Source organism: Blautia sp. MSJ-9, assembly GCF_018919065.1.
Taxonomy (GTDB): Bacteria; Bacillota; Clostridia; order Lachnospirales; family Lachnospiraceae; genus Blautia_A.
In genome coordinates this window covers 57,672-141,062 of the sequence record NZ_JAHLQG010000017.1, presented here as the reverse complement: position 1 = coordinate 141,062, position 83,391 = coordinate 57,672, and the positions used below count along the sequence as shown (strand labels likewise).

Genomic DNA, 83,391 nt, shown 5'->3' with positions numbered 1-83,391 from the left:
ACGGATGCAATGATCCAAATAGAGCTACGTCAGACCAATTACTCCCCTATATTATAATAAAATAAGTGCAGCTGTCAGAGTTAATTACTCTCCAACAACTACACTTTTATGGTACTAAACAGAGGCTCTTATTTCTGAACCTCCGTTTCTCTGGCTTTCTTGAGCCCTTCGGCTGTGGCCTCCATGACAACTAGCTCCTTTTCATTCATGGAGTTGAGAAGTACATCAATGTGCTTTCTGCAACTGTGCTCGTCCCGCTGTTCTTCCCGGTAGAAAAACTGGTCTACGGAAATATCGAACATGGTAACGAGTTTGAAAAATAAATTGAAGCTGGGATGTTGTCCCTTATTTTCAATATTCATAATCGTGCGGTCTGTCTTGCCGACCAGCTCCGCCACATAGGCCTGTGTCCAGCCTCTTTCTTCTCTAGCTTGTTTGATTGCCAGCCCGAGCCCATGAAAGTCAAACCTGATTTCATCTTGGTTCATTCTCATATCACCCTATATCATTGTACATTTCGGGTTGAATTATGAGAATGTAATGAAATTTGATGTTAAGTAGTATTTTATTTTGCTGTCAGATAGCCACATGATTGAATATAGCAAACGATTGTGATAAAGTTGATACGAATATGCCATAAAATTATATTCTGCAAATTGATCAATGTTAAAGAGAGGTATTTTATATGAATTACACAATTCTAATAGTTGATGACGATATGGCTATCAATGATATGCTTGTTAAATATCTTCGGAAAAATGGTTATATAACATATTCTGCTTATTCAGGAACAGAAGCCCTTCTTTTTCTTGAAAAGCAAAAAGTTAATCTGATTATTTTGGATTTAATGCTTCCCGGTCTTTCTGGCGAACAAGTTTTAGCAGAAATAAAGAAAACAAAAAATGTACCTGTAATCGGTCTATCTGCAAAAGAAGATTCTAAAAGTAAAATTTTCTTATTGAAAAACGGTGCTGATGATTATGTAACGAAACCCTTCGATATAGAAGAACTACTTGCAAGGATTGAAACGATTTTGCGACGGATTTATGAAAATCAATATACATCAAATTCCTTGTTATGTTGTGGCGATTTAAATTTAGATACAATAGGAATGGAGGCCACTCTAAAAAATCAAAAATTGTCCCTTACAAAAAATGAGTTTGCTATATTGAAAATGCTTATGGAACATCCGCAACAAGTATTTACGAAAGATATGATTTATGAGCAATTATGGAATGAAACTTTAGAGGGAACTGAAAATGCTATCAATGTTCATATCAGCAACTTACGCAAAAAAATTGCTGCAATAGATAATAGTAAATCATATATTAAAACGGCTTGGGGAATTGGGTTTAAGATGGACATATAATCTTTATGAAATCCTTAGATTTAGAAAATAATTTACTTAAACTTATCCCTTACACTAAAACCACAAGGAGGGATATATCATGGAATATATATTAAGAACGAACACAGTATCTAAAAAATACACAAATTATTATGCTGTTGATAAAGTATCCATTTCTATTAAAAAAGGCGAAATATATGGCTTGATTGGAGAAAATGGTGCTGGTAAGTCTACTTTAATGAAAATGATTGCAGGTTTGGTTGAACCATCAGAAGGCTCTATTGAACTATTTGGAAATTTTGTTCCCCAGACCGAGCGTTATCGTATTGGTTGTGTAATTGAATCTCCGGCACTTTATGCAGAATTAACCGCAAAACAAAATTTGGAAGTATTTAGAAAAGCATATGGACTGTCAAGCAAAGAATCTATACAGCAAATTTTAAAGCAGGTGGGTCTGTCACAATATGAAAATAAAATTGTCAAAAAATTTTCATTAGGTATGAAACAGCGTTTAGCCATTGGCATTGCCTTGTTGGGAAATCCTGATTTTCTGATTCTTGATGAACCTATCAATGGCTTAGATCCGACTGGAATACAAGATATGAGGAATTTCTTATTAAAACTAAATAGGGAAGAACATATTACCATTATGATTTCCAGTCATATCTTGGGGGAATTGTCAAAAATTGCAACGAAATACGGCATTATTAAAAATGGCAAGCTGATTGAAGAAATCACTGCAAAAGAATTAAATGAAAAAAGTCAATGTTGTTTAAAAATTAAGGCATCAGATACTGCACAGGCCGCTATTTTAATAGAGAAAAATCTCCATACTAAAAACTACGAAATTCTTTCCGATAATAATATTCGGATTTTTGAATATGTAGACAATCCCGGAATTGTAAACTCCTTACTGGTTAATCATGGAATTTCTGTTGATGAATGTACTGTAACAAAGGAGTCACTGGAAGATTACTTTAATGAAAAAATGAGAGGAGGCATAGTCAATGCTTAATTTAATTAGAGCTGATTTTTATAAAGCAATACATGGAAAAGTCTTGAAAGTATGTTTTCTTATGATGACAGGATGGATATTCTTATGTGCTTATGCACAAAAAGCAACGATTGGCATGAGGGAATATTTGGTAGGTACAGAAGTTTCTGCAAATTACTGGGATTCTTTTTTTAATTATTACCCGGTTGTATTCCCTTTGATTATTTTTTGCAGCTACTATTTCTCAAATGATTTTCGTCAAGGGACTGTAAAACATTATATAGAAAAAGGTCTGTCACGATGGAGTTACTTCTTATCAAAATTGGTAATTGGCTGGAGTGTATCATTCTTTTTTTTGGTGTCTGCCTTTTTAATTGGTTTGTTATGTAATAAAATTTTTTTTGGAATAAGCGGTCTTACTCTTACAAGCATTAGCAATATAGTGTCCTACATATTCTGTGAGGCATTATATCATATGGCTGTATCAACGCTCGCAATTTCACTTGTTTTTCTCATAAGAAACAGTTCAGTTAGCATGGCAGTTAATGCTTTGCTTATATTTTTTGGTTATCTGGTTCTTCATGGATTGGAAAGTATTTTGGGCTTAGGATATAACATCACAATTTTTTGGGCAATTAGTAATATCAATAAAACAAGAATAGATATGGCAGTTCAATGGCTTCCAACCGCAATTATCATTTTCTTCGCCTATATGATTATATTTGGTGGAGTTGTAGGAACAATTTTCAAGAAAAGAGATATTACATAATGCAGGGAGGGATAATGTTATGAGTGTGGTACTTCAAATATATGCTATCATTGTGACACTATCTCTTATTATTGTTTTATCATTTTACTTGTTTCATCGTAGGGAGGTAACCCGGTTAAGCCAGAAATTGCAAACACTTTTACATTCATTTACCCATGCGGAATTGACATTAGATTTTCCTTCTTCCGATATAACCGATCTTGTAAATGCTTTAAATGAATTGCTTCGAGTTTACCACAAACAAGTATATTCATTACAAAAAAAGGATGAGGCAATCAAAGAAACAATTACAAATTTAGCTCATGATCTTAGAACACCTGTGACTGCTATTCAAGGATATACCCAAATGCTTCTACAATCGCCGGAGTTGTCCGAGGAAGATTTAGATGCAGCAGCTGTTATAAACGAAAGATTGAATGTTTTAAATCAGTTACTAAATCAGTTGTTTGAATTTGCACGAATAGAAGCTGATGAAATGGAATTTTCTTATACTACATTTGATTTAAATGCTGTTTTACGCTCTGTTGCAGTTTCCTTTTTTAAATCTTTTGAGGAACGCAAAATAATTCCAGCATTAAGTATTGCAGAGATTTCTTTTCCATTTTATGGAGATGAAAAAGCAGTAACCAGAATTTTTGAAAATATCATTTCTAATGCCTTGTCACATGGGAAAAGTGATTATCATTTTTCATCTTATGATGATAATGAAAATTACCATTTTTCTTTTCAGAATTTTACAGACAGCATAAATGAATCTGATATAGACAAAATATTTAATCGTTTTTATACAACAGATTTATCCCGTTCCCGCAAAACAACCGGTTTGGGTCTCACAATAGCAAAGAATTTAACAGTAAAAATGGGCGGTTCTATCAGTGCTTCTCTAAATAATAATGTTTTTGAAATTGTAGTGTGCTTTCCTAAGCAAAAAGGATAAAAAACTGATGAGCCTGCTTTGGTGGTTAAAAAAAACGCTTATAAAGTAGGTGTATTACATTGCTTATTCACATAAAAAACTTGATGGCGGTTTCAAAGCCGCCATTTTTCGTGCAAATAATATTCTAACACAAACATGGTGGCGTAGGAGGATGCCGTCATGTCTGCGTTAGTGAATCACAATACCCATGAGTTACATCAGTTAAAAAAAGCCTTGCCCCTCCTCCGGGGTATTCTGGTTACTTATATGAAAAATATTATCATGTAAACGACAGTTCTATTTCATGCGTCCGTATGGCTTCATGCCGTCCGGGCGTTTTTCTGTTTTTATGGGACAACTTCGGGTCATACTGGCCCGAAGTCCAGCCCGGTGCCGTTCCCCGCCGGTTTCGTTTCGGTCACTTGTCAACCAACAACCGAAACGGAGGTCTATATGGCTATTATCAATTTGCGGGACTATTACCCATTCTATACATCAGATTGTTTTATGGAAGTATCAGAGGAAGTTGCTGAAATGTTCAAGGAATTTGACCGGAAAGAGGCGGCTTACCGTCTGCGTACCTACCGCCATAAAGCCTACTACTCCCTTGATCGGGATGATGGGCTGGAGCATGAAGCGGTATTTGTTTCTCTTTCTCCCCATGAACTGTATGAACGCAAGATTTCCATGCAGGAACTTCACGCAGCCATTTCCAGTCTGCCTGATAAACAGGCAAAACGGATTTATGCTCATTTCATTCTTGGCATGACAAAAAAGGATATTGCCCGGGCTGAGGGCGCGGATGAAAAGGTGGTTCGTGTGGCGATTGAGCGGGGACTGAAGAACTTAGAAAAATATTTAAAAAAATTTTTGTAAGGCGTACCGTTTTTGCCTCAAAAATGAAAAGGCTTATGAAAGGCAACAGAACTTCGGGTCACAGTGGCCCGAGGTTCCCATAAGCCTTCTGCACCTTGCTACGAAAATAAAACTCGTAGCAAAAAACTGAACCTTGACAACAAATGTTTTTAACAATTATGAAAGCATCACTATAAAGCAGTCACAGTATTGGCTGCCTGTAGTGAGATATTGATCGTATTTAAGAAAGGCTAGCTTTGAGCTTCCACATGATAGCCATGCTTTTCCGATTCCCGTATATAACGAGAAAGCTGTTTTTGTTCACAGTGCTTACGTCTTGTTTCAAAACAGGATTAGGACGTTTTTTATATACCTTAAAATACAGGAAAAAAATTTTTCTCGTATTTATTAAGAAATTTTTTAAAAATTTCTTCCCACACCCCGACAAATGCACTCATCCGTTTGGGATATGTGTGAAGGGGAAGCAAGAACTTTGCTTATTGCCTACCGGCGGGGAAGGAGGTGAACTCTTATGGAGCAATCCTCTTTTCAAGATGAGCAGACAGTCAGACATCAGTTTGATTCTCTGTGCAAGCTGGCATTGAAAAGTGAAGTTATTAATTATGAAAAGCATATGGCATATCGCCAGAAGTATGAAGTGATGTTGTCAGAATTATCAGAAAAGGAGTTGAGCAGACTTTTTATAATGGATGAGCATGAAATGGAAACACATCGTTTTCAGGTCCTGGGTTACGACATAGAAGTCAAAGATGCATTGATTGCTGAAGCACTGCAGACACTTACTGAAAAGGAATGTTGTGTTATTATCATATTTTATGGATATGAGTGATGCAGACATTGCCAGAGAAATGAATCTTGTACGCAGCACAATTAATGAGCATCGTAGACGATCACTGGAACTGATGAGAAAAAATATGGAGGAATCTGCAAATGAAAAAAAGTAAAAAACAGAAATGCGCATTTGATTTGCTGCCATTCCATGTTATTGAGGCAGCATCAACTGGTGATACTGAGGCAATCCAGGCAGTGTTGAAGCATTATGAAGGGTACATAACAGTTTTGGCTACCAGAAAAATGTTTGACGAATTTGGACAGGTGCATTACTGTGTAGATGAAACTCTGCGTCAACGCCTGGAAGCAAAACTGATTACTAAGACCTTGGGATTTGATACGAAATCATATGTAAGGAAAAGTAATCAGTAAAGGGAGTATTTAATATAGATTCCTTTTCCCCTTCAGGAATTTTTGTACCTTGAAAATTGTATATTGTTTTACATACAGGACGTGAAGATATGTAGAGCCACTAGGTAAATCCGCCATGATATATCTGCTCTGTTAATGGAGTAAATACGAGGAAATGCTGAAATATAACATTGAAGTAAAGGTATGGAGCGAGAAGAATTTGACAAAATGTGCAGCAGCTGCACAGGGCGACGAAGCATATCTGTGATAATGATACTTCCAGAAAAAATCTGGTCATATTTAATGACGGTGCAAAACCGATGTGGGCAGAGTACTGAACTGCCACCTGTATTGTAATTTTATCTGCCGATGACAGTGTATAAAATTGTAAATTGTCATGGGCAGATAAAAATGTTTTGTCCAAAGAGAAAAGGAGGAGAGAAGAGTGGCGATTAAAATTGAAAAAGGTAAGATTCCAATTTGGGAAAAATATATGCTTACGGTGGATGAAGCAGTGCAATATTTTGGAATAGGTGAAAAGAAAATAAGGATGCTTATTTCGGAACATCTAAATTCAGAATGTTGCTTTACAGTCCAGGTGGGGTGTAAGTCATTGATTAACCGTAAGAAATTTGAGGCCTTTCTGGATCAGACTACGTCTTTGTAAAAAATATACGAACAATTTAGCGCTTTAAAGTGGAAATGTTAGCCCTGGTATGATATAATACCTATATCGTGCTAGAGCTTCTTCGTAGAAAGGGGCGAAGACGTTTGGGTAAAACAAAACGTGACCAAAAACGACGAGATAAAAAAGGTCGAATTTTACGAAACGGAGAAAGTCAGAGAAAAGATGGAAGATATGCGTTTGTATATACAGATTGTTATGGAAAGCAGAAGTTTTTGTATAGTTGGAAATTAGAGCCAACAGATTCTCTGCCAACTGGATGCAGACCATGCTTAGCTCTAAGGGAAAAAGAAAAAAATATCCAAAGAGATTTACATGATGGTATAGTACCTTACGGAGGAAATTTAACAGTTTTGGATTTGGTTCAAAAATATATTGGACAAAAAAAGGGGGTTCGTCATAACACTTAGGCGAACTATGATTTTGTAATCAATATAATAAAAAAAGAAGAATTCGGAACCAGAAGAATAGATAAAATAAAATTGTCGGATGCAAAAGCATGGTTTATTAAGCTGCAAGCAGATGGAAGAGGATACAGTTCCATTCACAGTGTGCGTGGAATTGTAAGACCTGCATTTCAGATGGCAGTTGAAGATGATTTACTGCGCAAGAATCCTTTTGAATTTCAATTATGTACAGTTGTCGTAAATGACAGTGTTACAAGACAGGCAATTACAAAAGAACAGGAAGAGTTATTTCTGGAGTTTATCCGAAATGATGACCATTACTCAAAATACTATAATGGAATGTTTATTTTGTTTAAGACTGGACTTCGTATTTCTGAGTTTTGTGGATTGACAGTGAAAGATATTGATCTTCAGGAGAGAAAAATCAATGTGAATCATCAGCTTCAGAGAACCAGAGGAATGCAGTACGTCATTGAAGATACCAAAACTTCAAGTGGAACACGAATGTTACCGATGACAGATGAAGTTTATGAATGTTTTGAACAGATTGTGAAAAACCGTAAAAAAGTAAGGGTTGAGCCGATTATAGATGGATATAGTCGATTTTTATTCCTGGATAAAAAAGATATGCCTGAGGTAGCACTCCATTGGGAAAAACATTTTCAGTGGGCGTTAGGAAAGTATAATCGTACTCATGAGGAACAAATGCCAAAGATCACGCCTCATGTATGCAGGCATACATATTGTTCCAATATGGCGAAAGCTGGAATGAATCCGAAAGCACTCCAATATTTAATGGGACATTCTGATATAGGGGTTACGTTAAATGTATATACGCATCTGGGATTAATTGATGCAAAAGAAGAGATGAATAGGATTGCAAAACTGGCATAGTATGATAAAATAATAGAAAAAAGAATTAAAAATAATCTGATTATAAGGTTCTTAGAAAGCCTGTTTTCCAGGCTGGTTATTACTAAGAAGTTACTAAATTTGGATAAGAAAATATACGAATTTATGCTGTGATATACAGGAAAATGACAGGATTGAAGATTATCGGAAAATGCCTGTAAACAGCGTAAATACAGCATTTCAAGGAGTTTTAAGCAATGATAAGTGTGCTATTTGTCTGCCACGGCAATATCTGCCGCTCACCAATGGCAGAATTCATTTTTAAAGATATGGTTTCTAAACAAGGTCTTTCAGACAGGTTTTATATCGCATCTGCTGCAACCAGCACCGAGGAAATCTGGAATGGAATTGGGAATCCGGTATATCCGCCGGCGAGAGAGGAGCTGGCGAAGCATGGAATCGGTTGTAAGGGCAAACGTGCGGTGCAGCTGACGAAGGCAGATTATGATAAGTACGATTATATTCTTGGCATGGATCACTGGAATTTGAAGAATATGCTGAGAATATTGAAATCTGATCCGGAAGGAAAAGTAAAGCTCCTGCTGGATTATAGTGATCATCCAAGAGATATCGCAGACCCGTGGTATACAGGTGGATTTGATGTCACATATTCAGACGTAGTGGAGGGCTGTGAGGCTTTTCTGAAATATCTGAAAGATAGAAAGAAACTGTAAAATGTTTTGTCGATGAAATTTACTTTACAAATAGCTGGGACTATTCTATACTATGTCTACAGCGACTCTTAAGGGGGCTTTCGCTCCCTTATTTCTTTTTCCCGAAAGGGAGTCAACATTCAAATCAAGGGCATCCTGCCCGCATTATTTTCAAAGTAAAGAAAGGAAACTGAATATGCAGAAAGACTATGAAACATTCGTAGAGAAACTGGAGATTGGTATTTATGAGGCTACAGGAATTCCAAGAGAGAATATTTCTTTTGAGAAAGAAGGCGGGAGGTTTGCGCCTGTAGGGGACAGACTGCTGGTGAAGTTTGCTGAACATGATGATGCATGGGAAGTCTGTGGACTTTATACCCAGGAACTTTTTAATTCTTACCAGAGTGGCACTTCTTTTGAAGAGATTATGACCGAAATTACGGATGATCTGAAACGAATCAAGAAAGCAGATATTTATGAGAAGACAAGGGTGATCAAAGATTACGAGAAAACGAAACCACGTCTGTTTATTCGATTGTTAAATGCAAATAAGTATAAAGCAGATCTGCAGGATGCAGTTTATAAGACTCTGGGCGATATTGCGTTGGTTCTTTATATGAAAGTTACAGAATATGAGGGATGTGTGACAAGTACGAAAATTCGCCTGGGAATGCTGGAACAGTGGGGAAAAGACTGCGACGAGGTATTTAAAGAGGCTCTTCTTAATACCTATTTTATGAGTCCGCCGAGAATCTACAGATGGGAACAGATGATTTTTAATCCGGAGTATGAAGGGGAAAGCTTCATGAATCTGGGAGATAAATGTGAACTGAAGAAGGATGCAATGGGAAACTGCCTGAGTACTACTAAGAAGACGAACGGAGCGGTTGCAGTGTTCCTGCCGGGAGTGGCAGAGCAATTGGCGTATATGCTGGATTCGGATTTCTATATGGTATTTACTAGTGTACATGAGGTAATGATCCACAATGATAGATTTGTGGAACCTGAAGATCTGCAGTGTGTTCTGCAAGATACGATTAAGGAGGCAACGCCTAAGGAAGATTATCTGACATCGAGAATTTATCAGTATAATCGGGAAACACATAAATTCATTTGCGTAACTTCGTTGGATGATGAAGAATAAAAGTAATCATAAAATATAAAAAGAAAACCGATATTTATGAAAACAGCAGAAAACCAGTACGCAGACAAGTTGGAAAGAGACGCAACGGCTGCGGTAACCGACAACAACACAGAAACAAGAAATTTAGATGTGAGATTGTTCAAAAATCAACTGGTTGGTACATTAGCCTGATAAAAAAGTACTTTAAAATCTGAAAAATGAGAGCACTCCACTAAAGAGTACTCTCATATAAAAGAAATGTTTTAATAATATTTTTGGTAATTATCCAAGCAGTGCAGAGTCATTACTGAACTCTTCTCCGCTGGCGCGTTCAAACTGATCGAGAAGATCTTTGACAGTCAGTTTCTTCTTTTCTTCGCCCTGAATATCCAGAATAATTTTACCTTCCATCATCATGATCAGGCGGTTACCGTGTGCAATAGCGTCTTTCATGTTGTGGGTGATCATCAGAGTTGTGAGATGGTCACGGTTTACGATCATATCAGTAATCTCGAGAACCTTTGCTGCTGTCTTAGGATCGAGGGCAGCAGTATGCTCATCCAGAAGCAGCAGTTTGGGTTTCTGAAGAGTTGCCATGAGAAGGGTAAGCGCCTGTCTCTGACCACCGGAGAGGAGACCTACTTTAGAAGTAAGTCTGTCTTCCAGACCAAGTCCGAGGATTTTTAACAATTCTCTGTATTCTTCTCGTTCTGCTTTTGTGATTCCCGGACGAAGAAGACGGGATTTTCCACGACGTTTGGCAAGGGCAAGGTTTTCTTCAATACCCATGGTACCGGCAGTTCCTGTCATCGGATCCTGGAATACACGACCAAGATAAGCGGCACGTTTATGTTCGGAAAGCTTGGTGACATCAATGTTATCGATAAGAATCTGACCTTCATCAACTGGCCAAGTTCCTGCAACTGCATTTAACATAGTAGATTTACCGGCACCATTTCCACCGATAACTGTTACGAAATCGCCCTCATTCAGCTTCAGGTTCAGTCCGTTTAGGGCACGTTTCTCATTGATAGTACCCGGATTAAAAGTTTTATAGATATTTTTAAGCTCCAGCATGATTATTTACCTCCCCTTTTTACTGGTTTGTTGAAGTATTTGCCTTTCCAGTATGGGAATGCGAGGAAGAGGGCAACCACGATCGCAGACAGCATTTTCAGCAGGTCTGTGTCAATACCCATCCAGATAACGACCTGAAGTACCAGATAGTACAGGATGGAACCAAGGATAACAGCTGTCAGGCGAAGAGCAAAGTTGCGGAAAATACGACCGAAGATTGCTTCACCGATAATAACAGCAGCCAGACCGATAACGATAGAACCACGTCCCATGTTGACGTCTGCGAATCCCTGATACTGTGCAAGGAGTGCACTGGAAAGTCCTACCAGACCATTGGAGATCATAAGTCCGAGAACTTTATTCATGTTGGTGTTGATACCCTGTGCGCGGGACATATTTGGGTTACATCCAGTTGCACGGAGAGAACATCCAAGCTCTGTTCCGAAGAACCAGTACAGAATGGCGATCAATACGATGCACATAACTGCTACGATAAAGATGGTGTTCTTGGAAAGGGATGTATTTTTAATATGACGCAGGGAAACCAGAAGATTATATTTATCAACATTGATGGCCTGATTGGCCTTTCCCATAATCTTCAAATTGACGGAATACAGAGACAGCTGGGTCAGGATTCCGGCAAGGATTGCAGGGATTCCCATAAATGTATGGAAAATTCCGGTTACAAGACCGGCAAGCATTCCGGCGAGGGTAGCTGCCAGCATAGAAATCCAGACGTTGTGTCCGGAGAGCATCATCATAATACATACTGCACCGCCGGTACACATTGTACCGTCAACGGTAAGGTCTGCGATGTCGAGAATACGGAATGTAAGATAAACACCGATTGCCATGATTCCCCAGATCAGACCCTGTGCGACTGCACCCGGAAGTGCAGCGATTAATGTCATAATTTGCATTTGTAATTTCCTCCTGTTGAGATGCGAAAAGCGAGAGAGACATAAATGCCTTTCCCGCTGATCGTATATAAGTTAAATTTTTGTTCAGAATTATTCAGCAGCATCTTCAGCAGCATCATCTTCTGCAGTTTCATCAGCGGATTCGTCTGCTGCGTCTGCGTCATCAGATGCTTCTTCTGTGTCATCAGCAGCTTCTCCGATCGCTACATAATCGTCCGGAACAGTGATGCCGAGTTCTTCACAGATATCTTTGTTGTATTCTTTTGTGAAATTCGGTGCGTATTCAACTGGCATTGTAGAGATATCCTCGCCGTCTTTTAAGATCTTAACAGCCATCTTACCGGTTGTAACGCCAAGGTCATAGTAGCTGATGGAAAGTGTTGCAACACCGCATCCGCTGCAGATACCTTCTTCACCTGCGATTACCGGAACTTTTGCCGGAAGGCAGATATTGTTGATGATCTCTGTGTTAGATGCAACAGTGTTGTCTGTAGGTACATAGATAACATCACTTGCATCTGCAGCTGTTGTAACAACAGAAGAAAGATCATTGGAATCAGAGAATGCGTAATATTCACATGTGTATCCGAGTTCTTCGAGAGCAGCTTTTACTGTATCTACCTGATACTGGGAGTTTGCCTCTGCGGAGCAGTAGAGCAGTCCGACATTTTTTGCATCCGGGAAGAGTTCGTTAAGCATTGCAGCCTGCTCATCAAGTGGTGCAAGGTCTGCTGTTCCGGAAATATTTCCACCTACAGTTCCGCCGAAATCATCAAGTCCAAGCGCAACACCGTATTCTGTAACAGATGTTCCAAGAATCGGGATATCGCTTGTTCCGGCTGCTGCAGCCTGAAGAGCCGGAGTTGCGTTCGCAAGGATCAGGTCGACATTGTTGGAAACAAAGCTGTTAACGATTGTAGAACAGGTGTTGGAATCGCCTTGTGCGTTCTGCTCATCAAATGTAACTGCGTCTTCACCAAGTTCTTTGGTAACTTCATCTTTGAAGCCCTGTGTTGCAGCGTCAAGAGCTACATGCTGTACAAGCTGGCAGATACCGATCGTATATGTATCTCCGTCAGCAGCACTTGCTGTTACTGCGCATGTTCCCATTGCCATAACTGCTGCAAGAGTAATTGCTAATGCTTTTCTTTTCATATTTATATATCCTCCTGATAAATAATTTTTATACCAAATGGCTTTAATGGTTTAAAGTATAACGCTTTAATGCCTAAAAGTCAAGCGGATTGCACAATAATATTTCTCTTACATATAGTATACAGAGGAAGTGAATAAAGGCAGAGTGTCATTATGGCATATTCGATCATGCTGGATGCAGGTCATGGAGGCCAGGATCCGGGTGCTGTATATAAAGGAAGACAGGAAAAAAACGACAATCTCAGGCTTGCACTTGCTGTAGGAGAAATCTTAAAGAACAATGGAATCGATGTTTCTTATACACGAACTACAGACATTTATCAGACACCATTTGAGAAAGCACAGCTTGCAAATCAGGCAGGTGTGGATTATTTTATTTCATTTCATCGAAATAGTAGTCCAAAAGATAATCAGTATAACGGTGCAGAAGTGCTGATATATGATAAAAGCGGTATTAAATATCAGATGGCGGAGAATATTCTGGGGGCTTTGGGTGAAGTGGGCTTTCGGGAAATTGGTGTGAAAGAACGCCCGGGACTTGTAGTTCTCAGGCGAACCAGAATGCCTGCACTTTTGATCGAAACAGGATTTATTAATTCGGATGACGATAATAAACTGTTTAATGAGAAATTTAATGAGATTGCACAGGGAATTGCAGATGCAATTCTGGGAACGTTGGATAAAGAGACAGTAGAAGAACCACTTTATTATAGAGTACAGACAGGTGTATTTAGAAAGAGAGAGAATGCAGACCGTATGCTGTATGAATTGTTGGAAAAAGGTTATCCGTCATTTCTTTTACATGAAGATGGGTTATATAAAGTGCAGACAGGGGCTTATCAACAGATTAATAATGCAGTAAATATGGAGCAGAGACTCAGAGATGATGGATATAGTACGATTATTGTAACGAAATAATTTAGGCGGATCAGGTAAGCTGCTAATATCCGTTTGAGACCAAAGGAGAGATAAATTTTTTTGCATATTCAGGCAAAAAACTGCATTACAAAAAGGAGTTATGATATAATTTAACCAAAACTGCGGAGCAGCTTTAGTTATGAGCAAGTAGCGAGGAGGATGATTTTATCCGCTTGACTTAAATCAGCTGCAAAGCAGTAAAAGGGATATTTATCTTTACGGTACAGACAGAAAAAGAGGTAAAACAATGAACAATGCATATATGAATTTTTTAAAAAACGCTGAAGATTTTGTTTTTGTAGAAAATAAACCGGAGAAATCAGATATTATTTTTGTCCCCGGGAATGGCTATCCGCAGATGGCAGAGCAGGCGGCAGAACTTTACAGAGCCGGACTGGCGGATTGGGTTTTGCCAAGTGGAAGATATAGCGTGGTAAATGGGAATTTTTCCGGTGTATTAAAGAAATGTGATATTTATAATGGAAACTATGAGACAGAGTGGGAATTTCTAAAAGATGTTCTTATAAAGAGTGGAGTACCGGAGAAGAAAATCCTGCAGGAAGATCATGCAACTTTTACTTATGAGAATGCAATCTATTCCAGACAGGTGACGGATCAGGCAGGACTAGAGATTAGAAAGGCAATTTTGTGCTGTAAATCTTATCATGCAAGAAGATGTCTGATGTATTATGAGCTTCTGTATCCTGATACAGAATTCTATGTTGTGTCCGTAGATGCCGATGGGATTACCAGAGATAACTGGAGAGAGAATGAAGAAGGAATTGATGCGGTTACAGGAGAACTCTCCAGAATCGTGAAACAGTTTTCACTGATGCTGGAGAGAGACTAAAGTTATTCTTCGGTTTCCGGCTCTTTTTCAGGAAGCCAGATATGGACAAGTTCGATTCGGTTCTTGTCAATACGGTCAACGACTAAACGGATGCCACTTTCCAGAGTGACGGACTGACCATCTTTTGGCAGACAGTCAAGCTGTTCGATAATGTATCCGCCGATAGAGTCGTAATCCTCGGATTCCAGGTGAATGTGGAGGGCATCATTAATGTCATCCAGTTTGGCAGAACCCTGTACGGCATATTCTCTGCCTGGCTGGATTTCTTTGATATCTTCGACTTCATTCTCGTCATATTCATCACGGATTTCACCAACGATCTCTTCAAGCAAGTCTTCCAATGTGACCAGACCGGCAGTAGCACCGTATTCGTCAAGGACGATCGCCAGATTGACGGATGCCTTACGCATTTCGATCATCAGATCTGCGGTAGCTTTGTATTCATAAGTGAAGTATGGTTCACGTAGAATGTTGCGGATCGCAAATGGCTTTTCTTTTGGATAAATGAGGAGATCCTTCATATTAATAATACCGATTACGTTATCTGTATTATCTTCATAGACCGGGAAACGGGTATGCATATCCTCGCTGAAAATAGCCATAAGTTCATCATAGATACAGTTGATATCTACAAATGTCATATCAATTCGCGGAATCATAACATCTTTTGCAGTGGAATCACCGAAATCGAATACATTATAGATCATCTGTTTTTCTTCGTTTTCGATAATACCATCTTTTTCACCTACATTAACAAGAGTTCGTAGTTCATGTTCGGTCATGGCATTTGTCTTTGCATTCGGGTCAACATGGAAAAGGATCAGCACTCCTGCTGTAATTTTATTTACGATAAATACTACCGGAGTAAGAATAAACATAAGTCCGTAGATGATTCTGGCATAAGCAAGAGAAAGCTTTTCGGCATGGATGGTTGCCATGTTCTTAGGGGTGATTTCACCGAAGATCAAAATCAGCAAGGTCAGGATACCGGTTGCAATTCCAACATAAGCATTGCCAAGAACTTTTATGGTAAGTGTGGTCATAAGAGAAGAAACGGACATATTTACAATGTTGTTTCCAATTAAAACAGCACTGAGCATCTTCGGTGCGTCTGAAATTACTTTTTCCAAAATAATGGCCCGTTTGTCTCCCTGCTCGGAAAGAGACTGTATGCGGATTTTATTTACAGTTGTCATAGCGGTTTCCGCAGAAGAAAAAAAGGAAGAAAGAGCAATCAGTATTACAATTGCTACCGCTTGAAAAATGATACCTGAATTCAATATTTGTTCACTCCTTTACCTGTTAATGATATCTTATTGATGGATTCTTTCAAAAATGTTTAAAGAAAATATACATGATTTCTGGAAAAAAAGCAAGAAAAGAAAAAGTTACAGGCAGACTCCTGTTTTAAGGAATTGTAAAGCATGTTGTCTGGTAGAATATGAACAGTAATAATACCAGAAAATGTAAAAAAATTTAAAGGAAGGGGTGTTGAAAAAGTAAAAGTTGTGTTATAATTCATTCGGTTAAATTCAAAAAAACTATTACAGAATATTTACAAAATAATAAAAGTTTGATAATATACAAATATGCGATATTATCATGTCACATAATATAAGGAGTGCGAAAACTGATTTATGGCAGAGCAATCCTTAGAAATTGGTCGGGAATAGAAAGTTATTGAATCCTGACCTTATGCGATAAAGAATTAAAGTTATAGCCGGGAATAGAAAATTTATAAATTTCGGGCTGGTTTTGAAGGTAATATTTGAAAATGATAGATGAAAATATACAGTTGAACATAAAGGATAAATGTAAACAGAGGTGCGAGATGTCTAATAATACAATTAAAATAAATAAGAATAAATTAACAGGAAAGAAAATGGGAATTCTGGCGGCAGCAGCTTTAACAGCAACACTGATCGGAGGAAATGTGCCGGTTGTCACAGAACCTGTCAGTGCAGCAGAAGCACAGGAGAGTACATCAGGTACAGTAATACCGGATAATATCACAATTGACCAGCCGACAGAACTTGCAAATGTCAGTCTTCCTATAACTGAGTATGGGACTCTTGAATGGGCAGATGGAAGTTTTGTTCCGACGGAGAGAGTACAGGCATGCGAAGTACTTCTCATTCCAGGAGAGGGACAGGATTTAAGTCATGTAGATGGATGGAATCCGGAGGCAGGAGCTGTGGTCGGATATATCAATGTGGTAGTAAATGGCAGTGATGACGCAGACAAAGAGAAGACTGATGATGCAGAAGCTCCGTCAGAGGATCCTGAGATTACAGAAACACCGTCAGAAACTCCTGCTGCTGAGAAAGAGGATAAAGAGAATAAAGATATCGAAAACGATAAGAAAAGTGCGGACGAGAAAGAGAATAAAGACAATAGCAAAGAGGAAACAGGTGACACCAAAGACGAAACTAAGAATGATAAAGATTCTTCAGATGAAGAAGTTACAGGTAAATTAGAACCTGTGGAGGATCCTGAGCAGGATAAAGATAATACGGAAGATACTTCAGATGATAAGAACAGCGGAGATGACAATATTTTTGACAATCCGGTACTGCCAGATGAGAAAGATGACCGCCCGACTGATGCAGAGGATGATCTTTCAGAGGAAGAGAAAGAGGCAAGAGCTGAAGTTAACCATACCTGTGATGGAATTACAGTAAGCGGTATTAATCTTCCTTGGTATGTTCAGTTCAGAGTATCCAGCGGAGACAGCTATCAGTTTACCAATGAATCAGACGCAATGATCTTTCAGTCTTATGAATTTGAACTCTGGGATCTGCAGAATGATACAGAATATGAGATTCCAAGTGGAGAGTATATCAGTGTAACTGTCCCGGTAAAATCAGGATATCAGTATACGATCGAACATTTGCTGGATAATGGAGCAACTGAAACGATTATTCCAAGTGTAGACGATAATATCATGGTATTCAGTACACATTCCTTTAGCCCATTTGGTATTGCGGGAAGCAGACAGCTGGTAGGCCCTGATGGAGGAGAGGATACTGACGCTTCCGATTCTGAGACAGTGACACCTACACCGACATCAGCGGCAAATTCTACATCTGCACAGGAACAGTCTTCTAATTCAGAAAGTACAGGGACAGTATCTGTGAATGATGATTCAGATAACAGCAGCAATGCTTCTTCTTCACAGACCGACAATACAGCAGCAAATGAGACTACAAAGAATAACAATGCAGTAAATACTGGGGATACAACTACTATTCTTCCATTTGTAATCCTTGTGGCAGCTGCGGCAGTGATCATTGGTGTGGTTGTATTTATTAAGAAGAAAAAGAAATAAGGCATTGCTGAAGAAAAGGTACAATAAAATATATCATGAGATGAATGCAAAATAACGGCAATGAAGTAATAAAATAAAAAACGTGAATAACACATATTTTCTTTCCATATAGTTTAACAGGAGGGAAGTATATGAAAGTCAGAGTGGTTTTAAAGTCATTATTATTTGCATATGCATTAACTGGTGTTGCACTGTTGCTCCTGGCATTTCTTCTGTTCACTTTTGATCTTGGTGAAACAGCGGTAGATGCGGGAATCATTGTGGTTTATGTACTTGCGTGTTTTATGGGAGGCTTTATGGCGGGCAGGATCATGCACAGAGATAAATATCTGTGGGGTGTTGCTACAGGACTGACCTACTATGTATTATTGCTGGCAGTTTCTTTTGCAGTAAAGGGCCGGTGGGACATGAGTATGGCTCATGCAGTCACCACATTTTTCATGTGCGCAGGCGGCGGAACCCTTGGGGGAATGCTGTCGTAAAAAAAAGCTTTCAAAATTAAAAAATATATGATATACTATGCCAAGAATATAATTACATAAGGAGGATAGAGTTATGGAACATATCAAAACCCTGAATACAAAGAACTTACAGAACACAGTAAAGAAAGGTGGATGTGGCGAGTGCCAGACTTCCTGCCAGTCCGCATGTAAGACTTCCTGTACAGTAGGAAACCAGAGCTGCGAGCAGAAATAAGATCAGCTATGGAGAAATGAGATAAGCAGCGGAGTGAGTGTGCTCCGCTGCTTATCTTACGCTTAGAAAGGATTTTAGTTAAAATGAGTCTGATTCACCGTTACAAAAGCAACGGCTTCAATATCGTGCTTGATATCAACAGTGGATGCATCCATCTGGTAGATGAGGTTACATATGAGGTTCTTCCGTATCTGGAAGAGGGCCTTGACGCAGAAGCCATTGCAGAGAAACTGGGAAACAAATATAAGAAAGAAGATATCGAAACATCTGTAAAAGAATGTAATAAGCTGAAAAAAGATGGAATGCTTTTTACAAAAGATGTTTATGAGAATGTAATTGAAGAATTTTCAAACAACCGGCAGACCGTTGTAAAAGCATTGTGCCTGCACATTGCGCATGACTGCAATCTGGCCTGCCGCTATTGTTTTGCCGAAGAAGGCGAATATCACGGCAGAAGAGCCCTGATGTCCTACGAAGTCGGCAAGAAAGCGTTGGATTTCCTGATCGCCAATTCCGGGTCCAGAAGAAATCTGGAAGTAGACTTCTTTGGCGGAGAGCCGCTGATGAACTGGAAAGTTGTAAAAGATCTGGTCAAATACGGCAGAGAGCAGGAGAAGCTTCATAATAAGAAGTTCCGTTTCACTTTAACAACAAACGGAGTTCTCCTGAATGATGAAGTAATGGAATTCTGCAACAAAGAGATGGGCAACGTTGTACTCAGCGTAGACGGACGTAAGGAAGTACACGATTACATGCGTCCATTCAGAAAAGGTGCGGGAAGCTATGATCTGATCATGCCGAAGTTCCAGAAGTTTGCGGACTCCAGAAATCAGGACAAGTATTATGTAAGAGGTACTTTTACTCATCATAATCTTGATTTCTCCAAGGATGTGCTTCATCTGGCAGATCTTGGATTCAAACAGATCTCTGTAGAGCCTGTAGTTGCGGCTGACACAGAGGAATATGCGATCCGTGAGGAGGATATCCCACAGATCATGGAAGAATATGATACTCTTGCAAAAGAAATGATCAAGAGAGAGAAAGAAGGAAAAGGATTTAACTTCTTCCACTTTATGATCGACCTTACAGGCGGTCCTTGCGTATACAAGAGACTGTCAGGCTGTGGCTCAGGAACAGAGTACCTGGCTGTAACACCTTGGGGTGATTTTTACCCATGTCACCAGTTCGTTGGTGAAGAACAGTATCTCATGGGAAATGTAGACGAAGGTATCACAAAACCGGAGATCCAGAAGGAATTCGGCGGATGCAACGTTTACACAAAGAAAGACTGCAAGGACTGCTTCGCGCGTTTCTACTGCAGCGGTGGATGTGCAGCAAATGCATTCCATTTCCAGGGAGATATCAAAGGCAATTATGAAATCGGATGCGAGCTCCAGAGAAAACGTGTGGAGTGCGCTATCATGATAAAAGCCGCACTGGCATGTGATTAGTGGACAGAATTCTGTCTGACTGATACCGCCGTCGGCTGTTATCATAACAGAAAATGGCTGGCAGGCGGATGAACATGACCGCGGACAAAAAATCAAGAAGGGAAAAGAACTATGAAAAAAAGTAAAGGAATCGTAGTGCTGCTTCTGACACTGATCCTGACTGTGTTCTTTTGCTTTACTGCAGCCGTAGGTATCGGTCCTACCGGAACCGGTGCAGCAAAACATATCAACACAGGTCTTGATCTTGCCGGTGGTGTCAGCATTACCTACCAGGCCAAGGAGAGCAATCCGACAAGCGAAGAGATGTCAGATACGATCTACAAGCTCCAAAAGCGTGTAGAGCAGTACAGTACAGAGGCTCAGGTATACCAGGAAGGATCAGACCGTATTACAGTTGAAATCCCTGGTGTTACAGATGCAGATACTATTCTGAATGATCTGGGTAAACCAGGTTCCCTGTATTTCATCACAAAAGAAGATGCTGACGGAAACCAGAACTTTACTACAGGACAGGACGGATATGTTCTCTCCAGAAGTATGGATGAGATCAAAGAATCCGGAAGTGTTGTTCTGGAAGGTTCTGATGTGGCAGATGCACAGGGGGGTGCCATCCAGAATCAGAGCACAAGCGCAAAGGAATACGTTGTAAGCCTTACACTTACTTCTGACGGAGACAACAGCGGTAAAGAGAAATTTGCAGAAGCTACAAAGAACAATGTGGGCAAGCAGATCGCTATCGTATATGATAATAACATCATCAGTGCTCCGAACGTAAATGAAGAGATCTCCGGTGGAAAAGCACAGATCAGCGGAATGTCTGACCTGGAGGAAGCGCAGAACCTTGCTTCTTATATCCGTATCGGTTCTCTGGGACTTGAACTGGAAGAACTTCGTTCCAGTGTTGTAGCTGCACAGCTTGGTGAGGAAGCAATCTCTACAAGTGTTCTTGCAGGCGCGATCGGTCTGATCATTGTTATTATCTTCATGATCATTGTATACCGTGTACCTGGTGTAGTTGCTGGTGTTGCACTGATCCTTTATACATCATTAATGCTGATTACTCTGAATGCCTTTGATATTACTCTTACCCTGCCGGGTATCGCAGGTATTATCCTTGGTATTGGTATGGCGGTAGATGCCAACGTTATTATTTATGCACGTATCCGTGAAGAAATCGGTGCAGGCGTATCTGTAAGAAATTCCATCAAGTCCGGTTTCAGCAAAGCTTTCTCCGCAATCTTCGATGGAAATATTACAACCCTGATCGCATCCTTTGTACTGATGTGGCTTGGATCCGGTACTGTTAAGGGATTTGCTTATACACTTGCCCTTGGTATCGTAATCTCCATGTTTACAGCACTGGTTGTATCCAGATTTGTTGTAAATGCCCTTTATGCAGTTGGCGTACGTGATCCGAAATTCTACGGATCTACAAAAGAACGTAAACCAGTGGATTTCCTTGGAAAGAAGAAAGTATTCTTTATTGTTTCCATTATCCTGATCCTTTGCGGACCGATAGCAATGTTTGCCAACTCACATGCTGGAAATAAAGCATTAAACTATAGCCTTGAGTTCTCAGGCGGTACATCTACAACCGTTACATTTAACGAAGATATGGATATTAAGACTATTGATTCCGAAGTAACTCCTGTTGTAGAAGATGTCACAGGTGACAAGAATGTTCAGCCTACAAAAGTAGTCGGGACAAATCAGGTTGTGATCAAGACACGTTCTCTGAATCAGAGCGAGCGTGAAGCACTTCAGAATGCTCTGGTTGAGAAATTCGGTGTAGATGACAGCACAATCTCCACAGAGAGTATTTCTTCTACAGTAAGTAAGGAAATGCGTCAGGATGCGATCGTAGCCGTTATCGTAGCTACAATCTGCATGCTTCTTTACATCTGGTTCAGATTCAAAGATATCCGTTTTGCAAGCAGTGCGGTACTTGCACTTCTGCATGACGTTCTGGTTGTACTTGCATTCTACGCGATCGCGAGAGTATCAGTAGGTAACACATTTATTGCCTGCATGCTTACAATCGTAGGTTACTCAATCAATGCAACTATCGTTATCTTTGACCGTATCCGTGAGAATCTGCAGAGTGGTTCACGCGAGAATCTGGCAGAGATCGTAAATACAAGTATCACTCAGACACTTACAAGAAGTATCTATACTTCTTTCACAACCTTTGTTATGGTAGCTGTTCTTTATATCATGGGTGTATCTTCTATCCGTGAATTTGCAGCACCTCTGATGGTTGGTGTTCTTGTTGGTGCATATTCTTCTGTATGCATTACAGGTGCATTATGGTATGTAATGAAGAAGAAATTTACAGGAAAAGGACAGCCGGCGATTGCTACAGCCTCCGCATCCGGAAAAACTTCTTCCAAGCCGAAAAAAGCCCGTGATGTATCACAGAAAGACCCGACTCAGCCAAAGAAGAAAAACAGAAAAAGAGTAGCTGAGCGTCTGGCAGCAGAAGAAGCTGCAAAGAATCAGCAGAATGATGATGCTGAATAAAAACAAACATAATAGTCTGGAGAAATGACCAGACAGATATTATCCCGGGGTGTTACAGCCCCGGGATGTTTTAGTAAGGAGAAAATAGATGGAAAAATGGGTAGTGGCTGCGAAGAAAGCCGACTTTAACCAGATCGGTCAGCAGTTTCATATTGATCCGGTGATCGCAAGACTGATCAGAAACAGAGATGTGATCGGAGATGAGAAGATAAGAGAATATCTGCTTGGAACAGTAGACGAGATCCCATCTCCCTGGCTGATGAAAGATATGGAGAAGGCGGTAGACATCCTGAAGAAAAAAATACAGCAGCAGGCAAGAATTCGTATTATCGGAGATTATGATATTGATGGTGTGACCTCTACATACATTCTGCTGAAAGGTCTGACAAGGATTGGCGCAGATGTGGATACTTACATTCCGGACAGAGTAGCTGACGGATACGGGATCCATGAACATCTTATAGACAGAGCCGAAGCAGACGGAATAGATACGATCGTAACCTGCGATAATGGAATTGCTGCCGCTGCAGAGATTCAGACAGCGAAGGATAAAGGAATGGCAGTGATTGTCACAGACCACCATGAGATCCCTTACAGAGAAGAAAACGGCGAACGTAAAGTGATCCTGCCGCCGGCAGATGCGATCCTGAATCCGAAGCAGTATGACTGCCCATACCCAAATAAGAATTTATGCGGCGCAGTGGTAGCTTTTAAATATATCACTGCCCTTTATGAACGTTTCGACGTACCGCAAAAAGAACTGGAAGACTACTATGAACTGGCTGCCATTGCAACAGTAGGGGATGTCATGGATCTTCAGGGAGAGAACAGAATCCTGGTAAAAGAAGGTCTGCGCCGTCTTAAAAATACGAAAAACAAAGGTCTGCAGGAGCTGATCCATGCCAATGCCCTTGAAGACGCAAGGATCACAGCTTATCATATCGGCTTTGTACTTGGTCCATGTATCAATGCCAGTGGCAGACTGGATACAGCGGCTCGTTCCCTTGCACTTCTGAATGCACAGACAAAGGAAGAAGCAGCGAAACTTGCCGGGGACCTGACAGCTTTGAATCAGAGCAGAAAAGCCCTTACAGAAAAAGGAAAGGAAGAAGCAATCCAGCTGATAGAGACAACAGAACTGAAGAATGACAGAGTGCTGGTAGTCTATCTTCCGGACTGTCATGAGAGTCTTGCGGGTATCATAGCCGGAAGGATCAGGGAAAAATATCATAAACCGGCCTTTGTGTTGACAAAAGGTGAAAAAAGCGCGAAAGGCAGCGGCAGGTCCATAGAAAGCTATTCCATGTACGAGGAACTGGTAAAATGTGCAGATCTGATGGTGCAGTTCGGCGGTCATCCGATGGCAGCAGGACTTTCTATAGAGGAGGAGAATATAGAGAAGTTCCGCAGACAGTTAAATGAAAACTGTACACTGACGGAAGAAGACCTGCGGCCAAAAGTCGTGATTGATGTGCCAATGCCGATTTCTTATATTACAAAAGAACTGATAGAACAGATCTCATTGCTGGAACCTTTTGGAAAAGGAAATACCAAGCCGATCTTTGCACAAAAAGGCCTGAGAGTGCTTGACAGCAGTATTATCGGGAAAAATAAGAATGTAGTGAAGTTAAAACTTCTTGATCCGCAGGGCGTTACTATGGAAGGAATCTATTTTGGAGAAGCAGAAGATTTTGCGAACTTTATCAGACAAAAAGACACTATTTCTGTCACTTATTACCCGGAGATTAATCGGTTCAGAGGCCGGGAAAGTCTGCAGATCATTATTCAGAACTATTGTTAAAACCGACTTGCGCATATGAACAGCAACTTGATTCTGATATAAAAAGGTGATATACTATAAAATATTTATGAGTTAATAGATTATTTGACTAAATTGAATAACTATAAAAGGCACTGGAGGAGAAACGAAATGAAGAAAATTGAAGATTACGTAGTAAGTATACCGGATTTCCCGGAACCGGGGATTATTTTCAGAGATATTACAAGCGTTCTGCAGGATGCAGATGGACTGCAGCTGGCAATTGACTCCATGCAGGACTGCCTGAAGGATGTAGATGTGGATGTAGTTGCAGGAACAGAGTCCAGAGGATTTATCTTTGGTGTGCCGATCGCATACAATCTTCATAAACCATTCGTACCGATCCGTAAGAAAGGCAAACTTCCGAGAGAAACCGTATCTGCAAGCTATGATCTGGAATATGGCAGTGCAGAGATCGAGATGCATAAAGATTCTATCAAACCTGGTCAGAAAGTAGTCATCGTTGATGACCTGATCGCAACAGGCGGCACCATCGAAGCTGCAATTAAGCTTGTAGAGGAGCTTGGCGGTGAAGTAGTCAAAGTTGTATTCCTGATGGAACTTGCAGGATTAAAAGGACGTGAGAGACTGAAAGGATATGATGTATCATCAGTAATTTGTTACGACGGTAAATAAGCACAGCTGATTGTGCAGGACAGGCAGGTGGGAGCATATGGCAGAAATGACTAAGAGTACAGAAGCAAAGAAAGACGAAATGCAGGTTGAGAAAGAGAAACTGGAATCTGTAAAGAGGGCAGATGCCGCAGTAAAGACCATGCACGATTTTACAAGTCCGGAGGTACTTTATAAAGAACTGATAAACAGTGTCCTGAAGTATCATCCGTCAACAGATATCTCCATGATCGAGAAAGCATACAGGGTGGCAAGTGAGGCTCATGAAGGACAGAAGAGAAAGTCCGGAGAGCCATATATCATCCATCCTTTGTGTGTGGCGATCATTCTGGCGGATCTGGAACTTGACAAGGAAACAATCGTGGCAGGTCTTCTTCATGATGCAGTTGAGGATACCTGGATGACTTATGAGGAAGTTGAGAAGGAGTTTGGATCAGAGGTTGCACTTCTCGTAGATGGTGTTACCAAGCTGGGACAGCTGTCTTATTCCGCGGATAAAGTAGAAGTTCAGGCTGAGAACCTCAGAAAGATGTTCCTTGCCATGGCGAAGGATATCCGTGTTATTCTGATCAAGCTTGCAGACCGTCTCCACAATATGCGTACTCTGCAGTATATGCGCCCTGAGAAACAGCAGGAGAAAGCCAGAGAGACTATGGATATCTATGCTCCGATCGCCATGCGTCTCGGTATTTCCAAGATCAAAGTAGAGCTGGATGACCTGTCACTGAAATATCTGAAACCGGATGTCTACTATGATCTGGTAGAGAAAGTTGCTCTGCGAAAGAGTGACAGAGAGAAGTTCGTAGGTGCCATTGTAAAAGAAGTCAAGCAACATATGGAAGATGCCAATATCAAGGCACAGGTAGACGGACGTGTGAAACATTTCTTCAGTATCTATAAAAAGATGGTCAATCAGGACAAGACCATTGACCAGATTTATGACCTGTTTGCAGTTCGTATCCTTGTGGATACTGTAAAGGACTGCTATGCCGCCCTTGGCGTTATCCATGAGATGTATAAGCCAATCCCTGGAAGATTTAAAGACTACATTGCCATGCCGAAACCAAACATGTATCAGTCTCTGCATACCACATTGATCGGACCGAACGGACAGCCGTTTGAGATTCAGATCCGTACTTTTGAGATGCATAAGACTGCCGAGTATGGTATCGCAGCCCACTGGAAATATAAAGAGTCCTCAGATGGCAAAGCTCCTGTAGGAAAGAGCGAAGAGGAGAAGCTGAACTGGCTGCGTCAGATTCTGGAATGGCAGCGTGATATGTCTGACAATAAAGAGTTTATGAGCCTTCTGAAGAATGATCTTGACCTTTTTGCGGACAGTGTTTACTGCTTTACTCCACAGGGAGATGTCAAGACACTGCCGAGTGGTTCCACACCTGTAGACTTTGCATACAGTGTCCACAGTGCTGTAGGAAATAAGATGGTAGGTGCCCGTGTAAACGGCAAACTGGTTCCGATTGAGTATCAGATCAAAAATGGTGACCGTATCGAGATCATCACTTCTCAGAACTCTCAGGGTCCAAGCCGTGACTGGCTGAAACTGGTCAAGAGTACACAGGCAAAGAATAAGATCAACCAGTGGTTTAAGAAAGAATTAAAAGAAGACAATATTCTCAAAGGCAAGGAAATGCTTGCGCAGTATGCCCGTGCCAAAGGATTTAAGATCGTAAATTATAATAAGCCTCAGTATCTGGAGGCTGTTATGAATAAATACGGATTCCGTGACTGGGATTCCGTACTTGCAGCAATCGGTCATGGCGGACTGAAAGAAGGTCAGGTCTTCAATAAGCTGGTAGAAGCTTATGATAAAGAGAATAAGAAAGCCATGACAGACGAGCAGGTGCTTGAAGCTGCATCTGAAACACAGGAGAAGCTGCATATTGCCAAGAGTAAGAGCGGTATTGTAGTAAAAGGTATCCACGATGTTGCAGTTCGTTTCTCCAAGTGCTGTAATCCAATCCCTGGTGATGAGATCGTAGGATTTGTTACAAGAGGCCGTGGAATTACTATCCATCGTACAGACTGCGTCAATGTGCTGAATATGTCCGAGACAGACAGAACCCGACTGATCGAAGCAGAATGGCAGCAGCCTGATACCAAGGAAAAAGAGAAATATATGGCTGAGATCCAGGTTTATGCAAATAACCGTACCGGACTTCTGGTTGACCTTTCCAAGATATTTACAGAGCGTAAGATCGACCTGCGAAGCATCAACAGCCGTACAAATAAGCAGGAGAAAGCAACCATCTCCATGAGTTTTGAGATTGGAAGCAAAGAAGAACTGCGTTCCCTGATCGAGAAGATCCGTCAGGTAGAGAGCATCATTGATGTAGAGAGAACTACCGGCTGATGACAGAAAAACTACCTGTTGCTGTGAAAGTATTGAACAGTTACAGCTGCTCATAGAAAGGAATTACATGAAGAACTTAGAATTACAGAAATGTATATTAGGACCTGTGTATACAAACTGCTATTTCCTTAAGAATAAAGAAACCGGAGAAGTGATCGTCATAGATCCTGCAGACTGTCCGGAGAAGATTGAACTGAAAGTTTCCCAGATGAATGCGAAACCGGTGGCAATCCTGCTTACACATGGACATTTTGATCATATCACGGCAGCACAGGCAGTAAAGGATAAGTATAATATTCCGATTTACGCCTGTCGTCAGGAAGAAGAGATGCTTCGCGAGCCGTCTGTCAATATGACAGCTCATTATGGCAGAAACTGCTCTATCGTGCCGGATGTATTTCTGGAGGATTTGGATGTGATCAAACTGGCAGGTTTTTCTATTCAGATGATCCATACACCGGGACATACAAAGGGAAGCTGTTGTTACTATCTGAAGGATGAGGATGTTCTGTTTAGTGGTGATACAGTATTCTATGGTTCGGTAGGCAGAACAGATTTCCCGGGCGGAAGTACAGCAGATATTGTGCGAAGCCTGCATAAACTGGTAGATTCACTCCCTGAGGAAACGGAAGTTTTCCCGGGACATGATGCATCTACCACCATTGGTTACGAAAAGAGGTATAATCCATTTGTATAAAATAGGCATTCTGTTTGAGAACAGAGAATTTGAACATGATGTTTATGAATTGATCAAAGCGTTTTACCCCGAAGCGGAGATCCATACTCTTTATGAAGATGATGAAGCAGAGTATGACCTCCGCTTCCGTGTGGAACGGGAAAATGACAATTATATCATAAAATACGAAAGAGCAGAGAATCTGCCGAACCAGGAAACAGAGAAAAAAGGAGCAATTACTGCAGAAGTTATCACAGATGAGACAACAGGTGAGAACGCAGAATGCGGAATAAAAGATGCTCATGCTCTGAGAAAAGAGAATAAAGATTCCATCAAATATGCACTGTATCAGCTTCTGGTAAAGCTTACAGGCAAAACCCTTCCGTGGGGAAATCTGACAGGAATCCGTCCTGCCAAGCTGGCGATGGGAATGATTGAATCAGGAATGAAGAATACGGAAGTAGCGCAGGAGATGCGTGAGAAATATCTGGTAAGTCCGCAGAAAACAGCGCTTGCCATTACTATTGCAAACAGAGAAAGAGAGATTCTCAAGGACATTGATTATGAGAATGGATATAGTCTTTATATTGGAATCCCATTCTGTCCAAGTATTTGTCTGTACTGTTCTTTCAGTTCTTATCCACTGAAAGTTTGGGAGAAGAGAACAGATGAGTATGTGGAAGCTCTCTGCAAAGAAGTAAGAGAAACAGCTCTTATGATGAAGGGCAAAAAGCTGGATACCATTTATATTGGCGGCGGTACACCGACTACACTGCTTCCGCATCAGATCCGTAAGCTGCTGAATACAGTAGGAGAGACTTTCGGATTTGAGGGACTTGCTGAATTTACTGTAGAGGCTGGAAGACCGGACAGCATCACACGCGAGAAACTGGAAGCAATCCGTGAATATCCGGTAACAAGAATTTCTGTAAATCCACAGACCATGAATCAGGAAACACTGGAGATCATCGGACGTAAGCATACCGTAGATCAGACAAAAGAAGCCTTCCATCTGGCAAGAGAGCTGGGATTTGATAACATTAATATGGATCTGATCGTAGGTCTTCCGGGTGAAGATATCTATATGGTAGAGCGTACTCTTGAGCAGGTTCGTGAACTGGCTCCGGACAGCATTACCGTACATTCTCTGGCAGTGAAACGTGCTGCGAGACTTAACATTTTCAAAGAAAAATATCAGGAAATGTCTTTTGAGAATAATCAGGAGATCATGGATCTGACTATGAAAACCGCATATGAGATGGGAATGGGTCCTTATTATCTGTACAGACAGAAGAATATGAAGGGAAATTTTGAAAATGTTGGCTATGCAAAGGTTGACAAAGCCGGAATTTACAATATACTGATTATGGAGGAGAAACAGCCGATCATTGCACTGGGTGCAGGCGGTTCTTCCAAGCTGGTCTTTGACCATGGCAAGAGGATCGAACGTGTGGAGAATGTAAAGGATGTTTCCAATTATATTTCCCGCATTGATGAGATGATCGAGAGAAAACGGAAAGCAATAGCTATCTGGCTGTAAGATGTGGAGGTAACATTTTGGATACAGTACAAAAGACAGCAGCAGGCTCACAGGAGAGAATCCTGGAGTTTGACCTTGCTTCTGAACTGCATCATGGAATGCTGGTAAGTAATCTGGCCTACGCAGTTGCAGAGGAGCTGGGACTGCCCCATGAACAGTGCTATGAGCTTGCGATAGCAGGAATGCTCCATGACATAGGAAAGCTGAAGCTGACAAGTTATATTAACGGACAGGAGCAGGATCCTCTGGTAATTGAGGAACTGAAGTATGTCCGCATGCATTCTACCTTGGGATATGAGGAGCTGAAAGACCAGGGATACTCGGACTTTGTATTGGAGAGTATCCTGTACCATCATGAGAATTATGATGGCAGTGGATATCCGTCCAATAAAGCAGGGGATGAGATTCCCATAGGCGCACGGATCCTCAGAGTCTGCGATGTATATGCAGCATTGATCACTGACAGACCGTACAGAAAGGGATTTGATATCTCTACGGTCATGGAACTGATGATCGATGAAGTGAAGAATTTTGATATGCAGGTTTTTCTTGCATTTCAGAGAGTGGTTCATAATGGGGATGGATTGAATTTTCATAAAACACAGCTTTCGTAGATGATCCGTTTCCTAAAATAAAATAAGGCTGATATGTTACTGAGATAAATCAGTAATATTGAATACCATAAAAGAGGAGGACAACATGGCATTAAAGAAGAAACCGGTAACCGGTATGAAAGACATTTTACCAAAAGAGATGGAAATCCGTAATTATGTAATGAATATGATCCGTGAGACATATGGCACATTTGGTTTTTCATCTATAGAGACACCATGTGTGGAACACATTGAGAACCTTTCCAGCAAACAGGGTGGAGAGAATGAGAAACTGATCTTCAAGATCCTGAAACGTGGAGAGAAACTGAAACTTGCAGAAGCACAGACAGAGAGTGATCTGGTTGATTCCGGACTCCGCTACGACCTGACAGTGCCGCTTTCCAGATATTATTCCAACAATGCCAACGAGCTTCCGGCTCCGTTCAAGGCACTTCAGATGGGAAATGTATGGAGAGCAGACAGACCGCAGAGAGGACGTTTCCGTCAGTTTATGCAGTGCGATATCGATATTCTGGGTGAGCCGACTTACCTGGCTGAGATCGAACTGGTTCTGGCTACCACAACTTTACTTGGCAAGCTGGATTTCCACAACTTTACCATCCGTATCAATGACAGAAAGATCTTAAAGGCAATGGCTCAGTACAGCGGATTCCCGCAGGAGAGCTTTGACACAGTATTTATCATTCTGGACAAGATGGACAAGATCGGTCTGGAAGGTGTTGCAGAGGAACTGGAGAAAGAAGGATTTGCAAAAGAGAGCATTGATACTTATCTTGGACTCTTCAAAGAGATCACTTCTGATATCGAGGGTGTCCGTTACTGCAAAGAGAAGTTAAAAGACGTTCTGGATCCGAAGGTCGCTGAGGATCTTGAGACTATTATTTCTACTGTAGATTCTGTTAAGACAGCAGACTTCAAGATGTCCTTTGATCCGACTCTGGTACGTGGAATGTCCTATTATACAGGTCCGATCTTCGAGATTTCCATGGATGAGTTCGGCGGCAGCGTAGGCGGCGGCGGACGTTACGATGAGATGATCGGTAAATTTACCGGAAATAATACATCTGCATGTGGTTTCTCCATCGGATTCGAGAGAATCGTAATGCTTCTCCTTGAGAGAAATTACGAAATCCCGACAAAGAATGGCAAGAAAGCATATCTTGTTGAGAAGAACATGCCGGCTGACAAGATGCTGACAATCCTGAAACAGGCTCAGGAAGAGCGTAATGCAGGAACACAGATCAACATTTCTATCATGAAGAAGAACAAGAAATTCCAGAAAGACCAGATGACTGCAGAAGGTTATACAGAGTTTGTAGAGTTCTTCAAAGACAGAATGTAATAATTTGAAGTAATACTAAATTGATAATAGCTATTAAGCCAAACTCCGGTATGCACAACGTAAAGCGTTGATGTTGATGGAGAGAATAGTTGTAATAATATAGAAAAGCATGAAAAGAGGAAAAAAACATGGCTGAAAGTATGCAGGGACTGCACAGAACATGCCGATGTGCAGAAGTGACAAAGGAAATGATCGGCAAAGAAGTCGTCCTTATGGGATGGGTTCAGAAAGCCCGTGATAAAGGCGGAATCATTTTTGTAGATTTAAGAGACCGTTCCGGTATCATGCAGCTGATCTTCGAGAACGGCAGCATTGACGAAGAAGGTTTTGCAAAAGCCGGTAAACTCAGAAGCGAATTTGTAATCGCAGTTACCGGTGTGGTAGAAGAAAGAGGCGGCGCTGTTAATAAGAATCTTGCAACAGGTGAGATCGAGCTTCGCGTAAAATCTCTTCGTGTTCTGTCTGAGGCAGAGGTACCACCGTTCCCAGTCGAAGAAAACAGCAAGACAAAAGAAGAAATCCGTCTGAAATATCGTTATCTTGACTTAAGAAGACCGGATCTTCAGAAGAATATTATGCTGAAGAGCAAAGTTATGATGCTCACAAGACAGTTCTTCGCAAAAGAAGGATTCCTTGAAATTGAAACACCAATGCTCGGCAAGAGTACACCGGAAGGTGCGAGAGACTATCTGGTACCATCCCGTGTTCATCCAGGAAGCTTTTATGGTCTGCCACAGTCACCGCAGCTGTACAAACAGCTTCTGATGTGCTCCGGCTATGACCGTTATATCCAGATTGCAAGATGTTTCCGTGATGAAGACCTTCGTGCTGACAGACAGCCGGAGTTCACACAGATCGATATGGAACTCTCTTTCGTAGATGTTGATGACGTTATCGATGTAAACGAGAGATTCCTTGCATATCTGTTCAAAGAAGTACTTGATATTGATGTGAAACTTCCAATCCAGCGTATCACATGGCAGGAAGCTATGGACAGATTCGGTTCCGATAAACCGGATATGCGTTTTGGAATGGAACTGCATGATGTAAGTGATGTAGTTAAGAACTGTGGATTTGGTGTATTTACTTCTGCTCTGGAGAATGGCGGCAGTGTTCGCGGTATCAACGCAGAAGGACAGGGCGCTATGCCTCGTAAGAAGATTGATAAACTGGTTGAATTTGCAAAAGGCTACGGTGCAAAAGGTCTTGCATACATTGCAATCGCTGAAGACGGTACAAGAAAGTCTTCTTTCGCCAAATTCATGACAGATGAAGAGATGGACGCGCTGATAGCTGCTATGGATGGTAAGCCAGGAGATCTGCTTCTGTTTGCAGCAGACAAGAAGAAACTGGTTTATGATGTACTTGGTGGACTTCGTCTGGAACTTGCAAAACAGATGGATCTGCTTGACAAGAATGAATATCGTTTCGTATGGGTAACAGAGTTCCCGCTTCTTGAGTGGAGCGAAGAAGAGAATCGTTTCACAGCAATGCATCATCCATTTACCATGCTTATGGAAGAGGACCTTCCGCTTCTGGATACAGATCCTGGAAAAGTTCGTGCAAAAGCATACGATATCGTATTAAACGGTAATGAAATCGGTGGTGGTAGTGTAAGAATCCATCAGGATGACATTCAGGAGAGAATGTTTGAAGCACTTGGATTCACAAAAGAAGCTGCCCACGAACAGTTCGGATTCCTTCTGGATGCATTCAAATACGGAGTTCCGCCTCACGCTGGACTGGCATACGGACTTGACCGTCTAGTAATGCTTATGGCTAAAGTTGACAGTATTCGTGATGTAATCGCATTCCCTAAAGTAAAAGATGCTTCCTGTCTGATGACTCAGACCCCGAGCCGCGTAAGCGAGGAACAGTTAAAAGAACTGGAACTGGAAGTAAGACCGGAGGAAGTAACTGAATAAAGATGGAGCTTACAATTCAGACATTTCTGATTGTATGCCCGTTAGTGTTCCTTGCAGGACTTGTTGATTCTATCGCAGGCGGTGGAGGCTTGATCTCCCTGCCTGCGTATTTGCTTGCGGGAGTTCCTATGCACAATGCGATTGCGACGAACAAGCTGTCTTCTGCGACAGGTACTGCTATTTCCACAGCACGTCTTTGTAAGAATAAATTTGTTGACTGGGGCGTAGCTCTTCCGTGTGTCTCTATGGCAGTGGTGGGCTCTTTTATCGGTGCACATCTTGCACTTCTTGCCAGTGATAAAATTTTAAAAGGCATGCTGATCCCGGTACTTCCGGTCGTTGCGTTTTATATACTGAAGAAGAAAAACCTGGACGATAACAGCAACGTAGAGATTTCCAGAAAGAAACAATGGCTACTGTGTGCAGTTTGTTCTTTTATTGTTGGCTGCTATGATGGTTTCTACGGACCTGGAACAGGTACCTTTCTCCTGATTTTGTATACAGGAGTAGCAAAACTTCCTGTAGCAAAGGCTTCCGGAACCATGAAACTGGCAAATCTTTCTTCTAATATAATGGCATTATTTGTTTTCCTCTTTAGTGGTAAAATTATCGTGCTCCTGGGACTTGCAGCTTCTGTTTTCTCTATTGCAGGACATTATGCAGGAGCAGGTATGGTAATGAAGAATGGTAACAAAATTGTTAGACCGATCATTCTGATCGTGTTAGTATTGTTGTTTATTAAGATCATAACGGGTATGTAAAAAGAATAAGAAAAAATAAAAGAGATCATTCTTTCGTGTATTTGTGTAAGAATGTCTCTTTTATTTTTTCTTAAGGATATAGTAGAATGATATCCGAAATATAGGAAAGATAATTTTTATACTAAATTATGCGAGTCTTTGAGAGGACCGTTGCTATCGCTATCGGAGTTACTGTTGTTGGGGCTGTCAGTAGATGGATCGGAATTAGGGGCATTTTGGTTGTTCTGAGAATCAGTATCCTTGGAATCGGTATCCTGAGAATTCTCGAGCGGGGAATCTGTCAAAGTCCCAAAGATTGCATCCCCCAGGGTATTTCCTTCATCCTGAAGTTTCCAGGAAACCCCATCATTGATAAGGACAAAATCTACATCATTGACAGTAGTTGCAGTGTTATTGTTAATACTGTCAAGGAGAAATTCCAGAGATTTCTCATATCGTTTCTGAGAACCATCAATGACGGCATCTGCAGAAGCAAGATAATCATCAAGCCTTGACTGATAATCAGACAGAATGGAATCACTGTCAAAAGTTGTAATCTCAGTTGTAACAGTTGCATTATATCCATTTTCGCTGCTGGATTTGATAATATATTTAAAATTTTTGCGTACCTGTTCTACAAGGGCTGCTGCTATAGAGTTTTTTGCAGGATCATCGGTATTCATAATATTTACCACACCCAGATAGGAACTCATTTCCTTCAGGTCCAGTTTCTCAAGAGTATCAAGATAGACAGTCAGAGTATCCTCAGGTGAAAGAATATCCGGATCGGCAAGATCAGCGATAAGACCGCCGACGAGCTCATTTTCCAGGGAATTTGTACATTGAATCTCCCATTTTTCTTTCTTATCACTACCGGTATTAACAAGCGGTATGGAACAGTTTGTTTCTGCTGAATCATATTCATTATTCTTCAGAAGCTGATTCAAAATCAGATAGTGAGCCTCCAGAGATTTGGAAGAATCCTTAATACTTCCAGTTTGTGCCTGTGCCGCCTCTGTAATCCTGGTTCTGAGAAGTTCTGCCGCAAAATCTTTGGCAAGAGCCTGGGCATCAATTGTGGTAAGTTTAACAGAAGTAGTGGCTGAATTATTTGCTGCATCGACGTTGACATCCAGAATTTCGTAATCAAATTTCTGGAAAAAGAGAGAAAATACTTCATTGATTTCATCAGATAAATTCGTGTTCTCTGTAGCATCGGGAAACAGCTCTTTATATGGTATATATTTCTGGGTTGTTTCTGAATTGAGATTCTTTAACTGATCCAGTTCATTTTTGACGACATCTTTTACGCTTGACTCATTATTGCGTGAACAGCTGCTGGTTACAGATACAGCAAACAGAACAAGCAATACACAGAGTAAAGGCATCAGACGTTTTACTATATTCATACATGTTCTTTCCTTTCGCGGTACTTTCCGTTCATTTTACCAGATTTTGCAGTGGCTGTCAAAAAATCCAAAATTATAAACGAATTTCATAAAAAATACGTGAAAAATTTGTGAAATTCGCCACCATTTAGCCTCAAAGCTTTCATTTTGGAACGGAATCTGCTATGATAGGAAAGTAAATAATTTTGATGTAAAAAAGCAATAGTGTATAATAATGCTGGCAGCAATGTAGGCGATAACATCAAGGAGGCAACTATGAAAAAACGTATTTTTATCGTTTTGGGAATTCTGATCGCTGCGGGTGGTATCGGCGGTGGAGTCTGGTATCACTTTAACGGAAATGGCCAGGGCAGCTCCGGTGATTCAATCGTATATGTATCAAAAGTCAGTCTGATCACAGGGACAGAAACAGCGGCAACGAATCGTTTTGCCGGTGTAGTAGAACCACAGAAGACCGTAAACGTCAAGATAGAAAGTGGACGTAAAGTAAAAGAAGTTCAGGTAAAAACCGGAGAAGAGGTAAAAGCTGGACAGCTTCTTTTTGAATATGATCTCAGTAGTATTGAGGATGACTTGAAGCAGGCACAGTTGGATCTGGATAGATTAAAGAATGAACAGATCAGTCTGACAGATCAGATAGCTACACTGGAGGCAGAGAAGCAGAAAGCAAAAGCAGAGGATCAGTTATCTTATACGATCGAGATTGAAACAAATAAGATGAATCTTAAGAAAAATGAATATAGTCAGAAGAGCAAGCAGTCAGAGATTGATAAACTTCAGAGTGCTACACAGAACACAGAAGTGAGAAGTGAGATCGATGGAGTGATCCAGAAGATTGATACATCTAAAATGACTAGCGATGATGGCGATTCTGTAGATGACAGCAGTACGGCGGATAGCATATCATCAGATGACAGCAGTTCGGACAGCTCTGCATTTATCACTATCCTCAGTACAGGTGCTTACAGAGTTAAAGGTAAGGTAAATGAGCAGAACCGTGATTCTATTGTTCCAGGTGAATCGGTGATCATCCGTTCCAGAGTAGACAGTAGTAAGACTTGGAAGGGAACTACGGGTTCCATTGATATGAATAATGGAACTTCAGATAGTGACAGCAGTGATATGTATTTTGGTATGTCCAGTTCAAGTTCTGACGATCAAACAACCTCTACTTCTTATCCTTTCTATGTTGAACTGGATTCTTCAGAAGATCTGATGCTTGGACAGCATGTGTACATAGAGCGTGATATCGGACAGGATGATCAGAAAGATGGTCTATGGCTCAGCGATTATTATATTCTGGATACAGATACCAATGAACCATATGTATGGGCGGCAAATGATAAGAACAGACTGGAGAAGCGTTATGTGACGCTTGGAAAGCATGACGACGATCTGGGCGAATATGAGATTGTTGATGGCCTGACAAAGAAGGATGCGATCGCATTCCCGACAGACGCTCTGGAAGAAGGCGAGAAGACAGAAGTCGGTGATCTGGCACAGACTATGAGTGGTGGTGCAGATGGCATTACAGACATGGATGCAGATTATGAAAATTTGGATGACTCACAGATGGATTCTGTAGACATGAATTCTTCCACGGATGATTTTACAGATACGGATATGGATGAGAACTCCACGGATATGACAGATGACAGTTCGGATGATACGATCGATCCGAATGAAGAACTTGTACCAATTGATGAGGCACCAGGTATGAGCGCTGGTGAAGATGTGGAGGGAATCGAATGATACTGGAATTAAAAGGCATTTATAAAGAATATCAGCAGGGTAAAATGAAAGTTCCGGTATTGAAAGATGTAAACTTTTCCATGGAAGAAGGCGAATATGTAGCCATTATGGGACCGTCCGGTTCAGGAAAAACAACTCTGATGAATATTATTGGATGTCTGGATAAACAGACAGAAGGAACCTTCTTTCTGGATGGAGTAGATATTAAGGCATGCTCAGAGAATGCAATGTCAGATATCCGTCTGAATAAAATCGGATTTGTTTTTCAGAGTTTTCATCTTCTTCCGAAACAGAGTGCACTGGCGAATGTAGAGATGCCGCTGAACTATGCAAAAGTACCAAAGAAAGAGAGAAAGGAACGTGCGCTGAAGGCACTTGACAGGGTAGGACTGGCAGACAGAGTTGACTTCAAACCTAATCAGTTATCAGGTGGTCAGATGCAGCGAGTTGCCATTGCAAGGGCGATCGTGAATAATCCGAAGCTTCTTCTGGCAGATGAGCCTACCGGTGCTCTTGACAGTAAATCAGGTGCACAGGTTATGGAGCTTTTCCAGAGACTGAATGATGAAGGAGTATCCGTATTAATGATCACTCATGATGCAGATATCGCAGCACATGCAAAGAGAGTAGTTACGATTAAAGATGGTATCCTTCAGGAAAAGAGGTGATCTTCATGGGTAAAGTAAAGAAAATCCTCGCAGGTGTACTTGTAGTGGCAGTTGCCGGAAGTGGAATAACTGCAGGTCTGATGCAGCTGAAGAAGAACAGTGAGAAGACTGTAAGCGTTACTCCGGTAAGTGGATTACTTCAGGATTTTTATACACCATCCACAATGATTGACGGAACAATAACTTCCAGTGCTACACAGACTGTAAATGGTGACAAAGATTTGATCATTGACCAGATTTATGTAACAAAAGGGGATAGTGTAAAGAAGGGAGATCCGCTGATTTCCTTTGATACTACTCTGGTAGAGATGGAGTTGAACATAGCGAAATTAAAGAGACAGAAACTGGAACAGGATCTGAATAAAGCAGTGAACAGACTGAACAGTCTTCAGAATGGCGGCCCTGTAGAGGAGACGGATGCAGGAGCAGATGCAGATGATCTGAGTTCCACAACAGGAAGTAGTGACAGCACATCAGGGGATGACGACATGACTCCAGATGATACTCTGTCATCGACAGCAGATATGTCAGGAAACTATCTGGCAGCAGCAATCCATCCGCTTTTACTCTCTGCCTTTACGGATGGAGATACTTCCGACAACACATCTTCAGGCAGTGCTTCTGGTGATCAGGCATCGTCTGATAATGCGTCTGCGGATAACGGAAATGCAGATAATTCTTCGAATAGTACGATGGCAGATAATAATAGTCCGGCATACACAGATCCTTCTGCAAATGGATTTAGTGATGGAAAGAATACAGATTTTGATCCGGGAAAAAATGATACGCCGGAACCATCTCCGACACCAACGCCTGTGCTGGACGACAATACCACATATTTTAATCCATATTATACAAAGGGAGATCCGAATATCACAGATGGTGACGAGCCGTTTTACCAGAAACTGGATGCAGATTCTATCCCGTTTACCGGTACCGGTACTGAAGATGATCCCTATGTATATCTGTGCAGCAGTGCAAAAGAGAAAGTAACAGTAATGGGATCTTTCTTTAATAAGCTTGCAGGATATAGTAATGATGGAACAAAAGTTGTCCATCAGGGTGGATACTGGTATCGTCTGGAGTTTCACCAGAATGATACAATAGCAGATTATGAAGATCTGAAATCTTCCTGTACAGGCTACTATCTGGTAAATGGAAGTCTTCTGGAGAAACCGGTATATGAATTCGCAGAAGTGGAATTTACTCTTGCAGATGCATCAAAATATGATAATGTTCCGGATGATGACGGAGACGATACACCGGGAGGAGACGATGTGGAGCCAACAGGAACTCCGGTTTCCAGAGCAGATGCGATCAAATACCAGAAGAGTAAGATCGCAAGTCTGAAACTGGATCTTCAGGAGAGTGATATTAAAATCTCTCAGCTGGAAAAGAAAGCAAACAAGAAACTTATCAGCAGTAAGCTGGATGGTACAGTTGCTTCTGTTGGAGACATCGGAAGTGGAGAGACAACAGATGGTAAGGCTCTGATCAAAATAAAAAGCAGTGATGGCTTTTATGTAATAGGTTCAGTCAGTGAACTGATGCTGGATGATTTTGTAGAAGGAACAAAGCTGAACTGTACAAGTTATACCAGTGGAACCTTTGAGGCGGAAGTTGTGGATGTTTCGGAATATCCGGTAAGTGGAAATAGTTATTACGGAAACAGCAATCCGAACGTGTCCTATTATGCATTTACTGCGGTGGTGACAGATAAGACACTTCAGCTGGAGGATCAGGACTGGGTTACTATTAATTATGAAGCAACTACTTCAGAAAACAGTATGGTCATTCAAAAAGCATTTGTCAGAAGTGACAGCAGTAAGAGTTATGTATATAAAGACGATAATGGCGTCCTGAAGAAACAGGAGATTTCGGTAGGTGCTACTGTGGACAGTGGATATAGTGTGATCGTTAAAGGTGGCCTCAGCGAAGATGACCTGATCGCGTTTCCTTATGGAAAGGATATCAAAGAAGGAGCTAAGACAAAAGAAGTTACTCTGGATGAGATGTATGGATATTGATAAGAAAGGAGACATTTTATGATTGAAAATATACGCCTGGCATTTCAGGGAATATGGTCACATATGATGCGATCCTTCCTGACCATGCTTGGTATCATTATTGGTATTGCATCTATCATTGCAATTGTTTCTACGATCAAGGGAACCAGTGAGCAGATCAAAGAAGATCTGATCGGAGCCGGAACCAATACAGTAAATGTTTATCTGTATGATGGAGATAATCAGTATGACGCGGAATATGGAACTTCTTCAAATGCACCGGTTCTGACAGATGATGTTAAAGAGGAAGTCATGGATCTTGATCATGTAGAGAATGCAACATTTTATTATAACAGTACCAGTGCTTCTATTTATAATAATAACAACAGCCTGGATGGTGGAAGTGTCTATGGGATTGATGTAAATTATCTGGCTACCTGCGGATATGTGATTCAGTCGGGCCGAGGCTTCGTAAAAGATGACTATCAGAAATATAATAAAGTTGCTTTAATTGATAATAATGCAGCTGAGAACCTGTTTCCATCACAGAATCCGGTAGGACAGACGGTGGAGATCAATCAGGAGCCATATACGATTGTAGGTGTGATCCGACAGGATGAGAATTATCAGCCAACGATCAACAGTATTGATGAATATTATACTTACTATCAGTCAATCGTTGGAAGCGTTATGATCCCGGATGCCTGCTGGCCGATATCTTTTAAATTTGATGTGCCGCAGAATGTGATCGTAAAAGCTGACAGCACAGATACAATGAGTTCTGTAGGAAATTCTGTGGCAGATACATTGAATAATTCCATTACAATATCAGATACCAACAGCAAGATGAAGTATCAGGCTGAGGATATTATGAAGCAGGTTAAGAGTATGCAGAAACTCAGTGAGAGCACCAATAATCAGCTGATCTGGATTGCAAGTATTTCTCTGCTTGTAGGCGGTATCGGAGTTATGAACATCATGTTGGTTTCTGTTACAGAGCGTACCAAAGAGATTGGTCTGAAAAAGGCTATCGGGGCACGTAAAAAGACAATCCTTGGTCAGTTCCTGACAGAGGCTTCTGTACTTACCAGTATCGGAGGTATTATTGGAGTTGTGACCGGAATTGGTTTGTCGAAAGTGGTAGGAAAAGTAACCGGTTCACCTACGGCGATCAGTGTACCGTCTATCGTAATCGCTGTATTGTTTTCTACAGTGATCGGTGTTGTATTTGGATTGCTTCCTTCTGTAAAAGCAGCCAATCTGAATCCGATCGATGCGTTGCGCAGTGAATAAATAGAAAATCAGATGTCGGCAGGATAATCTGGAAAGTAGAGCCGCCTCCCGGAGTATCCTGGATGGTAATAGTACCGTGGTGGAGAGTAACAATCTCACAGGCAATACACAGTCCAAGTCCAAAATGCTGTCTGTTATTTCGTGCAGAGTCCGCTCTGTAGAAACGGCGGAAGACAGATGTCTTGGCAGAGTCCGGAATTCCGGGACCATTATCTATGACTGCGAGACAGAAACCTCTGGAATTCTGCGTAAGAGTAAGCTGAATTTTTCCATGTTCAGGTACATAACTGATGGCATTGTCCAGAAGGATTCCCAGAACCTGACTGATCCGTTCCGGGTCACAACTGCAGAGTGGGAATTCTTCATCCGGCAGTTCGACAGAGAAGTTCATATGATGCTCCTGCATCAAAGCTTCATACTTTTCATAGGTATCCAGAACCAAAGTATCCAGTTCGCAGGGAACAGGATGCATTTTTCAGGAATGATTATCCGCATTTGACAGAGAAAGCATATCGTTTACCAGAAGGGACATTCGTGTTCCTTCTTTTTCTATTACGGATAAGAAATGGGACTGTTCAGCAGGTTCAGCTTTCTTCATGGCGGAAATCCCTGACAGGATCACAGCCAGTGGAGAGCGCAGTTCATGGGAGGCAGCAGCAATAAACTCTGTCTGCGCCTGTCTGTTCTCTTCCAGCGGTGCGATCATTTTTCCGGTGAAGAACCAGGAAAAAATACTCAGTGCCAGAATAGCCAGAAATGCTGTGCCAAAGAAAGCGAGACGCTGCATTCGCAGATCATGTTCCATAGAATTTAAAGGATACAGAATAATCATACTGACAGTTCCCTGATTCTTAGGGATCAATGCTGTAGATACATAGAAATCTTTCATCTGAAAAAAGACATTCTTAGTCAGCCTGTTGACAACTCCCGGATTGGAGAGGTCAAGTCCGTGAGAAACAGCGGAATTTTCTTCAGACTTCAGGCTATATTTGGCGTTTCCGAAATCGGCAGTTCAGACCAGGCAGCTGCTCCTTGGAGGGAAAACGATTTGCTGTGGAGTGCTTTCATGTTTTATATATTTGCTGATGAAAGTATATGGAGATAGATCGAACGACAAAAATCCTGTGGATTTTTAACAGAAAAAAGATTAAAATCGTAAATATGTCAAGAAAAGTGCTTAAATTTTATGCAAAAGGTAAAAAAATATAGAAGTCCTTACAGAGGTTGTGCTATAATGAATTATCTCAAAAAGAAGTATGTATACAGGAGGAGGTTTGTGGATGGTATCATTTACTTATGTTATCAAAGATAAACTTGGAATACATGCAAGGCCTGGGCTGCTTCTTGTGCAGGAAGCCGGCAAGCTTACAAGCAATATCACTATAAATAAGGGCGCGAAGAGTGGTGATGCGAAGCGGATGTTCTGTGTTATGAATCTTGCAGTGAAGCAGGGCGACCAGATCACAGTGCAGGTGGAAGGTGAAAATGAAGCGGCAGATGCCGAAGTGATGAAAAACTTTTTGGAACATAATCTTTAATCAAGGAGAGTTGGAGTAATGAGAGTATTAGAAGGTAAGTCCGTATTTTCCGGAATCGCAATTGGTAAGATTTCTATTCAGCAGAAAGCAGATACAAGCGTAAAGCGTACAAAGGTAGAAGATCCGGAAGCAGAGATCGCACGTGTACAGGAAGCAAAAGACAAAGCAGTTGCACAGCTTCAGAAGCTGTATGACAAGGCACTTCAGGAGGTAGGAGAGTCAGGCGCAGCCATTTTTGAAGTACATCAGATGATGCTGGATGATGAGGACTATCTGGATTCTATTGACAATATTATCCGTACAGAGAATGTAAACGCAGAGTATGCAGTGGCAACTACAGGCGATAATTTCGCAGACATGTTTGCACAGATGGATGATGACTACATGAAAGCAAGAGCAGCAGACGTGAAAGATATTTCAGACCGTCTGGTTCGTGTGTTATCCGGACATGATGAAGGAGATATGGATGCAGCAGAGCCGTCTATCATTGTTGCTGAAGATCTGGCGCCGAGTGAGACTGTACAGATGGATAAGAGCAAAGTTCTCGCATTTGTTACAAGAAAAGGTTCTTCCAATTCCCATACAGCAATCCTTGCAAGAACTATGAATATTCCGGCTCTGATCAATATCGAATATGATGAGAGCATGGATGGAAAGATGGCAGTTGTGGACGGTAAGAACGGTTCTCTTATTGTAGACCCGGATGCAGATACTCTGAAGAAATATCAGGATCAGAAAGACGAAGAATTACGCCAGAGAGCAATGCTCAAAGAATTAAAAGGCAAGACAACCGAGACAAAGAGCGGACATAAGATCCATCTTTATGCAAACATCGGAAGTACAGGAGACGTTGCAAGTGTGCTGGCTAATGATGCAGAGGGTATCGGCCTTTTCAGAAGTGAGTTCATCTATCTGGAGAAAGACAACTATCCGACAGAAGAAGAACAGTTCCAGATCTATAAAGCAGTAGCACAGAACATGGCAGGAAAGAAAGTAATCATCCGTACACTGGATATCGGTGCAGACAAGCAGATTGATTACTTTGATATGGCACATGAAGAGAACCCGGCAATGGGTTACCGTGCGATCCGTATCTGTCTGGACAGACCGGAAGTATTTAAGACACAGCTTCGTGCACTGTTCAGAGCAAGCATGTACGGAAATATTTCCATCATGTACCCGATGATCATCTCTGTAACAGAAGTAAAACAGATCAAAGCGATCGTTGCAGAAGTGAAGAAAGAGCTGACAGAGCAGGGTGTGCCATTTAAAGATGACGTAGAGCAGGGTGTAATGATCGAGACACCTGCAGCAGTTATGATCAGTGATATTCTTGCAAAAGAAGTTGACTTCTTCAGTATTGGTACAAACGACTTAACACAGTACACACTGGCAATCGACCGTCAGAATGCAAAACTGGACAACATTTATGATTCCCATCACGAAGCAGTGCTCCGCATGATCCAGATGGTAATCGACAATGCTCACAAAGAAGGTATCTGGGCAGGTATCTGCGGTGAACTTGGTGCAGATACAACTATGACAGAGCGTTTCGTACAGATGGGTATCGACGAACTGTCCGTATCTCCGACATTTGTTCTTCCGGTTCGTAAGATTGTAAGAGAAATGGAGTAAAAATCTGTTTTGTTATAACTGATATAAGATAAAAAATACTCTCTTCCAGAAAGACGTGGTAAATGAAATCTGCGTTTTTCGGGAGAGAGTATCTTTGTGTGTAAAGGAAATTGCAGGATATTTTTATGAGAGATAATTTTGAAAAACTAAACCAGCTGCTGGAGCAGGAACAGTGTGAATTTACAGGGATTCCAGATGGATTTGCAGGGCAGACACCGGACAGAAAACTGCGTCTGATCTATCTGATGAATGACTGCGCAGAGAGTTTTCTGGTATTGGAAAATGCCAGGATGACAGGCTGTTATAAAAGCGGATATGAGGGACCGCTTGAAGCATCCGTAGAGAAGCAGGGAGAGGGATATGTTCTGGTGGTGCATCAGGGAGAATCTTTATTTACTGTCTTTTTTGATGATGTACTGTTTGAATGCCAGTTATATGATTATGGAAATATCGGTCATTTCTGGGTGAAGAAATACGAAAACCTCAGAGTAATGGAATATCAGATTGCGATCCTGCGTGATAAGTATGATTATCTGGGAGAAGAATTCTGCAATGAACAGGAAAAGGAACTCGCTATGCTGAGAGACTTTCCGCCGTTAAATTATCTTTTCTATCCGTCAGTGCCGGAGAAATATATTGTTCCCGTGGAAAATCCGTGGGAAGTCTCCGGAGAAGCACTGGATGTAATGAGTAAGATTGCAGAAGAAGCAGAAGACAGAAGACTGCTGAAAGCTCTGCATGAATACCGAAAGACAGGAAATGCATTAATGGCCAGGAAGATTGCGGCGATCTTTCGAAGAAGCAGTCATGTAGAAACTGTGCATCTGCTTGCAGAGAAGATCCGGCAGGCGGCGGAGGAATATCCGGTAAGAGATTTCGGCAGTGAACAGAATACATATTTGCAGGATCTGATGCAGAAAGCCCGGAAGAAAAAAGAAGAAATAGAACATTCAGGAAAACCAGAAACATATTGTATGATATATAAAGAAGAACCTTTTGTGTATGACTGTGATTCCATTTCTTTTCAGGTATGTCTGATGTCTGTAGAAAAAGGTTTTTATAACCAGAAAATTACTCTGGAATATTTCAAATAGACAGTGAATTGAGGCGTAGGATTGGAAAAAATTTATATTCTGGATTGAGATACAGGGAAAAATATGCTACACTAAATAGAGCATGTATTTTGTTACCGGGCACAAAGTGAACAGTAACTGTATTTTTATGTAGTGCAAACAGAGAAAATTATAATAACAGAATTATAATAAAGGAGACATGAATATGGGAAAAATTGCCATTGTCACAGACAGTAACAGCGGCATAACACAGGATCAGGCAAGAGAACTTGGCGTCAGCGTAATTCCAATGCCTTTTTACATTAACGAGAAGCTTTATCTTGAGGGAATCACTCTTTCACAGGAAGAATTTTACGAGAAGCTTAAGAATGACGAAACCATTTCTACATCTCAGCCAGGTCCTGCAGATGTGTGCGGACTCTGGAATACACTTCTGGAAGAGTACGATGAAGTGGTACACATTCCGATGTCAAGCGGATTGAGCGCATCCTGCGACACAGCAATGGGACTGGCTCAGGAATATGACGGAAGAGTACATGTAGTAGATAATCAGAGAATTTCTGTTACACAGAGACAGTCTGTACTGGATGCCCTTACATTAAGAGATGCCGGCAGAAACGCAGCACAGATCAAACAGGTTCTGGAAGAACAGAAGATGGATTCCAGTATCTACATTACTCTGGAGACTCTGAAATATCTTAAAAAAGGCGGAAGAATCACTCCTGCGGCAGCAGCCATCGGAACAGTCCTGAACTTAAAGCCTGTACTTCAGATCCAGGGTGAGAAGCTGGATGCATATTCCAAGACAAGAGGCAAGAAGCAGGCAAAACGTGTCATGCTGAAAGCCATGCAGAATGACTGGGAGAACCGTTTCGCAGAATATGTAAAACGCGGTGAGATGTGCCTGCAGTCTGCATATACAGGAAATGAAGAGGAAGCTCTGGAATTCAAGAAAGAGATTGCAGAAACATTCCCTGGAATTGAGATCGTGCAGAATCCGTTATCATTAAGTGTTGCATGCCATATCGGACATGGTGCGATCGCAGTTGCATGTTCAAGAAAGGTAGTAGTAGACTGAGCCAAACAAATTTGACAGATCAGGTAACAGGACGGAATTTTATCCGTCTGACTATAACAAGCAATTTGAGGAGTTAGGAAAGAATGAAGAAACTGATGGAACAGATGGCGGAAGAACTTTCCGCAGCATTTGAAAAAGCCGGATACGACCCATCCTACGGAAAAGTAACCGTATCCAACAGACCGGACCTTTGCGAATTTCAGTGCAACGGTGCCATGGCAGGAGCCAAAGCATATAAGAAAGCACCGTTTATGATCGCTGATGACGTAGTAGCATACTTAAAAGACAGCCAGGTTTTCTCTATGGCAGAAGTTGTAAAGCCAGGATTTATCAACCTGAAAGTAAAAGGTGAGTTTCTTGCAGATTACTTAAAAGAAATGGCAGCAGACGAGAAACTTTCTGTATCTGCAGCAAAAGAGCCGAAGACGATCATCATCGACTACGGCGGACCAAACGTTGCGAAACCTCTTCATGTAGGACATCTTCGTTCTGCAATCATCGGAGAGAGTATTAAGAGAATTGGTCGTTTCGTTGGACATAAAGTGATTGGTGACGTTCATCTTGGAGACTGGGGTCTGCAGATGGGTCTGATCATTACAGAGCTGAAACACAGAAAACCGGAGCTGGTTTACTTTGATGATTCCTACACAGGAGAATATCCGGAGGAAGCACCATTTACGATCAGCGAACTGGAAGAGATTTATCCATGCGCAAGCGGTAAGTCAAAAGAAGATGAAGCATACAGAAATGAAGCGCTGGAAGCAACTCATCTTCTTCAGCAGGGCAAACCGGGATACATGGCTCTCTGGAATCACATCATGAATGTATCCGTTACAGACCTGAAACGCAATTATGACAAATTAAATGTATCTTTCGACCTCTGGAAAAAAGAATCTGATGCACAGCCATACATTCCGGATATGGTTGAAGATATGAAAGAAAAAGGATTCGCCTATGTAGACCAGGGCGCACTTGTAGTAGACGTAAAAGAAGAGAACGATACAAAGGAAATTCCTCCATGTATGCTTCTGAAATCAGACGGTGCTTCTCTTTATACAACTACAGACCTTGCAACAATCGTAGAGCGTATGAAATTATTTAACCCAGATGAGATCCTGTATGTCGTAGACAAACGTCAGGAACTTCACTTCATCCAGGTATTCCGCTGCGCAAGAAAGACCGGCCTTGTAAAAGACGATACAAAGCTTTCTTTCCTTGGATTCGGAACTATGAACGGAAAAGATGGCAAACCGTTTAAGACAAGAGAGGGCGGCGTTATGCGTCTGGAAACTCTCATCAAGGATATCAACGAAGAGATGTTTACCAAGATTGTTGAGAACCGCAGCGTAAAAGATAAAGATGCAAAAGAAACAGCTGAGATCGTAGGACTTTCCGCAATCAAATATGGTGACCTTTCCAATCAGGCTACCAAGGATTATATCTTTGATATCGACAGATTTACATCATTCGAAGGAAATACAGGTCCGTACATTCTTTACACAATCGTTCGTATCAAATCCATCCTGAACCGTTTTGCGGAAGAAGGCGGTGACCTTGATGCAGGTGCGATCCTTGATCCAGTAAATGACAGCCAGAAGAACCTGATGCTCCAGCTGACAGGTTTTGGTGCAACTGTAGAGAACGCCTTCGAAGAAAAAGCACCGCACAAGATCTGCGCGTATATTTATGAAGTATCCAATGCATTCAACAGCTTTTATCATGAGACAAAAATCCTCAGCGAAGAGAACGAAGCACAGAAAGCTTCTTTCATCCAGCTGCTGAAACTCACAAAGAAAGTTCTGGAGACATGCATCGATCTTCTCGGCTTCTCCGCACCGGACAGAATGTAAGAAATAAAATACAACAATGAACTTAAGCCCTGTTTACATATATTTGTAAATGGGGCTTTTCAAAAAGAACGAAATGTGCTATTCTATATTTATCTAAATCTATTGTGATGAAATTCTTTCATCATATTTTCCATTTTTAATTGAAAAATTGAATAGGAGGTGCGCCAGTGAATTTATCTGGAACTGTATTAAAAGGGCGCTACTGTATTCTGGAGCCTGTTGGGAAAGGCGGCGGAGGGAAAGTCTATCTTGCCAGAGACCTGGAATTGGGCGTTTTGTGGGTGGTAAAAGAAATACCGGCATCCGGCAAAAGCGAGGCTCGGATGCTCCTGAAACTTTCACATCCGTCTCTGCCAAAGATGATAGATTACATAGAAGATAACCGGAAATGCTATCTTGTCATGGAATATGTCAGGGGAAAATCCCTGGGTGAATATTTAAGAGATGGAAAACGCTTTTCCGTAAATGAAATCGTTAAATATGGAATGGAGATTGCAGATGTATTCTCCTATTTTCATAATCGGAAACCGCCAGTTTATTACGGAGATCTCAAGCCTGACAATCTAATGATGGGCGAGAATGGCAGATTATATCTGATTGATCTGGGTGGTGCTGTAAATGGATATAAATATCAGCATAAAGTATGTACAGGCACAACTGGTTTTGCAGCACCGGAACAATATGAAGGTAAGATAAATGCTGCAACGGATATTTATACATTTGGAAAAACATTATCTGCTTTATGCGGAAAGAGAGATTATCTGTTATTCATCCGGAACATAGCATTATTCTGGCTTATTTTCAGATGCTGCATGAAGAAACCGGAAATGCGTTATCAGAACATGCAGATGGTACAGAAAAAACTAAGCAGGATCCACAAGAGACAAAGCCAGAGTAAAATCAAAAACATGCTGGTTTTAGCAGGGAGCAGCACTGTTTTTGCAACAATAGCTGTTTTTCTTCTATTTAGTTCTAATCTGGTATCCGGTTCCAGACCATTCAATTTCTACGAAGAATTAACAGCTGTTACAGACCTCTATTATCAGGAAGAATTTCAAAACGGCAGTAAAGCAGAGCAAGGAAAAATTTGTGCGCAGGCAGATACCAGTCTGCGGGAATTGCAAAAGCAATGTACAGAAAAAGAAGAATCCCGAAAGATCCTGCAGCTTCTGGCAGTAAACAGTGAATATCAGGAGAATTACGAAAATGCCGGGATCTACTTTGAACAGATGCTTCTCTATGATGAAACTTACAGGGCCGGATACGGTGAATATGGAATGTTCCTGTTCCGTACCGGACAAAAGGAAGCCAGTCAGACGCTATGGACGGAATATAAGTCAAAAGAAACAATGTTAGATGATACAGCCAGCAGAAATCTGAGATTATGGGAAAAGGAGATGATTAAGAGTGAAGAAAAATCATAATAGACTTTTAATTATGGTATCTGCAACTTTATGCCTTTACCTGACTTCAAGTATCTCTGCTATGCAGATGGGTGGTTTTGATATTGATGTGGGAAATGGAGAAAACAGCAGCTGGCAATGGCAGGAAGAACAGCAATGGAATCAGAGCAGTTGGGAGAATACATGGGAAAATAGCTGGCAGACTGGAGACAACACATCAGAAACTCCGGCGCAGAACGATCAGACACAAGACAATGAATATCCATATAATTCTGATACAGGAAACAGAACACAAGATAATACACAGCAATGGAATGATATACAGCAGAGCAGCACTGACTGGAATAACGGCAGTCAATGGAACAACAATTCTCAGTGGTATAATAATTCCCGGAGTAATAACGCCACTCAAAATAACAATAACACCCAGGGCAATAATAATTCTGCATGGAATCACCATTCTCAAACGGATAACAACATACAGACTACACCCCAGACAGATAAATCCAATGTTAAAACACCAGAAGAAATCTCATTAACATCAACTCCGATACCAACACCCAAGCCCAAGAAAAATCCAAAGCCAACAAAAATGCCCAAACCAACCAAAACACCAACACCTAAGCCATCAAAAAAGAAAAATAAGAAGAAACAAAATAAAGCAAAGAAAACAGAAAATAAGAATACAGATAATTCCGAAGAACTCCAGAATACAGATGCCCAATTAGACACCGTTAAATACGCACACGCAAAAGATGAGCCTGTAACATTCCAGTGTACACAAAATCCAGACAATCCCCACACCCCACAAATTCAGATAATATCCCAAGGCTCCGTTCAAATCCTATCCGTCCGTCTTAACGGAATAGAATGTCTCTGGCACTGGGAAGAAAACTGCATCATACCAGATACAGTAATAAGTGATAATACTAATAAAATAGAATTACTGGTTATTTCGCAGGGCGGAAAACTGATAAAAATGAATCCCTGGATTTTTTCCTCATAGACGCTTCAGAAAAACAATGCTATAATCTATCATATTATATCAATTTTTCTGAAACAGGAGGAACCTTATGTACAAAGTAATTTTGTTTGACTTAGATGGAACATTAACCGAATCCGGTGAGGGTATCACAAAATCTGTTCAGTATGCACTGGAGAGGATCGGCAAGCCTGAACAGGATCTTCAAAAACTGAAAGTTTTCGTAGGACCACCGCTTATGGAAATGTTTATGAAATACGCGCAGATCGACGAAGAAACTGCAAAACAGGCAGTAGAAATCTACAGAGAACGCTATTCTGTAACAGGAATTTTCGAGAATGCTGTATATCCCGGAATCGAGGACATGCTGGCGCAGTTAAAAAAGAAAGGCTATATTCTTGCAGTAGCATCCTCCAAACCGGAAGTATATGTGAGACAGATCCTGGATCATTTCGGACTTACCCAGTACTTCACAGAAATCGGCGGAAGTGAAATGGATGGAAGGAAAACCAATAAAACAGAAGTGATCGAGGATGTTCTTCAGCGCCTGCATATGGAGAATCACAGAAATCAGGTCATTATGGTCGGTGACAAAGAACACGACGTATACGGAGCCCGCAAAGCAGGTCTGGAATGCATTGCAGTTTCTTTCGGCTATGGAACAGAAGAAGAACTCAAACAGGCAGAACCTCTGAAAATCGTAGATTCTGCAGAAGAAATCGTAAATTTTTTCGCCTGAGCCCTCTGCGAAAACAAAACATTGTTTCTAAAATCTGGAGGGCAGGATATCCGGTAGGAATCCACTTTATAATCTCACAGATCGTTGCAGGAACTGCGCTGGCAGTATTTGCAAGAACCGCGGCAAACTCAGCTGAGACATATTATAATTACACGATTTTTCTTACCGGCTTAACAGGAATTCTGGCTATGATCCCGGCATTGTATTTTTATCGAAGAGATAAAGTCAGAAGAATTGCCGGCGGTCTGATCCCGGCACAGAAAAAAGTACCGCTTTCCTTACTGGAAATAATTCTTCTGCTTCTGGCAGGAGCCGGACTTGCACAGTATGGAAATTTCCTGATGGCAATTCTTCAGTCATTTATCAACAGCAGTGCCTACCAGGAAAGCATGACCAGAATTACAGAAGGAAAATCACTTCTTATGATGATTTTCTGGATGGGAATTATTGCACCTGCGGCGGAGGAAATGATCTTCCGCTGGTTAATCTATCTGCGTCTGCGTGACTGGCTGAAGATGCCGGTGGCAGCAGTGATTTCCGGGCTGATATTTGGTATCTATCACGGAAATATCGTACAGGGAATTTACGCAAGTATCCTCGGAACTGCATTTGCATGGATACTGGAAATGAGTGGAAATATTTACAGCAGTATGCTGCTCCATATGGGAGCAAACATCTGGTCACTGCTTATCTCAGAATATGCACTGGATTTGTATTCCATGAAATATGGGGTACAGATTCTCATATTGATCTATCTGATTCTGCTGATCAGTGTGGTATATTGCCTTACCCATTTCGAAAAGATGTGCAGTATAAGAAAAAAGAAAAGAATGATATAAAAATAGAGACAAGATAAAGACATCTGCAATTGTGGAATGACAGTACACATGCAGGTGTCTTTGTTATTAGAAAAAAGATTATGTTAAGGCAAAAAGAAAATAATCAGTATACGGAAATTTAGATGTACTGGAAAGAGTAAAACCTAACAGTTTGATTAGGATTCGGAAATAACCTTTTACTGAATTAAACAGAGAATATCTGTTTGACAAATAAGTATTTAGCTATTAAGTACTTGACAGATACAACAGTATTCTGTATTATGAGTGTATCAATACAACTAATACAGTAAATACACACATAAAATAAAACAACACATCATGAAACACGTAACAGAAAGGAGGAATCACCAGTGATTGTTTTGGATTATCAGGACAGGCGTCCAATCTATGAACAGGTTACAGATAAATTTCAGATCCTAATCCTGAACGGTGTCCTGCCGCCGGGATCGCAGATGCCGTCAGTAAGGCAGCTTGCCACAGAACTGTCCGTCAATCCCAACACGATCCAGCGTGCATATATGGAGCTGGAGAAACTGGGACTGATCTATCCTGTAAAAGGCAGAGGAAATTTCGTAGCAGACAGCTCTCAGGTACAGAAGATAAACAGAGAGAGCTACCGAAAAGAATTCACAGCACTGATACAGAAAGGCAGAAACACAGGATTCAACAGAGAGGAACTGGAGAAAATGCTTGCGGAAATCTTTGAAAAGGAGGACGAATCATGATAGAGATCAGAAACTGCAGTAAAGCTTTCGGAGAGATCCATGCCATTGACCATGTATCAATGGAAATCGGTGAACACCAGATTTTCGGACTGGTAGGGACCAACGGTGCAGGAAAGAGCACGCTGCTTCGAATGGCTGCCGGAGTGATAAAGCCGGACGAAGGAGAAATCCTGGTGGATCAGGAACCGGTCTATGAGAATGAAAAGATAAAACAGCAGATATTTTACATTTCAGACGGTGGATATTTTCCACAGGGATATACGGCAGCAGATCTGAAAGATTTCTACAGAGAATATTATCCGGACTTTATGACTGACCGTTACAGTAAATTAATGGACCAGTTTCATCTGGATGAGAAACGCAGGATCAGTTCCTACAGCAAGGGAATGAAGAAACAGCTTCTGGTCATTATGGGAATCAGTGCAGGGACAAAATATCTGTTATGCGATGAAACGTTCGATGGACTTGATCCGGTCATGCGTCAGGCAGTAAAGAGTCTGTTTGTGTCTGAAATCATGAATCGGGATTTTACCCCGGTGATCGCATCTCATAATATGAGAGAACTGGAGGACGTGTGTGACCATGTAGGACTCCTGCACAAAGGAGGAATTCTTTTATCCAGAGAACTGGAAGACATGAAATTCCATATCCATAAGATCCAGTGTGTACTGCCGGATCAGACAAAAGAAGAAGCACTTTTGAAAGAATTGGACGTTTTAAAGAAAGAACATCAGGGATCACTTCTGATACTTACTGCAAGAGGGACCAGAGAAGAAATACTTCAGAAAGTACAGACACAGAATCCAATATTCTGCGAAGTGATTCCATTGACACTGGAGGAGATATTTATCAGCGAAACGGAGGTGGCAGGCTATGAAGTCAAAAACATTTTCTGGTAGATCATTAAGAAGCAGCTTAAAAGGCAGTACCTGGATTCTGGTGCTGTTGTTACTGGGGTTTATGGTTGCATTTCCGGTAGCAGAACTGATGCTGATCGGAAATCAGACGGATGAAATCCACAGGATGACTTTTGCCATGATCTGTTCCTATCTGATAGTTCCAGGCTTTTTGGTTACAATGCTTGCGGCCGTTGTAAATGCCCTGAATGAATTCTGGTATCTTTTTTCCAGAGATAAGATTGATTTTTATCACAGTCTTCCGGTAACAAGAAGCAGGTTCTTTTGGGAAAAAGCAATCAGAGGTCTGGTGCTGTATCTGGTTCCATATGTGATCATGGAACTGATCACAATGGCGATCGCAGTCAGCAAAGGACATGGTAGTCATCTGATCACGGCAGCGGGGAAAATGTTTCTGGAACATTTGCTTATGTATCTGCTGCTGTATTTCGGAGCAGTGTTGGCACTGGCAATTGCGGGAAATGTTCTGGCAGGTATTCTGTCATTATGCTGTGTTTTCCTTTACGGACCGGTACTGGGCATTCTTTTATGGGTGCTGGAAATGATGTATTTCAGAACGAATATGGGACTTAAAGAGGGAATGGCAGAAAAGATATCTGTTTTTCTTTCACCTGTATCTATTTCCGTGGCATTGCGGACTTATTCAGGACAAAAGAATTTCTGGATCATTATAGTGGGCGGGATATTGCTTCTGATTGTTCTGGCAGTATGTGCATATCTGGCATATACAAAGCGTCCAGCTGAGAAAACAGGAAAATCTTTTGTTTACGGATTTCTGGAACCAATCCTTTTGTTTATGGTCGTAATCCCTGCTGCTCTGGCAATTGGAACGATGTTTGCGCTGATCGGACCAGAAGAGAACAGGACTGGCTGGTGGATATTCGGGCTTGTGCTGGGGACAGTTGTATTTTATGGAATTTTGCAGGTTATTTTTGCAATGGATTTCCGTAAAATGGCAGCACATAAGCTGCAGCTTCTGCTTTTGGGAATATGTGTAGCTGTCAGTGCCTGGATATTACACACAGATGCCATCGGATATGATACAAGAATTCCGACAATGGCAAAAACTGAGGGAATCAGTCTGAATCTGGAGTGGATAGGAACTGAGAGTGTGAATGAACCGCAGATGGAAGTGAGTTCTGGTTCATATAAACTGGACAGACTCTTTTATTTCATGGGCGGAAATTATGGCAGATGGACAGATGCAGGAATGTCAGATAAAATCTATGAAGTGTTAAAAGAAATTGCGTCTTATCAGAACAGTAAGGAATGCAGCGGAACAGAAATAGGAGTTCAGTTTAAAAAGAAGAGCGGTTTCGATATTACCAGACAATATATAGTGACAGCGGAGCAGCTTGGCAGACTGCTGGAAGCATGCTATGAGCAGGGAACATTAAAAGATAATAAATATGATATTCTGGAAAAGTACAGACAGAAAGTGTCTTTTATAACAGTAGATCCTTTAAATGAATTAGATGATCAGTACTCTGTAACATTGGAAAAATCTGACAGTCAGAAGCTGCTGGATCTGCTGAAACAGGATATAGCAGAAGCCTCACCGCAGGAACTTATAGGAATCCCGTGTGGACAGATGGAGCTTTACGCTACTTCCTATGCAGATATGGATGAGCATATTGCACCGGAATCCTATGCAGAAGTAGGAAGATATATTTTCCCGACATTTAAGCGGACACTTGTTTTCCTGAAAGAAAAAGGTTATGCTTTTGTTATGGAAAAAGAAAATCTGAAACAGTACGATTATTCAGTGACATATAATGCAGAAGAAATGGATGTCACAGATCCTGAACAGAAAGAAGAATTAGCCCAGAGCCTGATCCGTGAATGGGAGTGTCCGGCATGGCTGGAAACGGAGGCGGGTGTGAGTGTGAAAGTGGCTCTGAACAGTACAGAGTCTGCCGGAGAATCGCTAAACGGAATAGAGTTTGCTGTACTGAAAGCGAAAGAGCCGGAATTTATAAAGAAAATAGTAGAAACTGGCGAGGAAGAAGAATGAAGAAAGCAGTTCGTCTGGACAAGTTCCTGGCAGATGCAGGAGCAGGAACCAGAAGTGAGGTAAAAAAATATATTCAAAAAGGAAAGGTCCAGGTCAATGGTGTACCTGCAAAGAAATCGGAGATCAAGGTCAGTGAAGAGGATGAAGTAGTTCTGGACGGAAACAGAATTTCCCAGGCACCGGAATTTGTCTATTATCTTCTGCACAAACCGGCAGGGTATGTTAGTGCCACAGAAGATAAGCGGGACAAAACAGTGATGAAACTTGTAGCATCAGACAGAAAAGGCCTGTTTCCGGTGGGAAGACTGGACAAAGATACGGAAGGACTGCTTCTGATCACAGACGACGGAGCACTGGCGCATGAATTGCTTTCTCCAAAGAAACATGTGGACAAGACCTATTATGCGGTTACAGACGGATGTATGACCAAAGAGGATGTGCAGCGCTTCGCAGATGGTCTGGAAATCGGAGAAAAAAATCCCACAATGCCGGCAAAACTGGAGATCCTCAGTACAAGAAAAGTTGAAGAGACAGAACTGGAACAGTACCCGTCAGGATGGTCATCAGAAATTCAGCTTACGATCAAAGAGGGGAAATTCCATCAGGTCAAGCGAATGACAGAAGCAGTAGGAAAGAAAGTCGTCTATCTGAAACGAATTTCCATGGGAGTATTGACATTGCCGGATGATCTCAAAAGAGGCGAATGCCGACAGTTGACTGCAGAAGAAGAAAAGAGATTAAAAGAAAGTGTTGTCACAAAATAAGTAAAATTGTAAGAATACATGGTTGATTGTCCGCTGATATAATGGACATTATAACATGTGTCGGTAAAGTGCAGGAAACTGAGTTTGTCAGAAGCAGATCAGAACCTGGAAGAAACTGTAAAAATAATAAAAAATTTGCAAAAAACCCTCTTTACATGGAGGGTTTTTGTATGCTATACTACAGAAGTTGCGAGTCATGCGCATCTATTGCGTATGCAAAAATATACACGTTCGGAGATTCCCGTGGATGGTGCCCTGCGGTGTGAGGCTGGGTCCCCAGGAAAGAGAACCGGGCGGAAGAAATTAACCAAAAAGGAGAACAAACATGAGCGTTATTTCAATGAAACAGCTTTTAGAAGCAGGCGTACATTTCGGACATCAGACAAGAAGATGGAACCCTAAAATGGCTCCATACATCTACACAGAGAGAAACGGTATCTACATCATCGACTTACAGCAGTCTGTAGGCATGGTTGACGATGCTTACAATGCAATCGCTGATATCGTAGCAGACGGCGGAAACATCTTATTCGTAGGAACAAAGAAACAGGCTCAGGATGCTATCAAAACAGAAGCAGAGCGTTGCGGACAGTTCTATGTAAACGAGAGATGGTTAGGCGGTATGCTTACAAACTTCAAAACTATCCAGAGCCGTATTGCAAGACTGAAAGAAATCGAAGCTATGGAAGCTGATGGAACATTTGACGTTCTTCCTAAAAAAGAAGTTATCGAACTGAAAAAAGAACTCGTTAAGTTACAGAAGAACTTAGGCGGTATCAAAGAAATGAAGAGACTTCCAGATGCAATCTTCATCGTAGATCCTAAGAAAGAAAGAATCTGCGTACAGGAAGCTCATACATTAGGAATCCCGCTTATCGGTATCTGCGATACAAACTGCGATCCAGAAGAACTGGATTATGTAATCCCGGGTAACGATGATGCAATCCGTGCAGTAAAATTAATCGTTTCCAAAATGGCAGACGCTGTTATCGAAGCAAAACAGGGTACTGCAGATGCAGACGGCGAAATCGAAGCTGAATCTGAAGAGTTCGCAGCTACAGAAGAATAATTTTTTGAACCAGTACAGGAAAGCCGACAGGCTTTCCTGTCATTGAAAAAGGAAAAGCCTCTCCGGGCGATTTACGAATATTATTCAGGAGGAAAATGAAATGGCTATCACAGCAGCACAGGTAAAAGAATTAAGAGAAATGACCGGCGCCGGAATGATGGATTGTAAGAAAGCTCTTACAGCTACAGAAGGTGATATGGATAAAGCAGTAGAATTCCTTCGCGAAAAAGGTCTTGCTACAGCACAGAAGAAAGCAAGCCGTGTAGCAGCAGAAGGTCTTTGCAAAACTTTAGTTTCCGAAGACGGAAAGAAAGCAGTTGTTGTAGAAGTTAACGCTGAGACAGACTTCGTAGCTAAGAATGAAAAATTCCAGAACTACGTAGCAGATGTAGCAGCTCAGGCTATGAACACAACAGCAGCAGATATCGATGCTTTCCTTGCAGAAGCATGGGCACTTGATACAACTAAGACTGTTAAAGAAGCTCTTGCAGCTCAGATCGCAGTTATCGGCGAGAACATGAACATCAGAAGATTTGCTCAGGTTACAGAAGAGAATGGTTTCGTTGCTTCCTATACACATATGGGCGGTAAGATCGGTGTTCTTGTAGACGTTGAAACAGACGTAGTTAACGATGCTGTTAAAGAAATGGCTAAGAACGTAGCAATGCAGATTGCAGCTCTGAAACCACAGTACACAAGCGACAGCGAAGTAAGCGCAGAATACATCGAGCATGAGAAAGAAATCCTTATGGCTCAGATCCAGAACGATCCGAAAGAATCCCAGAAACCAGCTAAGGTTATCGAAGGAATGATCACAGGACGTATCAAAAAAGAGCTTAAAGAAATCTGCCTCCTTGACCAGACATACGTTAAAGCTGAAGACGGAAAACAGTCTGTAGCTAAATACGTAGAGCAGGTTGCTAAAGAAAACGGCGCTAAGATTACTGTTAAAGGTTTCGTACGTTACGAGACAGGCGATGGTATCGAAAAGAAAGAAGAAAACTTTGCAGAAGAAGTTGCAAAGCAGATGAACGCTTAAGCGAAGTTTCGATTGTAAACTGAACCAGAATTTATAGAGGCTCTGAAAGCCTCATAAACACTTTATTTTCTAGTGATTATGAGGTTTTCGGAGCCTTTTTCTATGGATAAATAAAATGGCGAAATATTTTGAACAATCTGAAGATATTTTACAAGACTTTCTAATGCCTTAGGAATAAAATAAAACACGGAAAAGAGGAGAGAAAGTAACATGAAAAAAGAAATACGGACAATAGTGTATGATGAGGAACTTCGGATTGAAGCTTATCGTTTTGAGGGAATTGCGCAGCCCTTACCGAATCATTTTCATGAGCATTATGTGATAGGGTTTGTTGAAAAAGGATAGCGGACTTTATCTTGTCGGAATAAAGAGTATGGCATAGAGTGTGGGAATGTAGTCCTTTTTAATCCTGGAGATAATCATGCTTGCGTTCAAAGTGATGATGGAACTTTTGATTACCGGGGATTTAATATTTCTAAGAGTATTATGCTTGATCTGGCAGAGGAAGTGACAGGAAGACGGGAACTTCCAGGGTTTTCAAAGAATGTTCTTTATGAACATGCGAGCATACCGAGACCGTTTACGGTTTTTGCGCCATGGGCGGCACAGCTTTTTAAAAATTCTGTTTCTGCGAGATGAAAGACTACGTCACATACAGTCATCTGGTCGGTTACGGTACCGTAATCAATATCTGGTTTTGCAGTGATATCCGGTGAAAATCCGATGGATGTCTACAAGTTCAGCTCTGTAATTTACGCTCATACCGTTGTCCTCCAATATATCAGTTTGATATATATTTTAATCCCTTCAGGGTAGAAATACAGATTCTATCTGCTGAATTTTTCTAAGAGAAATGTAAAAAGCCTTAAAGTAATTTGTGACACAAAGAAAAAGTAAACAAACTGACAGGAAACAAGTAAAAATGAATTGCTGAATTATATAACAGACAGTATAATAGAGAGAAAGTGGTGTTTGGAAATAGTCCAGATATAATAGAAAAAGGAGTTATTTTACAAATGAACATTTTTTCCGGTTATGAGTTGCTTTGGCTGTTTTTTGTTTATTCGTTTCTGGGGTGGGTTCTGGAGACGGTGACAGCTACTTTGAAGCAGCGTAAGTTTTCTAACCGAGGTCTTGTGAACGGGCCATTTTGTGTAATGTATGGAATTACAGCGGTGATCATTTCCGTTGGTCTGCAGGAACTGACGGGGTTCTGGCTGTTCTGGTATTCGATGATCTATGCGACAGTGATGGAGTGGGTTGGAGGCCACCTGATTGAAAAGGCGTTTAAGGAGAGATGGTGGGACTATTCCGGGGTTAAATGGAATCTGGATGGATATATCTGTCTGCCGGCATCTGCTTTGTGGGGCATTTTTGGATACATAGTGGTCAGGTGGGGAAATAAGCTGACATGGAAACTGTTATCTGTTTTTCCATCCGTATTATCACATATTGTATTGTTGGTCTTGATCATATTAATGATTGTAGATATTACGGCTTCATATCTTTTACTGATAAAAAAAGGACCATATCTGGAACAATGTGCGGCGGCGAATGAACAGCTTGATAAAGTAAGCGGACATCTGACTTTATGGATTACAGACTGGATTGAACGAAGAATCCACAAAGCCTATCCAAAAGTGCAGAAAATGCAGTCAGCAGAGAACACGGCAGCAGAGAATGTTTTTGCACAGGGCTGTGGTTTTTATAAACTGATGCTGTTATTTATCATAGGGGCATTTCTGGGAGATATTATTGAAACAGCTTTCTGCCGGATTACAATGGGTTACTGGATGAGCCGGAGCAGTCTGGTATGGGGACCATTCAGTATTGTGTGGGGACTGGCACTTGCGCTTGTTACCTGGTTTTTGTATAAATATAAAGACCGCAGTGAGAGCTTTCTCTTTCTGACAGGTACTTTTCTGGGAGGAGCTTATGAGTATCTGTGCAGTGTATTTACAGAAATCTTCTTTGGAAAGGTATTCTGGGATTACAGTAAACTGCCGTTTAATCTGGGAGGAAGAATTAATCTGCTGTACTGCTTTTTCTGGGGGATTGCAGCAGTTGTATGGTTTAAGAAAGCATATCCTCTTCTTTCTGGTTTAATTGAAAAAATACCTGTAAAACCAGGAAAAATCATTACCTGGATACTGACTGTCTTTATGTGTTGTAACATTATTGTTTCTTCTGTAGCACTGATACGCTATGACCAGCGTGCACAGGGCGTTAAAGCACAAAATCAGATAGAACAGTGGGTGGATACACACTTCGACGATGCCAGAATGAAACAGATTTATCCGAAGGCGAAATCCACGCATAAAAAGACAGATTTACAGTAATTTAACCGAATGAAGTAGCGAAGCGGATGATTTTATCCGCTTGATTATGGCTTCAGGGAAATGATATAGCAAAAATACTCTTGACATTAAACCCTACTTTAATGATATGATTAATCGAAATAACAAAAGGAAGAATAATCAGGAGGTTAACCACCATGGAAAATAAACTGGAACATTTAAAAGAATACCTCAAAGAGCTTGGCAGCGTAGCAGTTGCTTTCTCAAGTGGAGTAGATTCTACATTCTTATTAAAAGTAGCTCATGATGTACTGGGAGATAAGGCAATCGCGATCACAGCGCAGTCCTGTTCTTTTCCGAAAAGAGAATTGAACGAAGCCAAAGCGTTCTGTGAGAAAGAGGGCGTTAAGCATGTGATCTGCCAGTCTGAAGAACTGGAGATTGAGGGATTTTCCCAGAACCCACCAAACAGATGTTACTTATGTAAGAAAGAACTGTTTGAGAAAATCGGGGATATTGCGAAAGAGAATGGAATTGCATATATTGTAGAAGGTTCCAATATGGATGACAACGGCGATTACAGACCAGGTCTGATCGCAGTAAAGGAACTTGGCGTTAAGAGTCCATTACGTGAAGCGAAGCTGACGAAAGTAGAGATCAGAGAGTATTCTAAAGAACTGGGACTTCCTACATGGGATAAGCAGTCCTTTGCCTGTCTGTCTTCCAGATTTGTATACGGCGAGACCATCAGCGAAGAGAAACTTGGAATGGTTGAGAAAGCAGAGCAGCTTTTACTTGATTATGGATTCCATCAGGTTCGTGTACGTATTCACGGATTACTTGCAAGAATCGAGATTATGCCGGAGGAATTTCCGAAACTTCTGGAGAAGAATGTCCGTGAGGATATCGCAAAAAAATTTAAGGAGTATGGATTTACTTATGTGACAATGGATATTCTTGGATATCGTATGGGAAGCATGAATGAGACACTTGACAAAAACGATAAAAAGACTCTTTAAGGCGGGATATACACCGACAAATCAGTTGACAAATATCTCAGATATCATTACACTGTTAAATAGAGAAAAGGGCTGCTGCATTTCTATGTGGCCGCCCTTTTCATGCCTATAGAGGTATGCAAAGGAGAAAATGCAATGACAGTAAAAGAAAGAATTACCGCGCTTCGGGAACGCATGAAAGAGAAAAAGATTGATGCTTATCTGGTCCCGACAGATGATTTCCATGCATCTGAATATGTTGGAGAATATTTCAAATGCCGAAAATATATTACAGGATTTACCGGTTCTGCGGGAACTGCAGTGATCATGCAGGATATGGCCGGTCTGTGGACAGACGGACGTTATTTTATCCAGGCAGCCGCACAGTTAGAGGGAACAGGTGTAGATCTTTTTAAGATGGGAGAGCCGGGAGTTCCGACAATTCATCAGTTTCTGGAAGAGAAATTAGGAGAAGGCATGTGCCTTGGATTTGACGGAAGAACCATCAGTGCAAAAGAGGCAGCTGAACTTTCAGAATCGCTCGGAAAGAAAGGCGCTTCCCTTTCTGTAGATTATGATCTGGTAGGAGAGGTATGGGAAGACCGTCCGGCACTTTCCTGCGAGCCGGTGATGGAACTGGATGTAAAATGGGCAGGAGAATCCCGCGCAGATAAATGCGCAAAGATCCGCAAGGCAATGGAAGAAAAGGGAGCAGATGCCTTTGTCCTGACTTCTCTGGATGATATCGCATGGCTGTTAAACATCCGTGGCGGAGATGTACATTGCTGCCCGGTTGTCCTGTCTTATCTGGTAATGACTCAGAAAGAGATTAAGCTGTTTGCCAATGAGAAGGCATTTCCGGCAGAAGTTCTGGATGCTCTGGCAAAAGACGGCGTGACTCTTCTTCCATATGACAGCATCTACGAATATGTAAAAACATTTGCAAAAGATATGAAAGTTCTTCTCTGCAAACAGAAAGCAAACAGCCGCCTGGTAAGCAATATCCCGGCAGAGGTTGAAATTCTGGATGAAGAGAACCTGACCCTTCTTCCAAAAGCAATCAAAAATCCGGTAGAAGTGGAGAATGAACGTATCGCACATATCAGAGATGGTGTGGCACTTACAAAGTTTATCTACTGGTTAAAGAAAAATGTAGGCAAGATTCCGATGACCGAATTAAGTGCAGAGGAGAAGCTGTACAGTTTCCGTGCACAGCAGGAGAACTTTATTGACAACAGCTTTGATCCGATCATTTCCTATGGAGTTCATGCTGCGATCAACCATTATTCATCAACACCGGAGACCGATATCCCGATCGAGCCGAGAAGCTTCCTGCTGGCAGATACAGGCGGAAACTATTATGAAGGTACTACAGATACCACACGTACCATTGTTATGGGACCTGTAACAGATGAGCAGAAGAAATTTTTCACTGCGGTTTTACGTGGTATGCTGAATCTGGGAAATGCGAAATTCCGTTATGGATGCACAGGTGTAAATCTGGATTATCTGGCACGTGGGCCGCTGTGGGAACTGGGACAGGATTTTAATCACGGAACCGGACATGGGGTCGGCTATCTGCTGAATGTCCATGAAGGACCAAACAGCTTCCGCTGGAAAGTGGTTCCGGGAAATAATGCAGTGCTGGAAGAAGGCATGATCACATCTGACGAGCCTGGATACTATGTAGAAGACGGATACGGAATCCGCCATGAGAACATGATCGTATGCAAAAAAGCAGAAAAGACACAGTTCGGCCAGTTTATGTGCTTTGAGTTCCTGACTATGGTACCATTTGACCTTGATGCCGTGGTTCCGGAGCAGATGACCGCACATGAGAGAGAACTTCTTAATAATTATCATGCGCAGGTATATGAAAAGATTTCTCCGTATTTGGATGAAGATGAGAAAGCATGGCTGAAAGAAGCCACACGTGCGATTTAACCGAATCAGCTACGAAGCGGATCAAGTTATTCGATGCAGAGCCACATAGCGAAGAAAATGTTGTTATTCGCATGAGCCGGATAACAAAATTGTTTCATGATCAGAAGAATATTTTTCGATGTAAATATACTGTGAAATGACAGAACAAAAAACAGTCTCCGAAATCTTTTGAAATTTCGGGGACTGTTTTGACTTTATCAGGCGGCTAAGAGCATTTACCTGGTTATTTAAATTTTGTCTGACAGCCTCGATAACCGGCAGGACTCTCTGAGCTTCTTCGTCGGCACTGACCGGTGTATGGCCAGGACGCGTGGATTCGCCGCCGATATCAATAATATCTACTCCATCAGCGATCATTGCTTCTGTATGTTTCAGAGCTTCATCCATGTGATTCCATTTGCCGCCGTCCGAGAAGGAGTCAGGAGTAATATTTAAAATTCCCATTATGTAAGTTTGATTTTGAGTATCAAATAAACGGTTTCCAATTTTCATGAGCAGGGACCATCCTTTCTTTTATGGTTATGTAGAGGATTAAAGCATGTTTGAACAAGATGTGCGTCACAATTTGTGGGAATGATTTTTCAAACACGCTCTAGTATTCAATTTTCATATTTTTTTCTCGCTGGACCAGTAGCATTCAGAAACAGCGGAACATAAAAAACAGTTCCTGTATTTTTTTATAATGTTCCTGATAAACAGGATGCTGCCAGATTTGATTGATACGATCCATATCTAAGAAATCGGTATTCATTCTTTTACCATGGAAAGGAACATTTTCTGCAGTTCCTTATCTTCCTTAAATGCGCCGCGGGTTACGGTAGTGATCGTTTTACTTCCAGGCTTTTTGATTCCGCGCATGGTCATACAGGTGTGTTCTGCCTCCAGCATTACCATGATTCCCTTTGGATTCAGGGCGCGTTCCAGAGCATCTGCGATCTGGACGGTAAGGCGCTCCTGAATCTGCGGTCTTCTGGCATAAACTTCTACGGTACGTGCCAGTTTGCTTAAACCGGTAACTTTGCCGTCAGGGATGTAGGCGAGATGAGCTTTTCCATAAAAAGGCATCAGGTGATGCTCGCACATAGAGTAAAAAGTAATGTCTTTTTCCAGTACGATTTCATTATTTTCCACTGGAAATTGTTTTAATAAATGCTGGTCTGCCTCCTGACCGAGACCTCCGTAAATTTCTTCACACATACGGGCAATTCTGTCGGGAGTATCGACCAGCCCTTCCCGTGTGATATCTTCACCGATTCCCTCCAGAAGCAGACGGACTGCCTGCTCGATTTTTTGTTTATCAACCATTAAAAATAACCTCCTTTGTATTTGTAGAATGGAGATTATCCTTTTAATCAGTTTTTGGGCGTGCACTTCAGGTTTGATACACAAAAAAGGATATCTCCAATTGTGATAGAATGTATGTCGAAAACATTCCCTAACACAATATGAGATATCCTCTTATATTGTTTGCAACGGGTGCGGATAATATACCGTAAGACGTACTTTTCGTTTCAGTGACAACTCCCCATTCACCGAACACTTGACGCATAAAATCCTATTTTGCATATCATTCATTTCAACACCAGTATATCATGTCATACAGTAATAGAAAAGATTTTTTTGACATTATTGGAAATTTATTTCAACTGGTAATGAAAAGAACTTGTTGCTGAAGGGCGATTATTCAGAAACCTTAGCAAACTGGCTGTTATACAGAGTATGATAAAAGCCGCCCTTCGCGATCAGTTCATCATGTGTACCCTGTTCAATAATACTTCCGTCTTTCATAACAAGGATCAGATCTGAATTGCGGATCGTGGAGAGACGGTGAGCAACGATAAAGCTTGTTCTTCCCTCCATCATTCGTTCAAATGCTTCCTGAATCTGTAATTCTGTTCTGGTATCGATACTGGAAGTAGCCTCATCCAGAATCAGCATCGGAGGCAGGCAGAGCATAACTCGTGTGATACACAGAAGCTGTTTCTGTCCTTGACTTAAGCTGTCCTCGTTAAGCATGGTATCCAGTCCTTTAGGAAGACGCTGGATAAATTCCCAGCTATGGGTAAGCTTGGCTGCTTCGATGATCTCAGTATCTGTAGCGTCCGGTTTTCCAATAGAGATATTGTCACGGACGGTTCCGTTTTTGATCCATGTTTCCTGAAGCACCATACCATAGCTGCTTCTCAGAGAATGACGGGTAATGTCTTTAATTGGTTTACCGTCAACGGAAATAGAACCGGCATTTACATCATAGAATCTCATCAGAAGGTTGATAAAGGTTGATTTACCGCATCCGGTGGGCCCCACGATAGCAACACGCATACCAGGTTTTACATGAAGATTGAAGTCCTCGATCAGTTTTTTTGACTCATCATAATGGAAGCATACATTCTTGATATCCACTTCACCTTTTACATTTTCCAGTGTGTTAGAAGCTTCTGCAACTTCCGGTTCTTCTTCAAGCAGATCAAAGATTCTGCCTGCGCATGCAAGTGCGTTCTGAAGCTCTGTGACAACAGAACTGATATCATTGAATGGCTTCATATACTGATTGGCATAGGAGAGAAGTACGGAAAGACCGCCGACTGTCAGTCTGCCTCCCGGAATGATAAAAGCACCTACAAGTGCTACACATGCATAAATTACATTGTTTACAAAACGTGTGGAAGGGTTGGTAAGACTGCTGTAGAAAACTGCCTTTTGACTGCAGTCCTGTAATTCTTCATTAAGTTTTGCGAAACGCTCAGAAGATTTATCTTCATATCCAAAAGCCTGAACAACTTTCTGGTTTCCGATCATTTCCTCGATAAGAGCTGTCTGGCGTCCACGGGCTTCACTCTGTTTCCGGAACATCTGGAAGGTATGTGAGGAAATAAATTTTGCTACCAGGAAGCTTAATGGTGTCAGGACAATGACCATCAGTGTGATCCAGAAGTTCTTGGAAAACATGAAGATCAGTGTTCCGATGATGGTTACGATTCCTGAGAACAGCTGAGTAAATCCAAGCAGCAGACCATCTGAAAGAATATCTGCATCTGCAATTACACGGCTGATGATATCACCGGTGCTGTGTCCGTCAAGGTAAGAGAGCGGAAGCTTCTGAATATGGCGGATTGCTTTTGCACGGATATCTTTTACTGTCTGGTAGGTCATACGGTTGTTGATGGCATTCATCAGCCATGTGGCAACAGAAGAAAGAATAACCATTACCAGGATACGTGACAGATAATACCACATCATTTCGAAATTAACCTGATATTTGGCAACAACCTGATCAATGGCATTACCGAACAGGATTGGGACATATAACTGCAAAACCACAGAAACTGCTGCCAGTGCGATACTGAGGATCAGCAGGAAACGGTATCTTCCGATGAAGCGCAGTACTTTGAAAAAGGTCTCAGAGCTTTTTCCCTTTGATGTATCTTTTGCTGTTACTTGGCTCATACTGTCACCTCCGTCATCATACCACCTGCAGGTGCAGAGGCATATTTTGCCCTCTCTTCAGGAAACTGAGAGAAATAGATCTCGCGGTATGTTTCACAGGTCTGTAGTAACTCAGCGTGAGTACCTTTGCCTGCCAGATTTCCATTGTCGAGAACAAGGATCAGATCTGCCTGCTGGATACTGGAAGATCTCTGGGATACCAGAAAAGTAGTTACATTCCAGTCAAGTCTGTTGAGAGACTTACGCAGTGCTGCGTCTGTTGCGAAGTCGAGAGCGCTGGCACTGTCATCCAGGATCAGAATCTCTGGTTTCTTTACCAAAGCACGGGCAATGGTAAGTCGCTGCTTCTGACCACCGGAGAGATTCTTGCCGTTCTGTTCCAGCTCGAAATCAAGCTGACCTGGTTTACCTTCTACGACTTCTTTTCCCTGAGCGGTAGTAAGTGCCTGCCACAGATATTCGTCAGTGGCATCTTCACGTCCCCACTTCATATTGTCACGGATCGTGCCTTTGAAGAGGGCAGCTTTCTGCGGGACAACACCGATTCTGGAACGGAGGTCATTTCTTTCGTAATTCTCGATATTCTGACCATCCAGAAGTACAGTTCCTTTGGTTGCGTCGTAGAATCTGGAGATCAGATTGACCAGAGTGGTTTTACCGCTTCCTGTACCGCCGATGATACCAACTGTCTGACCTTTCTTAACAGAGAAGCTGATATGTGAAAGGCTTGGCGCTCCGGCTCCGCTGTATTCGAAAGTGACATCATCAAATACAACTGCATCATCAGAAGAAGCAGCGGAAGCAGAAGTAGCTGTTGGATAATCCATGGTAGATTTTACTTTCAGGATATCTGCCACACGTCCTGCACATGCTGCGGATTTGTTTAAGGTGATGATCAGGGATGCAAGCTTGATCAGTTCGACGATCATCTGAGCCATGTAGTTGTACAGGGCAACAACCTGTCCCTGCTGCATGCTGCCTAAGTTTACTTCAACGCCGGCTTTCTGGATCAGGATAACCGTTGCGATGTTGATCAGTACATAAGTAACAGGATTTAACAAAGCAGAAAGTCTTCCGACAAAGAGGTTTAACTTTGTCAGTTCGTCATTACGGGTGTCAAATTCCTGTACTGCTTCTTTCTCACGGCAGAATGCACGGATCACACGCACACCTGTCAGGTTCTGTCTTGTCAGACCTGTAACAGTGTCCAGTTTTCCCTGTACTTTCTTGAACAGCGGGATACTGAGAAACATGATGACAAAGACAACCAGAAACAGAAATGGAATAGCAACAGCGAAGACCAGTGCGCATTTGAAGTCGATAGTGAACGCCATGACCATGGATCCCAGTACGATGAACGGGCTTCGAAGAAGAAGACGAAGTCCCATATTCAGACCATTTTGAACTTGGTTGATATCATCGGTAAGTCTGGTGATCAGTGTGTCTGTTCCGAGAGTATCAAGTTCTGTAAAGGACAGACGCTGAACATGATCATAAACTGCCTGTCTTAATTTGGTGGCAAATCCTACGCTGGCTTTGGCTGCGAAGAACTGAGCCGTGATGCTACAGGTAAGACCGAAGGCTGCCATTAAAATAAGAATAAAAAATCTCTGGATGATATATCCGTTGTCGTGGTTTGCGATACCGACGTCGATGATTTGTGCGATGATGATCGGCACGATCAGGTCGAATACAACTTCCAGAAATTTAAAAAATGGCGCCAGAATACTTTCTTTTTTGTAGTTCTTTAAATAAACTGCTAATGAACGCATTTTTAAATTCCTTCCTTTCCTAAAAAATCTTTCCTATATTATATTACTTCCTTTTTCTGAAAAATAATACAACCAAAAGTGTACCATTTGAGACTTTTTTGTCAAGAAGAATGTACAAAAACAGGTAAATTTTGGAGAAAATTCAGCTTGACTTCAAAAAAATATATCACTAAAATATTTGATAGCGCTATTTTATTTTGAAGATCAAACGTTATAATAGAAATTGTTTCTTTCTACTGAAAAATATGCGCTGAAAACTGATAAATTATGATAACCATAATGAGGAAGAAGACTATGCAGATTATCGAGACATTTGGTCATTATGTGGAAAATTTGACTAACTCAAAGCCGGAATCCGCCCGCTGGCTGTTAAAAACGGGATGGGAGGCACAGAACCTGAAATTTTGCTTTATGCAGGATAAAAGACTGATGCCCGCAGACAGACATCTTGCAAATCTGATGATGGATACCATGCTGCGTCCACTTCAGAAACCGGAGGATTCTGTTATTGTAAGTATTTTTACACCCTGCGAAATGATGCAGGAGGTGGGATTACATCCTTATAATGTAGAAGGATTTTCCTGTTATCTTTCTGCGAGCAAAGCAGAGAGAGCATTTCTGCAGCAGGCAGAGAATCAGGGGATTGCCGAGACACTGTGCAGTTATCATAAGACATTTCTTGGCGCGGCACAGAAAGGGCTGTTGCCGAAGCCCAAATGTATTGTTTATACGAATTTAACCTGCGATGCTAACCTGCTGACATTCCGTACACTGGCCGATTTTTACCAGGTGCCAGCATTTGCCATTGATGTGCCGTGGCAGCAGAATGAGGAGAATGTGCAATATGTGGCAGATCAGTTAAAAGAGTTAAAAGCATTTCTGGAAAAAAATACAGGTAAAACAATCTCTGAAGATGCACTGAAGAACCGTCTTGCATGCAGCAGGCGGACTCTGGAGAATTATAAAAAATATCAGCAGATGCGTGCGGACAGATATGTGCCGTCTGATCTGGTTACTCCGCTGTATGCAGGAATGACAAATAATATCCTGCTTGGAACAGCAGAAGAGGAGAAATATACACAGATGCTTCTTGAGGATATTAAGAAAGCACCTGCAGCGAAAGGCAAACATATTTACTGGATGCATACGATTCCATTCTGGTCTGATGCAGTTCGTCAGGAACTTTGCTTCAGCGAGAAAGCCCAGATTGTGGGATGTGAACTGGCAGAAACCTGTGAGCCGGATTTTGATCCGGAGAAACCATTTGAAGCTATGGCCAGAAGAATGGTATATCATTCACTGAACGGAAGTGCACTGAGAAGAATCGAAGCAGGAATCCGCCATGCGAAACAGGCGGGAGCAGACGGAGCAGTGTGGTTTGGTCACTGGGGATGTAAACATACGCTTGGTGCTGCACAGCTTGCGAAGAAGAAATTTGAGGAGGCAGGCTTACCGCTTCTGATCCTGGATGGTGACGGCTGTGACAGAAGCCACGGAGGAGAGGGACAGACATCCACCAGACTGGGAGCTTTTCTGGAAATGCTGGGAGGTGCGGAAAATGAATAAAACATACTATGTCTGTAAATATACCCCGGTCGAGCTTCTGGAATCTCTTGGCGGGGAATGTGAGAATTTTAACCATATGCCGGATGGCTTTGACCTTGCAGATCAGGTTTCTCATCCGAATATCTGCGGCTTTGGAAAAACGCTTCTGGAAGGAGTTATGGAGGGAAAGATCAGGGAGCTTGTTCTGGTAAGCTGCTGCGATACGATCCGAAGTGTATATGATATTCTTCTGGAGAGCGGTAAGCTGGATTTCCTATATATTCTGGATGTGCTTCACTGTGACAGTGCCTGCAGCAGGGAGCGAATGGCAGTACAGTTGAAAGGGCTGGCAAAAGCTTATGCAAAGTATAAAGGTACAGAATTTAATACAGATAAATTCAGAACTGCCTTTCATGCCCCTGAGAAAATTACAAAGCCTCATATTGCAGTGCTCGGAGCGAGAATGGGACAGGAATTATTTGAAATGACCAGTAAGGCTATGCCTCTTCCTGTAGAGAATGATACCTGTGTACATAACCGCTCTGTAGGAAATGTGCTTCCGCCGGAGACTGCTTCCTTTGATGAACTGATGGATTGGTATGCAGGGGAAATTCTGGGACAGATTCCATGTATGCGTATGATGGATCCGACAGGCCGTAAGAAACTTTATAATGATCCGTCTGTTGCGGGAATTATTTATCATACAGTGAAATTCTGCGATTTCTATAGTTTTGAATATGCGGATATTAAGAATCATACAGATGTACCGCTTTTAAAAATCGAATCAGATTATACCATTCAAAGCAGCGGTCAGCTTCTTACCAGGTTGGAGGCTTTTGCAGAGAGTATTCAGCCTGAGAAACTGGAGCAGACCATAGAGGTTGACACAAAAGGAGAGAGAAAAATGGGAAAAGGTTATTTTGCAGGAATTGACAGTGGTTCTACAAGTACAGATGTGGTAATTCTGAATAAAGAACATGAAATCGTTACCAGCATTATCCTGCCTACAGGTGCAGGTGCTGCTATTGGTGCAGACCGTGCGCTGGCAGAGGCGCTGAAACAGGCCGATCTGCAGAGAGAAGACATTGATGCGCTGGTTACCACCGGATATGGACGTACTGCTATTAAGAATGGTGATAAGAGTATCACAGAGATCACCTGTCATGCCAGAGGTGCTCATTTCCTGAATCCGGAAGTGCGGACAGTTATTGATATCGGCGGGCAGGACAGTAAGGTGATCCGTCTGGATGAGAATGGTGCGGTCGCAAACTTTGTTATGAATGATAAATGTGCGGCAGGTACCGGACGATTTCTGGAAATGATGGCACGTACAATGGAAATGAGCCTGGATCAGATGAGTGAGTGTGGTCTGGAATTCAAAGAAGATATTACAATTTCCAGTATGTGTACAGTATTTGCGGAATCAGAGGTTGTATCCCTGATCGCACAGAACAAAGCGACAGATGACATTGTTCATGGATTGAATAAAGCGGTTGCTGTAAAGACTGCAGCTCTTACCAGACGTGTAGGCGGAGAAGAAAAGTTTATGATGACCGGCGGTGTTTCCAAGAACAAGGGGCTGGTAAAGACACTGGAAGAAAAACTTGGCACAAAACTGGTGATCAGTGATAAAGCGCAGCTTTGCGGTGCACTTGGTGCTGCGCTGTTTGCAGCTGATATGGTAAATGCGTAAATAATTTTAATTTAGTCTGATATTTACCGGCACGGGTTAGAAAGATAAGATGATATCCGCTTGACTATAAAGTATTCATAAATGGAATGAAAAAAATTTCCATATTTTATACTTTTTTTATAAAAGTTTAATTTTCTATTGACGAGTTCAAAATTAGGAGCTATAGTATAACACAGTAACAGCAAATTAACGAGGTGAAGTTTGCAGGAAAGTGGAAGCCGCACAAAAGGCTATACCCGCCGAAGGAGTAAAACTCTCAGGTTCCCTGGACGCAGGGAAGAACTGCAAATGGATCGTTTCTCTGGAGACACCCGTTAGATCGGGGGCCGAAGGTGCAAATAACATGGACTATCATATAACCGCCGACAAATGGTTATCTGACCCGTGTCTTGAATCTCTCAGGCAAAAGGACAGAGGATGCTTTATCATCCCCGCTGATCCATATGGAATATATGGACAGTATTTTCTGAACTTTCTAATTTCTGAAACGGTCTGTTATTACTTTGTTTCCCAGCTGTACAATATATTACACTTTTTAAAAGAAAAAGGAGATTTATTATTATGTGGGAAGCGATCAATTCATTTTTATCTACTGTAGACGATCTCGTCTGGGGCGTGCCCCTTATGATCCTGATCATGGCAGGTGGTATTCTGTTAACTGCCAGACTTGGACTTCTTCAGATACGAAGACTCCCCCTTGCACTGAAATGGATGTTTAAGAACGAAGAAGAAGGCGACGGTGAGATTTCAAGTTTCGCAGCTTTATGTACAGCACTGAGTGCTACTATTGGTACCGGTAATATCGTCGGTGTTGCAACTGCTGTCTGTGCAGGTGGCCCTGGCGCTTTATTCTGGATGATCGTTGCAGCATTCTTTGGAATGGCAACAAAATTTTCCGAAGGTCTTCTTGCAGTTAAATACCGTGTGGTAGCAGAAGATGGTCACAGCCTTGGCGGTCCTTTCTATTATATTGAGAAAGGTATGGGACCGAAATGGAAATGGCTTGCAAAAATTTTCGCATTCTTTGGTGTATGCGTAGGTCTTTTCGGAATCGGTACATTCAGCCAGGTAAATGGTATTTCCAGTGCAGTTCAGAACTTCTTTGACCCGAACAAATCAAACTGTGTAAATATCCCGTTCCTTGGAGAATATTCCTGGGCAGTTGTAATTTCTTCTCTGATCCTTGCAGCATGTGTTGCAGCGATCCTGATCGGAGGTCTGAAACGAATCGCAACAGTCAGCCAGATTATTGTACCGTTTATGGCAGTTATTTATCTGATCTTCAGTGTTGCATTGATTCTTTTAAATATTACAGAAATCCCTGCAGCAATCGTAACAGTTGTCAAAGGAGCATTTAATCCATCCGCTGTAACAGGTGGTATGGTAGGTACTATGATCGTTGCTATGCAGAAAGGTGTTGCCCGTGGTATTTTCTCAAACGAAGCCGGACTTGGTAGTGCACCGATCGCAGCTGCAGCAGCTCAGACAAAAGAGCCTGTACGTCAGGGTCTTGTAAGTATGACAGGTACATTCATTGATACTATTGTAATCTGTACAATGACAGGTCTTTCCATTGTACTGACAGGTGCATGGCAGGTAGAAGGTCTGGAAGGTGTTCAGGTAACTACCTATGCATTCCAGCACGGACTTCCGATCCCTGGACAGGTTTCCGCATTTGTATTGATGATCTGTCTGGTATTCTTCGCATTTACAACAATCCTTGGATGGGATTATTACAGTGAAAGATGTCTGGAATATCTGACACACGGACATAAGAAAACAATCTTTACATATCGCTGGCTTTACATTCTGGCAGTATTTATCGGACCGTATATGACAGTAAGTGCAGTATGGACCATCGCAGATATCTTCAACGGACTGATGGCAATTCCGAATATGATCGCACTGTTTGCACTGAGCGGAGTGATCGTAAAAGAAACAAAAGAATTCTTTGCAGCAGAGAAGCACAAAATGTAAAGAATCATAAAACGTAATAAAATAACAGAAAACAGAGAATCCTCTGATTGTGGAGTTAATATCCAGGTCAGAGGATTTTTTCTGTTTGGATATAAATAGTTATGGACAGGTGGTGAATGCAGTTTGTGAATGTCCGTTAGATTTGCGGGCAAATTATTGAATTATGAAAAGAAATGACTGAGTTTGAACGGAAACAGAAAAATTCCGGCCGATTTTTGTGCAATCTCAACCAAAAACGATCCTCATTTTTATGAATTAGTTTGATTGACTTTGAATAAATATGACGGTATACTAAGACCATAAACAAAAGGCAGTCACGAACATGCAAGAAAGACATGATAATATAAACGGGAGGGAAAGAAGAGATGATCTACACAGTAACTTTTAATCCGTCTCTGGACTACATCGTTTCAGTAGATGATTTTAAACTGGGACTGACAAACAGAACAAGTTCAGAGCTGATGCTTCCGGGCGGAAAGGGAATCAATGTTTCTACAGTTCTTATGAATCTGGGGATTGAGAACACAGCACTTGGATTTACAGCTGGATTTGTGGGAGAAGAGATTATCCGCAGATTACAGGAAATGGGAGTGAGATCTGAGTTCATTCAGATCAGCGAAGGAGTTTCAAGGATCAATCTTAAACTGAAATCTATCGACGGAACTGAGATCAATGGTGCAGGACCGGTGATCAGCAAGGATAAAGTAGAGGAACTGATGAAGAAGCTGGACGGACTTGGTGAAGGTGATATACTTTTCCTGGCAGGCAGTATTCCATCTTCCATGCCGGACGATATGTATGAACAGATCATGGCAAGACTGGATGGAAAAGGTGTGATGATCGTGGTGGATGCGACAAAGGATCTTCTGGTCAATGTCCTGAAATATCATCCATTCCTTGTAAAGCCAAATAATCATGAGCTGGGTGAGATCTTCGGTGTGGAATTAAAGACAAGAGAAGATGTGATCCCGTACGGAAAGAAACTCCAGGAAAAAGGTGCAAGAAATGTGCTGATCTCCATGGCAGGCGAAGGTGCAGTTCTGGTAGCAGAGGACGGACAGGTATTTGAAGAACCCGCACCAAAAGGCAAACTGGTAAATGGTGTAGGTGCCGGAGATTCCATGGTAGCCGGTTTCGTAGCCGGATGGATGGAAAAGAAAGATTATGAGCATGCATTCCATATGGGAATTGCAGCAGGAAGTGCAAGTGCATTTTCTGAGAATCTTGCAACAAAAGAAGAAATTGAAGCGGTTTATCGCCAGGTAACCGAAAAATAATAAAGGGGGAAGAAGAGATGAGAATAACAGATCTGCTTGACAGACGGAGCGTATCGCTGACAGCTGCTCCAAAAACAAAGTCAGAAACTCTGGATATGGCAGTTGATCTGATGGTAAAGAGTGAAAAGATCAGCGACCGTGAAGCTTATCGTAAACAGGTATATTTAAGAGAAGAAGAGAGTACGACAGGTATTGGTGAGGGAATCGCCATTCCTCATGGTAAATGTGATGCAGTTAAGAAACCGGGACTTGCAGCAATGGTCATCAAAAACGGTGTAGAGTTCGAGGCACTTGATGACGAACCTGTAACCTTATTATTCCTGATCGCAGCACCGAATACAGAGGACAACATTCACCTGGATGTGCTCAGCAAGCTCTCCGTGATGCTGATGGATGAAGAATTTACAGAATCTCTTCGCAACGCATCTTCTGTAGATGAGTTTATGGACATCATTGATAAGGCAGACAGTGAAAAGAAAGATATTGATGAAAGACTCGCAGATACCGGATCAGCAGAAGGAACACAGGCAAAGATCCTTGCGGTTACTTCTTGTCCGACCGGTATTGCGCATACTTACATGGCGGCGGAAGGAATTGAAAAAGCTGCAAAAGCAAAGAACTGTTTTGTCAAGATTGAAACCAGAGGATCCGGCGGTGCAAAGAACGTGCTGACAGATCAGGAGATTGCTGATGCAGACTGTATTATCGTCGCAGCAGATGCCAAGGTTCCGATGGAGCGTTTCGATGGCAAGAAAGTGATCGAATGCCAGGTATCAGACGGAATTAGCAAAGCTGACCAGCTGATCGAGAGAGCAATTAACGGGGATGCACCGGTCTACCACGCAGCAGCCGGTTCTCAGGTCTCTTCCTCCAGTACAAAATCCGGAGGCAGCGTCGGACATAAAATCTATACACAGCTGATGAATGGTGTATCCCATATGCTTCCATTAGTTGTAGGCGGAGGTATCCTGATCGCGATCGCATTTCTGATCGATGGATTGAGTGTAGATTTGAGTGCGCTTCCGGCAGATCAGAGATCAAACTTTGGTACGATCACTCCGATCGCAGCTCTGTTTAAAGGTATCGGTGATACAGCATTTGGATTCATGCTTCCAATTCTGGCAGGATTTATTGCAATGGCGATCGGTGACAGACCTGCACTTGCACTTGGTCTGGTAGGCGGTATGATGGCAGCAAACGGAAAATCTGGTTTCCTTGGTGCATTACTTGCAGGTTTTGCAGCGGGATATATCATTCTTGGTCTTCGTAAATTATGTGATAAACTTCCGGAAGCACTGGAAAAGATTGCACCTGTTTTAATTTATCCTGTAGTCGGAATCCTTGTTATGGGACTCTTAATGACATTTATTGTAGAGCCGATCATGGGTGGTATCAATACAGGACTGAACAATGCCTTGACAGGAATGGGAAGTTCTAGTAAAGTAATATTGGGTATGGTGCTTGGCGGAATGATGGCTATTGATATGGGCGGCCCGTTCAACAAAGCAGCATATGTATTTGGAACAGCTGCAATTGCAGCAGGCAACTATGATATTATGGCAGCAGTTATGATCGGTGGTATGACACCTCCGTGTGCGATCGCACTGGCAACACTGCTGTTCAAGGATAAGTTCACAAAAGAAGAGAGAAACGCAGGTCCGACAAACTTCATTATGGGTCTTGCATTTATCACAGAAGGTGCGATCCCATTCGCAGCATCTGACCCGCTTCGTGTACTTCCATCCTGTATCATCGGATCCGCAGTCGCAGGAGCGATTTCCATGGCATTCAACTGTACACTGATGGCACCACACGGTGGAATCTTCGTATTCCCTGTAGTTGGAAACGCAGTTATGTATCTGGTTGCACTGGTTGTGGGAACAGTAATCTCCGCAGTTCTGCTTGGCCTGTTAAAGAAGAAAGTAGCATAAGCAGTGAGAAATATCTGTCTGGTCACTACCGGCATAGAAAAGGTCAGCAGATAAAAATAAGAAAAGCAATAATAAAGAACATGGAGGATATCAAAATGAAAGAATTTAAGTATGTAATCACAGACAACGAAGGAATCCACGCACGTCCTGCAGGAGAGCTTGTAAAACTGGTCAAAGGTTTTGAATCCACTATCTCAATCGAAAAAGAAGGAAAGAAAGTAGACTGCAGAAAACTTCTTGCACTGATGGGACTTGGTGTTAAGAAAGGTCATGAAGTAACATTCACAATCGAAGGTGCTGATGAAGAAGCAGCATATGAAGCAGTAAGCAAATTCATGCAGGAAAACCTGTAATTTACTGAATCGAATATAAGAAACGACAGACAGGAGATGATGTATTCATCTCCTGTCTCTGTTATAATGAGATATCAGAGTAGAGTAAATATACAACGGAGGCAGAAGCACATGCTGACAGAACAGAGATTTGATATTATTCTGAAACTTCTGGAAGAAAAAAAGAGTGTTACAGTAACGGAGTTAAAAGAGCTTCTGAATGCGTCGGAATCAACAGTACGCAGAGACATTACCGCACTGGACAAAGCAGGAAAACTGACGAAGGTTTTCGGTGGTGCGGTAGCATTAAATCATAAAGTAACGGCTTACGAACCTACTGTAGCGCAGAAATCAGAATTAAACAAGGAAGAAAAGAAAAAAATCGCAAAATATGCAGCCAGTCTGATCACATCAGATGATTTCGTCTATCTGGATGCAGGAACCACTACCGGTCTGATGCTGGAATATCTGGAGAATACAAGAGCCACTTTTGTCACAAACGCAGTATCTCACGCTCAAACCCTGGCAAAGATGGGCATCCGCGTTTACCTGATCGGAGGGGAGCTGAAGAGTTCCACAGAGGCAGTTGTAGGCAGTCAGGCAATGCAGATGATTCAGATGTATCACTTCACAAAGGGATTCTTCGGAACCAACGGGATCACTAGAAGAGAAGGATTCACAACACCGGACACCAACGAAGCAATTGTAAAGGGCACAGCGATGAAACAATGCAAAGATGCCTATATCCTTGCAGACGAATCCAAATTCGGTCAGGTAAGTTCCGTAACTTTCGGTGAATTCCGGGATGCTCACATCCTGACAGAAGAGATTCCAGAGGAATATCGGGAGAGCAGAAATATTCTGAAGGTAAGTTAATTGGTTAAATGTTAAAATAGAAGAGATTTTTCATTTCCTGTATTGAAATGACAGGATGGAAAGGGAGAGTCAGGCATGAGAACTGACTCTTCTTTTTTTGATGTTTTTTTGCTAAAATGATAGACAGTAATGAAATTTGGAATGGAGAGATGTGGGATGAAGTTTGCGCATATTGCGGATCTGCATATTGGGAAAAGAGTGCATGATTTTTCTATGCTGGAGGATCAGAGATATATTCTGAATCAGATGCTGAGGATTTTTGAGGATCAGAAAGTTGATGGGGTTCTGATCGCCGGGGATGTTTATGATAAGACAGTGCCGTCAGCGGAGGCGGTGCAGTTGTTTGATGAGTTTATTACGAGGCTGGCGAAGGAGAAGATTCCGGTTTATATGATCAGCGGAAATCATGATTCGGCAGAGAGGCTTTCTTTTGGGGCAAAGCTGTTTGAGAACAGTGATATTTTTATTTCGCAGGTTTATGACGGAGAAATGAAGAGGATTGAATTGGAAGATCAGTATGGCCTGATATCACTATATCTTCTGCCATTTCTGAAACCGGCGATGGTGCGGCATGCCTTGCAGAAAGATGATATTAATACTTATGAGGAGAGTGTCATGGCTGCTTTGCAGGAGTGTGAGATTGATACGACACAGAGAAATATTCTGGTGGCGCATCAGTTTGTGACGGGAGCAGACCGGAGTGATTCGGAGGAGACTTCGGTGGGTGGTCTTGACAATGTCAGTGCGGAGGTGTTTGATGATTTTGATTATGTGGCGCTTGGACACATCCACAGACCTCAGAAGATGGGAAGAGAGACTTTACGTTACAGTGGAACACCGCTGAAGTATTCTTTTTCGGAAGCAGATCACAAGAAGTCTGTGACAATTGTGGAGCTTCTGGAGAAGGGGAATGTGGAGATCAGTACGGTACCTCTGGTTCCGAGAAGGGATATGCGTAAGCTGAGGGGAACTTATATGGAAGTGACGGCGAAGGAGAGTTATACGGCAGAGAACAAGATAGATTATCTGCAGATCACCCTGACAGATGAAGAAGATGTGCCGGGAGCACTGCAGAAGCTGCGCACGGTTTATCCGAATCTGATGCGCTTGGAATATGATAACAAACGGACACGAGAGAACCGGGAGGTTCAGGCAGTGGAGGCTCAGGAGCAGAAATCAGAACTGGAATTGTTTAGCGAGTTTTATGAGTTACTGAATAACGAACCGATGAAAGAAGAGCAGGCAGAGTTTGTGGAGAAACTGATCCAGAATCTGAAGGAGGCGCACGCATGAAACCATTGAAGCTGACATTATCTGCATTTGGACCGTATGCAGGGGAAACGGTGATTGATTTTACACGGCTTGGAGGTCAGGGACTTTTTCTGGTGACTGGAGATACAGGTGCAGGAAAGACAACGATTTTTGACGGGATTACGTTTGCGCTGTATGGAGAGACCAGTGGAGGAGTCCGGGAGGCATCCATGCTCAGAAGTAAGTATGCGAAGCCTGAGACTCCTACTTATGCGGAATATATTTTTGAATATAAGGATGCAGTGTACACAGTGAAGAGAAGCCCGGATTATGAGCGGCCAAAGACCAGAGGTACGGGAATGACCACCCAGAAAGGGGAGGCGTTGCTTACTTTTTCGGATGGGAGAGCTCCGGTGACGAAATTGAAGGAAGTGAATCAGGCGGTTACAGAGCTGATCGGACTGGATATGAAGCAGTTTACGCAGATTGCCATGATCGCACAGGGAGATTTCAGAAAATTGCTTCTGGCTGATACAGAGGAACGCAGTAACATTTTCAGAAAACTTTTCCATACAGATATTTATAAAGTGATCCAGGAGAAACTAAAATTCGAGGCAGGCGGTCTGGACAAGGCATATAAAGAGCTGCTGAGAAGTATCCGTCAGTATACGGAACAGGTCAGATATTCTGCAGAAGATCCATTGGGACAGCAGTGGGCATTGATGGAAAAGAATGGGTTTGAGGGAAATCTGGAAGAAGGTCTGGAGATTCTGGAACAGTTTTTGAAAGCAGATAAAGATACACTGAAAGCTTTAAATAAGCAGATAAAAGAAAATGATACAAAACTGGAAAATGTGAACCAGCTTCTCGGAAAAGTGCATAAAGAGGCAGATGCAAAAGCCAGAAAAGAGAAACTTCTGAAAGAAAGAGAAATACTGTTTCCACAGCTTGAGCAGGCACAAAAAGATGTAGAAAATGCAGCAAAGGAACCCGAGAAGATTCAGCAGTTGATATTTTCTATACAGAAAGAAAAGGAGAATCTGAACCGTTATACGAACCTGGAAAAATTAATCAGTGAAATAGCGGATACTTCTGCACTAATAGAGAAATTGAAAACAGACAGTACAGCACTGCAAAATCATCAGAAAGAAACAAAAGCAATACTGGAAGAGAAGCAGAAAGAATATCAGGCAACAGACCGTGCGGAAAAAGAAAAAGCAGAAACAGACTTTCAGAAAGAGAAGATAGATAATCTTTATGCGGGAGTTTATAAGAATTGCGGTAATCTGGAGTTTCTTTTGAAAAAGATTAAAGATCTGGGAACACAGTCCGAGGAAATGGAAAAGCAGTCTGAACAGATGACAATGGCTCTGAATGACCTGGAAGAACAGCTTACTTCCAGTGCTAATCTGGAAACAAAAGAGAATAGTCTGATCATGCGTTTACAGCAGATACAGAAAATGAAAGATCAGCAGAAACGATGCCTGGATTTGGAAAAAGAAGCAGAGAGCAAGAAGAAGGTTTATCTGGCAGCTTCTCAAAAACGGGCGGAAATAAAAGAAGTTCTGAACAAAATGGAGCAGGCTTATCTGGATGCGCAGGCAGGTGTACTGGCAGCTGATCTTCAGGATGGAATGCCGTGTCCGGTATGTGGTTCAGTTCATCATCCAAAGCTCACGCAGATTCCAGAGGAAGTTCCCTCACAAGAACAGTTGAAAAAGCAGAAAATGTCAGCAGAAACTGCTGAAAAAGCGGCATCTGATGCAAGCGTGCAGGCAGGAGAAGCTGCAGGGCTGGCACAACGTTCAAAAGAAGAACTGACAGAAGGGCTTAAAAGCTATGCAGTACAATTTCTATCAGAGGAAAAGACAGAGGAGATACTTCGAAATGAAGTTGATGATCCTGGATTACGATTATTTGTAAATGATCAGGAAAGTCAGGTACAAACAGAATTAGAAAAAATTCAGAAACAGAAGAAAATTCAGCAGGATTTGCTGAAGAAAAAGGAAGAATTCACCAGAAAACTGGAACAGCATGCAAAAGAATTTCAGAAGCTGCAGATCAGTCTCGAAAAAAGGAAGAGTCAGCAGGAGAGCATTCTGGAACAGTTACAGAATCAACTAGAGGAGCCAATATTCGCATGGCTGCGTGAAGATACACAGCAGAAACTGAAATCAGATTCAGAATTGCAGCAAGATCAGAATAGTAAAGCATTGTATCAGCAGGAAGGACTAAAAGTATCACTGCTTCTGCTACAGGGAAAGAAAGCAGCAGAATGGCTGAAACAGCAGCAGGATATTCTGGAACAGAAACAAAAAGAACTGACAGCGCTTCTGGAGCAGAGAAAACTACTGGAGACACAGATCAGTAAGTTGCAGACAGAACTCACAACACTTACAGACCAGATTAATCAAAATCAGCAGCAGACAGCGGCAGAGAAGTCCAGATCTGAACAGATGAAGAAACAAAAAGAGAGCATGAAAAAAGAACTGGGTGAGAGAGCGAAAGAGGAAATCCTGTCTCAGATCCAGCTTCAGACTCAGGAGTGCCAGACACTTGAAGCACATTATAAAATTGTAACAGAGACGAAAGAAGCATTGGAGAAGCGAATGACAGAATTGAATTCTGTTATTACATCTCTGACAGAGCAGTTAAAGGAGTCCGTAGATATTTCAGCTGAAGAACTAAATGTTCAGAAAGAAAGTTTTACACAGCAAAAGAAAGCACTTTTATCAGACCGTGATGAAATCCATGCCCGCCTGGAGATCAATGGTGACATGTATGAAAAAATCCGCAGACAGCAGACGGAACTTCTGAA

71 protein-coding genes, 3 pseudogenes and 3 riboswitches (1 of these 77 cut by a window edge) are annotated in these 83,391 nt (G+C 41.7%); of the genes and pseudogenes, 62 read left to right on the top strand and 12 right to left on the bottom strand.

The genetic code is table 11. The features are described 5' to 3' along the window. Positions 1 to 128 precede the first annotated feature (128 nt). Positions 129 to 488: a helix-turn-helix domain-containing protein gene (locus KQI87_RS04690; protein ID WP_044996579.1), complete on the bottom strand. Its 360-nt coding sequence runs from the start codon at positions 486 to 488 to the stop codon at positions 129 to 131. Positions 489 to 685: 197 nt separating this feature from the next. Here KQI87_RS04690 and KQI87_RS04685 point away from each other — a divergent pair, with 197 nt between their 5' ends. The 13 genes and pseudogenes from KQI87_RS04685 (at position 686) to KQI87_RS16775 (ending at position 10,057) form a co-directional block, all read left to right on the top strand. Then, entirely contained in the window at positions 686 to 1,369 is a 684-nt protein-coding gene (locus tag KQI87_RS04685) for a response regulator transcription factor (protein ID WP_216459095.1), read from the top strand. A 79-nt stretch (positions 1,370 to 1,448) separates the two neighbouring features. Beyond that, the gene (locus tag KQI87_RS04680; RefSeq protein ID WP_216459094.1) at positions 1,449 to 2,363 is read left to right on the top strand and encodes an ATP-binding cassette domain-containing protein; all 915 of its coding nucleotides are present in this window, start codon (positions 1,449 to 1,451) and stop codon (positions 2,361 to 2,363) included. Continuing rightward, positions 2,356 to 3,111, top strand: a complete 756-nt coding sequence (locus KQI87_RS04675; RefSeq protein ID WP_216459093.1) for an ABC transporter permease — start codon at positions 2,356 to 2,358, stop codon at positions 3,109 to 3,111. Before KQI87_RS04680 ends, KQI87_RS04675 begins: the two co-directional genes overlap by 8 nt. Before the next feature lie 19 nt (positions 3,112 to 3,130). Continuing rightward, entirely contained in the window at positions 3,131 to 4,048 is a 918-nt protein-coding gene (locus KQI87_RS04670) for a sensor histidine kinase (protein WP_118611846.1), read from the top strand. 432 nt (positions 4,049 to 4,480) lie between these two features. Further along, positions 4,481 to 4,903, top strand: a complete 423-nt coding sequence (locus tag KQI87_RS04665; protein ID WP_199704986.1) for an RNA polymerase sigma factor — start codon at positions 4,481 to 4,483, stop codon at positions 4,901 to 4,903. A gap of 511 nt (positions 4,904 to 5,414) precedes the next feature. Continuing rightward, positions 5,415 to 5,732 (top strand): hypothetical protein, encoded by a 318-nt coding sequence (locus tag KQI87_RS04660; RefSeq protein ID WP_330655684.1) that lies wholly within the window; start codon positions 5,415 to 5,417, stop codon positions 5,730 to 5,732. Next, positions 5,701 to 5,847 (top strand): hypothetical protein, encoded by a 147-nt coding sequence (locus KQI87_RS17490; RefSeq protein WP_330655682.1) that lies wholly within the window; start codon positions 5,701 to 5,703, stop codon positions 5,845 to 5,847. Before KQI87_RS04660 ends, KQI87_RS17490 begins: the two co-directional genes overlap by 32 nt. Next, positions 5,834 to 6,106, top strand: coding sequence for a helix-turn-helix domain-containing protein (locus tag KQI87_RS04655; RefSeq protein WP_015541278.1), 273 nt, complete (start codon positions 5,834 to 5,836; stop codon positions 6,104 to 6,106). The genes KQI87_RS17490 and KQI87_RS04655 overlap by 14 nt, the downstream gene beginning before the upstream one ends. Positions 6,107 to 6,530: 424 nt before the next feature. After that, complete coding sequence (locus KQI87_RS04650; protein ID WP_021650362.1) at positions 6,531 to 6,752, top strand: excisionase; 222 nt, start codon at positions 6,531 to 6,533, stop codon at positions 6,750 to 6,752. A 104-nt stretch (positions 6,753 to 6,856) separates the two neighbouring features. Then, a pseudogene (locus KQI87_RS04645) lies at positions 6,857 to 8,071 on the top strand (integrase DNA-binding domain-containing protein). Positions 8,072 to 8,286: 215 nt separating this feature from the next. Further along, complete coding sequence (locus KQI87_RS04640; protein ID WP_216459092.1) at positions 8,287 to 8,763, top strand: low molecular weight protein-tyrosine-phosphatase; 477 nt, start codon at positions 8,287 to 8,289, stop codon at positions 8,761 to 8,763. A 175-nt stretch (positions 8,764 to 8,938) separates the two neighbouring features. Next, entirely contained in the window at positions 8,939 to 9,886 is a 948-nt protein-coding gene (locus tag KQI87_RS04635) for a DUF5688 family protein (protein WP_216459091.1), read from the top strand. A gap of 36 nt (positions 9,887 to 9,922) precedes the next feature. Continuing rightward, a complete protein-coding gene (locus KQI87_RS16775) occupies positions 9,923 to 10,057 on the top strand; it encodes a hypothetical protein (RefSeq protein ID WP_256444806.1) in 135 nt (44 codons plus the stop codon). A gap of 90 nt (positions 10,058 to 10,147) precedes the next feature. On the opposite strand, the gene KQI87_RS04630 is transcribed toward KQI87_RS16775, so the two are convergent. The 3 genes from KQI87_RS04630 to KQI87_RS04620 all read right to left on the bottom strand — a co-directional run bounded on the left by KQI87_RS04630 (position 10,148) and on the right by KQI87_RS04620 (position 13,017). Further along, positions 10,148 to 10,942: an ABC transporter ATP-binding protein gene (locus tag KQI87_RS04630; protein ID WP_216459090.1), complete on the bottom strand. Its 795-nt coding sequence runs from the start codon at positions 10,940 to 10,942 to the stop codon at positions 10,148 to 10,150. A gap of 2 nt (positions 10,943 to 10,944) precedes the next feature. After that, positions 10,945 to 11,862, bottom strand: a complete 918-nt coding sequence (locus KQI87_RS04625) for an ABC transporter permease (RefSeq protein ID WP_216459089.1) — start codon at positions 11,860 to 11,862, stop codon at positions 10,945 to 10,947. A gap of 90 nt (positions 11,863 to 11,952) precedes the next feature. Next, complete coding sequence (locus KQI87_RS04620; RefSeq protein ID WP_216459088.1) at positions 11,953 to 13,017, bottom strand: ABC transporter substrate-binding protein; 1,065 nt, start codon at positions 13,015 to 13,017, stop codon at positions 11,953 to 11,955. A gap of 153 nt (positions 13,018 to 13,170) precedes the next feature. Between KQI87_RS04620 and KQI87_RS04615 the strand changes: the two genes are divergently transcribed. Both KQI87_RS04615 and KQI87_RS04610 read left to right on the top strand, forming a co-directional pair. Further along, positions 13,171 to 13,935 (top strand): N-acetylmuramoyl-L-alanine amidase, encoded by a 765-nt coding sequence (locus tag KQI87_RS04615; protein WP_216459087.1) that lies wholly within the window; start codon positions 13,171 to 13,173, stop codon positions 13,933 to 13,935. A 247-nt stretch (positions 13,936 to 14,182) separates the two neighbouring features. After that, positions 14,183 to 14,785, top strand: a complete 603-nt coding sequence (locus tag KQI87_RS04610) for a YdcF family protein (protein ID WP_216459086.1) — start codon at positions 14,183 to 14,185, stop codon at positions 14,783 to 14,785. Positions 14,786 to 14,787: 2 nt separating this feature from the next. Here KQI87_RS04610 and KQI87_RS04605 read toward each other — a convergent pair whose 3' ends face one another. After that, positions 14,788 to 16,065, bottom strand: a complete 1,278-nt coding sequence (locus tag KQI87_RS04605; RefSeq protein WP_216459085.1) for an HlyC/CorC family transporter — start codon at positions 16,063 to 16,065, stop codon at positions 14,788 to 14,790. A 551-nt stretch (positions 16,066 to 16,616) separates the two neighbouring features. Between KQI87_RS04605 and KQI87_RS04600 the strand changes: the two genes are divergently transcribed. The 14 genes from KQI87_RS04600 (at position 16,617) to KQI87_RS04535 (ending at position 34,461) form a co-directional block, all read left to right on the top strand. Further along, positions 16,617 to 18,113 (top strand): hypothetical protein, encoded by a 1,497-nt coding sequence (locus KQI87_RS04600; protein WP_216459084.1) that lies wholly within the window; start codon positions 16,617 to 16,619, stop codon positions 18,111 to 18,113. Positions 18,114 to 18,244: 131 nt separating this feature from the next. After that, positions 18,245 to 18,595, top strand: coding sequence for a TIGR04086 family membrane protein (locus tag KQI87_RS04595; protein WP_216459083.1), 351 nt, complete (start codon positions 18,245 to 18,247; stop codon positions 18,593 to 18,595). A gap of 73 nt (positions 18,596 to 18,668) precedes the next feature. Further along, on the top strand, positions 18,669 to 18,809 hold the full coding sequence (gene scfA, locus KQI87_RS04590; protein ID WP_008703734.1) for a six-cysteine ranthipeptide SCIFF: 141 nt from the start codon (positions 18,669 to 18,671) through the stop codon (positions 18,807 to 18,809). 83 nt (positions 18,810 to 18,892) lie between these two features. After that, positions 18,893 to 20,260: a thioether cross-link-forming SCIFF peptide maturase gene (scfB, locus tag KQI87_RS04585; RefSeq protein ID WP_216459082.1), complete on the top strand. Its 1,368-nt coding sequence runs from the start codon at positions 18,893 to 18,895 to the stop codon at positions 20,258 to 20,260. 111 nt (positions 20,261 to 20,371) lie between these two features. Further along, positions 20,372 to 22,780 carry a protein translocase subunit SecD gene (secD, locus tag KQI87_RS04580; RefSeq protein ID WP_216459081.1) on the top strand — a complete coding sequence of 803 codons (2,409 nt, stop codon included), beginning with the start codon at positions 20,372 to 20,374 and terminating at the stop codon, positions 22,778 to 22,780. 88 nt (positions 22,781 to 22,868) lie between these two features. Continuing rightward, positions 22,869 to 24,581, top strand: a complete 1,713-nt coding sequence (gene recJ / locus KQI87_RS04575; RefSeq protein ID WP_216459080.1) for a single-stranded-DNA-specific exonuclease RecJ — start codon at positions 22,869 to 22,871, stop codon at positions 24,579 to 24,581. A gap of 129 nt (positions 24,582 to 24,710) precedes the next feature. Further along, positions 24,711 to 25,235: an adenine phosphoribosyltransferase gene (locus tag KQI87_RS04570; protein WP_216459079.1), complete on the top strand. Its 525-nt coding sequence runs from the start codon at positions 24,711 to 24,713 to the stop codon at positions 25,233 to 25,235. Positions 25,236 to 25,272: 37 nt separating this feature from the next. Then, positions 25,273 to 27,603 (top strand): RelA/SpoT family protein, encoded by a 2,331-nt coding sequence (locus KQI87_RS04565; RefSeq protein WP_216459078.1) that lies wholly within the window; start codon positions 25,273 to 25,275, stop codon positions 27,601 to 27,603. 67 nt (positions 27,604 to 27,670) lie between these two features. Further along, on the top strand, positions 27,671 to 28,300 hold the full coding sequence (locus tag KQI87_RS04560; RefSeq protein ID WP_216459077.1) for an MBL fold metallo-hydrolase: 630 nt from the start codon (positions 27,671 to 27,673) through the stop codon (positions 28,298 to 28,300). After that, positions 28,251 to 29,819: a coproporphyrinogen dehydrogenase HemZ gene (gene hemZ, locus KQI87_RS04555; protein ID WP_216459097.1), complete on the top strand. Its 1,569-nt coding sequence runs from the start codon at positions 28,251 to 28,253 to the stop codon at positions 29,817 to 29,819. Before KQI87_RS04560 ends, hemZ begins: the two co-directional genes overlap by 50 nt. Before the next feature lie 17 nt (positions 29,820 to 29,836). Beyond that, positions 29,837 to 30,433 carry an HD-GYP domain-containing protein gene (locus KQI87_RS04550; protein WP_216459076.1) on the top strand — a complete coding sequence of 199 codons (597 nt, stop codon included), beginning with the start codon at positions 29,837 to 29,839 and terminating at the stop codon, positions 30,431 to 30,433. 85 nt (positions 30,434 to 30,518) lie between these two features. Beyond that, positions 30,519 to 31,775: a histidine--tRNA ligase gene (gene hisS, locus KQI87_RS04545; protein ID WP_216459075.1), complete on the top strand. Its 1,257-nt coding sequence runs from the start codon at positions 30,519 to 30,521 to the stop codon at positions 31,773 to 31,775. A gap of 128 nt (positions 31,776 to 31,903) precedes the next feature. Beyond that, positions 31,904 to 33,700 carry an aspartate--tRNA ligase gene (gene aspS, locus KQI87_RS04540; protein WP_216459074.1) on the top strand — a complete coding sequence of 599 codons (1,797 nt, stop codon included), beginning with the start codon at positions 31,904 to 31,906 and terminating at the stop codon, positions 33,698 to 33,700. A 2-nt stretch (positions 33,701 to 33,702) separates the two neighbouring features. Further along, positions 33,703 to 34,461 (top strand): sulfite exporter TauE/SafE family protein, encoded by a 759-nt coding sequence (locus KQI87_RS04535; RefSeq protein ID WP_216459073.1) that lies wholly within the window; start codon positions 33,703 to 33,705, stop codon positions 34,459 to 34,461. A gap of 116 nt (positions 34,462 to 34,577) precedes the next feature. On the opposite strand, the gene KQI87_RS04530 is transcribed toward KQI87_RS04535, so the two are convergent. Then, entirely contained in the window at positions 34,578 to 35,849 is a 1,272-nt protein-coding gene (locus KQI87_RS04530; protein ID WP_253292367.1) for a hypothetical protein, read from the bottom strand. A gap of 255 nt (positions 35,850 to 36,104) precedes the next feature. Here KQI87_RS04530 and KQI87_RS04525 point away from each other — a divergent pair, with 255 nt between their 5' ends. Genes KQI87_RS04525 through KQI87_RS04510 form a run of 4 tightly spaced genes read left to right on the top strand, consistent with a single transcriptional unit; the run spans position 36,105 to position 41,568 of the window. After that, positions 36,105 to 37,601, top strand: a complete 1,497-nt coding sequence (locus KQI87_RS04525; RefSeq protein WP_216459072.1) for an efflux RND transporter periplasmic adaptor subunit — start codon at positions 36,105 to 36,107, stop codon at positions 37,599 to 37,601. Continuing rightward, complete coding sequence (locus KQI87_RS04520) at positions 37,598 to 38,269, top strand: ABC transporter ATP-binding protein (protein WP_216459071.1); 672 nt, start codon at positions 37,598 to 37,600, stop codon at positions 38,267 to 38,269. The genes KQI87_RS04525 and KQI87_RS04520 overlap by 4 nt, the downstream gene beginning before the upstream one ends. A gap of 5 nt (positions 38,270 to 38,274) precedes the next feature. Continuing rightward, the gene (locus tag KQI87_RS04515; RefSeq protein WP_216459070.1) at positions 38,275 to 40,296 is read left to right on the top strand and encodes an HlyD family secretion protein; all 2,022 of its coding nucleotides are present in this window, start codon (positions 38,275 to 38,277) and stop codon (positions 40,294 to 40,296) included. Positions 40,297 to 40,314: 18 nt separating this feature from the next. After that, positions 40,315 to 41,568, top strand: coding sequence for an ABC transporter permease (locus tag KQI87_RS04510; protein WP_216459069.1), 1,254 nt, complete (start codon positions 40,315 to 40,317; stop codon positions 41,566 to 41,568). Here KQI87_RS04510 and KQI87_RS04505 read toward each other — a convergent pair. Together KQI87_RS04505 and KQI87_RS04500 are read right to left on the bottom strand one after the other, a co-directional pair. Then, a complete protein-coding gene (locus KQI87_RS04505; protein WP_216459068.1) occupies positions 41,483 to 42,040 on the bottom strand; it encodes a sensor histidine kinase in 558 nt (185 codons plus the stop codon). The genes KQI87_RS04510 and KQI87_RS04505 overlap by 86 nt on opposite strands. A 3-nt stretch (positions 42,041 to 42,043) precedes the next feature. Then, positions 42,044 to 42,457: a sensor histidine kinase gene (locus KQI87_RS04500; protein WP_216459067.1), complete on the bottom strand. Its 414-nt coding sequence runs from the start codon at positions 42,455 to 42,457 to the stop codon at positions 42,044 to 42,046. Positions 42,458 to 42,848: 391 nt separating this feature from the next. Between KQI87_RS04500 and KQI87_RS04495 the strand changes: the two genes are divergently transcribed. From KQI87_RS04495 to KQI87_RS04405, 20 genes and pseudogenes are all read left to right on the top strand, one after another. Continuing rightward, positions 42,849 to 43,106 (top strand): HPr family phosphocarrier protein, encoded by a 258-nt coding sequence (locus KQI87_RS04495; RefSeq protein ID WP_216459066.1) that lies wholly within the window; start codon positions 42,849 to 42,851, stop codon positions 43,104 to 43,106. An 18-nt stretch (positions 43,107 to 43,124) separates the two neighbouring features. Further along, a complete protein-coding gene (gene ptsP / locus KQI87_RS04490) occupies positions 43,125 to 44,741 on the top strand; it encodes a phosphoenolpyruvate--protein phosphotransferase (protein ID WP_216459065.1) in 1,617 nt (538 codons plus the stop codon). A 125-nt stretch (positions 44,742 to 44,866) separates the two neighbouring features. After that, positions 44,867 to 45,835, top strand: coding sequence for a DUF3878 family protein (locus tag KQI87_RS04485; RefSeq protein ID WP_216459064.1), 969 nt, complete (start codon positions 44,867 to 44,869; stop codon positions 45,833 to 45,835). Between the two features lie 184 nt (positions 45,836 to 46,019). Beyond that, complete coding sequence (locus tag KQI87_RS04480; protein WP_216459063.1) at positions 46,020 to 46,892, top strand: DegV family protein; 873 nt, start codon at positions 46,020 to 46,022, stop codon at positions 46,890 to 46,892. 83 nt (positions 46,893 to 46,975) lie between these two features. Further along, entirely contained in the window at positions 46,976 to 48,742 is a 1,767-nt protein-coding gene (gene argS / locus KQI87_RS04475; protein ID WP_216459062.1) for an arginine--tRNA ligase, read from the top strand. Positions 48,743 to 48,909: 167 nt separating this feature from the next. Next, a complete protein-coding gene (locus KQI87_RS04470) occupies positions 48,910 to 50,166 on the top strand; it encodes a serine/threonine protein kinase (RefSeq protein ID WP_216459061.1) in 1,257 nt (418 codons plus the stop codon). Then, positions 50,150 to 51,151 (top strand): hypothetical protein, encoded by a 1,002-nt coding sequence (locus KQI87_RS04465; protein ID WP_216459060.1) that lies wholly within the window; start codon positions 50,150 to 50,152, stop codon positions 51,149 to 51,151. Before KQI87_RS04470 ends, KQI87_RS04465 begins: the two co-directional genes overlap by 17 nt. Positions 51,152 to 51,218: 67 nt before the next feature. Next, positions 51,219 to 51,866, top strand: coding sequence for an HAD family hydrolase (locus KQI87_RS04460; protein ID WP_216459059.1), 648 nt, complete (start codon positions 51,219 to 51,221; stop codon positions 51,864 to 51,866). 188 nt (positions 51,867 to 52,054) lie between these two features. Continuing rightward, entirely contained in the window at positions 52,055 to 52,705 is a 651-nt protein-coding gene (locus KQI87_RS04455) for a CPBP family intramembrane glutamic endopeptidase (protein ID WP_173681227.1), read from the top strand. 350 nt (positions 52,706 to 53,055) lie between these two features. Further along, a complete protein-coding gene (locus tag KQI87_RS04450; protein WP_019162114.1) occupies positions 53,056 to 53,430 on the top strand; it encodes a GntR family transcriptional regulator in 375 nt (124 codons plus the stop codon). Continuing rightward, positions 53,427 to 54,329 carry an ABC transporter ATP-binding protein gene (locus KQI87_RS04445; RefSeq protein WP_216459058.1) on the top strand — a complete coding sequence of 301 codons (903 nt, stop codon included), beginning with the start codon at positions 53,427 to 53,429 and terminating at the stop codon, positions 54,327 to 54,329. The genes KQI87_RS04450 and KQI87_RS04445 overlap by 4 nt, the downstream gene beginning before the upstream one ends. Next, positions 54,304 to 56,361, top strand: coding sequence for a DUF6449 domain-containing protein (locus KQI87_RS04440; protein ID WP_216459057.1), 2,058 nt, complete (start codon positions 54,304 to 54,306; stop codon positions 56,359 to 56,361). The genes KQI87_RS04445 and KQI87_RS04440 overlap by 26 nt, the downstream gene beginning before the upstream one ends. Further along, positions 56,358 to 57,125, top strand: coding sequence for a pseudouridine synthase (locus KQI87_RS04435; RefSeq protein WP_216459056.1), 768 nt, complete (start codon positions 56,358 to 56,360; stop codon positions 57,123 to 57,125). Before KQI87_RS04440 ends, KQI87_RS04435 begins: the two co-directional genes overlap by 4 nt. A 325-nt stretch (positions 57,126 to 57,450) precedes the next feature. Beyond that, the gene (rpsB, locus tag KQI87_RS04430; RefSeq protein ID WP_216459055.1) at positions 57,451 to 58,194 is read left to right on the top strand and encodes a 30S ribosomal protein S2; all 744 of its coding nucleotides are present in this window, start codon (positions 57,451 to 57,453) and stop codon (positions 58,192 to 58,194) included. Between the two features lie 100 nt (positions 58,195 to 58,294). Further along, the gene (gene tsf / locus KQI87_RS04425) at positions 58,295 to 59,233 is read left to right on the top strand and encodes a translation elongation factor Ts (protein WP_118512173.1); all 939 of its coding nucleotides are present in this window, start codon (positions 58,295 to 58,297) and stop codon (positions 59,231 to 59,233) included. A gap of 210 nt (positions 59,234 to 59,443) precedes the next feature. Continuing rightward, a complete protein-coding gene (locus tag KQI87_RS16770) occupies positions 59,444 to 59,578 on the top strand; it encodes a hypothetical protein (RefSeq protein ID WP_256444805.1) in 135 nt (44 codons plus the stop codon). A 15-nt stretch (positions 59,579 to 59,593) separates the two neighbouring features. Next, a pseudogene (locus KQI87_RS17155) lies at positions 59,594 to 59,872 on the top strand (AraC family ligand binding domain-containing protein); the annotation flags it as partial. 377 nt (positions 59,873 to 60,249) lie between these two features. Continuing rightward, a complete protein-coding gene (locus tag KQI87_RS04415; RefSeq protein WP_216459054.1) occupies positions 60,250 to 61,572 on the top strand; it encodes a putative ABC transporter permease in 1,323 nt (440 codons plus the stop codon). Positions 61,573 to 61,727: 155 nt separating this feature from the next. Continuing rightward, entirely contained in the window at positions 61,728 to 62,549 is an 822-nt protein-coding gene (larE, locus tag KQI87_RS04410) for an ATP-dependent sacrificial sulfur transferase LarE (RefSeq protein WP_216459053.1), read from the top strand. A 135-nt stretch (positions 62,550 to 62,684) separates the two neighbouring features. Next, on the top strand, positions 62,685 to 64,472 hold the full coding sequence (locus KQI87_RS04405) for an aminopeptidase P family protein (protein ID WP_216459052.1): 1,788 nt from the start codon (positions 62,685 to 62,687) through the stop codon (positions 64,470 to 64,472). A gap of 225 nt (positions 64,473 to 64,697) precedes the next feature. Here the strand turns inward: KQI87_RS04405 and KQI87_RS17150 are convergent. From KQI87_RS17150 to KQI87_RS04385, 4 genes and pseudogenes are all read right to left on the bottom strand, one after another. After that, a pseudogene (locus tag KQI87_RS17150) lies at positions 64,698 to 64,964 on the bottom strand (dihydropteroate synthase); the annotation flags it as partial. A gap of 255 nt (positions 64,965 to 65,219) precedes the next feature. After that, the gene (folE, locus tag KQI87_RS04395) at positions 65,220 to 65,777 is read right to left on the bottom strand and encodes a GTP cyclohydrolase I FolE (protein ID WP_216459051.1); all 558 of its coding nucleotides are present in this window, start codon (positions 65,775 to 65,777) and stop codon (positions 65,220 to 65,222) included. A gap of 163 nt (positions 65,778 to 65,940) precedes the next feature. Beyond that, positions 65,941 to 66,037: riboswitch (THF riboswitch) on the bottom strand. A 115-nt stretch (positions 66,038 to 66,152) separates the two neighbouring features. Further along, positions 66,153 to 67,919 carry an ABC transporter ATP-binding protein gene (locus KQI87_RS04390; protein ID WP_216459050.1) on the bottom strand — a complete coding sequence of 589 codons (1,767 nt, stop codon included), beginning with the start codon at positions 67,917 to 67,919 and terminating at the stop codon, positions 66,153 to 66,155. Next, positions 67,916 to 69,691, bottom strand: a complete 1,776-nt coding sequence (locus tag KQI87_RS04385; protein ID WP_216459049.1) for an ABC transporter ATP-binding protein — start codon at positions 69,689 to 69,691, stop codon at positions 67,916 to 67,918. The genes KQI87_RS04390 and KQI87_RS04385 overlap by 4 nt, the downstream gene beginning before the upstream one ends. 294 nt (positions 69,692 to 69,985) lie before the next feature. Here KQI87_RS04385 and KQI87_RS04380 point away from each other — a divergent pair, with 294 nt between their 5' ends. From KQI87_RS04380 to KQI87_RS04340, 9 genes are all read left to right on the top strand, one after another. After that, positions 69,986 to 71,257 (top strand): 2-hydroxyacyl-CoA dehydratase subunit D, encoded by a 1,272-nt coding sequence (locus tag KQI87_RS04380; RefSeq protein WP_216459048.1) that lies wholly within the window; start codon positions 69,986 to 69,988, stop codon positions 71,255 to 71,257. Beyond that, a complete protein-coding gene (locus KQI87_RS04375) occupies positions 71,250 to 72,929 on the top strand; it encodes an acyl-CoA dehydratase activase (RefSeq protein ID WP_216459047.1) in 1,680 nt (559 codons plus the stop codon). Before KQI87_RS04380 ends, KQI87_RS04375 begins: the two co-directional genes overlap by 8 nt. A 194-nt stretch (positions 72,930 to 73,123) precedes the next feature. Next, positions 73,124 to 73,211: riboswitch (glycine riboswitch) on the top strand. A gap of 9 nt (positions 73,212 to 73,220) precedes the next feature. Then, a riboswitch (glycine riboswitch) is annotated at positions 73,221 to 73,353 on the top strand. Between the two features lie 137 nt (positions 73,354 to 73,490). Further along, on the top strand, positions 73,491 to 74,906 hold the full coding sequence (locus KQI87_RS04370) for an alanine/glycine:cation symporter family protein (protein WP_216459046.1): 1,416 nt from the start codon (positions 73,491 to 73,493) through the stop codon (positions 74,904 to 74,906). A 365-nt stretch (positions 74,907 to 75,271) separates the two neighbouring features. Then, positions 75,272 to 76,183 (top strand): 1-phosphofructokinase, encoded by a 912-nt coding sequence (gene pfkB, locus KQI87_RS04365; protein ID WP_216459045.1) that lies wholly within the window; start codon positions 75,272 to 75,274, stop codon positions 76,181 to 76,183. A 17-nt stretch (positions 76,184 to 76,200) separates the two neighbouring features. Further along, positions 76,201 to 78,114, top strand: coding sequence for a PTS fructose transporter subunit IIABC (locus tag KQI87_RS04360; protein ID WP_216459044.1), 1,914 nt, complete (start codon positions 76,201 to 76,203; stop codon positions 78,112 to 78,114). Positions 78,115 to 78,209: 95 nt separating this feature from the next. Beyond that, positions 78,210 to 78,467 (top strand): HPr family phosphocarrier protein, encoded by a 258-nt coding sequence (locus KQI87_RS04355; RefSeq protein WP_216459043.1) that lies wholly within the window; start codon positions 78,210 to 78,212, stop codon positions 78,465 to 78,467. Between the two features lie 111 nt (positions 78,468 to 78,578). After that, positions 78,579 to 79,322 (top strand): DeoR/GlpR family DNA-binding transcription regulator, encoded by a 744-nt coding sequence (locus KQI87_RS04350; protein WP_216459042.1) that lies wholly within the window; start codon positions 78,579 to 78,581, stop codon positions 79,320 to 79,322. Between the two features lie 156 nt (positions 79,323 to 79,478). After that, complete coding sequence (locus KQI87_RS04345; RefSeq protein WP_216459041.1) at positions 79,479 to 80,615, top strand: exonuclease SbcCD subunit D; 1,137 nt, start codon at positions 79,479 to 79,481, stop codon at positions 80,613 to 80,615. Next, positions 80,612 to 83,391: the 5' portion of an AAA family ATPase gene (locus tag KQI87_RS04340; RefSeq protein ID WP_216459040.1), read on the top strand. It continues 571 nt past the right edge of the window; the window shows 2,780 of its 3,351 coding nt (coding positions 1-2,780); its start codon is at positions 80,612 to 80,614; the stop codon falls past the right edge of the window. The genes KQI87_RS04345 and KQI87_RS04340 overlap by 4 nt, the downstream gene beginning before the upstream one ends.

What these genes read in the sequence shown, in the direction of transcription:
- KQI87_RS04675 (WP_216459093.1), top strand. Translation starts at nt 2,356, where the DNA reads ATGCTTAATTTAATTAGAGCTGATTTTTATAAAGCAATACATGGAAAA.
- secD (WP_216459081.1), top strand. Translation starts at nt 20,372, where the DNA reads ATGAAAAAAAGTAAAGGAATCGTAGTGCTGCTTCTGACACTGATCCTG.
- KQI87_RS04535 (WP_216459073.1), top strand. Translation starts at nt 33,703, where the DNA reads ATGGAGCTTACAATTCAGACATTTCTGATTGTATGCCCGTTAGTGTTC.
- recJ (WP_216459080.1), top strand. Translation starts at nt 22,869, where the DNA reads ATGGAAAAATGGGTAGTGGCTGCGAAGAAAGCCGACTTTAACCAGATC.
- KQI87_RS04520 (WP_216459071.1), top strand. Translation starts at nt 37,598, where the DNA reads ATGATACTGGAATTAAAAGGCATTTATAAAGAATATCAGCAGGGTAAA.
- scfA (WP_008703734.1), top strand. Translation starts at nt 18,669, where the DNA reads ATGGAACATATCAAAACCCTGAATACAAAGAACTTACAGAACACAGTA.
- KQI87_RS04620 (WP_216459088.1), bottom strand. Translation starts at nt 13,017, where the DNA reads ATGAAAAGAAAAGCATTAGCAATTACTCTTGCAGCAGTTATGGCAATG.
- KQI87_RS04680 (WP_216459094.1), top strand. Translation starts at nt 1,449, where the DNA reads ATGGAATATATATTAAGAACGAACACAGTATCTAAAAAATACACAAAT.
- KQI87_RS04495 (WP_216459066.1), top strand. Translation starts at nt 42,849, where the DNA reads ATGGTATCATTTACTTATGTTATCAAAGATAAACTTGGAATACATGCA.
- scfB (WP_216459082.1), top strand. Translation starts at nt 18,893, where the DNA reads ATGAGTCTGATTCACCGTTACAAAAGCAACGGCTTCAATATCGTGCTT.
- ptsP (WP_216459065.1), top strand. Translation starts at nt 43,125, where the DNA reads ATGAGAGTATTAGAAGGTAAGTCCGTATTTTCCGGAATCGCAATTGGT.
- KQI87_RS04690 (WP_044996579.1), bottom strand. Translation starts at nt 488, where the DNA reads ATGAACCAAGATGAAATCAGGTTTGACTTTCATGGGCTCGGGCTGGCA.
- rpsB (WP_216459055.1), top strand. Translation starts at nt 57,451, where the DNA reads ATGAGCGTTATTTCAATGAAACAGCTTTTAGAAGCAGGCGTACATTTC.
- KQI87_RS04385 (WP_216459049.1), bottom strand. Translation starts at nt 69,691, where the DNA reads ATGCGTTCATTAGCAGTTTATTTAAAGAACTACAAAAAAGAAAGTATT.
- KQI87_RS04460 (WP_216459059.1), top strand. Translation starts at nt 51,219, where the DNA reads ATGTACAAAGTAATTTTGTTTGACTTAGATGGAACATTAACCGAATCC.
- hisS (WP_216459075.1), top strand. Translation starts at nt 30,519, where the DNA reads ATGGCATTAAAGAAGAAACCGGTAACCGGTATGAAAGACATTTTACCA.
- KQI87_RS04350 (WP_216459042.1), top strand. Translation starts at nt 78,579, where the DNA reads ATGCTGACAGAACAGAGATTTGATATTATTCTGAAACTTCTGGAAGAA.
- KQI87_RS04655 (WP_015541278.1), top strand. Translation starts at nt 5,834, where the DNA reads ATGAAAAAAAGTAAAAAACAGAAATGCGCATTTGATTTGCTGCCATTC.
- KQI87_RS04345 (WP_216459041.1), top strand. Translation starts at nt 79,479, where the DNA reads ATGAAGTTTGCGCATATTGCGGATCTGCATATTGGGAAAAGAGTGCAT.
- KQI87_RS04375 (WP_216459047.1), top strand. Translation starts at nt 71,250, where the DNA reads ATGAATAAAACATACTATGTCTGTAAATATACCCCGGTCGAGCTTCTG.
- KQI87_RS16775 (WP_256444806.1), top strand. Translation starts at nt 9,923, where the DNA reads ATGAAAACAGCAGAAAACCAGTACGCAGACAAGTTGGAAAGAGACGCA.
- folE (WP_216459051.1), bottom strand. Translation starts at nt 65,777, where the DNA reads ATGGTTGATAAACAAAAAATCGAGCAGGCAGTCCGTCTGCTTCTGGAG.
- KQI87_RS04485 (WP_216459064.1), top strand. Translation starts at nt 44,867, where the DNA reads ATGAGAGATAATTTTGAAAAACTAAACCAGCTGCTGGAGCAGGAACAG.
- argS (WP_216459062.1), top strand. Translation starts at nt 46,976, where the DNA reads ATGAAGAAACTGATGGAACAGATGGCGGAAGAACTTTCCGCAGCATTT.
- pfkB (WP_216459045.1), top strand. Translation starts at nt 75,272, where the DNA reads ATGATCTACACAGTAACTTTTAATCCGTCTCTGGACTACATCGTTTCA.
- aspS (WP_216459074.1), top strand. Translation starts at nt 31,904, where the DNA reads ATGGCTGAAAGTATGCAGGGACTGCACAGAACATGCCGATGTGCAGAA.
- KQI87_RS04440 (WP_216459057.1), top strand. Translation starts at nt 54,304, where the DNA reads ATGAAGTCAAAAACATTTTCTGGTAGATCATTAAGAAGCAGCTTAAAA.
- KQI87_RS04380 (WP_216459048.1), top strand. Translation starts at nt 69,986, where the DNA reads ATGCAGATTATCGAGACATTTGGTCATTATGTGGAAAATTTGACTAAC.
- KQI87_RS04625 (WP_216459089.1), bottom strand. Translation starts at nt 11,862, where the DNA reads ATGCAAATTATGACATTAATCGCTGCACTTCCGGGTGCAGTCGCACAG.
- KQI87_RS04615 (WP_216459087.1), top strand. Translation starts at nt 13,171, where the DNA reads ATGGCATATTCGATCATGCTGGATGCAGGTCATGGAGGCCAGGATCCG.
- KQI87_RS04390 (WP_216459050.1), bottom strand. Translation starts at nt 67,919, where the DNA reads ATGAGCCAAGTAACAGCAAAAGATACATCAAAGGGAAAAAGCTCTGAG.
- KQI87_RS04670 (WP_118611846.1), top strand. Translation starts at nt 3,131, where the DNA reads ATGAGTGTGGTACTTCAAATATATGCTATCATTGTGACACTATCTCTT.
- KQI87_RS04435 (WP_216459056.1), top strand. Translation starts at nt 56,358, where the DNA reads ATGAAGAAAGCAGTTCGTCTGGACAAGTTCCTGGCAGATGCAGGAGCA.
- KQI87_RS04565 (WP_216459078.1), top strand. Translation starts at nt 25,273, where the DNA reads ATGGCAGAAATGACTAAGAGTACAGAAGCAAAGAAAGACGAAATGCAG.
- KQI87_RS04640 (WP_216459092.1), top strand. Translation starts at nt 8,287, where the DNA reads ATGATAAGTGTGCTATTTGTCTGCCACGGCAATATCTGCCGCTCACCA.
- KQI87_RS04560 (WP_216459077.1), top strand. Translation starts at nt 27,671, where the DNA reads ATGAAGAACTTAGAATTACAGAAATGTATATTAGGACCTGTGTATACA.
- KQI87_RS04480 (WP_216459063.1), top strand. Translation starts at nt 46,020, where the DNA reads ATGGGAAAAATTGCCATTGTCACAGACAGTAACAGCGGCATAACACAG.
- KQI87_RS04370 (WP_216459046.1), top strand. Translation starts at nt 73,491, where the DNA reads ATGTGGGAAGCGATCAATTCATTTTTATCTACTGTAGACGATCTCGTC.
- KQI87_RS04630 (WP_216459090.1), bottom strand. Translation starts at nt 10,942, where the DNA reads ATGCTGGAGCTTAAAAATATCTATAAAACTTTTAATCCGGGTACTATC.
- KQI87_RS04360 (WP_216459044.1), top strand. Translation starts at nt 76,201, where the DNA reads ATGAGAATAACAGATCTGCTTGACAGACGGAGCGTATCGCTGACAGCT.
- KQI87_RS16770 (WP_256444805.1), top strand. Translation starts at nt 59,444, where the DNA reads ATGAAAAAAGAAATACGGACAATAGTGTATGATGAGGAACTTCGGATT.
- KQI87_RS04415 (WP_216459054.1), top strand. Translation starts at nt 60,250, where the DNA reads ATGAACATTTTTTCCGGTTATGAGTTGCTTTGGCTGTTTTTTGTTTAT.
- KQI87_RS04455 (WP_173681227.1), top strand. Translation starts at nt 52,055, where the DNA reads ATGATCCCGGCATTGTATTTTTATCGAAGAGATAAAGTCAGAAGAATT.
- KQI87_RS04685 (WP_216459095.1), top strand. Translation starts at nt 686, where the DNA reads ATGAATTACACAATTCTAATAGTTGATGACGATATGGCTATCAATGAT.
- tsf (WP_118512173.1), top strand. Translation starts at nt 58,295, where the DNA reads ATGGCTATCACAGCAGCACAGGTAAAAGAATTAAGAGAAATGACCGGC.
- KQI87_RS04500 (WP_216459067.1), bottom strand. Translation starts at nt 42,457, where the DNA reads ATGAAAGATTTCTATGTATCTACAGCATTGATCCCTAAGAATCAGGGA.
- KQI87_RS04505 (WP_216459068.1), bottom strand. Translation starts at nt 42,040, where the DNA reads ATGCATCCTGTTCCCTGCGAACTGGATACTTTGGTTCTGGATACCTAT.
- KQI87_RS04600 (WP_216459084.1), top strand. Translation starts at nt 16,617, where the DNA reads ATGTCTAATAATACAATTAAAATAAATAAGAATAAATTAACAGGAAAG.
- larE (WP_216459053.1), top strand. Translation starts at nt 61,728, where the DNA reads ATGGAAAATAAACTGGAACATTTAAAAGAATACCTCAAAGAGCTTGGC.
- KQI87_RS04525 (WP_216459072.1), top strand. Translation starts at nt 36,105, where the DNA reads ATGAAAAAACGTATTTTTATCGTTTTGGGAATTCTGATCGCTGCGGGT.
- KQI87_RS04595 (WP_216459083.1), top strand. Translation starts at nt 18,245, where the DNA reads ATGAAAGTCAGAGTGGTTTTAAAGTCATTATTATTTGCATATGCATTA.
- KQI87_RS04660 (WP_330655684.1), top strand. Translation starts at nt 5,415, where the DNA reads ATGGAGCAATCCTCTTTTCAAGATGAGCAGACAGTCAGACATCAGTTT.
- KQI87_RS04610 (WP_216459086.1), top strand. Translation starts at nt 14,183, where the DNA reads ATGAACAATGCATATATGAATTTTTTAAAAAACGCTGAAGATTTTGTT.
- KQI87_RS04635 (WP_216459091.1), top strand. Translation starts at nt 8,939, where the DNA reads ATGCAGAAAGACTATGAAACATTCGTAGAGAAACTGGAGATTGGTATT.
- KQI87_RS04530 (WP_253292367.1), bottom strand. Translation starts at nt 35,849, where the DNA reads ATGAATATAGTAAAACGTCTGATGCCTTTACTCTGTGTATTGCTTGTT.
- KQI87_RS04445 (WP_216459058.1), top strand. Translation starts at nt 53,427, where the DNA reads ATGATAGAGATCAGAAACTGCAGTAAAGCTTTCGGAGAGATCCATGCC.
- KQI87_RS04515 (WP_216459070.1), top strand. Translation starts at nt 38,275, where the DNA reads ATGGGTAAAGTAAAGAAAATCCTCGCAGGTGTACTTGTAGTGGCAGTT.
- KQI87_RS04510 (WP_216459069.1), top strand. Translation starts at nt 40,315, where the DNA reads ATGATTGAAAATATACGCCTGGCATTTCAGGGAATATGGTCACATATG.
- KQI87_RS04405 (WP_216459052.1), top strand. Translation starts at nt 62,685, where the DNA reads ATGACAGTAAAAGAAAGAATTACCGCGCTTCGGGAACGCATGAAAGAG.
- KQI87_RS04570 (WP_216459079.1), top strand. Translation starts at nt 24,711, where the DNA reads ATGAAGAAAATTGAAGATTACGTAGTAAGTATACCGGATTTCCCGGAA.
- KQI87_RS04355 (WP_216459043.1), top strand. Translation starts at nt 78,210, where the DNA reads ATGAAAGAATTTAAGTATGTAATCACAGACAACGAAGGAATCCACGCA.
- hemZ (WP_216459097.1), top strand. Translation starts at nt 28,251, where the DNA reads ATGCATCTACCACCATTGGTTACGAAAAGAGGTATAATCCATTTGTAT.
- KQI87_RS04665 (WP_199704986.1), top strand. Translation starts at nt 4,481, where the DNA reads ATGGCTATTATCAATTTGCGGGACTATTACCCATTCTATACATCAGAT.